This is a genomic window from Paenibacillus germinis (assembly GCF_013141785.1).
GTDB classification, from domain to species: Bacteria; Bacillota; Bacilli; order Paenibacillales; family NBRC-103111; genus Paenibacillus_E; species Paenibacillus_E phytorum.
Window position 1 is genome coordinate 634,388 of record NZ_WHOC01000019.1, and the last position, 105,378, is coordinate 739,765.

Sequence of the window (105,378 nt, forward strand, 5' to 3'; positions counted from 1 at the left end):
AAAAACCTTTCTATGGCCCAGTCTGTCCATAAAAAAAGGCAGCCCGTGCCTTTCCGTAACATGCACCCGACAGCCTGTCCGTTTCAGGAGCGGTCTAAGTCTGAAAAAGTCTTTGATCAGGATAAAAAGTTCAAGCTTTCCCCCATCTCCAGCTTGAATATCCCATATGGAGAAGCCCTTCTCCATCATGGGATTAATTAATCTTTCACAACCTTCACCTCGTATTTGAATGCGCACATAACCTCGCAAACGAGCAATGAAAAGGGATTGTTTCATGACTCAGCCTCCTGTTCTCAGTCCATTCTTTCATCTATGGTTCATATTTCACATGATCGATCAAGCCTTCAATAAACACTTCTTCTGAAAGAATAGCTCGAATAACTAATTGCTTCCCGAACACTTCTAACGTCCCTTTCGTTAATTCGAGCTTCAACTTTTCACTGGAAAAATGAAGTACACCCCGATGATTCTCTACATAAAGCTGTACGTTGCCGATCATCGTAATTCGCGGCAAGTCCTGTACCACATCCTGAGGAAGATCAAGGATTTTGGCCGTGAACTGGTTCCATTTGCGGGTCAAGCGACGCATAGCTGGGAGTACCCCCTCTAACTAGATGATCATAAATACAGAAAATGCGCAGAGACTTTCTACCAAATTATGCGGAGTGCGCCAGTTTTATGTGAAAAACCTGCAAAGCAAAGAACGCCCTCTCGATCAATCGAGAGGGCGTTCTTACATCCTTTTATCTGCGATAAGGCTTCTTTGACCTAGGCGGACCGAGAATTTCAGCCCACACAATTCCTTGCAGCAGCTGTTCCTGGTTCGGTTGTTCAGGAAAAGGATTCGGCGTAGAGATCGCATCTGCGTAAACAGATGAGCTATCATTAATAATCTGTGTAGGCGAGCTGAATGGAGAAGCCTTCTGATTGGGCATTGTCGAGACCGCCTTGGCTGTGATAGAACGACCATACTCGTCTTGCACGCGTCCCGATTGTAAGGTCGATCCAATCCCCTTCTGCCCTGATTTCTTCGCTTCTACGGGTCGCGTAGCGCCATTAGGAGCTTCACCAAAGGATGGCATTCCCGGCCTCGTCTTAGTTTCCTGATTTGCTCGCCGGCCCTTATTTCGAATTTGATAAAAAAAGGCGAATGCAATAATAACCAGATACCAGTTCTTCAACAAAATTTCAATGAGCTGTCCCACCTGATCACCTCTTCAAGACTACTATTCTTTCTCACTCTTACCATCATTTATTTTCCCAAGTGAAGAACGCATTTGTGTATCTGCATCAATATTTTTAAGATTCATATAGTCCATGACACCTAGTTTACCGTTTCGAAGTGCTTCAGCCATCGCAAGCGGCACCTGCGACTCCGATTCGACAACTTTCGCACGCATTTCAACAACTCTAGCTTTCATTTCTTGCTCAGCAGCAACGGCCATCGCACGTCTTTCCTCAGCTTTAGCCTGAGCGATTCGCTTATCAGCTTCTGCCTGTTCCGTTTGTAAATGGGCGCCAATATTTTTACCTACATCCACATCCGCGATATCAATCGATAATATTTCAAAAGCTGTTCCAGCATCTAACCCTTTACCCAGAACCGTTCGTGAAATCAAATCTGGATTCTCTAATACATCTTTGTGAGAGTCACTTGAACCAACTGTAGTCACAATCCCCTCACCTACACGAGCGATAATCGTTTCCTCGCCCGCACCCCCAACAAGTCGGTCAATGTTGGCTCGAACCGTAACCCTGGCAATAACCTTTACTTCAATGCCGTTCTTCGCCACTGCTGAAACATTAGGTGTTTCAATAACACGTGGATTTACACTCATTTGAACGGCTAACAAGACATCCCGCCCTGCGAGATCGATAGCCGCTGCACGCTCAAACTCCAAGTGAATCTTCGCGCGGTGAGCAGCAATTAAAGCATTGACAACCCGATCAACGTTACCACCTGCAAGAAAGTGGCTTTCTAGCTGATTGACACTTAAATCAATACCCGCTTTAGTAGCTTTAATCATCGGATTGACGATCCTACTTGGGGTCACGCGGCGAAGCCTCATAGCAATTAAAGTAATGATGCTAATTCTTACTCCGGAAGCAAGTGCAGAAATCCAAAGCATGACAGGCACAATGCTCAACAATACCGAAAGTGCAATAATAACAATGGCCGCAACCAACACCAAATATAATCCTGGTTCTATATTCATTTATGTTCCTCCTAATATAGGGACCTTTGAGCGTAGCTCAAAGTCTCTCCGCTTCATTCTCTCGTACTACAACGCGAACTCCTTCTACTTCCACAACAACTACATTCCTTCCCGTGGGAATAAAACTGCCATTCGTCACCACATCCACGCGCTCACCATGAATGATTGCAGTCCCTGCCGGGCGGAGCGGAGTAATCGCTTCTCCTGTCATTCCAATCAAATAGGATCGATCTGGACTGGAAGTAAATCCTTTGTTCGTTGTTAGCTGCTCCTTTAGAATAAAACGGTTCCAAATACCGCGGTGCTTAAAGGTTTTGATTGCGAAGGAGATCGCAACGATAGCTAACAACAAGGCGATACCCAACATTATCGCTGCCTGTGTGGGATCTGAAGATGCCATCAGAACCCCGCCAAAGAGGCATATTGCACCTAATACACCTAGAATCCCAAAACTCGGAACGACCAATTCTAGGATAAGAAGAATTAACCCGATTCCGAAGACAGCCAAGTCACCGAAACCAGCAAAACCAGCTAAATAAAAACCGAGAAAATAAAGAGCAAAACCAGCTACCCCCGCTAAGGCGAGCAATCCACTGCTGAAAAAAAGCAGCTCCAATGCAATTCCAATGATCCCAACCACTAATAATACTGTCGCTGTAACGGGATGAGTCAGAAAGGCAGATAAGTTTTCTACAAACATCATCATTCACTCCTTTCCCTGAATCTTCCTTATCACTAATATGTACGTTCCAACACACAAACTGTTTCGTTTTTGTTAAAGAGAATGAGAAGACCTCTACCCTCGGCCATTCAGGGATGCGCGACTCGTTTAGCGAGGTGAGACTTTGATCTACGACCAAAGATCCCTATAGCGGAGAGACTTTGGTCTACGACCAAAGATCCCTATATTAGGTTTAGCGCCAAAAAGAAAGCGGTTTTCGGGATCGAAAACTTAAACTTTCTTATGTGGAAACAAAAAACCGAGAGGACTTGGTCCACTCGGTCTTTTCTAACATATTTAGTATTAACCTAATAATTGTTGAACTAACTGATTGATAAGTTTACCATCAGCGCGTCCTTTGACCTGAGGCATCAATGCCGTCATCACTTTGCCCATATCCGCTTTGGAAGAAGCACCAATTTGCTGGATGGTCTGCTGTACAATGGCTTTCACTTCTTCCTCAGAAAGCTGTTGCGGCATGTACTCAGCTAGAATAACAAGTTCTGCCTTCAGGCTATCGGCCAAATCATCTCTGCCGGCCTTCGTAAATTCATGGAGGGAATCCTTACGCTGTTTGATTTCACGAGTTAGAACGTCAAGCACTTCATTGTCATCTAAGGCTCTTTTCAATTCAATCTCAGAATTCTTAATGGTAGATCGCACCATTCGAATTACGGAGAGTTTGAACTTGTCCTGACTCTTCATCGCTTGCTTCATATCTTCGTTCAATCGATCGCTTAAGCTCATGTTGCCTCCTAGAACTTTCTCTTACGAGCAGCCTCAGATTTAAGCTTACGCTTAACGCTAGGCTTGTCATAATGTTTACGTTTTTTAACTTCTGCAAGAATGCCATCCTTAGCGATGGAACGCTTAAAGCGACGAAGTGCAGCATCTATAGTTTCGTTCTTACGAACTCGAGTTTCTGACAACAGTTTTCCCTCCCTCCGAACAGACCATCTAAGACAAAACGGTTCATCAAATCTCATTATAGGTCATAGTAATTAGGGTGTCAATCGCAAACCTTTCGATTTGTGAAAGGAAGCTTAATTGTGCACTCCTAAAGGCGATAATCGTGCCCCAGCCATAAGATGATAATGAAGATGGTGAACAATTTGCCCCGCGTTAGCTCCAATATTCGTTATAACCCGATAACCAGATTCTTCTACTTCTAGTTCTCTAGCAATTTGCGCAGCCACTCGCTGAATTTGTCCGATCATGTTCCAATCCTCTTCTCCCGCATCGGCTAATGAAGCAATATGCTTCTTAGGAATGATAAGGACATGAATGGGCGAAGCTGGCTGAATATCATGAAAAGCAACAACTTGTTCGTCCTCAAACACTTTCTTAGAGGGAAGTTCCCCCGCAATAATTTTACAGAAAATACAATCACTCATTGTTCGGCTTGTCCCCCACTTTCGTGAAACTACTACTTTTAATTTTATCGGAAAAGAGCTAAAAAATCCAATCCAATCTACAATTTTAAATGGAATAATTGCAAAAAAAAGAAACATCTTATTGATTGTAAGATGTTTCTAGTTTGAACAGGTTTCATTCTATTAATAATATGGGAGTAAGGATAAGACTAGTAATCCAGCAAGCGGTAGGATTTGTCTGGCAAAGCGGCGCCTTGGAAAGCCGTAACCGTAACCCGGAAATCCATAACCTGGATATCCGTATGGGTAGCCAAAACCCGGATAGGGTAAAAAAGCTCTCATTTGTTCCTGATCCATTCCACCAATCGGAACGGCTAAGTACAGATGGTCATCATCCACATTTTCCACAATACCGTCATAAACCACACCACTTGTCATTGTGACGCTCACATAACGGTACATATGCTTTTTACATATCTCATGTGCTTCCTGATGTTTCATAGGCTCATCACACTCCTTTTTACCAACAGCATATTCAGCTATAGGCAAAAGGCTACTCTGTGAACGCGTTAGGGCTTATCTAACTACGAAAAATTTTAACGGTTATGCTGAGTTTTTAAGGACTGGCGCAGCTTTTTCCATTTCGCTTTCTCGGCTGCTTGAAGCCCTTTATCTTCTTTGCGCGCCAAATAAGCGAGTTCCTTTTGTAATTTTACGTAGTTATTAAATCGTTCAACTGCCAAAGTCCCTTCATCTAGCGCATGATTCACAGCGCATTTCGGTTCATTTTCATGCTTACAATCCTGAAAGTAACACATTTCTGCAAGCTCTTCGATATCTTGAAATGACGTGCTTAACCCTTCTGAAACATCCCACAGCTGGAGTTCACGCATACCTGGTGTATCAATCAATATGCCTCCTCCAGGCAGCGTAATGAGCTCGCGGTGGGTCGTAGTGTGCTTCCCTTTGTCATCCCCCGAACGAATATCCCCTGTATCCAGAATATCCTTCCCATAGATACGATTCACCAAGGTTGATTTGCCAACACCGGAAGAGCCAAGAAGCGCGACTGTTTGACCTGGAGAAATATAAGCGGCAAGCTCATCTAGTCCGCGATTTTCTGCTGAACTAATAATATGAATGGGCACACCAACCGCAACAGCCGCGACCTCTGCAGCAAGTGCTTCCGGATCCTCACATAAATCCGCTTTACTTAGAACAATAACCGGATTTGCTCCGCTCTCCCAAGCTAACACCATATAACGCTCAATACGGCGTACATTAAAATCTAAATTGAGTGCAGTGAACAGAAACACTGTATCTACATTTGAGGCAACAATTTGTTCTTCGGTGACTTGACCAGCGACTTTACGGGAAAACTTACTTTTGCGCGGTAATACAGCATGGATTGTTGCTCGCTGTTCTTCTCCCCTGATAGACAGTACAACCCAATCGCCTACAGCTGGGTAGTCTTCGCGCCGGAAAGCAAGATGCCGCATTTTACCCGATACCTCTGCTAGTGCTTCCCCGACTTCCGTCTGAACGCGATACATATGTTTATGTTCCAAGGACACCCGGCCAACTTGATATCCCTCGTTTAGGTAAGGTTCGAATGCTTTTTCAAAAAAGGAATTCCATCCTAAATCTTCATTTTTCAAGTGTTTATTTCATCCTCTCATGTGGTTCTATTCTGAAGTATAGACCGCTGGTATCGACATCACACGGTAAATAATGATTTAGATTGTTTTTTCCTTTTTCAAACTTTATGCGTATGGTCAATTAATATGTAGACTGGAAGTCTATTTTTGCATATAATAAGAGTAAATCGATGGTTGGAATGGAGTGAGCGGATGAGCCAATTCATGAGAGCCTCCACCCGCAAAAAGCGTGATGTGATGATGGAAGTCGCCTTAACCATGTTTATGGAAAAAGGGTATGAGCATGTATCCGTAGACGATATCATCGCGGCGACAGGATCATCAAAGGGAACGTTTTATCATTATTTCAAAAGCAAAGATGCTATTATTTCTGCCCTTTACAGCAAACAAATTCAATTGATTCAAGAATGGGTAAAGCAACCTCCCTCCAAGGTACAATCCCTTGAAGGACACATTAATCGCTTATTTTTAGACTTATCGTCCAATATTCAATCTTCACCCCGATTAGTCCGCAGTTTACAAGCTTTATCCTTGCAGAATGAAACCATAAAAACGGAAGAACAACAGCAATTAAACGTATTATCTGAAAGTTTGTTACATTGGCTTCCTGAACCAAGAAAAATCGAACTGCTCGTTTGCATGTATGCGGGAACGGTCCGCACATGGTGCAATCAAGATGACGCCGATTTACTTTCCATGATGAAAAATAACTTAGCCTGGCTTTGGGTAGGTTTGCGCTCCAGCGAGCCCTACGTATCCCTACAGGTAGAACCAGTCCCCAAGGAGGAAAACAAAATGAAAGTAGCAATTATTGGTGGAGGCTTGGCCGGATTAACAGCGGCTGCTTATTTATCTGAGAATCCACATGTTGAAGGTATCCTTTTCGAGCGCAGTCCGCAGCTTGGAGGACGGGCTTTTACTTACGAAAAAGCAGGATTTACACTCAACTATGGCGCACATGCCATCTATGGGATTGATCGTCATACGTTAACAAACATGGAACGTGAACTTGGACTATCTTTCTCTTCTAAGCAAGTTGATAAGCGCAAAGTTTTTTACGCGAAACATAGTCAGCTTACACCAGCACCACTCGACGCGATTAACCTTTTAAAAACTGATCTGCTCAGCACAATGCAAAAAGTAAGATTCGTCGGTGAAATTACAGCCATTATCGCGAATATTCACAACTTAAAAAACTACGCAACTCTTGCTGATTATTTGGCAGAGTCCAATGCAGACGAGGATGTTAAAGAGTTATGGGAGCATCTGGTTTGCTCCAACTTCTTCATTACACCTGAAGATGCACGCAATGTATCCGGGGCGGTAATCAGCGAGTACTATCACAACTTGTTCCTTTCATCGAAGCCCGTCAATTATATATTGGGAAGCTGGGCCGTTATTACGAATCAGCTTAAGCAAAAGCTTACAATGTCCGGTAAATGGGAAATTGCCCTTCAAGAAGGCGTGGAGAACCTCCGTTACGCAGATCGTAAATTTGTACTGCAAACCAAAAACCGTGAAGTCGCCTTTGACAAAGTGATTTTCGCTATGCCGGTTCAGCAAGTCGTCAAACTTCTGAAGGGTACAGCGTGGGAGCCGTTCCTAGCTCCGTATGAATCCAATACAGCAACCGAAGTCATGGTGTATGACGTTGGATTAAGCCGTGTTGTCGCGAGACCCTTCAGCTACATCAGCGACATGGATAACAAGTTGTTCATCAGCGATGTTTCCGCGACAGATCACACACTGGTACCAGAAGGTGGGCAGCTGCTGCAGGGTATCGCATACTTAAGCGACCGCTTTGATAACGAGGAGCAGCGCAAAGCATATCTCGAAGAAAAGAACGTCCAAATGGAAGCTCTATTTGATAAACATTATCCAGGCTGGCGCGATGTCACAGCCGTGAAACGGGTTTCGAAAAAAGCGATGGTATCCAGCGTGAAAAACATTGCTTCCAACAATCTGCTGCCGATACGCGTGGAAAACGTGCCTTTCTACTTCTGCGGAGACGGCTGTACAGGCAAGGGAGAGCTTGCAGAACGCGCATTCTCAAGTGCCCGCACCGCGGCGTTATCTATTGTGCAAGAAGTTCAGCAAGCACTTCAAAGTGTTTAATAATCTTTACACGAATACGTATTATAACGAACAAATAACCAGCCCTCCCATTCGCGGGAGAGCTGGTTATTTGTTTATTGTTTGGTCACGCGCACATCATCAAAGTGAAGCGTAGTTCCGCCAGGAGAATCCACGTAAAATCCAACATCGATCTGACCATTGGTCACCATAATATCACTTACACTGATGTATTTCCAATCACCGCTGTTACTGATATTCGCATAAATGGCAGATCCGCCATAGTTTTGAATTTCGGCTCTGGCCGTCGTAGGTGTCGTACTCTTCATGCGGACCCAGGCTTCGAATTTGTATTTCACATTATTAACAGGAACACTAATGGTTTGATGGATGCTTTGTTGATAGGCGCCTGCTGCAAAGAAGTATGCCCGCTTATCACCCGTCCATGGGGATTCCGGCGGATTGGTTGTTGAGCCGCTATCAACGCCATAAGCAACAGCTTGCGTGCCTGGATGCCACTCCACCCAATTATGACTTTGACTCGTGTCACGTTCGAAACCAGGATTGTCTAACAGATTCTGCTCAGAAACCGGCGTTCCCGCTGCCGAAGTTGAAAGAAGCAAGCGATCTAAGTTGATGTTCCCACTGTCAGCAGCATCGTATTTAAACGCAATCGTGTTTGCCCCTGCGTTTAAAGTCACCGTTTGCACATTATCCTGCCAGACATTCCAATTCGTACCAGCACTCGTGAAACTGGTTTGTCCTAGCTTGGTTCCATTGATGTAAGTACTCAACGTTTTCGTTGCTGCACTGCCATTAGCATATCGCAGCGCTACCCGATAGCTCCCAGCGCTAGGGACATTCACATTGTATTTCACCTGCGCACCTATAGCACTTAATCCGTCTACAAATGCTGTACCACTATAGTACCAATGGTTCGTGTTCATAGCACTGCCACCAGAAAGCTCAGCACTCTCTGCTTCATATTTACCGATGGTTGGTGCAAAGGGTATCGTAATGTTATCAATGTTAGCATTGCCCGTATCGCCCGCATCGGAGTAATACTTATAGGTCACAACATTCACACCGGCCGTCAGTGGCAGTGTCTCTGATTGGGTAGACCATGTGTCCCAATTCGCGAGATTAGCGAGTGAGGTGGACTTCACCCTTTTTCCATTAACAAAAATACTGACAGACTTAGCTGAGCCTGAAGCATTCGCATAACGTAGGGAGACATTATAGTCACCGCCTGTTTTCACCTTTGGATAGAAAGTGACACCCGCGCCTGCATTGCCCAAACCATCAACAAATCCAGTTCCGGTATATCCTGTATGATTGGTATTAATGGAAGCTTTTGTAGCAACCGTACTGCCAGAAAGCGACGCATCCTCTGCTTCGTATTGTGCAGAAGTTGCACTCACTGCAGTAACACCCGTAACAGCAATAGCTTTAGAGGAAGCTGTACCTGCCGTCACTTTCACATAGGTCACATCCCCATAGATGTCCTTCCCAGTTGCCCAGCCTTCCCCAGCGGCAGCTTTTAATGCTTGCAAGCTTGCATAGGACGTCATAGCCGCACTGTTATTCGTTACGGAAGTCCCAGCTGAACCATGCAGCTTAACGATATAGGATTGCAGTGGTGGCGTGTAGCTCCCACTTTTTGCCCCTAATGTAAAACTTAGCGAGCCTGCACCATTATCCTGCGCAGTCATATTTTGCTTAAAATAAGTGCCGCCTTCGTAGTTATAGCTGGCGCCATCATCATCGTAGTACGTGAAACTCGACTGCGTCGTATCCGGAAACACATCCACATCAACGGAAGTGACGGAAGCCTGCCCAACGTAATCCTGCACTTTCTGTGTTGGAATAATGGCACCTTTTTTAATAAAGAGAGGAATGTCTGTCAACGTGTCCGGATTAACCGAGTAACGGATGGTTTGACCGCCGTTTATTGCATTACCTCGCGCATAGTCAATCCATGAACCAGACGGCAAATAGATATCTTTACTCGTCTGCTGTTTATCTACCACAGGCGCAGCTAGCAGCCAGTCACCGAACATCCAAGCATCCGTGTAATTTTTGACAGCAGCATCCGTCGGATATACCTGCATCAAGGGCCTAACGAGCCCATTCCCATTCTCGTAAGCACTTCTCTCATAGGCATACATATAAGGGATCAAGGAGTACCGCAGCTGAATAGCCTCTTTGGAAGCCTCTTCCGCCGTCGATCCGAAGTACCATGGCTGGCGCTGCTGATGGTTGTTCCCATGTACACGGAAAACAGGTGTTAAAGCGCTGAACTGCATCCACCGTGCGTATAAATCGGGATTCGGATTGTTCGTCGTGCCATCCTGCTGATTGAATCCGCCAGTGTCCATGCCCCATTTCACCTGGCCGTTGTTCACTGAGGATAGCATAACTGCCCTTTGCTCCTGCATTCCAGCAGCCCAGTTGATCCGCTCGCCTTTATTGTATTGAATGCCAATATCACCAGACCAAAGCGTAGTCGCATACCGCTGGGCACCTGGGTAGAAAGTTCTAGCGGTTTGCCAAACACGCTGTGCTCCACTCGTGTAAGCCCTTTGACCCTCGTACATGGTCTGAGACATGTGGCCCGTTGTGAAATTACCAAACCAATACGAAGCTCCACCCGAAGATACTTTATCCGTCTCGTCATTCCACCAACCAACGATTCCTTTATCGAGCGCATCTATGGAATGATTCCAGAACCAGGTACGTTCGCTAGCATTATAAGGATCGATACTGCGTACAGTTACGGGTATGAAATAATCCTGATACTCGTTATGGCCCGGATAAAAATAACCTCCGTTCGTCGCGTCCGTCCCCTGGGTCGTCACATTCGTAGAAGCATCCTTGGTAACGATTCGGGGTTTCGTAATTCCGATCATTTTGATGCCTTTAGCATCCATTGTTGTCTTTAGAGAAGTCGTGGAAGCAGAAGGGAAATTAGTCGCATTCCACGCGAATTCACCATAGTTGGTTTCCCCGTACTTTTTCCAGTCATAGTCAAAGGCGTAAGCATCTATAGGGATATTTTTGGCACGATACGTATCCACATTATTCGTAAATTCCGTTTGATTCGTATCCCACTCAAAGTTCATGAATCCAAGCGACCACTTAGGAAGCATGGGTGGTTTCCCCGTGATTTCCCCTACGCCGGTCATAATTTCTTGAGGGGTTCCGAGCATAATATAATACTCCACGTTTTGTTTCGCATAACGACGTCCCTCAGGAGGGGTTCCACCATAATAAAACTCCATTTGGCCGGTCGTGCTATCTGTATAGGGGTAGCCGCCATCGCTATCGACTAATAATCCATAACCCGCTGTACTCCAAATAAGCGGACCACCGGAATCCCCCTGTTCACCTGCATGGGCAGCATGACTGGACGAATTCCGCAGCAGATCACCCCCGCTATCAAAAGCATTGAAGCTCCGGATGCCATACATATTGTCCCCGGTGGCATGAACGAAGCGCACACCGTCTGAGAATACACCACCGCCGGATGGTTCCCAGAATAGCGTAGTGCCGTCAGCCTTTTTGACCGTCATTCGAACGGGGTTCTTGGTAATCTCAATCTTCATAGTGGAGGTCGTGATGGTCATTGGATTGGCTGCCGTGTTAATCGTAGCTCCTACAGCTGACCAAGTTTTATTTGGATCCAGCATCGGTGTCTTCGCGCTTGCCGCTATGCCATTCGGTCGATAATCTACCTTCAAGATACCATTTTGCACCGCTTGTACAACCAAGAGGTCATCACTCGGCTCCGCACCATTATCAACCGTTAACGTCAAGGTATCTCCAGTTACGCTCGAAGAGATGAGATTGCCTAAGCTGCTGACATAAGCATGAGCAGGAGAAGCAGGAAGCAAGGTAAGGGTTGAACCAAACAACGTAAATGCTGTGAATAAAGCAAGGATACGTGGAACTTCTTTGTTTGGTGGACTCATCAATGATACTTCCTTTCGATTAGAAATTAAGGGAGGGACTTGCCCTCCCTACTTTTTATTGCTCTACAATCGCGATGTTATCGAGATTAATGCCAAGTGAACTGGTACCATCATAGCTGACTTTCACCGTGTTGAGACCAGCACTCAGCGAGACGCTAACCGTAGCCGTCCCCCATGTATCCCAGTTTGTTGTTTGCGGTAAAGCAAGGTCCGTCACTTTCGTGTTATTCACATAAATGGCTCTTGAGCCATTGCCTGCTCCGGATGAATAGCGAACCTTCATCGTATAAGTACCTGCGGCTTTGACAGAAACATCGAAGATGACATTGTCTCCCAGAGTCTCAAAGCCGTCTACAAATCCAGTACCTGTATAACCCGTATGGTTCGTGTTCGTAGTTACGCCGCTTTGCGTTCCGAACTCAGCTTCATATTCCACCTTATTGACGCCATTTAGTACAACAGATTGAGCAGATGCACTTGAACCAAGCTTTACGTAAGTGAATTTCTGTACTGAGTCGTAATACCAGCCTGTCGATGCTCCGATTAAGGCGGTTAATGTACTGTACTCTGTCATCGCAGAACCAACCACCGTTACAGAGGAAGGCTTAGTCGTATACACTTGCAATGTCTTCGTAGAATTAATTGCTGGAACAGTGACTGTTTCTTTATTCAACCCATATTGCTCTGTAGACGTTATGATTTTCACCGAACCGCCTATATCATCATTCCAGTCATACGTTGTAGTACCAAGCGGATAAATGCGGAATGAGAGGTTGGTGTAGCTCGTCAAGCTGTTGCCAATGGTCCCACCTACCTGATATTGCGCGTTCAAATTCAACGGAAATATGCTGCCGGACTTCACAAAAACCGGTAGATCATCTATCCCGGCATTGTAGCTGATTGTTCGACCGCCAGGACGCTGAGCACCGAACCAGAAATCGATCCAATCCCCCTGCGGAAGATAAATACTCTTGTTTGTTTCTCCCTGATTCATGACAGGAGCAACGAGCAAATTTCCCCCGAACATATATTGCTGCGTCAAACCGTACGTGTTCGTGTCTGCCCCATATTCAAGCGCCATGGCGCGCATCATCGGAACGCCAGTATCACTTGATTTCTTTGCCTCGCTATAAATATACGGAAGTAAATTCATACGTGTATTCGTATATTTGGCAAAATGACTAATGATCGTATTGTCGCCTGTACGCGCTTGTGCGTTCCATGGCGAGCGCTCCTCGTTAATACCGGAGCTGCCGTTAGACTCGGAATGAAACTGCATGACCGGTGCAAAAGCGGCCATTTCGGTAGCTCGTTTATACAACTCTGCCGTTGGATAAGTGCCTGTGAAGCCTGCCATATCCCAACTCCAATAAGGAACGCCAGACATACTTGCTGTGAGCCCTGCGTTCACAGCCTGTTGAAAAGCACCAAAGGTCGACTCTTGGTCACCGGACCAGAAAATCTGATTCGCCTGCGCGCCTTGTGTGCCTGATCGACTGAAGGAGACCGCATCGGCTTTCTTCGAGCGTGCGTACTCGTTATATGCCTTCACATACTCATTTGGGTATTGATTGCGCATTTCATCTCCTTTCTTACCGTTTGCGAAGGTATTCGAGCGACCCCATACCATTTCACCGCCATCTGTTTTGAAGCCGTCAATTCCTACACCATCAAACAGATAAGCGCGTTTAGACATCCACCAGTTTTTCGCGGTCGTATTTGTAAAATCGAGCAGCAAACTGTTCTCGAACCATTGTCCTGTTGGTATCCGGTACTGACCTCCACTGCCGTTGCCCACAGCATAATTCTGAGCAGTCATATAAGCTTCGTCATTATCTTTCTGGGTATAAGGCGTTGAAGTCCATTTCTGAATAGGGACCTGCCAGAGCACCAATTTCATCCCATTGTTATGCACATTGTCCGCCATAGCTTTTGGATCCGTCCATTTCCCTGTTGTCGGGAAAGTGAAATCGGTGTAGGCATGCGCAGCGCTGCCCGTTTTTGGGGTATACGTGGCATCATTGAAAATGTAAAACGTGTTCTCATCACTCCACTGTTCAAGCACAACTGCCGTTGCCGGAATATTGTTGGTATTCGCGTTATTAATGGCTGTAGTCACCTTGGATTGACGATCCCACTCGTTAGCTGACATCCATAACCCGAAAGCCCATTTCGGCAGCGCGGTTGGCTTACCGGTAATGTTAGCGTAGTTACCCACAACATTTTTCAAATCATTTCCGTAAATGAAATAATAATCCAGTGTCGAGGCAGCACTACCCCCTGTATCAGCCGTAAAGCTGAACATATCGGTGCGTTCGGTTGCCAATCGAAATTTGGAATAATACGTTGAATTTACGAAAATGCCATATCCGCTGCTGTTAAGCATAAAAGGAATTGCCATGTAGGTTCGGTCATTTTGATTCTTATACTGATTGAACACGTAGGTGTCCACATCATTTCCGCGTTTACGGAAGTTGTTGTAATGCTCGCCAAAGCCAAAAAACTCCTCTGAAGTCGGCGAATAGAAATGATCTTCTACCTTGTTGACGATGGTACTGCCATTGGTTAGCCAGGCTATGTTACGATTCGTGGTGCTGTCATATTGACGGGCAATCAACGTCGTTCCATCAGGCTTATACACACTAAGTTTGAAAGGATACTTATCCACCTTCACCTTCAGCTTAGAGGTAGTAAGCCAAGTGGTTGATGCGGTATCTGAAACCGTGTAATTGCTAAGTCCACTGCTTAACGTTCCTGTTCCAGTTGGAGAAACCTGAACACGGAGTACATCGTCCGCTGAAAAAGACAGGTTGATCTTCGGCGTCAAAGTGCCTGTATTCGGCACCGCATTCAGCACAACACGGTTCGTATTATTCGTTATGGAGCTGACACTGCTAATGGATTCCCATCCAGTTACCGTAAAAGTAAAAGGTCCACTAGTCTTCTCATTCGCGCCATCCTTGTTGCCATGAACGGTATAACTGATCACATCCCCTTTTGCAAAAGTGCCAAGGTTCGCTTCCCAGTAAGTGTTGTTCCCGCTGTTGTATTTGTAAGCTGCTCCGACAGCAGCTTGATTGACACCATTTTTCGTCCAGGTCACCCAAGCCGTTTGACCAGATTCTATGGGCCACGTTGTTATTTTGATATACACGGTGTCGCCAGCAACGGGATCTCTTGGACTCCGCTCCGTTGCCTGAATCTCGTACAGATCATCGATGCCGTATGGCGCATGATGAACACCATCAATGGCATAAATAGGTGGGACGAAGAGACAGAAACAGAGCAAACAAGAGAGAGAAAATCGGAATGGTACCGATAAATTCCTTACATACATAAACGTTTCCCCTTTCGTACCGAAATTTGTTTGCTAAACACGAATGACTTAGAGGCTCCACTACTGTTATTCCTCGCCATGTATGCGCCGCTCCAAGCATCCCCCCTTTCAATATTGGGCGGCCACGAATCCTATATAATCGTGACCGCCGTTTGCTTACATCAGATATTCCCTTTCTACAATCGTCTGTGCGAGCTGCAGCCATTTGTTTGAATCCGATTGCCAGTAGTGATGATCGCCTTCACAAACGTGCACATCGCATATTTTCGCGGTATAACGGCTCCACTCCGACAGATGATCAACTAGCGCATGTTCATCCTTCTTACCTGTAAAAACACTGAACCTAGCACGAAGTGGCTCTCTATTGACCTGACCACGATATTCCTCCACAGGCAGGCAGCCAATCTCAGGTGCATCCTCCTGCATGCGATTCAGTACACTTCGAGGCCGAAGAAGATGCGGGGCGCTGCAGCCAGATAGAAATAAGTGCCTTGGCTCAGCAATGCCTTCTGCTTTCAAGCGATGACTGGCCTCAAAGGCAAGCAAGCTGCCCCAGCAGTGGCCGATAAACACATATTCTTCACTAGGCATCAGCTGCTGCTTGACGTATTGACAGGTCTCGTGCAGAGCTTGCTCCCACAGTTCAGAGGAAACCTCGCGCATGGATAATCGGGCTTGACTCAGTTCAATATGTTGGAACCTAACACGAGCGGGTAATCCTCTGCTCCAAGTAAGGTACGACTTTGAGTGATCTCCACAGTGAGGGAACCCGAACAAAATCACTGCGCTATCACCAGACTTCCTGCCGATTCCGAGACAGTAATGAGTAGATTCTTTTGGCTAATCAAATAATGACCCGGAAGCAGTAGTTCCACACGATCGACTGGTGAGAGTTCCGTTTCTGAATTTGAAACGATGGATACACCTTCTGGTTGATGTAAAATAAAGGTTATTGCTTGATTATGACTAAGACTGCTTGACCAGTGCAAACGAATCTGACCACTGACTCTTTTTGCTGAAATGTTCACACGATTGCCTAGGTCATCCTCAAACTCTGCCTGCAGTTCACCCACAACATAAACTCGGAAACATAAATGCTCATAACGGTTTACGCTATTGCCCACATGATCACCAAGTGAATAATTCTCAGCGAGATTGAGCGCAATGATACTATCCTGTTTCTGATAAACAGGGATCGTTTCCAAAGGTGCAGCAACTTTCATTAGGCAAGGACCTTGGACCTCATCTTGATCGAACAAAGATAACCATGACCCTTCCGGGAAATAAATCTCTTTAGCACCATGGCCCTCCTCCGTAACGGGAGCAACCAGCAAGCTTTCTCCGAACATGTACTCACTAATCATTTCGGTACAATGCGGATCAGTAGGGAATTGAAGGGACATTGCACGCATCATAGGCAGCCCTGTTCGACTGGTACGGATCGCTTGATCATAGATGTAAGGCAAGAGGTTCATTCGAATGTCTGCGTACCTTTTGTATAAATCGATGACAAGCGGCTGATTTGTTCGTTCAGCGATGTTCCACGGCGTTCGGTCTTGATTGAACTCGCCTTTCGTTTCAGCATGATACTGCATCACTGGGCAAAAAGCTGCCATTTGTGTGGATCTTATAAACAGCTCCGCCGTCGGAATGTCCCCATGAAAGCCACCCAGATCCCAGCCCCAGAACGGGATGCCCGACATACTGCTGGATAACCCGGCAATCATCGAGGAACGGAAGGCCTGGAAGGTCGAACGCTCGTCGCCAGCCCAGTGCATCGGGTACCGCTGCGCTCCGGTGTAGCCCGCCCGGCTAAAGGTAATGCCTCCATCTTTGGCATACTGCTGGATGAAATCGTAATAGCTGCCCACATACAAATTCGGATACAAATTGCGCATTTCGCGGCCGGTAGAGCCATCATAGAACTGCAGATCGTGACCGAAGACGAATTCGCCGCCATCTGTTTTAAAGCCATCCACACCGATCTCATCTGCGAGGTATTGGCGTTTATTAAACCACCATTTCGCCGCTTCTGGATTCGTAAAGTCAAGAATATGGCAATCCTTAAACCAGTTATAAGGCAATGTGTACGGCTCCCCATCGGCCGTTTTCACACAGTAACCTTGCTCCAGGAGTGTAATTTCATCCTGATCGCGCTGACCGTGAGTAACGCCATACATATGTTTATGAATGGGTATTTGCCATAAAAGCACCTTCAAACCCTGCTCATGCAGCTCTTCGACCATTCCCTTCGGATTCGGCCAACGGCCCCATTCCGGGAACTGGAACTCATCATAGTGAAATGGTTCGTTACCGTCTTTGACATTGTACTGCGCATCGTTAAAAATATAGAACGTCGCTTCGTCACTCCATTGCTCGATAACTAGCACAGTGGACGGGATTTGATACTTCGCCGTTAACTCGGCCTGTTTCAAAACATCTGCCTGGGAATCCCAGTTATTGCTGGACATCCATGGTCCAAACGACCACTTCGGCGGCAATACAGGTTTGCCCGATAGATGGGTGAACTGTCCGACCATCGTGAGCGGCTCCTCCGCAAATAAATACGCAACCAGCTGTTGATTTGCCTGCGACACATCCGCTTCTACTTCAACAAGATCAGATAATCGTGTATGAAAACGGAAAGTCGAATAAAGCGCCGTATCCACGAAGATCGCATATCCACCTGAGGATATGGCAAAAGGAACCGGCATGTACGTCTTCAGTCCTTGATCCCGGTACTGATTGTACACATATTGATCGACTTCATGACCCGAATATTCATAATGGGAAAAACGTTCCCCCATGCCGAACCAGCGATGCTCCGGCCTCGTTTGCAAGTTCAATCGAAGCTTATGCAGGCACCCCGTGCCATCGGTTAATGCCTCGATAAGCGGCTTCCCTTCGGCGGCGAAGCCCTCCATCAGCACGCCCTCCGTGCTGCGCAGCGCGAGCGCAAGCTTGCCACCGCGCACCTCGGCTTCCAGCCGTGCGCGTCCAATATCCAGCGCCGCCCGCCGTACCGGCGCGCCCTGCAAGCGTTCGCCGTCTGCGGCGAACGTCAGCTTGATCGCGCCGCTCGCGTCGGCGCGGAAAGACAGCTGTGCGGTGCAAGTGTCCACCGCACCGTAAGCCAATTCGACGACGAAGCCATCCGTCGTCTCGTACATAGCATGGACGCGCTCCAGCGCCGTCCATGCCCGCACTTTAAAGCTGTAAGTCGCTGAACTCAGCGACTTGCTTCCGGTTTGAAGCGCAAAGGCATAGCTGACCTCGTCACCTGCAAGGTAATGGCCAAGCTGCGCTTCCCAGACCTTTTCCCCGCCGTCCGTCACTTTCATGACGGCGGTCACGGCTTCGGCAGCCGGAATGCCACCCACGGCGGCCTGCACGGTCACGACCTGACTCGCTTGAAAAGGCTGAGCCAAGAGGCGTACCAGCACCGAATCGCCTGCTTCGGGATGACGGGGGAACCGCTCGTAAGGCAGGATGACATAAGGGTCATCGTAACCCGTCGGTTGATGCACCAGAGAGACGCTGTCCAAGCTGTCACTGCGGACATCACCGGAAACAAGCGCAGCCTGAGCAAGCTCCAACAGTACGCCCCCCCATGTACTGACGGGTGGCTCCCCTGCATGTTCACGCCAATAAGTGAGCAATAATGGCTCTTTGGCTGTAAAAGCGTCTACCTCATACAGCTTCAAATATTCCTTCTGATGCAACTCCACTTGAGCGAGCAGTTCTTTCGCCCGAACCGTGTCCCCTTTTTTAGCGTAGTACCACGCCAAAAGACAGGTAAGATCAGATCGCTCACAGCCTCCATAAAAGGTGTCGCCAGCTTTGAATCTTACACCTTTTCTAACAAGTGTTTCTTCCAGTTTATACAATGCTTCGATCAGAATACGGTCTTCAATACCCAGCATACCGAATGGAATCGCCGCTGTGAGGATATCCCCATGAATCGCTGTGTCACCTAGTTCACTGACAACTCGGCCCTCTTTAATGAAGCTAGCAAAGACAAGCTCACGGATCGCCTTCAGTAACCGCACACCCCGCTCGCCAACTCCGTTCTGAATATTGGCTTGAACCGCAGCGAAGTACATCGCCAAATGACTCAAATAAATCCCTTCGCTTCCACGCTGCAGCCAATGAGGCTGCGGTTTCTGCCAATGGGTATCTAGAAGTAAGGTGGCTTCCTCGATGATCCCTTCTGTTTCCAACCTAAAATCCTGATCTTCCGTTACCTTCAGATATTCTCCGAAAGCCCATATCCGAAGCGCCACATCTGTCAGCGCCAACTGTCCCTTAAATTGATCGCTGCTCATCAAACGCAGCACAGGTAATGCACGCTCCGATTCACCTCGCTGAATAAGTGCATAACTCAAAAAAGCAATATCTCTAAAAGTGGCAAGCTGCCCTGAGATCGTAACCTGACCTGTATGTTCATCTAAAAAGTAAGTAACATTCTGATTTGAATCTACTGTTTGCACCATAAATCCTCCTACTCCATACGTGTATGAATGAGAAAGGGGCCGTTGCCGCAACAATGCCCCTTCCCTGCCGACTCTATGTCAGCACTACGCTATTTAGTTACTAGTTTTTCAATCTTTGCTTGCGCTTCATTTAGTGCTTTTTCCGCTGTATAATCGGATTTCAATTTCGCTTTATCCAGCTCGTCGCCAATTGCTTTAGTCAAGTCGTTCCATTTGTCCGGAATTGGACCTACTGGCGTAAGTACAAGCGAATTCAATGCTTCAAGCACGATTTTCTTCGAAGCTGGCGGCGTTTGTTTGAAATAAGCCTCCATGACTTTTTCATCAGAAACAGCAGGTACACTCCAGCCCTTCTCAATCCGTTTGCTAACAACGGAAGGATCGGAGGACATGAATTTGATAAACTTCCAAGCTGCTTCGGCATTTTTCGTTTTTTCAGAAACAACAAGGCCATCCGCAAAGAAATGATGTGCTTTCTTCGTATTCCCAGGCTCCAGTGCAATATCCCATTTGAACGGGGCATCCGCAAAGCGGCCAAAGTTCCAAATTCCGCCACGCAGCATAGCAAGCTTACCCGCTTTAAATGCGTTTAAGTCAGCATCTGGCTGGTTAAAAGTATCATCGTTGAGCGCTGGAGACACTTTATACTTTTTCGCTTTATCCAACATCCAGTTCAAGGCTTCTATATTTTCTTTACTGTTTACAGTAGGTTTGCCATCTGCACTCCAGATACCTCCGCCGTTCTGAGCAATTGTTTTGTAAAACTCATAGAATTGAATTGGCGAGTAGGTTCCCCATACACCGCTTTTGGCGTCGGTGAGCTTTTGAGCCGCTTCCAGCTCCTGCTTCCACGTCCAATCCGCCTTCGGATACTCAACTTGCTTTTTGTCAAACAAGTCCTTATTATAGAAAAGAACTACGTCTGAAAATGACTCTACGACTCCGTATTGCTTACCGCTATATTTGAAAGAGTCATAGGCTAGACCTTTGTAGATTTCCGGCTTGAACGTCGTGTCTTTCGCAATGATCGGCGTCAAGTCTTTTAGTGTATTTTTGGCTGCATAAGAGACGAAGTTTTCGTAGCCGACCTCAAATACGTCAGGCGCATCCCCCGATGCGAGCTGTGTATTGAGCTTCGTGTAGTAGTTATTGTAATCGACGATATCCACTTTGACTTTCACGTCTGGATTGGCCGACTCGAATGCTTTCACCATATCGCCGAGCGTCTGCTCTTGCGAACCGCTTGCGGTATACTGCATGAACTTGAGGGTAACTGGTTCTTTCTTTGTCTCTGGTGTTGCCGCTGCCGTTGCAGCAGCCGTCGGCTCTTGTTTTGGCGTTGACGTTGTTTCTTTTTTCGTATCCGTTCCACACCCCGTAGCTGCAAGAGAAACAACCACACTTAACGCAACGACCCAACCTGTTTTTTTAGTAACCATCTTTAAACCCTCTCTTCTTATGAATTTTCTTCAGTTAACTTACCTTTGTCATTTTTTTATCACTTACATCTCAAACGGCTTCCATCACCCCTCTCATTATCCTTTAACGCCACTCATGGTCATTCCCTTAATGAAGTATTTCGATGCGAACAAAAACACAATGAAAATCGGTATAAAGCTGATCACATTCCCCGCCATCAAAATGTTCCACTCCGTCGCCCATCTGCCCTGCAGCTTGCTTAGTCCAATCGGAAGTGTCATCAACTCCTTATCGCTCGTAATAATTAGCGGCCATAAAAAATTGTTCCACGAAGCCATGAAAGCAAAAATGGCTAGCGTTGCTAAAGCAGGTTTACTAAGCGGAAGAATGATACTCATAAACACCCTCAAATAAGAAGCTCCATCCATTCTTGCCGCCTCAATCAACGGATCAGGAATGGTCATGATGTGTTGTCGAAGCAGGAAAGTCCCGTAAGCACTGAAGATTCCTGGCAAAATGAGACCGAGATATGTATTCGTCAAGTGCAGTTTCTGAAACACGATAAAGAGCGGCGTCATCGTCACCTGCATAGGAATCATCATCGTGATCAAATAGAGAACGAAAAGAGTTTCCCTGCCTCGGAACGGTATTTTAGCAAAAACAAATGCAGCCATCGCACACACAACGATCTGAGCTGCCGTCGTCACTAAGGAAACGCCTACACTGTTGCCCAAAAAGCGATAAATCGGAAAGTATTTCGTAATCTCGACGTAGTTGCTGAATTTAAATGTATCGGGAATTAAATTAGGCGGCATTCTGACGACTTCCAAGTTATCCTTAAAGGAACCCGACAGCATCCAGACGAAAGGAAACATGAGAACGACAGCCGCCACAATCAAAATGAGGTGTGAAAGCAAGTTCCGATATGGCATATATTTATCTGTCATAGGTAACCCACCTTTTCTGAAGCTGCTGCTGAACGATGGTGACGGCGAAAATAATGACGAATAAGATCCATGATTGCGCAGAGGCAAAGCCCATTTTATAGCTTTGAAAAGCATTCCCATAAATTTGCTGCACAAGCGTGCTCGTTTGACCAGCAGGACCGCCACCCGTCATAACTAGTACCTGATCAAAGAGCTGGAACCCATTAATGAGTGATATGACAAGTACGAAAAAGATGCTAGGCGTGAGCAGCGGCAGCGTTACACGGAAAAACTGCCCAAACCCGCCTGCGCCATCAATCGTCGCCGCTTCGTAATAATCCTCCGAAATATCCTGCAGCCCCGCAAGAAGTATGACGGTCACATAGCCGATATCCTTCCATACACTTACCGCGATAATGGAGGGCATCGCCCATACAAAGTCCTGCAGCCAAACAGGTCCTTGAATTCCGATTAGTGAAAGCAGGTAGTTAATGAGTCCGCTCTGTCCATTCAGAAGCCAGCGCCAAACGATGGAAACAGCTACCCACGAGGTGATGACGGGTACAAAGATGAAGATCCGATAAAGCTTAATACCTCTTAGCTTCCTATTTAGTAAAACCGCGAACAGTAAACCAAAAGCAAGAACAGAGGGCAAGTAACCAAGGATGTATTGAAGAATGTTCTTCAATGATGTAAGCGTTTTCTCGTCCTGCAAAGCTTCGGTGTAATTATCCACCCCAACGAACTTCGCCGGGGTTAACAAATCCCAATTCGTAAAGGAGATGACAGCAGATGAAAGCATCGGGATGAGTTGGAACAGAAACAAACCCGCTAAACTTGGTAATAAAAATCCGATAATGACAACTGCTTTGGAAAATCTTTTTTGTCCGACCATGACGTTCTCCTTTTCCGATTCCTACGTGTTAATTATTCCTTGGCTCTAACGGTTGCTCTCTCCACAATCGTTAGCGGCAGCATGATTTCATTCGCTTCTTGCTCCACACCGCCTTGAATCATGTTGATGAGGTGTTCGGCGGCAATAGCGCCTTTTTCAGTAATATTTTGCCGGATTGTTGTTAAAGGCGGGATAAACATCTTCGACATCGTGATATCATCAAAGCCAATGACCGAGATGTCTTCAGGGACTTTTTTACCCATGTCCATCAAACTCCGAATCGCTCCGAATGCAACCATGTCCCCCGTAGCAAATACAGCGGTGATTTCGGGAAACTTGTTTGCAATGAGCTGTCCTGCTGCCATACCATGCTCATAGCTCATAGATTCTTCAAATACATAGTCTGGGTTATAAAAGAAATTCGCTTCACGAATCGCGCGTTTGTAGCCGAGGAAACGCTTCTCGACAACACCGTCTTTACGAATCGCTCCGGTCACGAGTCCAATGTTGGAGTGACCCTTATCGATCAGGTACTTCGTCGCCAAATATCCGCCGTATTCGTCATCAATGCCGATTCGCTTGAAATAACTGTCGTTAATGTAACTGTCGATCAGGACAATCGGAATATTAATCTTCTTAAAGCCGTCATAAAACTGTTCGGGATAAATACCCATCATAATGGCACCATCCAGATTACGTTGCACGGATAAATCCAGATAACTTTCCCCTTGGTTAACTCCAGATAACAAGAGGTGGTACCCATACTCGCGAAGCTTGCCTTCAATTCCACTTATCATTTCGCTGTAGAAAGGGTTTTCAAGTATAAGCTGCTTGTGGGATTCTGTCTGTGGAATCACGATGCCAATCAACTTGGATTGGTTTTTGACTAAACTTCTCGCTGAGAAATCCGGTATGTAGTTTAAGGTTTCAATAATTTTCTTAATGCGCTCGATCGTCTCATTGGAGACTTTATCCGTCCTGCCGTTTAATGCATAGGACACTGCGGCTGCTGATACGCCTGCGACTTTGGCTACATCTTTAATTGTTGGTTTCTTCATTCCTCAACCCTCTTTAGTTAGTTACACGTTTAACTAGATTATATGACACAATTGCCCATATTACAATATGAGAGCGCTATCTTTTTACCATTAAATTGATTTATCAGTTACGCGTTTAACTAAATTATTTTTAATGTCTATTTGAAATGGGCGAATTCGGTGCGAATTCGGTGCAACTTCATGCAGCGTCAGCCGTCTAATCAATAGTGAATGAACATCTGTTGGGGGTGCTTTTCGTATGAAAGTTAAGCGAAGTTTGAAGTTATATGCGGGGATCATCATTGCAATTGCAATTATCCTGTTTGTTTTGAACATAACACTGCAGCCTCCCCCTAAACCATCGAATCCTGCAGCAACTATCCCGCCTAGTACAACGATACCAACAAACTCAGATCCTGTTCGTTCAAGCTCGCCAACCCCAGTTGTTCCAATCGACTTAAAACCAACGATGCGTTGGTATGATCCTGCATCTATTCGTATCGGAGATCAAGTAGCCGCGTGGAAAATCACGGATAAGCAGCAAGAAACTTACGGTAAAGGATCTGTTGCCTACACCATGGAAAGTGAGGCAATAATATCCGGTTCGTTTATGGTTAACTACGAGGATGCAGATTACAATAGCAATCAAATAGTGTTTATTGCAGATGAGGAATCCTCCTTTGGATTACCTCAACCTCTAGTTTTTAAAGGACATTCCAACAGAATGATTCTGCATATACCTAAATCCGAAGATCAGATTAGATTCGGGATTCCAGGTTCTACGGGCCGTGCAACAATCGTCATCCATAAATACTTTTCGGTTTACGCTGACATCCTCGAAGGAGTTTCCGATGTCGCGGAAGTTAACCATATTAACAAGGTGGAAACTACGCCACCCCCTGCCACGGAAATCGTACAAACTGAATTTAATAAAACGCTTCAAACTTTCCCTTTGTCTCCACTCGCTTTGGATGCTGGCAAAGAGACGGATGCTGAATCACTTCAACTCATGCAAGATTGGTTCAAGCAAGTTAACAATCAATTCACCAAAAGCTTAGGTTCATTTCATTTCAAACGAATTAGCCCTGCACAAAAAGATCAACTTCAAGAGTGGCTTATGCAGTCTTTCACCGAAGCCAAAGCCAAAGAAATACTTGCCATACACGCACCCCAATCAGGAATTCACCATCTTCTTTCCAGCAGTTCACTTGATCTTAAACCATTTGGTGAAGTCAAAGAAGTTAAAAATCAGGAGCTCAAACTTGAAGATTCAGAGACATTAAGTTTTAAGGCTTTATACATCCTATCAGGCACCCATGACGCTCAGTTCACTTATGTTCTAAAACGTGTAAATGGGGCTTGGAAAATCCATCAATATGCGATGAAACTTATATGAAGAAAACGGCATATTCCTTCCTTGACGAGCGTGTTTGTCAAGGCTGATGCCAAGTGACTTACGCCCAAGACGTATGTTGTATAAAGTACAACAATGACTGATACTATAGTCTACTTTATAGAAAAAAAGCTGCTCCAACGCTCTGACTATCTTATCAGGCGATGGAACAGCTTCTTTTCATGAAGTCATTCTTCTATTTAGTTGTTATGGTAACCGTTCTGCTTGTGCCATCCCAAGCGACTTTGCCGCCAAATGTTTCCCCAACAAATCGAGCAGGTGCAAGTGTATAACCATTCACTAGCTGAGCTGGCTCATCTAACTGCACAGCCTTGCCGTTCACATACACTGTTTTCTGATCAAGAGTTAGGCGCAACGTTGTACTTCCTTTTTTGGCTGTAACTGTTCTAGTTGCTGCCTCATAATCAACGGTTGCACCCATTGCTTCGAAAATCGCACGCAGTGGCGTTAATGTTGATCCTTTTACAATGACAGGCGCTTGCTCAAATTTCTGCTCATTCCCATCAATTTCAACAGATACTTGTGAGGATAAACCGAAGGTACGCAAAGCTGTTTGTTTACCGGCTTTATTATAAACCCTGATCTGAATGACGGAACCCTCTGGAACATCCCCAGCTCGCAGCTCAAGACCGTAAGGCAGATCTGTTTGAGAAGCAATCACTTGTCCGTTTAAGATATACTCTACTTTACCAATGTAAACGTCAGGTATTTTAACAAAGGGAATTAACTTGGTTTTTTTCGTAAAAGCCTGATGATTCGCATCTACGGGTACATAACCAATACGATCAGTAGGTTTTGCTGCGTCCGTTACCTTGGATAACAAATAAGGATTAGCAATTAATTTGCTGTAGTAATTTTGGATCTCAGATGAAGTGGAAAGTGAATAGTCGTTTTTCGCGTTTTCCATCTTTTGATCGACATTAAAGTAAGTGATTGCCTTCAATCTTGGATATTTATAAGGCATAATCTCATATAAACGCTGCAGATTAAGCTTCGCCCATTCCGTGAAGTCTTCGCCTGCCGAGTGCGCATAATGCGGGACTCCCGTTTCACTTAACATTAACGGTTTACGGTCCGAATAGGTGTTGTAAAGTCTCGTTAACCTCTCAACACTACTCGTAGAAATCATGGAAGGCAGAGACGGATCCCCGTTTTCATAAGGCTCAATATATAAGCTAACCCCAACCCAGTCTACATAAGCATCTCCCGGATAATAAGGGTCAATATCATTCGCTGGTACATCACCAGGACTCCAAACCATCGCGACATTCGGAGCTTCAGCAGCGAATACATCGTGCAGCATACGGAATTTAGCAATATATTGGGCTGGATTACCATGCCATTTGACCCAAGCGCCATTCATCTCCCCTGCAAAACGCAAGAAGATTGGGATTCCTGCCGCCTTGGCATCTTGTGCCCATTTGCGCAAATAGGTGCCGTCTGTCACCGGATCTAAGCCATCGTCAGGCTCCCACGCAATTTGTAAAGCGCCACCTGCATCTTTAGCTCTCTTCGCATAGGTAGCAGGGAATCCTTGGCCCCAGTGTGCATAAGCCAAATAAATCGCGTGTTTTTTACCATAAACAGTTTCCATCTTCGTAAAAATATTACCTACCTTGGGATCCTGCTCCGAGTATATCCCTAGATAAGTGCCATATGTAGGTTCAAACTTGGCCAATTGGCTGTTCTTAGGCAAGGCTAACTGTTGTACCGTCGTTTCATTACGATCCTGTCTATACAATTCAACCGTTGTTCGAATTTGATCAGCACGCTGCAGCTTAACAGCCCCCCAATCCTTTCCTGCTTTCACCCAATATTCGTTTTCGGACTCGTAATAGCTAATCGCTTGATCGTAATCACCGAGTGTATCGTAATAGGCGGCCAAGTTTCCGTTAAATAAAGCTGCATTCTCCCATTCTCCAGCACTTGCATAATGATTAGCTAGGAATTTCCAATGCGGCACAGCCTCATCTTTATTCCCACTTGCACGAAGTGACTCTGCTTGCTGCCAGTGATCCCATACGATGTCTGCACGAGCAGGCGCCGGCGCACTTGCTAGGCTAGCTGCTATGATTCCTACAGCCAACGTCATAATTCCGATTCTTTTTTTAGTGATTTTCAAGATAAGGTGACTCCCTTCGACCCTCTGTAAGTTTTTTATGTCCTTAACTAATACGTTTCGGATGGAATAAAGTAGCATTTTGTCGAAAAATAAAAAAACCAATGTGAGTAAACTCATTGGTTTCGGATGAAATGACAGTATTTACTTCGAGGACTTAACTAGTACAGCGCGAGTACGTTTACGTTGTTCATCTGTTAATTGCTGAACGTATGCATAGTTGCCTCGCGGAGCAATCCCTTTAATCGCACCGGCTTTGAAAGTTCCACCTGGGGCTGGAATGGCAATGCGTAACCCGTACGTGGACATAACTGTACCAATTGGATTACTAATCGAACGGAGGCCATCCGCTGTACCCGCGAAATTGAGCGCCGCTGCAAAGCGATCCGATGCGCGAAGCCATACGGAACCGGAATCACCAGGGAGCGAAACAGGTCCTGTATTCCCACGAATAACCGATTGATTTCGGAACAATAATGTCCCTAAAGTTCCTCCATAAGAAACACGTACATCCACATTATTGGCTTCTACTCTTCCTCTGACAAACCCAGTTGTACGACCCGATTTAAACACCTGAAGACCCACAGGGTAGCTTAATAAGTGACCAGGAACTGTAACTAACTGCCCCGATGCACTGACTAAGTATCTTGGATTCAATAAGCTATTTGAGAACGGCAGGGCTATCGCTGAATCTTGGAAATTGACTGCACCTGGGCGCAATCTCACGAATTGAAAGGCTCTCCCTATGGTATTACCGGCAATTGCTGCATCCGCTGGCCCTGGTTGCACGGTTGCTGAGAAGGCTGTGGAGTTGTTTTTAATGAGAACATGGTTGTTGCTCAGAATATAAAGCTGGTTGTTTTTAATCACTATGACGCCTGCTGTTCCTGTGGAGAATGGATCCGGTTTACCAATACTTACTCCCCCGGGGACGGGACGAATTCTATTGCGAAACAATGTTGGCCTGATGGCTTTTGGTTTAGAAGATGAGACACTCGTTTTAAACATCCCAGAAGGCACAAAACGAACGGGAACAGCCTTGCCTGCTTTGGCAACCATTCCTTTTAGGCTGCTCAGACTGGAGGGGACGGTTTTTTGATGCGTATAAACAATAACGCCTGCTCCGAGTGACGGTTTACTGGGATCAGCATAGCCAACACCAACTGCCATGACCTCGGATCTTTTTAGTAAAACGGGGGAAATTCTGTTCTTATGTTTTAGCGCCTCATTAAATGTAGCCATTCACATTCTCCTCTTCCCTAAAGATGTTGCAGTGTATGCCAACTTGTACGAATCGGTTTGATGACTTCACCTAAAGATGATTTGGAGGATGCAAAAAAGGCTAACGAATTGGAGCGTCGTTAGCCTTGAATAGGATATTGATTTGTGAATACAATGCTACATTCTCTGTGGCTTATGATTCATTTGTCACTTCATGCTTTATGATTTCAGAAGTCAATAGAACATGAATATCTCTTTTGATAAATTCGGGGTACACCTCAATTTGATTTAATTCATCAAATGAAAACCACCTAAAAATCAACCTGCCACCGTCTTCAATCCCATAAAATTCAGATTCCTTATTCATGATCTCGTTATTCCCTGGTAATGAAATCAAATAATAAAATCCGAGCTCATGAAAATTATTGCCATTTTCTGTAAATATTAATTCATGCACATAACAAAGACGCTCCACGTGTGATAAGACGCCTAGTTCCTCTAGTATTTCTCTCACGATTCCGTCACTAGTTGATTCATTAAATTCCACACGTCCTCCAGGTAAAACCCAGTAATCATGTTCTGGGGTTGTATGTAGGAGGATCTTGTTGTTATGGATAGCAATCCCTGCAACTCTAAAATTAAACTTATTATTTTGTCTTTCGAAAGTTAACAAATGTTCACCTTCCTAAGTAAATTCGGAGCAATATACAAGAAGAAGCTACAGTTCCTCAACGACAATGCGGCTCCCGCGTCCAGATGGCTCTGCTGGGAGGACGATTAATTTACGAGCTAGACGAGCACGGAGCTCTGGAACGTGGGAAATGACGCCCACGGCTAGACTGTCCATATGAAGCTTCTCTAGCGCACCAATGACCATGTCCAGCAGCTCTTGGTCGAGCGTACCGAAGCCCTCATCGAGGAAGAAGAATTCCAGCGGATATTCCCCTTTCAGCTGGATCTGTGCTGAAAGCGCGAGCGCTAACGCCAGCGAGGTAAGGAATGTTTCACCGCCCGACAGGGTGCTTACTGGGCGCTTTACCCCGCCGTTGGCATCGTCACGGATGACGAAACCTCCTCCAGAGTCGACCTCAATCGCATAGCGCCGACGCGTTAATTCACTTAGCCGCTCCGAAGCTGCGCGGCTAACTTGCATGAGCTGCTCTTCGGCGAGGTATTCGACGAAGGCATTGGCTTTAAGCACGGCTTGCAGCTTGCCAAGCCGTTCCAGCTGCGTCGCCTGTTCGGCACGACGCGCCTCAAGCTCGCACCACCGCGCGTGCCGCGTAGCGAGCTCGCTCGCGCCCTGCGCCGCCTTGGCCCGCGTCTCGAGCGCGGCCTCGGCGGCCGCTTTCGCGGAGCTCAGCTGCAACTGCGACTGCGTCCACTCGTCCGCGCTCAGCACGCGGCCCTGCAGCTTCGCTGCCAGCTGCGCCAGCTGGGCGCGCAGCGCCTGCTCGCGCTCGCGGTGCTCAGCCGCGAGCTGCGCCCACTGGCGGCGCTGCTCGGGCGCCAGCGCCGCGGCTTCTGCGGCTTCGCGCGACGCGAAACCGTTATCCGTGAGCGCGCCGTGCAGCGCGCGCTCGGTCTGCGCCAGCTGCCGCGCGGCGGCGGCGGCGGCCTCTGCGGCGGCGCTGTAGCGCTGCGCCGCCAGGAGCTGCTCGCGCTGCGCAGCAGCGTGCGCGAGCTTGGTCTGCTGCGCGAGCTGCCGCAGCTGTTCTAGCGCGGAGGTCGCCTCCGCGATGAGCTGCGGCACAGCAGCGCCGGGCGCGCGCAAAGCGAGCTGCCGCGACTTGTCGGCGGCGAGCTGCGCCAAGCCCTGCAGCCGTTCATGCAGCTGCAGGGCAGCACGATCCTGCTCCACTGCGACGCGCTGGAGCTCGTCGATCTTCCCGTTTAGTTCGTCCAAAAACGGGATGCTCTTTTCAATTCGGCCGCGAAGCTCCTCAGCCAATCGCTCATTGGCAAGAAGCTGTTCAAGCTGCTGGTCCACGTCTATCCAAGAAAGCTCCGCATGACGATCCTGCCAACCTTTTAACTGCTCACCTAGCGTTGTTGTTATTGAAGTTAACCTGCTATCCGCTTCCGATAATAAGCTCGAAGCCGCTTGTACTTGAGCACCTGCTTGCACGAATTGTTGTGTAAGCAGTGCATGCTCTTTCTGTAGACTTTGGAAAGAATGTTCAAGTTCTTCAGACTGGGAAATACAGGAATCCAAAGTCATTTTCAACCCATTCCATTCCTCACGCAAAGCCTCAAAACTTATATCTTCATGAAGCTCCCCAAGATTGGCAATAGCTCCTTCTTCTTTCCCAGCAGCTGCCTCGCCCCATGCTATAGAGGACTGTTCGCTGGCCAATTCAACTTGTTCCTGATCGGATGAAGCTAGAACTGCCGCCAAATCAACTGCCTGCCGATGGACAGAAGCCAATCTACGCAGCAGCTGCTGCCCAGTGAATTGATGCTCTTTTGCAAGCTGAATCAGCTCTTCTACTTGTCGAAGCCGTTCTTCATTTGCCTCCAGATCATAGGCAGTTTCATGTGGTACTTCGCTATGCTGCTTTAACGGATGCTCTGTCGCACCGCATACAGGACAGTGATCCCCATCCACAAGCTCACTGGCAAGAATCGCCGCCAATGCATGTCGCTCTTGCGTTTTCCAATACAACTTCTGTCTCTCTTTGTAAGCTTGTAAAGCAGGAACGAACTTGGTAAATGCTGTATTTTGGAAGTTAACCTCTATACCAGTTTCCTGCAACTCCTTCAGCCATCCTGACAATTTAACCTGAAGGGCTTGCTGCTTGGCTGCCAATTGCAATTGACTTTGTTCCACTACCGAGTAAGCTCCAGCTTTTTCTTCTCTGGCCTTCTTTGCTTCAACCTCTTGGGCTTGGAGAAGTTCAATTGCCTTCTTTTCTTGAGACGCAGATTGTAACAGCTGTCTGGATACAGAATTGGTCTCCACCAATTTCAGTTGATCTTTAAGCTCGGTTTGTTTAAGGATTGCTTTTTGTTTTGTTTCTATGTTTTTACTCACTTCAGCCTGCAAATGACTTAAAGTCGCCTTGACTTCAGCTTCTTGATTCTGAGTGGTTTGGATTTGACTTTGAACTTGTTCAAGCTCGTGCTGAATGACTAGAGCCTGCTGCAGTTGGTCCAAGCGCAATAAAAGCGGCCCTTCCTGTAAAGCCAACTCTTGCTGTGCATGTTCAAATTTGTGACCTGCTTGCTGATACGATGTTTCCGCTGTCTGTTGTGAAGCTGTTGCAATCTCAAGCTGCGTTTTCCCTGTCAACACATCTTTGGCTGCCAAAGCATGCTGCTCCAAATAGGGTCTCACCTTTTCGGCCTGCTCTGCTTTTTGAAGAAGCAGCTCCTTCTCGAGGATTAACGCCTCTTGTTCCTGCTGCTTTTGAGTTTCTTGTTCCAGCGCTTCTTTCTCACTCTGCCACTGAAACACCTGCTTATGCTCGTCGTAAGACTTCTCTTGTTGTTCCAAATGAAGACGGCTTCGAACCGCTTCTTGTTCTGCTTCCAGAAGTCTGGCATTGGCCTCTTCTAGCGCTCTTTCTGAAGCATCACCAAGCCCCTGCTGCTCTGCAGCAAGCTGCTTTACTGTGCTGTCTGTTTCTTTCACTTTGGAACTAACCTTCGCGCTCAAATGGTCCCCATACTGCTCAAGGTGAAATAGCCTCTGCAGCATTTGCCTACGATCCTTGCCGGTCAACGTCAGAAATTCTGCGAATTTCCCTTGCGGCAGCACGACAGCTCTCGTAAAGTCCTGCATAGACAAACCCAAAATATGCTGTACCTGCTGATTCACCTCACCCGCTTTATCCGCAAGTACAATGGTCTCGATCCCTTTGATATGTAAAAGCCGAGTAATGGTCCCGTTTATGGACATCTCCGCTCCACGTTTGAATTGCCGTTCGACACGATAACGCTCAGTGCCAGCCGCATTCGTCAGCTCAAACGTAAAAGAAACGAACAGCGTCTGCTCCGCATGATTCATAATCGCTTGCGTGCCTCCGCTAGCTCTTTCCACTTTGCCATATAACGATAGCGTGATCGCGTCTAGAATGGATGATTTCCCGCTGCCCGTTGGTCCAAATATACCAAACACGCCGGCATCCACTAATTGGCTAAAATCGATCGTCTGCAATTCCCGATAACTCTGAAGCCCGGACATCTGCAACTGGATTGGACGCATACGCTTGTCCTCCTTTCATAAAAGCACTAGAATCGCTTGTATATGATTGTATCATCTGTTTTTTTCCTTGGTTAACATAACAAACAGCTTAAGTTTTTCAAGTTATCCACAAGCACTTATTGGGTACAAAACGTTTCTTTTCCTACAACCAATCTGCAGCAACTAAAAGGATCCGAAAGCAACTCATCAAATTTGTCTTAGACTCATTCACTCCAGCTAAAAACCTGCAAAAACTGCTGCAAATTTTCTAACAGAGGCTAGTTTCTCGGATCGCAGATGCAAAAACTACATCAAATTCTTCTAAACTGAAGCTTTTAGAGTAAATTTGACGATTTTAGCTGCACTTTTTGCATCAAAACTCACATTTATTGCCGTTTCGCGTGAAATAGATGCACAAAACGCAGCTACTTCTCCCAGCTCGTGGAAGAAAGAACGAGAGAGTAACCAGAGAGAGTCTGGCTCCCAAACCTACTCCCCAGCAGCATCCGCCAAATCCTTCTCCTGCAGCAGCTCCAAAAACAACCGAACCAATTCAGGTTCAGGCTGCGCACCACCTGTTTGACGAGAGTAGAAGCGCGAGAAGTGCTCCTCCATCGACAGATCAGATCTGGATACGACGGTCCGAACAGCCTCCATCTCCGGGTAAATTGGCCGAATATGTATGAAGCCTTCATATGCTTTGCGCAGCGACTGAATTTGTTCAATGGACATGGCTTCAGTCATCGTGACTTCCAAGTCGATCCATGCAGAAGCATCACGTTGTTCATCAAGCCATTGATGTACTTGCCCAATTCCTTCTTTGGCTTTCCAACTTACAAGAGGGCGGCCTGAAGTCAGAAAAATCTCCTTAGGCTCGGCCACTTGTCCCGGAGCTAGATCGAGAACTGTGACCGACTTCGCTTGACCCGCTTCTGAGAAGCTGTAGGCGATAGGAGAGCCACAATAACGGATAGGAGAAGCTGCTTTCACATTTTGCGGTCTATGCAAATGGCCAAGCGCAACATATTGCGCTCCAGCCGTCAGAGCATTGGTATCCACCGTGTAGGCGCCTCCTACTTGGATTGGTCGCTCCGATTCCGTTTCATGACCGCCTAGTACGTACAAATGGCTCATGATCAGATTCACCGTGCCGGCTTCAAAAGAAGCCGCTTGTTTACGAATAAGTGCACCTACACGTTCGGAATATTTGCTGCGCAGTACTTCCTCCTCGGCAACATCCGATAACAGCTCCTTGAGTCGCGATTCCGATGGGTACGGTAGCGCAATCAAGCGTGCCAACTCACCTGTTCTAGCAACACCAATTGACTGAATGTCAGGGACAGGTAAACCAATAATCGTGATCCCTTGTTTAGCCGCAAGCGGACCTGATGCTGCAAGCCGATCCGGATGATCATGGTTGCCGGAGATAATGGCCACTTGGCGCTTACCGCCGTCAGCCAACCTGGCAATGCCTTCATAGAAAAGCTGTTCCGCAGCAGCGGGAGGATTTACGCTATCATAGATGTCTCCTGCGATCAGAACCAAATCGATGGCTTGATCTTGCACAATCTGGACAAGCTCATCCATGAAAGCCGTCTGTTCCTCTAACCGACTGCGCCCTTCGAGTGTTCGACCGAAGTGCCAATCGGCTGTGTGTAAAATTCGCATAACTCATCTCCTTCCTAAACATGTCATATGCTCCGTATCTATCTATCTATCTATCTATCTATCTATCTATCTATCTATCTATCTATCTATCTATCTATCTATCTATCTATCTATCTATCTATCTATCTATCCCCTTTTACATCTCCAACAATTTCGCCCCATCAAAGAAATACAAGAACTTCCCATTCACAGGACGCTTCCAAATATGTTCCACAGCCCGGGTATACAGTGTTATTTGCTTCTCATAACGCACCATTAGTTCCGCATCACTGCTTCCCTTTACCGCATCCGTTTTATAATCTACCAACACGAGTCCAAGCTCGTCTTCGAATAAACAATCGATAACCCCTTGAATTAATACTGTCTCACCAATCGTGGAACGGTCTGTCCCAATGTAGACCTCATCCGCTGGCAGTCCGTAACTAAATGGCACCTCACGCTGCACGTTCGCAGCTTGTACCATCCGTTTGCCAACTTCTGTTTCGAAAAACTTCAATATAACCGGTATATCTACAACATCATTTTGCTCTTGCGTAAGTGTTTGTTTGTTCAGCATCTCCTCGAGAGTTGCCTGTATACTCGATTCCGTCGGCGATTCCTGCAGAGATAGATTTTGCATAACAGCATGGACAACGGTTCCCTTTTCAGCTGCAGTTAGCTTTTTCTCTTCCATGAATCTAGGCCTGCGCCATACCGTAGTCTTTGGCTTCACCTGAGACTCATCCAAAACAGCAGTTTCTGCTCCAGTTGGAAATTCCATTTCTCCTGCAATGCGATTCCTTTCAGACAAACGCTTCATTTCCGACACAGTGGTCTTAGCAAAATGCTTAGGCGCATCCGGGTATTCATATGTCCAAGAAAGCCGATCCTCCAACCAGTCCTTCCATCTGCCCACTGTAGTCACAGAATGACTATGATGAACAGCTGACATGCGGTCTGCGTCGGGTAACACATTCTCAGCTTCCAACATTTCTTCCATTTGCAAGCTCTCAGGCTGGATAACCGTCAACTTCCACTGTGAAGGATCTTGAAGCAGACGCACGCCAGAGGATGCCTCACTAATACCAAGGCGCTCTCTCCACAGAGCCGCATCTGGATGACGAAGCAGAGCAGGTCCGACCCAATCGAGATAGCTCCTCGCTTTCGCCAATTCAAAGTCCGGCAAATACCAATCTGTCCTAGACAGATGACGCCCCCACCCACGCAGCAGCTTATCGAGTGATTTCACTGTACCTAGTAAATACAGCTTTTCTCTAGCCCTTGTGAGAGCCACATACAAGACGCGCATTTCCTCTGCAAGCAATTCTAGCTTCATCCTTCTTTTGATAGCTAAGGAAGGCAATGTTGGATAGCTTACTCGCAAATTCGTATCCACAAACCGAGGTCCGAAGCCGAGCTCTTTATGCAGTAAAAAAGCATCATTCAGATCTCGCTGATTGAACATTTTGGCCATTCCTGCCACGAATACAACAGGGAACTCAAGCCCTTTACTTTTATGAATAGACATGATGCGAACCACATCTTCTTGTTCACCAAGCGCACGTGCAGTGCCTAAATCTCCGCCACTCTCTTTCATTCGTTCGATAAAACGCAGGAAGCGGAATAATCCACGCAGGGATGTGCTTTCGTATTGTCTTGCACGATCGTATAACGCTCTTAAATTAGCTTGTCTTTGCAAGCCACCCGGCAATCCTCCGGCGAAATCGTAATAGCCCGTTTTTCTATAGATGCTCCAAATTAAATCAGCAAGGGAGCCTTGTCTGGCGTCATTCCGCCAATTTTCCAGTAGCTCAAGAAAATGGTTCAGCTTTTTTAAAAGAGCTTCGTTATCATCTGACACTGCACTTTTAACTACCTGTAAGACAGACTCGTAAAAAGGCACTGATTTATCCGCGACCCTAATTTGTGCTAAATCCTCAGCGGTTAGCTGCACAACCGGTGAACGCAGTACGGCCGCCAATGGCACATCCTGATACGGATTGTCGATGACTTTCAACAAGGAAAGCATCACTTCTACTTCTGTTGCAGAAAAATATCCGGTGCTCAGTTCCGCATAGGCTGGTATGCCCTGTTTTTTGAGTTCTTCAATGATGACAGGAGACCACGCCTGCGTTGCCCGCAGCAAAATTACGATATCGCGATAAGTCGCAGGACGATCCCCGCCTGTTCTTTTATCAAAAACCTGAAAAGCTTCCTGTCCCCCTGCACCGAGCAATCCTCGAATTTGGCGAGCAATCATTCGCGCTTCCAGCTGCGCTGTTTCAAGTTCTTGCGCTTCTATTACGGGATCAGAGGCCCCTACGGCCTCTTCTCCAAAACCTTCTGACTCTTGATCATCGTTATCTTCAGTGAACGATTCACTTTTGTCTGGCACTTCCGTCCCACGATCGACAATCAGCATTTCTACTGAGCAATCGGAAGCAGATGCCGGATAGCCCGCTCCGTATACAAGCTCTGCACGCTCATCATAGGCGATTTCACCAACAGTTTCGTTCATCATTTGTTTAAAAAGAAAATTGACCGCATCGACAACTTGAATGCGACTGCGGAAATTACGCGCCAAATCGATTCTTCCACCCTCGGAAGACGTTTCTGGCGATTCATCCTTATTGGAACGGTACGCCTTATACTTCTCCAGAAAGAGACCTGGCTCAGCAAGACGGAACCGATATATACTCTGTTTCACATCTCCTACCATAAACCGATTACCAGGCTTCGTATTTGAGATCAGTTCTACAATAGCTTCCTGTACGCGGTTCGTATCCTGATATTCATCCAAAAGTACTTCCACGAATTGTCTGCGATAAGCCTGAGCAGCCTGGGACGGAATCAGTTCTCCGGGGATAGAGCCCTCTGCGCTAAGAATTTGTAAACAATAGTGCTCCAAATCGGCAAAATCGATCAAACCCTTAGCCTGCTTGGCTTCTTGATACCGCTGTCCGAAATCAACAACCAGATCCACTAACGTGTGAAGCAGAGGAGCCATTTCGGCAATTTCTTGATGGAATTGTTCCGGAGTACGCCCGAACAGCTCTTCTTTCATTTTGTTAATTTGCTCTTTGGCTTTATTTCGCAGCTCTTTGACTTCCTCCTGCAGCCCTTTATCATAGTCATCGCCCTTGCATGCTTTGAGCTTCCCGAACTCGACCGTCTGGAAACCAAGATACAAGACGGACCACGGATAGGTGGTCGTTTCACTCAAATTGTTTACGAGCAGCAAATCTTCTCGCAGATTGTCCAAATACGGGGCCGGACCGCCAGGCGATTCAGCGATTTGCTGCGCTTGCCGCAGCAGATCAGCGGCTCCTTCCAGCTCTAATGATAGGTCGCGGATCAGACTCTGCTCCCAGATCGAATAGTCCGCTGGCGCAGTCGCAGCGGCAACATAAGGCAGCGCCTCCTGCATAACGGAGGCTGCCTCATCCGGCACCTCCTGCGGTATCTGCGGCGGCGGTCCAAACATCGAAGCCGTCGCCCTGAGCCAGTACTCCGGCCACGGATGACTGCGCGACACATCATACAGCTTCTGAATAAGCTGCATGATCGCGTCGTCGTTACGCTCGCCGCTGAACGAATCGACCAGCCGCCAGAAGGCGCTGTTCTCTCCGCTCACGGCGTAGTACTGCTCAAGCATTTCGCCTAACAGGTCTTGGCGAAGCAGGTCTGCCTCCGTTTCGTTTGCGATACGGAAGCCCGGATCTAACCGAATAAGGCTGAAGTAACGTTGAACGACTTCCAGACAGAAGGAATGCAGCGTAGTAATCGATGCGCGCCCCATTAGTGCGAGCTGCTTGCGCAAATGCTGCGAATGCGGCTGCTTCATCAACTCTTTTTCCAGCGCTTCACGAATACGATGCTTCATCTCAGATGCCGCTGCCTTGGTAAACGTTGCAACCAGCAAGCGGTCAACATCAATCGGCTCCCACTCATTGGATATCCGGCGTATAATCCGCTCGACGAGTACGGCGGTTTTGCCTGAACCAGCAGCAGCGGCAACCAGCATATTTTGACCCTTGAGTGTAATTGCATCCCATTGATCATCCGTCCATGTACTGCCAGGAGGCTTAGACTGTTGTTGTTTATTCACGTTATGTACACTCCTTTCTGTCGTTATGATTGGCTCACGTTTTGCTCCAGATCGAACCAGAGCTGATCTTTACCCCGTTGTTTGAGCTGATGAACTTCATTGCCTTCAAATAACGGATCAAATTGACAAATCGATTTATACGAACAATGCAGACAGGCTGTTTTTTTACCCAAACGGTACGGAGCAATATCCACATGTCCATCTGTGATACCCGTTCCGATCTGTTTGACCTGTTTCCGCACATATTTACGAAGTGTATCCCACTGTTCATCTGTTGCAACCGAAGAGGTTGAGTAGAAGCTTCCGTCCTTCTTCAAGGCAACTGGGATAAGCTGTGAGTGACCGGCACTCTTCACTAGCTCATCGTCCATCATACCGGCTACTTCCGCATCAGCGGTGATCAGGCCTTTCATTTTATAGCGTTTGCGCAGCTCCTTCTCGACTTCTGAGGGTTCGAGCGCATTTTTTTGCTGAAGCATCGGATTGTGCACATGGAAATAAAGCACGCCTGCCGGCTTCGCCGCAATGCCCAACCACTGCTCCGCATGCGTAATAATGACGTCCAAATAAGTCAGCATTTGCAGGGAAAGACCGTAATACACCTCAGATAATTGTAAGGAGGTTTGACTCGATTTATAGTCAATAACGCGCAAAAGAACGCCTTGCTCGCCATCAGCTCTATCGACACGGTCAATCCGACCGATAATTTCCATGGTGCAGCCATTATCCAACTCGAAGGTCAGTGACGGCAATTCTTTGCCAGGTCCAAAATCAATCTCCAGTCCCAGTGGCTGGAACTGTCCATGCTTAGCATGCTCACCTAGTACAACTGCTGCTCTGCCTACAACCTGCTTCAATTTTCTGGCTATGTAAGCATAACGGCTTGAACTTAACAGAATTTCTCCCTGGAGCCTTGGCGCGAGCTCGTCCACGACCTGAGCGGAACGCTCCATGCATTGCTCAGCTGTAAGCGAGCCCCAGTCTAACTGATCCTGCTGGAGCTTTTGGACAAACTGATTTAGCGCTGCGTGGAACAATTGCCCAATGTCCGGAGCATCAAGTCGATAAACCCGTCTTTCCTGCAGTCTTAAGCCATGGGACACGAAATGGGAGAAAGGACAAGCCACATACTTCTCCATTCTCGATACACTCGCACGTAAATTTTGCCCATATAAAAGCTTGCTTGTCTTCGAACTGAGGCCATTCTCTTTATTCGTATATTGCAGCGCCTGAACTAATGATTGCAGCTTCATCTGCCATGCAGGCTGCTCGGCATACCAATTGTACGTTTCCCACCAAAGGTCAGCCATTCGTCCACCTAACATCCAATGCTTCATTCGAACAGCCAAATAGGAGATGGCTTGAATGGGGTGTGAAATATAAGCCGCCTGTTCGCCTTCTGACGATTCAGCTGCTGGTTCAGCAAGTAAAAGCGGGGCTTCTGTCCCCGGAAAAAGCTGGCGCATCTGCTTGATTAACTCCGAAGGCAGAAGTGATTTCCCTTCTTCGTCGGCAAGCGGGTAGCTCATCCAAAGTCTTTTACCTGGTACGGTTAGCGACGTATACACAATAAACTGCTCGTCCAGCAGTTTGCGGCGAGTACCATCCGCCATTGGCAAGCCCGACTCTGTCAGTACACTTCTTTCCGCTTCTGTAAGAACTCCTTTTTCATCCATTTGAGATGGGATAACCCCATCGTTGACACCCAAAATGTAAGCATATCGAATCCCGCTGGAACGTGTCCGGTCCATGCTCCCGATCAATAACTGATCCATCGAAGGCGGCACTAAGCCTAGCTTCATACTCTCCATACCGGTCTCAATAAGTCCGTTAAAAAGCTCCAGACTTAAGGAGTCTTCCCCCATCGTCTCCACCAATTGATCGAGCATATCCATGACACTATCCCACATTTGGCCATGCTCTCGCGCTTTTTCTGGTTTCCCATCTAGGATCGCTTGCCCACTCCAAGACTCTAATTTCTCAGGAGCCTGTACAGTGACCAGAAGCTCGTATAGCGCTTCAACTTGACCTTTAACAGAGCTTGCTTGCTGTAAACGTTTCGAAAAGGCATGGAGCGGTCTTACAACCCACGCTTTGCTCGTATTTAAGGATTGCAGCTCTGCCGTTTGCTCCTGTACACCATCATCCGCTTGCTCCAAATTAGCTCGAAATTTATAGGTCCATGGCTTGCCGTCCGTCCATCTATACCCTTGAATGCCGAACGCAAGTACATAATTCTCTAATTTATCCAGCTCCGTCCGCTGGGAAGCTGCTTCCGTTGGCAGCAGCAGATCCGTTTTGACACACCGGAATACGGCATCGTAATGCCAATTGTGCTGCACAACTTCCAAGGCTGAGCGAATGAATTCAACGAGCGGATGATGAAGGACTGACCGCTTTTGGTCAAAAAAGTGAGGAATGTCATAATCGGTCAAAACTGCTTTTAACAAATCCTGATAACCTTCCATGTTCCGTACCATGACTGCAATTTCCCGCCATCGAACGCCCTGTTCACGAACCAGCAGCAGCATATCCCTTACGGCACCCTCAACCTCAGCACGGCGGTGGACAGCCTCTCTAATAACAAGCTGGTCGCTTAATTTCTCATTTGGCGCAGGCTTATATTGCCCAGCACCGCCGCCTATACGTCGATCGAACTTCCGCTCTAAATAGCCTAAAGCCGGACTATCTTCATAGCGCGGCGAAGTTTCAGGAGCCAAGAGATGAACTTCAGCTGATGGTAAACCAAGTTTCCATATGAGTTCTTGCATCCGTACCATCGTGGTTGCTGTCGGGTGAAACAAATCCAGCTCATCGGGCGTATCCCCGGCCTGCAGCTCTCGATCAAGACAAAGTGTAACCGTCACCTGTTTGCACGCAGAAAATAGTGCGCCAAGCACCGCAAACTCCTGCGGCGTAAAGCCGTGAAAACCGTCGATCCATACCGATGCCGACCGCAAATAAGCGGAATTCGGTATTTGCTCCGCCAGCAGCGTTAAATAATCCTCGCCATCCAAATACTGACGGGATAGCTCAGATTCAAATTGCCGATAGACCAGCTGAATGTCATGCATTTTATCACGCAGTAAACCGCTCTCTCCGAGCGTAATCACACGTTTATTCTCATGCTCTTCCAGCTGCTTAGCGGTTACACAATACCGTTTCATTTCTGTGAAAAGCTGATTCAACCTGTCTACGAACCCCATTTGCTCCGCCGAATGTCCGAATAGGTGAAGCTCGTCTTTATATTTATGTAAAATGCTGGTTAACAGCAATTTCTTGCCTGTATCATCAATGGGCAGCCTCGCTGTGCCGCCTTCTTCTTGCATGACACGCCATGCCAAACGGTGAAAACTCAACACCTGAGCACGGATCATTCCACGAATGCTAGGATCAGAGACGAGCGCATGCTCTGCCTGAAACGTTGCTTGCTCCGGTACTAATAAAATAAGCGGGTGACCTTCCGGCTCTGCCGCTAAATGCTGCTTCATCTCTGTAAGGCAGCGTTCGCTTTTGCCACTTCCGGCTCTACCGATTACGAATCGAATGGACATATGCAGGGCCTCCTTAAAGCTTTCCTTGGAAAGCTTGCTTCGTAAACATATACTTTTGTTCTCATATCTCTCCTATTCTATCATACTTTTGGTAGAAAAGAGGTGTGGGAGATGATGGGCTTTCGCTAGAACAAATAAGCTGATCTCTCGCCATTAGGGCCGAGAGATCAGCTTATTTGTCTTATATGATTTTTTTCTAATCTATACTGCTGACTGCTATTTTGTACTTTTCATACCACTTTTCCCAATCAGCTTTTGGAAAGTCCATGGGGTGTCCATCCAATAAAGCGTACATCATATCGAGGCAAATGTGCCATCCAGATAAATCTTTGGGTGTATGATCGGTTATTGCGCTAATAAACTCATTTAATACGAGTAAACAGCCTTCCGGTTTTGGGTATAATTCGAAGCGAACACGATCATTACCCCACTCGAATTCCAGGACGGAGTATGGCTGGAAATCTGTAATTTTCGTATCGATAAAGGTCCCAGATTCGTCCTTCATATCGAATTTGATATTTCCTCCGATGCGAAGATCTTCAACTTGGAGATTAGACATCCATCTGGCAAGCTTAACATTCTCCGTTAAAGCAGCCCAAACTTTTTCAACGGAATGTTTGAGTGGGCGATCAAAGCGAGCGACATAGCCACCCTCAACTTTTTGTATGGAAGCTAACATTTTCTTTATTCCTCCTCATCTAAAAACTGTTCAAGTGCATCCAGCCTGCTCGACCAAACTTGACGATAAGGCTCTGCTCTTATGGCTGTTGCAAGTCAGCAGGCATTTCACCGATATAGACGGATTGCGGCCGAAAAATACGATTACAGCTTGCTTGTTCTAGCAAATGAGCCGTCCATCCGACCATTCGGCTAGCTGTAAAGCTGGGAGTAAATAAAGATTTCGGCAAGGCGATAGCACGCATGACGGCTGCTGCATAAAACTCCACATTCACATACAATTTCCGCCCAGGTTTATAGACTGCCAACAAATCGACGGCCAGCTTTTCAACGTGAATAGCAAGATCGAACCATGGATCCTCTGAGGCTAATTCCGTCATGATTTGCCTTAGTGCTTCCGCTCGAGGATCACTTGTTTTATAAATTCGATGTCCAAAACCCATCAGTCGATTACCGGATTCCAGCTGTTCAATTAACCATGTTTCCGCACGATCTTTGTTTCCTATTTCATCCAGCATATGAAGGACTTCAGATGGTGCTCCGCCATGAAGCGGCCCTTTCATCGCGCCAATCGATGCGCAAAGAGCTGAAGCAATATCAGACTGTGTAGACAGCACTACACGTCCTGAGAACGTAGAAGCATTCATCCCATGTTCCATTGCTAATACGAAATAAGCCGTTAACACCTTCACATGTACAGGCTGTGGTACTGTTCCAGTCAGCATGTACAAATAATTGGCTACATGATCCAGCTCTGGATTAGGTTCAATAGGCTGAAGTCCCAATGACTGTCGATACTTATAAGCAATAATGGTTGGCACCAAAGCTGTATATGCCAAGACTGATTCATATTGGGGAGGCCAAGCAGCTTCCTTTACAGACTCTGTTCCTAGAAACGAGATCGCTGTACGCAGCACACTCATCATATCGCATTCCAATGGCAGCAAGTTTATGGCAGCTTTCAATATTTCGGACAAACTCCGATGCGCCGACCATTGGGCTCTGAAATTGACAAGTATCTCCTCGGTAGGCAGCTCACCATGCCAGAGTAAATAAGCCACTTCTTCGAAACTCTTATTCAAGGCTAACTTCTTAGCCTCATAACCGCGATATACAAGATATCCTTTCTCCCCATCCACCAAAGACAATTCTGTTTCTGCTGCAATAATGCCTTCTAAGCCTGTTACGGATGCCATATTGTCATCATCCTTTCGATGAGAAGTGAAATCGTTCTTCCCTCATCTTAGTCGGTAATGACAGTTTCATCCAATTGGAGTTTTCTTTCATCTCGATAAATAAAATTCAATAAAATATATGTATCAATCATATAAATTTATCGATATGACATCATTTATGATATTGCTATTCTTCTTCGTAAATCATTTTAACGCTCATCCCACCATCAATTGTTAGATTCTGACCGGTGATGAATCCAGCCTTTTCACTGGATAAGTACAGACAAGCAGCGGCGATATCCTCAGGCTTCCCGACCCGGCCAACTGGGTGTTGCTTTCGATCTGTTTCCGAATGGACAACGAACTCCTTCCGGGAAGAGAGCTGCCATTCTCTTACCTCGATCCAGCCTGGAGATATCGAATTTACGCGTATACCATAGCTCCCTAAACTAACGGCCATTGCATGTGTTAGTGCTGCAATACCGCCTTTGGAAGCGGAATACGCCTCTGTATTGGGTTCTGACATGAAAGCCCTTGTAGACGCCATGTTAATGATAGAACCACCTCTACCGTTCTTTTTCATAACTCGAGCCGCTGCTTGCGAACAGAGAAAGGCCCCGCTCAGATTTACGGAAATAACACGTTGAAACTGCTCTGCCGTGAGCTCTAATACATCTGCAACGTGAAAAATACCTGCATTATTAACCAGCACGTCTATTCCACCAAGATCAGTGGCAGTTCGTTCCATCCAATGACGGACTTCCTCTTCGTTGGACACGTCCAACTTCAGGAACATCGCATCATCCGTGTATGGGCGAAGCAGCTCAACCGTTTCCAAGCCAGCATCCTTATCGACATCCGCAATAGAGATACCATATCCTTCTTGGGCGAAAGACAGAGCAATAGCACGCCCTATGCCTTGACCTCCTCCAGTAATCGCAGCAATTTTCCTCATACAGTACCTCACCACTAGTAGGTTAATAAGACTATTTCCATTACTTTACTGTGCCCATAAAATCGGATAGCATTATTACCCATCCAAACTTTTTGAGGTCTAAGACTTCACAATTCCTCTTAGTAGGGCCCCCGAATATGATCTTTCACCTTATCTTGATAAAAGCTTTGGATACGTTCTAGCTCCTCTGGTGTGAACGGAGGAACATGTACCGTACCGAGGTTATCCTCTACCTGACGTTCGTTTTTAAACCCTGGAATTACGCAAGTAATGTTCGGATTGTCCAGAATCCAGCGCATTGAAGCTCGGGCCATATTTCCACGGCCTTCCGCAATCCATGTCAGCTCCCTGGACAGCTCGACACCTTTATTGAAGGGCAGTCCTGCGAACGTTTCACCTACGTTGAACTGGGCTCCGTCTGCATTGAAGTTCCGATGGTCATCCTCAGCAAATGTGCTAGTTTCTGTAAATTTTCCAGTCAGTAGTCCGCTTGCTAACGGTAATCTTACGAGAATCCCTACACCCGCAGCTTTCGCCTGTGTGAATAATGATTCGGCAGGTTTTTGGCGGAACAAGTTGTAAATGACTTGAAGTGCCATCACACCAGGAATGCCGATAGAGAACAAGCCTTCCTCAACCGTCTCTACGCTCACCCCATAATGGCGGATTTTACCTTCTGTTTTTAGCTTCTCCAGTACCTCGAACACTTGACCATCCTTCAAGATGGAAAGCGGCGGACAGTGAATTTGATACAGATCGATTCTTTCACGTTTCAATCTTTTCAAGCTGCTCTCACAATAATGACGTACTGACTCCTCAGAGTATGTACTAAGATCGTGAATATCGCCTGCGCGGCAAAACTTCGTTGCAACGTAAATTTTATCTTCTTTTCCTTTGGTGGCTTTAGCTAAAAGCTCTTCCGCATGGCCACTGCCGTAAACATCAGCCGTATCAAAAAAGTTTACCCCCGCGTCCATTGCATGATGTAGACCTTTCAGCGCCTCATCATCATTTGAGTGTCCCCATCCGCCGCCAATTCCCCATGTACCGAAGCTAACTTCACTAACTTGAAGCTCTGTGTCTCCCAGTTGACGATATCTCATACGCCTCTCCTCCTTCGTGTTATTTCTCACAATTTGTGTGATGATTATTTGATATATCTAATCTGTTTCCTTTGGCTGATAGCTAACAAATGCCAGCTGCCTACTATCGGGCGACCAAGAATTGACGTTGATTGTACCCTGGCCCCCAAAGAGCTTAACCAACGTACGAAATTCACCGCCAGTACTAGACATCATTCGAAGTTCTACATTCTTATTCGCTGGATGGTCTCCAGGGGCGACATCATCCTTGTAGTAGGAAATAAAGGCTACGGATTCTCCATTGGGAGAGATATGCGGGAACCAGCTGTTGCTTTCATCAAACGTCATTTGTGTCTGTTCACTGCCGTCGGCATTCATTCGCCATACCTGCATAAGGCCTGTACGGACGGAGTTGAACCAAATATGCATGCCATCCGGCGAGTATTCGGGGCCGTCATCAAGACCAGGAGAATCAGTCAGCTGCATTTCAACGCCACCAATTACAGGGATGGTGTAGATATCATACTGACCGTTCCTCTCGGCGCAATAAGCTAAGGTGCTGCCGTCTGGTGACCAGCCGTGCAGATAGCTGGGTGCCATGGGTGTGATGAGGACTGGATTGCCGCCTTTTAAGGGCAAAACATAAATCCTCGAATGACCATCCTCCTGAGTATGGTGACTTACCGCGATTTGAGTATTATCAAATGACAGCACATGGTCATTGTTACATTGCGTGGCATATCCAGTATCGATAATTGTACTTTCTAGCGTGGCAATGTCGAAGGAATAGAGGCAGCCTAAGCTGTTATAAATGAGTCGCTTACCGTCAACCGTCCAGTTAGGTGCTTCAATTAGTTCGTCGAAATGGGCCAAAGCCTTTCGTTCACCGGTCTGAATATCCACGGTTTCAAGGGTACTAATCACATTTCGACCTAAAATTTTGTTAGGTTGCTTTAAAGTATTCATTTGTAGTTTTCTCCCTTTCCATATCTTTGTTTGAAGTGGGATCGCAACTTTGAGTAAAATTACAATGGGTATGTATGTATTCAAGTGTTTCTTTTGTTTTACCTTCTTTAGATCCTTTACAAACTTGGTTGCTGATAATTAAATATAAATTCTTAAACTTGTAATAATGTTCAAATCAAAAATCCGACTGCTTTGCCTGCTCTCAGAAGCTGAGAGGTTCTATTCAGACGTCTCGCACCATCTTCGCTCCATTCGGTCCTCTGAGACAACCTTTTCTGCTTTCTCAGGCTGCAAACCCACTAATTTGCCTGCTCTTAGTAGCTGAGAAGTTCTTTTCAGACGTCTCACGCCACTTTCGCTGTATTCGAGCCTCCGAGACAGCCTTTTCTGCCTTCTCAGGCTAATTTTCGGCTTCTCAGACTCAGCTGACGAGCTTCGGCTCGCCGAGCTCTCGCTGAAAGCGCGGTTTCCGCGCCTATTTGCTCGGAGGTGGGCGATTAAGCGCGTTTTCTGCGCTTAATCCGCACAGACCTGCGGGACAGTCTGCTGAGAAGTCGATTTTCGGCTTCTCAGACTCAACTGACAGGCTTCGGCTCGCCGAGCTCTCGCTGAAAGCGCGGTTTCTGCGCTTATTTGCTCGGAGGTGCCCGATTAAGGCGTTTCCGTGGCACGGACCGTGCAAGACTGCCTGCTGAGAAGTCGATTTTCGGCTTCTCAGACTCAGCTGACGGGCTTCGGCTCGCCGAGCTCTCGCTGAAAGCGCGGTTTCCGCGCCTATTTGCTCGGAGGTGCCCGATTAAGCGCGTTTTCCGCGCCTAATTGGCACTGACGTGCGGGACAGACTGTTGAGAAGTCGATGCAACATGCTACTTTACTTAGATCATTTGAACGTGTATTTTCGGCCTCTCATTGGGTTTTAACACCATTCCCATACTATTGCGATGAATTTCATTGCCTCGGCGTACCAAATAAAAAAAGCAAGGCACATTAGCCTCGCTTTTCAAATTCCTATTTGTCCGTTCTCCTACTTACTCCGTACCTCAAATATGGCAAACTTCAAGTAATGTCCCTCATCTACACCAAGGATGCGAGGATGGTCCATACCCGCTTCACGGAACTCGATTAAACGCAGAATTTTACCTGCATCAGTCGCCGCCGCGTGAATGGTTTCTAGGAATAACTCAGGGTGCATGTGATAGGAACAACTCGCTGTTACCAAGTAGCCGCCTTCGTTTACAAGCTTCATGCCGTGCAAATTAATATCCTTGTAGCCGCGGCAGGCACCTTCTACAGCGCTCTTCGTTTTTGCAAAAGCAGGAGGATCAAGAATGACTACATCCCAAGTCCGTCCACCTTCTGCAACCGGCTTCGATGTATCCATTTTAGCCTTACCGCTGCCCGCATTGGCACGAACTTTGCGCTCATCCAAGCCTTTGACTTGAGTACGCAAGTATTCGAAAGCATCTGCGACCACAAACTCTACGCGTTCTTCAAAACCGTTCAACGCAACGTTCGTCCGCGCACTTTCAATCGCATGCTCCGAAATATCGAGGCAGGTTACTTTTTTCGCACCGAATTTACAGGCATTTAACGTGAAGCTCCCCGTATGCGAGAAACATTCCAGCACCGAAGCGCCGTCCCAATATGGAAAGGAAACGACTTTGCCATTCGCATTCACTGGGAGTGTCTGGCTTACGCCATCCTCCCCCTCAATCTCTTTCAGTTCAATTCCGCTGCGATGGCCCCATCCCGTCATTAGGGGAGCGATGGCTGCGCGATTCTCTCTTTGGTCAAAGAAGTAACCGGTTTTCTGACCTTCTTCAATATCAACGCGAATGCGCAGGCCATTTTCCAAAATGTCAACATGCTTGGGACACTCGCCATACAGTAAGCCCTTGGTCTGTTTCAACCCTTCCAGCTCACGAATCGAAACATCACTGCGTTCAAATATGCCCGTTGGCTTCATAACCTGAACCAATGCAGCAACAATTTGTTCTCTGCAGCGATCCATTCCCATGGTAAGGAGCTGTACAACGAGCGTATCCTCAAATTTATCTACAATGAGACCCGGCAAAAAGTCGGCTTCACCATAAACCAAGCGATAAGATTGCGCATCTTTCACAAAGCGCTTGCGATGCTGTAAACAGCGCGTAAACCGCTCAACAAAAAATTCCTTTGTCATCGCTTCAAGCGGTTTATAGGATACGATCCGGACCGTAATTTGGGAAGCCTCATTATAATAACCCGTTGCTAGATATTGGCCGAGATGCGTTTGAACAGGAACTAACTGTCCTGGTTCGATCTCACCATCTACACGCTCGATTTCACTTTTGTATACCCATGGGTGTCCTTGCTCCAAACGAGCTTTACGTTTCTTATGTAAAAATACTGCTGCCATTATGCTTTTAGCCGTCCTTTTGTGTGATACCGTTCACTCTCATCAGCTTGCTTGTCATGCTTGTCTGTACGGTCACATATATTGGTTGAAAAATGATTAGCAAGCTCGCGAAGGAGATCTGCTGCAATGATAACTACCATCGTACTGCCTGTATTGACAGGCTTAGCTCTATTTCTGTTCGGTATGAAGCTGATGGAAACCGCGCTTCAGCGGTGGGCAGGCCCCCGCCTCCAGCTGTGGCTGGAGCGGTTTACCCGCACGCCGGTACGCGGCCTCGCCACCGGCACCGTACTCACGGCGGCGCTCCAAAGCAGCACCGCCATTACCGTAATCGCCATCGGCCTCGTCGGCGCTGGCGTACTAACCTTCCCGAGAACGCTAGGCGTCATTCTCGGGACGAACATCGGCACGTGCCTTACCACCGAGCTGATCGGACTCAGCCTCGGAGGCATCGGCGTGCCGATGCTGCTCGCGAGCGCCGCCGTCTGGCTGGCGAGCTGGTTTGCCGGGCCGCTGCCGCAGGACGGCGGCCCGGCTCCTACCGCCGCGCATCCGCTGGCGGCGACAACCGGCTCGCCCGCCAACATCGGCGGTCGCAGCTGGCTGCGCAGCGTCCGCTACGGCTCGCTTGCGGTCAGCGGCTTCTCTCTCGTGCTGCTCGGCATCGAGATCATGCAAACCATCGGGCCAGCCTTGCAGTCCCGAGGTCTGTTCGCCTGGTTCGTGCTCCAGGCGCAGCACAGTCTGCTGTGGGGTGTCATCGCCGGTGCCGCGGTCACCGCACTTGTACACAGCAGCGCAGCTGTCATTGCGATGGCGATGGGCCTCGCAGCCGTTGGGGGCATTCCCGTCGAGCTGGGCGTAGCGATAACCATCGGTGCCAATGTCGGCACCTGTGTGACCGCACTAATCGCCGGGATGAGCAGTTCCCGCGCCGGGCGATACGTCGCCTGGTCGCATATCCTCCTCAATGTCGGAGGCGCGGTCCTATTCTACCCCTTCATCCATCAGCTCGTAAGCCTTTCAGCTCTTCTTGCTAATGATGCTTCCGAGCAAATTGCCCGTTCCCAAACGATATTCAATATCGTATGTTCCTTGCTCGCCTTGCCGTTTTGTTATTTTAATATGTGGAAGCGTCTTGAGTTCCGCTCACAATAGCAACACCTGAGCTAGTCCCTAATCTTGTAGCCCCTGCTTCAATCATAGCAATCGCAGTTTGCAAGTCTCTAACGCCACCCGATGCTTTCACACCAATTGTGTCGGATACGTTTTGGCGCATTAAACGAACGTCTTCCACCGTAGCCCCACCTGGACCAAAGCCAGTAGATGTTTTAACGAAATGAGCGCCTGCTTCTTCGGAAAGTTTGCAAGCTGCTGCTTTTTGCTCATCATTTAGGAAACCTGTTTCCATAATTACTTTAACAATCGCTTTGCCTTTTACAGCGTCTACAACTTGTTTAATGTCAGAACGAACAGCGTCATATTGCCCTTCAAGCAATAAGCCAATCGGCAGGACAGTGTCAATTTCAGCAGCCCCATTCTCTACAGCCTTAGCCGCTTCAAATGCTTTCACTTCGCTCAAGCTTGCGCCAAGCGGGAAGCCAACAACAGCAGCAACCTTTACACCCGTTCCTTCTAGTGCTTTACTTGCTGTTCCAACAAACTGGGAGTTTACACAAACACTAAAAAATTGATGCTTCGCAGCTTCCTCACACAATTTGTGGATCGCGGCTGTGCTCGCATCTTGCTTTAATAACGTATGGTCAATGTATTTTGCAATTTCCTTTGCGCTCAATGTACTCATTTGATGCACCTCATCGTTTTTATTTTTGAAACCATTCCCCATTTAAACCCTTTAATGAGAAAACCTCTAGCGTAGTCATTCAAGATGAGCGACTACGTTTAGAGGTAGGTTTTATAGCCTTAAGAGAAAGGAATTACAAATTCACGACATTAGCCGCTTCTAAAACACGAACCAACTGTCCCTTGCTTTCATTAACACCGGCTTCCGTTACCTTAACGCGGCAAACTTGGCCAATCATGTCTTCGGAGCCTTGGAACACAAGCTGCACGTAATTATCGGAGTAACCCATGTACAGTCCGCTGTCAGGAGCACCTTTGTAAGCACGTTCCGGAATGACTTCTAGAACTTCACCTACAAATTTTTGCGCATAAGCAAGCTGCATTTTCTCGGAAAGATCGATCAACTCGTGTACGCGAGCATTTTTAATTTCCTCATCCACTTGGTCTTCCATCCGCGCAGCAGGAGTACCTGTCCGTTTGGAGTAAGGGAATACGTGCATTTCGGAGAATTTCATTTGCTCCATAAACTTGTAACCGTCGCGAAACATTTCTTCGGTTTCACCTGGGAAACCAACAATGACATCCGTCGTAATCGCGACATCCGGCATAATTTCATGAAGACGTTCGATTTTACGAGCGAATTCCGCTGTTGTATATTTTCTACGCATCCGTGCGAGAACTTGATCATCGCCAGCTTGCAGCGGGATATGCAGATGACGGCACATTTTGTCTGAGGATTTCAGAACTTCAATAACTTCATCTGTAATTTGGCTGGCTTCAATTGAGGAGATACGAATTCGTTTCAAGCCCTCGACTTTGTCCAAATCCCAAAGCAGCTTCGCCAAGCTGTAATCTTCAATATCTTCGCCATAACCACCGGTGTGAATACCCGTCAGTACGATTTCTTGATAACCTGCAGCCACAAGCTGCTCAGCTTGCGCTATAACGCTTTGCGGCTCACGGCTGCGCATCAAACCGCGTGACCATGGAATAATGCAGAAGGTGCAAAAGTTATTGCAGCCTTCTTGGATTTTAAGAAAAGCTCTTGTCCGATCGGCAAAATCAGGCACATCAAGTTCCTCGAACTGACGTGTTTTCATAATGTTGCGCACGGCATTGATCGGTTGACGATCCTGCTCAAATTGTTTCACAAGCGGAATGATTTTCTCCCGATCCTGTGTCCCGATCACCATATCCACGCCTGGAATCGCCATAATTTCTGCCGGTGACGTCTGCGCGTAACAACCAGTTACGGCAACAATGGCTTCAGGATTACGACGAATCGCACGACGAATCATTTGGCGGCTCTTTTTATCCCCTGTATTCGTAACGGTACATGTATTAATAACATACACATCTGCCGTATTCTCGAAATCAACCTGCTCGTAACCCTCATTTTTGAATAGCTGCCAAATGGCCTCTGTATCATAGAAATTTACTTTACAACCTAATGTATGAAACGCTACCGTTGCCATAACGCTTATCCTCCCATCTCTCCGGTTTCATAGAAAAGACACGCAAGACCTACCATTGCGGCAGTCTCCGTGCGTAAAATGCGTGCACCCAGCGATACGGAAGCGAAGCCAGCCTCTTCAGCCTGCTTAATTTCCTGTTCCGTAAAACCACCTTCAGGGCCAACCGCAATCAGCACTTGTTTCCCTGGACCCAATTTCCCGGCAGCTTGCGCTTCCTGAATAGCAGGCTTTAATTGCTGACCATCTTCCTTCTCATAGCAAATCCAAGCGACATCCGCTTCCTTCGCACGCTGCAGCAGCAGCTTCCAAGAATAAACGGAATCTACCTGCGGCACACGATTTCGGTGAGCTTGCTCTGCCGCTTCCTTAGCAATCTTCTGCCAACGCTCGGTGCGTTTTGCTTCTTTCTTTGCATCGTACTGTACAATCGTGCGTTCTGATAAAAAAGGAAGAAACCGGGCTGCCCCGATCTCGGTCCCTTTTTGAATAATGAGTTCCATCTTATCGCCTTTGGGCAAGCTCTGTGCAATCCACACCTGAACAGCCGCTTCAGCATCCATAGGCAGCTCTTCCACGATTTCCGCGGTCGCATGCCCTTTATCCAGCACCGAAATACGAGCGAGCACTTCACGGTCTACGCCATTACTGCAAATAATCTTGTCGCCAATATCTGCCCGCATGACTCGAATCAGATGATGTGCGTCGTCTCCCTCTATGGTGACTGTACGTGTAGCCTCGTGAAACTGCTCAAGCGGGAGAAAATAACGCTGCATAGTCAAAGCCTCTCTATCTTCGTTCATTTCTTTGTTAGAATGAAACTTCCACTCACCATCATACCTTTTTTGGTCTTGGAAATCTACAATGGGTTGAAATTGGAATCGTTACATCCCCAAAATCCAAGCAATCGGCGTTGAGAACAAACGGATGATGTCATTCCCCAAACTTAAGTAAGGATCTAAAGTCACTTGTCGTAAAGGTCTTACAAATACAACTAGCAAGAAAATGACCGATGCCCATTGTTCAAACTTCTGCAGCGACTCCGTGTATCTCAGATCCACTAAATCTTGAATAATTCGATAACCATCTAATGGCGGAATCGGGATTAAATTGAACAGGAACAGAGTTAGATTCGTTTTGATCATTAATTGCAAGAAGATCAGGATCGCACTTGCGCTCCCTTTAGACATGCCTTCTAACCAACCATATTTCTGAAATAAAGCAAAAATAAAGAAACTTATAAAGGCTAGAATCAAGTTGCTGAGTGGCCCTGCTGCGGTCACAATGATCCCCATCAAGCGTGGGCTTTTAAAATTCCCGCGGTTCACAGGAACAGGCTTCGCCCAACCAAAGCCAGCAATCAGCAGCATAATCGTACCGAACAGATCAAGGTGAACCATTGGATTTAAAGAAACTCTGCCAAACTGATAAGCCGTAGAGTCTCCTAATTTATAGGCGCTATACGCATGAGCAAATTCATGAATGGTAAAAGAAAGAACAAGGACTAGAATAACAAACGGTAATGTACTCCAGTCATAAAACAGTAATCCTCCCATGTATGGACACCTACAGCTTTCTAGCTACAATCACGACCCAATTCGAATCATAGTTTTTCTCTACGATCGTAAATTTGGCTGCAATTAGTGCTTTTTCGACATCAGCTTCTTTGTTTGTAATAATCCCCGAGGTGATATAGTAACCACCTTGCTGCAAGACTTCATACACATCATCTACGAACAGTACAATGACTTCAGCCAAAATATTCGCTACAACGAGCTGTACAGGAATTGTGACTCCAAGCTGCGCAGCGCCTTCGGTCTCGCTTTCTTTTAATACGCCGAGTAAATCACTGAGTTTTACTGTAATCTTATCTTCGAGCTGATTTTGTTTTGTATTATCTAGCGCGCTTGTCACAGCTACCGGATCCAAGTCAACAGCGAGCACATGCTTGGCGCCTAGCTTCGCAGCTGCAATCGAAAGAATACCGGAACCAGTTCCCACATCAATGACGTCGTCACCCGGCTGAAGTACCTTCTCCAATGTTTTCAAACAAAGAGACGTTGTCGCATGCGTACCTGTACCGAAAGCCATCCCAGGATCCAGCTCCAAAATCAATTCATCAGGCGAAGCCGTATACTCTTCCCATGTTGGTTTAATTGTCAAACGGTCAGACACACGAATAGGTTTAAAATACTGCTTCCAAGCATGCGCCCAATCCTCATCGTCTACTTCTATTAACTCAAATGTAGGATTTCCAGTATCGATATCGAACTCTTTAAGCTGCTCAACAGATTCCTTCAAGTTAGCCATGATGGGCTCCATATCAGTGCCATGGTAGAAGTAACCTTTAATAACGGCTCTTCCCTCTGGGATATCATTAAAAGGTGTTTCGTACAACTGACCAAACGAGGTATCTCTCTCTTTGTTTAAGGTCCCTGATTCTTCAATGGAAACGCCCCCGGCGCCCAATTCATGAACAAAGTTCGTAATCATTTCTATTGCTTCTTCTGTCGTATGTACAGTTAATTCCTGCCAAAGCATCGGTATTGCTCCTCCTGTCGGTTATCACTTACAAATAAACCAAGCCCTAATCGGCTATCTGGGCTATTTTCACACTGATTATTGTACTACACTTCGCTTCTTGGGTAAAATGGCGTACAGCTTGTAAGCGCTTTAAAATATTTCTGCTTCCTAACAACTTCCTAATACCTTCATGTTAAATTGAAAAAGTAAGCAGTGCTTATCGTCTTTCTTGCTTTATACATCATTAGACTGGGGTCATCACATGTACAAAACACTATTCATCTCACTTGTTTTCGTTGGTGCGGTACTAGCAGCACCTTTCACGACACCAACCATGCTTGCTGATAACTTTAACCAAGTTACCGCTCACCGAGGCAGCTCAACAGCTGCACCGGAAAATACCCTTAGCTCGATCCTTCAATCCATTTCTGACAAAGCCGGTTACGCCGAGCTTGACGTTCAAGAAACGTCTGACGGCGTCGTAATGGTCATGCACGATGAAAGCGTTCGTCGCACTACAGGAATCAACAAAAAGATATGGGAAGTCACATCTTCTGAGCTTAAACAGGCTAGTGCCGGCAGCTGGTTCCATTCCAAATTTAAGAATGAACATGTTCCAACTCTCGATGAAGTGTTAGAGGTAGCCAAAGATCGCATCAAGCTGAATATTGAAATGAAAAATAACAGCCACGGTAAGCTGCTCGCAGAAAAAACAGTCGATCTTATTCAATCACACGGTTTTGAGAAGGAATGCACGGTGACTTCATTTGATGACAAGCTGCTTCATACCGTGAAAAAGCTTAATCCCCAGATCAAGACTGGCCTTATCGTGGGGCAAAAACCGGAAAACATTGAAACCATCATGGAGAATTCTGATTTCGATGTTATTTCTGCAGCCTATCCCCTCGTAACAGAATCATTCATGAAACTTGCCGTGACACATCAGAAGGAAGTCTATGTATGGACGGTCAATCAACCGACGATCATGAAGCAGATGCTTGCACTCGGTGTCTCCAGCATTATAACGGATCATCCAGACCAACTTGTTGAAATCATGAGTGGGCCATAAGCACTTTCCTATATAAAAAAAGCATCTGTTCATAAAGGCATTAGCCTTTTGAGAAGATGCTTTTTATGCTTACATAGTTCCGCCAGCGCTTTGAATGACACGTACAGCCTGCTCATATACAGCATCATCGATGACGGCAGCTAGTATAATGTCAATTCCAGTTACACCGCCACCTCCACCGTCGCTTAAACCGCTTGCCGCTGGATCTGCTGCAATCAGAATCCCTTCATCCGGCGTAGACACATCCGCAGCCTGGGTTAACGCACCCAAGCTTCCAAAGTCCCCAGCATAAGGATTCATCGCCGATTGCAACCCGCTGCCAGCATATCTTCCGAATCGATCTACCTGAACGTCAATAGCACGCAGTGCTTTCAGCTTGGAAGCTGCTCCCTCTGCTTGCTCCGGTGAATGAAAATAGGCGAGAATACTTTTCTCCGCCATTATTGTTCTTCCTGTCTGTAATCAGCTGCTTGCGCTCTCTCGGCAGCCTCGAAATCATCCTCGTCAGCAACTTCCGCCGCGAATTCGACATCTTCATTTTTGACGACAGGTAATTCGCCATTCTTCACTTGCTGCTTGTTGTTCTCGCTCATCTTTGAACCTCCTAAAAAGCTGTCGTAATAAAATCCAGTTTTTAGTTTGCCTTAAAGAGCCATTATTATACAATCGACGGGCTATATTATTCCTTTATTTTCTCAAATGAAGCATCGTAAAGTCGGAACATTGTTTTGTAGCCCGATTCATCGAGTTTGACTCCTACATCCAACTTACCTGTGATGAGCAGCGGACCTGATGTATAGCGTAGCTTCACATTGTCAGGGACAAAGACGATCATGATTTTATTCCAATACGTTTCATCGCCATTATCGAATGGACATTCTGCGCCAGGCTTAGGAATTAATAGAAACCAGTGCTTATCAAAGGAAAGCACCTCACCCATAAAGCCTTTGATTTGCACCGTTTTGCCGCTCATATCCCAAAATTTCTCAGAGGGTTTATCCTGCTTATCATTATCAAAAAACTGCGTCCAGTTGATTTCATTCGATAAACTGGCAGGCTTCTTCTTGGCATTTGCCGGATCTTCTAACTGTTTGGGCTCAACCACAGGTGTTGCTGCCGTATTCGCAGCCTTAGCAGCTGCTCCTTCCTCAACGGAAGCAGGATGCTCCGACACTTTGGGAGAAGGAAGCGATGTTGGCTTATTGTCTTTAGCAGTAGTGGAGGCTGCTGCTTCCTTTTCCGGCTTCGGCGTCACTAATGGAACTACTGCTTCAGGTGTTTCCGAAACAGCAGGTTTACTGACGGCCGGAGTTTCCTTGGGACTCGGACTGTTAGATGGGCTGACAGATGAGATCGTTGTTTGGGACACATTGCCGAATGACTGGCCTGCTGTCTCCGTTTTCTTTTGACCACAGCCTGATAATATTAGAGCAAAAATACTGAGTCCTATGATAAATTGCCTTATTTTCATAATTACCACCTCAAGACTTAAATAATTGCAAAGGGTCCACGCGATATGCTTGAAGTGCGGGTCCTACGGAAGCAAGAACACCGATCAACAAGGTTCCTACGACTAGCAGCCCCTCTCCCGGCATGAAATGCCATGTTTGAATTTGTAAGCCAGAGTATTCGAAAACAGCTGCACGACTTAAATATCCTCCGGCATGACCTACCAAAATACCAAATATCAATCCGATGAAGGTCAAGAGAATCCCTTCCCCGATCAGTGAAACCCAAATGAATCTCTTTGATTTTCCAATGAGCCGTAGTAAACCGACATCTTTTTTACGCTCATTTACAGCGGCAATCAGAGAGAGCAAAATGGAGCCTGCAGCAAGCAAAATGCAGATAACAGTTACAACACTCAGCGCTTGTGTTCCTTTATCAACGACATTCACGACATCAGCAACTGCTTTACTTGTATAGATCGCCTGCACATTGCTTATTTGCCCGTACTTCGTCTTAATCGACTGCGCACCCAACAGTGACTTTGGTTTGACCAAAATCGTTGTAACTTCCTTGTTATCCCCTTGCTGACTCTCGTGAACAGCCCATGCATAATCAAGTGTTGTGAAGACAGCTCGATCATCTGAAGTCATCAGAGGAGGCAAAATACCCACAACTGTGTAGGTGAAACTGTGATGGTGATCATGTTCATCCGCTGCATCTCCATCGTCATCGTCATCAGTACCTTGAACCAGTCCATGTGCGCCTTGAAACTTATCCCCAACATGAAGCCCTAGTGAATTAGCCACATGTGCACCAACAATGGTATCGCCAAGCTTATCGTATAATTTCCCCTGAGCCATTTGCTTATCGGCCCCATAGCGAGTGACGAAATATTCGGGTTCCATCCCGACAATCGGAAAACCGTTATAATTATCTCCTGTCGTCATTGCGTAAGCACGATCAACGAATTCATCTTTTCGCACATCTTCCAGAAGCGAATATGGAACATTACCTGTCGGAGCGCCGATATGGAAATACGTGTTAAGAGCCAGCTGAGAGGCACTTCCCTTTGCACCAATCGTCACTTCAAAGGGACCATATCCTTTCTCCGCCCCTTGTTCAACCCCATTACTACAAAGCAGTAGGAAAACAACAAGAGCGACCGTCACAGCAACGGATAAAATCGTGAGAAGAGAAAGCGTTTTGCGGTGAATAACATTATGCCACAATAGGGTGATTAATTTCATACCGCTTCTCTCCTCGGTAATTCATTGATATCCTGAATATGAACCCGTGTAGGATACATATCAGCTAAATGCAAATCATGCGTGACGGTCAATAATGTCAGTTTCTCCGCTTCACATATGTCCAGCAGCAGAGACATGATATCCCCCGCAGTTTCCCAATCCAGGCTGCCTGTAGGCTCATCAGCCAATATAAGCTGCGGCTTCGCTATGATCGCACGTATAATCGCAGCCCTTTGCTGCTGACCGCGAGATAGTTCAGAAGGCAGATGATGCTGACGATCCTTCAGTCCGACTCTTTCAAACCAATAGTCTACCTGATCTTTGATCTGCTTCTTCGTCCATTCTTGTGGAACAATAAGTTCCACGTTTTGTTTAGCGGTCAAAGATGAAATCAAGTGAAAATCTTGAAAAATGTAGCCTACATGCTCCGCCCTATAACGATCTCGTTTGCTTTCCGAATACGTGTGGAGCGGCAAACCATTTACCCAAATTTCACCTTGATCAGGCTGCATCACACCGCTGAGCAAATGCAGCAGCGTACTTTTCCCACTTCCACTCGGCCCCAGTAGAGCCAATCTATCCCCTTGCTGGACCTGCCATTTAGAAACGTTCAAAATAGGCAAACTTTTTCCGTGAATTGTGAAAGACTTAGAAATCCCCTTAATCTCAATCATAACTGTCCTCCAAATCCATTGGTCTAAAATAGGAAAAGAGGACAAGGGTAGCGTTATCCCCTGTCCATTCTTTTTACCTGAACTGCTAGTTTTTCAGAATACGCTCGCTTGCGGAATCCCATGTGAAGCTTTTACCTGTCAACTTATTGAATGCCTCTAATGGCAGATACAGCTTACCATTGTCCACATTACCAACAAATGTGCTTGCTGTACCATTTTCCGTAATGGCGCCAGTTTCAACTAGAACCGATAATTGCTGGCTATCTTTACTAAGGACAACCGTTTTCGTTTTTTCGTCCCAAGTTACTTTGATGTCTAAAGATTCAGCAAGGGATCTTGCTGTAAACAACGTTTTATTATCACGAGTTACTTTGAAAAGCGGGTATAAATATTTATCTTGCAGTTCTTTCGTCGCTGCTGTCAGATCAGCACCAATCACTTTAGCGCCACTTTTGGCAACGTCCGTGTTATCGATATCGCCTTTTACAAGGGAAGCGATCGGACCGTAAGCCCATACGCCCACGTCAACGCCTGTATGACCATGCCCTGTCCAGCCAACACCCAGACGTTTGGAAACGACTGCGTTGTAACCGCCACCGCGACCGTAAGATGAACCGTCGCCTTTTAGAATAAGGGCAATTTCCTCGTCGGACAAATCCGTGAAGCCCATGTTATCCGCAACAATTTTGCGAACATCATCCGCCGTTTGTGCTGTTTTCAAAATAGCGTCCAAATACTCATAAGAGTGCTTCTCTTTGTTAAAAAGATCCACATTCAATTCATACACGTTGTCTCTAGCGAGCGACAAACCTCCTGTTTCATGGTCAGCCGTTACAACAACAGATGTATTTCCGTCTTTTTTCGCGAAATCCACCATTGTTTTGAACGTAGCGTCAAGCTCGAGCGTCTCTTGAATATTAGCAGGAAGATCATTCGCATGACCGGCGTGGTCAATACGGCCTTGCTCTACCACTAGGACGAAACCATTTTTATTTTGCGATAAGATATCGAGGGCTTTTTGAGTCAATTGTGGTAAGCTAGGCGTTTTATCATCACGATCAAGCACATAAGGAATTTCGTTAAGAGCAAAAAGTCCAAGCGCATTACCTGCAGTTGCAGGAAGTGCATCTAATCCAGCTTTATCATAAGCTGTTTTATAGCCTTTCGCTTCAAAATCAGGAATAATGTTTTTGTCTGTACGCTTACCTTTCTCATCCTTCGTAATGAAGTTTGTTTTACCACCACCAAAGAATACATTCACACCGCTATTCAGGTACTGGGAAGCAATGGCATTTTGATTGCCGCGCTGACGAACGTGGGAAGCCCACACAGCTGGTGTTGCCCCAACAATACTATCCGTTGTTACGAGACCAGTTGCTTTACCTTGTTTAATAGCCGCTTCAACAACCGAACCAAACGGCTTTGCAACCTCACCGTTCGATACGCTGATTGCGTTATTGTACGTTTTATTTCCAGTCGAGAAGGCTGTCCCTGCTGCTGCTGAGTCAGTTACCGCTCCGGACTCTGATGTGTATGGGCCTGCTTGCGAATAAGTCGTTGCTTTCCCCACATAATATCCGCCATCCAGCTCTAAACGGTCTTTATTTAAAAACTTTTTGGAGTAATACCTTGCTGCCGTTACTTCTGCCGGACCCATGCCGTCGCCGATAAGGACAATCAAATTCTTGGATTGCGCCGTTGTCGTAGGTGTTGTAGGCGTTGTAGTAGTTGTAGTAGTTGTAGTAGTTGTATCAGCAGCTGATGCCGCTCCCGCTACGCTTACCGCCAATAAAGAAATGCTTAAACCGGAACCCATGATTTGTTTTAGACTTTTTTTCAAGTTGTATTCCCTCCAAAAATAGTATTTCACCTTATCTAGCATAAGGTTTATAGATTAAGAGGAAGTTATAGGAACGTATGCGCTGTGTAAAATATTCGACTATTTATTTGCTAAATGTTAACTGATAACTAGTAAAAGGAAACAAAAACACTCCACCAGGAGCTTCTCAACAGATCGAAATCTGTATAAGGCTCCTGGTGGAGTGTTTCCTTACTCTTATAAAGTTTTAATCGCCTAAGAAGGCTCTTTTCATACGCTCGAAAATGGATTGATTCTGCTCAGACGTATTTTCGCCGCTTTGTTTACCGAATTGACGGAGCAAATCCTTTTGATCTTCGCTCAAATTCGTTGGCGTCATCACGATCACTTTCACGTGCTGATCACCTTGACCGAAGCCGCGAAGGTGAGGAACCCCTTTACCTTTTAAGCGGAAATACGTATCGGTTTGGGTACCAGCAGGAATTTTGAGCTTAACCTTCTCAGTGAGCGTTGGAATCTCGATCTCATCACCTAACGCTGCCTGCATGAAGGTCAATGGAACTTCACAATAGACGTCATTGCCTTCACGTTCGAAGAATTCATGTGTTTTCACACGAATAACGACGTAGAGGTCACCCGCAGGGCCTCCGCGAGTTCCGCCTTCCCCTTCGCCGGAGACACGCAATTGTGCGCCATCATCGACACCAGCAGGAATCTTGATGTGGATAGTACGCTGTTTTTTCACCTTACCAGCGCCATGACACGTTCCGCATTTTTCTTTGATGATTTTCCCTTGGCCATTACATGTCGTACAGACTCGACGGTTAACAATACGGCCAAATGCAGTATTCTGCACCACTTCCTGCTGCCCGCTGCCCTGACAACCGCCACAAGTTTCAGGCTTCGTACCTGGCTTAGCACCGGATCCATTACACGTATCACAATTTTCAGTTCGTGGAATATGGATATCGGTTTCTTTCCCGAAAATCGCTTCTTTGAACTCAATCGTCATTGTGTATTGCAAATCGTTCCCGCGCTGCGGAGCATTCGGGTTACGACGGTTTCCACCACCGCCACCGCCGAAGAACATATCAAAGATATCCCCAAAGCCGCCGCTGAAGTCTTGGCCGCCCATACCTTGGTTAGGATCTACATGACCAAAGCGATCATACTGGGCTTTTTTCTGATCATCGCTCAAAACATCATAAGCGTCTTTCGCTTCTTTGAATTTATCTTCCGCATCCGCGGCTTTGTTCACGTCAGGGTGATACTGACGAGCCATTTTACGGTAAGCCTTCTTGATCTCTTCTTGCGAAGCATCTTTGCCTAGCCCAAGCACCTCATAAAAATCACGTTTACTCATTGTTCCACTCCCATGTTCAAGACTACAAACGGAAAGTCAAAGCCACGGAGAAACTCCTCTTGGCTTTGACTCATACGTTGATTAATAAAATACGGTGTTTAAAAATTGGCTTTCAAAGTCAACTTTTTAAACTTCATATTAAGTTAGGATATGATTATTTTTTTGGTTCGTCAACAACTTCGTAGTCTGCGTCGACAACATTTTCTCTGCCTTTAGGGGCTTCGCCAGCGCCAGCATCGCCTTCAGCACCTTGTTGCTGAGCAGCTTGCTCATACAGCTTCACGGAAAGTTGTTGAATGACTTCTGTCAACTCTTCTGTTGCTTTTTTGATCGCTTCGAGTTCGTTACCAGCTAGAGCAGCTGTCACTTTCTCTTTTGCAGCGTTCGCTTTGTCGATTTCGCCTTGGTCTACTTTATCGCCAAGATCCTTGATCGTTTTGTCAACGGAATATACGAGTTGATCCGCTTCGTTGCGAGCTTCTACAAGCTCTTTGCGAGTACGGTCTTCCTCAGCATGAGCTTCCGCATCTTTCACCATTTGTTCAACTTCTGCATCGCTTAAGCCGCTGGAAGAAGTGATCGTGATTTTTTGGCTTTTGCCAGTTCCTTTGTCGAGTGCTGACACGTTTACGATACCGTTCGCATCGATATCGAAGCTAACTTCGATTTGTGGAACGCCGCGCGGAGCCGGAGGAATATCACCAAGCATGAAACGGCCTAGTGTTTTGTTCCCGCTAGCCATCGAACGCTCACCTTGAAGCACGTGAATCTCAACGCTAGTTTGGTTATCTGCATAAGTGGAGTACACTTGTGATTTCGTTGTAGGAATCGTTGTGTTGCGGTCGATCATTTTCGTGAACACACCGCCTGCTGTTTCGATACCAAGTGAAAGCGGAGTTACGTCAAGAAGAACGACGTCTTTCACTTCACCTGTCAATACACCAGCTTGAACAGCTGCACCAAGGGCAACAACTTCATCCGGGTTAACACCTTTATGAGGCTCTTTACCAGTCAATTTTTTGATCGCTTCAACAACTGCTGGAATACGCGTGGATCCACCAACAAGAACAACTTTGTCGATTTGACTAGTGGACAAACCGGAATCCTGCAGTGCTTGACGAGTTGGTCCTAGTGTTCTTTCTACAAGACCAGCGGAAAGCTCTTCGAACTTCGCACGAGTTAGGTTCAACTCCAAATGCTGAGGAACGCCGTCAGCTACTGTAATGAACGGCAGGGAAACAGTTGTTGTCAGAACGCCGGAAAGCTCTTTTTTCGCTTTTTCAGCTGCATCTTTCAAACGTTGTACCGCTGCTTTATCTTTGGAAAGGTCGATGCCTTGCTCTTTTTTGAATTCAGCTACGAGGTAATCGATGATGACTTGGTCGAAGTCGTCGCCGCCAAGCTTGTTGTCTCCACTTGTTGCTTTAACTTCAAAGAAACCATCGCCTAATTCAAGGATGGATACGTCAAACGTACCGCCACCAAGGTCATAAACGAGAATCGTTTGATCTTCTGTTTTTTCCAAACCGTAAGCAAGTGCTGCTGCAGTTGGCTCATTGACGATACGAAGAACTTCAAGACCAGCAATTTTACCAGCATCTTTTGTAGCTTGACGTTGGCTGTCATTGAAATAGGCAGGAACCGTAATAACAGCTTGAGTTACGGTTTGACCAAGGTAAGCTTCAGCATCAGCTTTAAGCTTTTGCAGAATAATAGCTGAGATTTCTTGTGGCGTGTAATCTTTGCCATCGATGTGTTCTTTGTGGTTAGTACCAATGTGACGCTTGATGGAGCTAATTGTTTTATCTGGGTTTGTGATTGCTTGACGTTTTGCTGTTTCACCAACAACGCGCTCGCCATCTTTCTTGAAACCAACAACGGAAGGGGTTGTACGGTTACCCTCCGGGTTTGGAATTACGACGGCTTCTCCGCCTTCCATTACGGCAACGCAAGAATTTGTTGTACCTAAGTCAATACCAATTACTTTACTCATGTAAAGCTGCCTCCTTTTGCTCCTATGGAACATTTCGTTTATTTGAATGTTGAGAAAAATAAGATCTCTTACACGCTAACTTTGACCATGGCAGGTCGGATGACTTTATCTTTGAGAATATAGCCTTTTTGCAGTTCTTCTACCACGATACCTTCTTCGTGTTCTTCGGATTCAACCTGCATAACTGCTTGGTGGAATTCCGGATTGAACGGTTGACCTACGGAATCGATGGGTTTAAGCCCTTCTGCGGTTAGCAGTTGATCGATGCCGCGGTACGTCATATCCAAGCCTTTCACCAAAGCGTCGAAATCCTTCGTCTCTTTGCTTGAAGACAGCGCGCGATCGAAGTTATCTACAATCGGTAAAAGCTGTTCAATCAATTTAAGCGAAGCGTATTTCGCGAAATCTTCCTTCTCCGCTCTAGCGCGGCGGCGGAAGTTGTCGAAGTCCGCTTGAACGCGTAATAAACGCTGATAGTTTTCTTCTGCTTGCACACGCGCCGTTTCCAACTCGCTTACTTCTTTGGTTTCCTCAGAAACCTCCGCTTGCGAATCTTGGCCTACCGCTTCTTGTTGTTCAGCGGCTTGCTCGCCTTCGGCTGCGTATGTAGTGTTCACGTCTTGCTCGGCTGTTTTGTTATCTCCAGTACTCAATTGTACTTCACCTCCTAAACATAATATATGGATCTTTGAGCGGAGATCAAAGTCTCTCCTTGTTAACATCATAATCTCTCTTACGTCAGTTTGCCCATCTTTAGGCCTCTTCAAAAGGCTGCTTCATCTTAATAACCGTATGAATACGCAGCACAGCGGCAGCAACTTCTCCAGCTGCTTGCAGAGCGTGAATTTTCACATCAGCTGGATCCACAATACCTGCTTCTAAGAAGTCAGTTACTTGTCCGGTATCGCAATCGATACCCAGACTGTCGGTTTCCAGCGCAATCTGCGCGGCTTTCAGCTCTTCAACCTTCTCGAGCGGATTATATCCCGCATTGACGACAATTTGGGCCACAGGCTTACGAAGTGCCCCCGCGACAGCGGCAACACCGAAGCCTTCCATGCCCTTCATCGTCTCGCGGACGCGCTCGAGATCATGGGCGACCGCCATCTCCGCGGCGCCGCCTCCGGGCAAGTACCCGCCGCGTACGGCGGCTTGAACGGCTGACGCAGCGTCTTTCGCGATGCGCGAGCGCTCGTGCGCCGCTTCACGTGTCGCGGCGCCGACGATCACGGTCACGTGCTGCTCCCCGTGACCGCGCGCAACGCGCACGCGCTCCAGCCGCTCGTCGTACGCGGCATAGCCCGCGTGCCCGAGGGCGGCGCCGAGCTCCGGCGCGCTCTTGCGCAGCGCTGTGCGCCGAACCGGCCTAGCGCCGGTGTGCTCGCTCAGCAGCTGCATGTCCCTGCGGGACAGCCGCTGCAGCACGATAATGCCATGGTCGGAGCAGAACTGCTCCGCCTCAGGGTCAACCCCGCGGTCTGATGCGATCAGACCGACGCCAAGCTCCAGCAGCGAGCCTAGGCTGCTGCGGAACTGCTCCCGCAGCTGCATGTAGCGCTGGAAGCCTGCCTCGGTGACCAGCGCTTCTTCGCTGACCGCCTCAGGCTCCAATGCATCATGCAGCACGAGGATTCGAGCATCACGCAGCTCGTGCTCGAGATGCAGGTTCATCGGCTTCTGATTCAGCAGAATGCCGGTCCATACCTCACTGCTCGCCTCTTCATGGGCGAGCACACTGTCTGCGAAGCGGTAGCCGTCTTCGCGAAGCTTCGCCTCACCAACTGCTTCGGCGGCTTGAACGATGAGCTTTGCGATATCCGACTGCTCCCTACCGGCTGTGATAGCAATGCGTTTCAGCGCGCTATCACCTAAACCGACAATCGCGCGGCTTCGGCTTTGTAAGCTTTTTACCGCTAGCTCGATGCCTTGCAGCATTCCGCTGACGACCTTTGCGACCGGTACGCCGCGCGTTACCTGAGCGACACCTTCTTGCACCAAAGCTCCAGCAAGAACTGTTGCCGTCGTTGTACCGTCGCCGATTTGGCGCTGCTGACTGCGTGCGACCTGAATCATCAACCTAGCCGCAGGATGAGTGACGTCCATTTTTTCCAAAATAGTTACACCATCATTGGTAATAATGACTTCACCCTGCCCACCAACTAACATGGTATCGAGACCTTTGGGTCCAAGTGTCCCCTCGACCGCAGAACAAATCGCTCTTACGGCAGCAGCATTGTTGACCAGCGTAGAGTAACGTTCCTCACCCTCGCTATGAACTGTTTTCATTCCGCTCATTTGCCATACCAACGCCCAAGAACGACTTCTAGATGCTTCGACAAATGCTCCATTAAGCTAATGACCCTGCCGTATTCCATACGGGTAGGACCCAAAATTCCTATCGTTCCAAGAGGCTTATCACCGATCGAATAAGAGGCCGTTATTAAGCTGCAATTATTGATAGCTTCAATACTATTTTCAGCACCAATTTTAATCTCAATGCCTTCATTTGACGAGGTAAACAATTTGATGAGGGTTGGCGCTTCTTCCAATAGATCAAAAATGCTTTTGACCTTGTCAACATCCTTGAACTCGGGTTGGGTCAACATATTCGTCATACCGCTTAGGAAGACGCGATCCTTCTCATTGCTTTGAAGCACGCTTTCCACAACCGCTAGAAGCTCTTGATACCCATTCACATATTTGCTTAACTCGCTCGAAATTTCATTGTAAAGCCTGGATTTAAACTCAATCAACGGTACATTTTTAAGCTTTGCATTCAGAATATTAACGACCTTTTCAATCTCAGACATCCGTATGCCTTCAGGAATGGAAACTGTTTTATTCTCCACATGACCCGTATTCATAACAATAATGGCAACGGCTGTCGTTTCTGAAAGCGGGATAATCTGTAAGTGTTTCAGCGTTGTACTGAATACCTCAGGACCAAGCACGATCGATGTATAATTCGTAAGACTGGAGAGCATTCCCGCAACATGCTGGATCACACCTTCCATCTCTTGAATGCGTTCGGCAAAAGCACCCTTCATGGAGTCCAAATCGTTATTATGCAAGGTACCATGTTGAAGCAAATGATCGACATAATAGCGATAACCTTTGTGCGAGGGTATACGACCTGCGGACGTATGGGGCTGTTCCAAATAACCCATTTCTTCGAGATCAGACATCTCGTTACGGATCGTCGCCGGACTGAATCCGACATTGCCCCGCTTCGAAATACTTCGCGAACCAATTGGCTCTGCTGAACGAACATAATCATCAATGATAGCACTTAAAATCATGCGCTGACGCTCCGTCAACATAAGGTACCCCTCCTCTTCACAAATCACTATTTGCCACTTTCGTTAGCACTCGTATTTAGTGAGTGCTAAATCCTAATACAAAAATAACAGACCCTAAGGTCTGTTGTCAAGTCAATCCAAACGTTTAAGTACGGCGATTTCATCGCAGCAATACTGTTTTTTGCAATGCATACAATCTTTCCAAACCTTCTCTGGGAAAATCTCTTTTGGTACGAGGGTAAAGCCGTTTTTTTGGAAAAAGGCTACTTCATACGTGAGCGCCATCACTTTAATAATTCCTTGGCTCCTTGCTTCTTCAACTAAGAAGTTTACAAGTTTTCCGCCGATCCCTTGCCCCTTATAGCCTTGTGTCATCCCAAGTGAGCGGATCTCAACAAGATCTGGCCCAAGCCGTGTAAGGGAGCCGCAGCCAATCAGCAAGCCATCCGATTCAGCGACAACGAAAGTGTCGATCTGCTCCTCCAGCATCTCTTTGCTCCGCGGCAGCATAATACCCTGCTTGGCATAGCCTTGTATAATATCATGCAGCTTCTCAATATCACTTATTGAAGCTTTTCTAACGGACACTGTAGTTGATAGATTCACTGTCATCCCACCAATCGCAACAAAATGCATAAAACCCACGCTAGCGCCACTACGGCTTTGCCGCTGATTCGCTTGTGGATTCATGTATAAATATACAATAAACCGTATATTTGCACAAGAGTTTTTTGCATTAAAACAGGTCTCTCTCTGTTACTCGCCTAGGCAAGGAATGAAGCAAAGACTTCGTTGCCAAGCAGGATGCCATGTTTGGACAATCGATACCCATCAGGCGTTTGTTCAAGCAGCTGTTTTCGCAGCCAGCCATTCAAGGTTTCCCCGAATTGTGTTTCTATGGTGATTCCGAATTGTTCGATGAAATCCGCATTCCGTATGCCTTCCAGCAATCGCAAACCAACCATCATGAAGTCTTCCATAGCTTCCTGCCGAGTTACCTCAAATTGTTCCATGATCGGTAAGCCTACCTTTGCAGCATCAATATAAGGTTGAATTCCCTTAACGTTCACATGACGCTGGCCATTCATATACCCATGAGCCCCTGCACCAAGTCCATAGTAGGAACGATTGCGCCAGTACATGGAGTTGTGTCTGCTCTCTCGACCTGGTTTAGCGAAGTTACTGATTTCATATTGCTTATAACCCGCAGCCTCTAATCTCTTCATGATGAGTTCGTACATATCAACTTCCTCATCTTCACTTGGAAGAGGCAGTTGATTCTTATTGAACAATGTGTGAAACAAAGTATTCTCTTCTACTTTTAGACTATAGATGGAGTAATGCTGCAGATCCAGAGATAAAGCCTCATCCAATGTAGCCTGCATGATGTCCACGGTTTGTTTGGGAAGTCCGAACATCAAGTCAATGGAGAGGTTATCGAAACCTAGCTTTTTGGCGTCCGCGATGCTTCGATGCACGTCATCTGTATTATGAATGCGTCCAATCGCGGCGAGCAAATCATTATTAAAAGATTGCACACCAAAACTAATCCGATTGACGCCGCCTTCTTTCATAACAGACAACTTATCTTCGTCCGTCGTTCCTGGGTTAGCTTCCATGGAAAACTCGACTTCTGCGCTATCTGCCGGAAAATACGTACGAACCATGCGCAGAAACCGCTCCATTTGATCAGGAAGCAGTACAGTTGGCGTTCCTCCACCCACGAAAATCGTTTCCACCTTGATCGGTGGATTATTCCTAACTGTAAGTTCCATCTCGCGCTCAAGCGCATCCAGATACTCCATAACGGGCTGCCCTTTGAGGACATAAGAGTTGAAATCGCAATAATGGCATTTGTTTGTGCAAAAAGGGATATGAATATACACAGCGGTTGGGGCCGTATAGGTTACTAACATAGGGGTATTTCCTTTCTATCCAGGATAAACAATTCCGCGGCTTAGGGACGGGCGGTTTGTCAAGGTTGATGCAAAACAAAGTATAAAACTTATACTTAGTATCAATTAAGAAAAAGCCAAGGGGCAGAGTTACTCTGCCACCCCAGCTTCTCATTTATTTCAATCTATTCGTCGATTTTAAGAACAGCCATGAACGCTTCTTGCGGCACTTCTACACTGCCGACTTGCTTCATGCGTTTCTTACCTTCTTTTTGCTTATCAAGGAGCTTACGTTTCCTTGATATGTCACCGCCGTAACATTTGGCGAGTACGTTTTTACGCATCGCTTTAACCGTCTCACGGGCTACGATCTTTTGTCCAATCGCCGCTTGAATCGGCACTTCGAACATTTGACGCGGAATCAGTTCCTTCAGTTTATCACAAATGATTTTGCCGCGATGATACGCGGTATCACGGTGAACGATAAAGGAGAGAGCATCCACTTGCTCGGCATTTAAAAGAATGTCCATTTTCACGAGATTCGATTTCTTGTAGCCAGACACTTCATAGTCAAATGAAGCATAGCCCTTTGTTCTTGACTTCAACATATCGAAGAAATCATATACGATCTCGGATAACGGAATTTCGTACGTTAATGTTACACGATTGGTATCCAGGTATTCCATGTTCATATATTCACCGCGTTTGCCTTGGCAAAGCTCCATAATCGTTCCTACGTAATCATTCGGAACAATAACCGATGCTTTGACATAAGGCTCTTCAACGAAGTCAATTCGCTGTGGATCTGGATAGTTCGATGGATTATCGATTTCAATCACATCGCCATTCGTTAATGTGATGCGATATATAACGCTTGGCGCCGTCGTAATTAACGGAATATTGAACTCACGCTCAATCCGCTCCTGAATAATTTCCATGTGCAGCAGACCCAAGAATCCGCATCGGAAGCCAAAACCTAAAGCTGTAGATGTTTCCGGTTCAAAACGTAGAGAAGCATCATTCAGCTCCAGCTTCTGCAAAGCTTCACGCAGATCGTTGTAATCGGTTGTTTCGATCGGATACAGTCCGCAGAACACCATCGGGTTGATCCGGCGATAGCCTGGCAGCGCTTCTGGTGCTGGGCGATCCGCTTCGGTAACCGTGTCCCCGACTCGTGTATCCCCTACATTTTTGATACCGGCAACAACGAATCCAACATCTCCGACCTCAAGAGAAGGAACGGATGACATTCTCGGTTTGAAAGCCCCGACTTCAATGACTTCAAACACTTTATTCGTCGCCATCATTTTGATTTTGGAGCCCGCTTTGATCGAACCATCAACGACACGCACATAAACGATAACGCCTTTGTAGCTATCGTAATGGGAATCGAAGATCAATGCTTTCAGCGGATTGTCCGGATTTCCTTGCGGAGCCGGCACTTTCTCACAAATTTGCTCGATGATCTCTTTAATCCCAATACCGGCTTTCGCGGAAGCATGAACAGCCTCGCTGGCATCGAGTCCGATAACATCCTCGATTTCCTGCTTCACTTTGTCAGGATCAGCACTAGGTAAATCGATTTTATTGATAACAGGTAAAATTTCTAAATTATTTTCCAATGCCAGGTACACGTTGGCAAGCGTTTGTGCTTCGATACCTTGTGCAGCGTCTACAACCAGCAGCGCACCTTCACAAGCGGCAAGGCTTCGGGAAACCTCGTATGTAAAGTCTACATGTCCCGGTGTATCAATTAAATTAAGAATATAATCGACGCCATTGTCAGCACGATAAGCCAATCTAACCGCCTGAAGTTTAATCGTAATTCCGCGTTCCCGCTCCAAATCCATCTGGTCCAGAACTTGCTCCTGCATCTCACGCGATGATAGCGCGCCCGTATATTCTAGTATGCGGTCGGCAAGTGTTGACTTGCCATGATCGATATGAGCGATAATTGAAAAGTTGCGAATTCTTTGTTGTCTTTCTCGAATGTCCGTCATGCTAAAGACTAACCCCCACTACATGCAAATAATTTTCATTATAGCAGTTGTGGGAAGTTGCAGCAATGTACCCCTTAACCTTTCCCTAAGACGGCATCAAACAAGGACACGAATAACTTAATTCCGTGATGCGAAGCAATCTGCAGAAAGTCCCCTAATTTATTACCGACATGATTCAATGAATTATCGTGATCAGCTACCGGCTCCGCCTTCTTTTCAGCCTCTGGCTTCGCGGCAGTCTTAGCTTTGGCTGCTGCATCTCCTTTGGCTATTGGAGTTTGTGACACTTTAACCGTCGTCGCTTTCCCAGGTGGTGTTTTGACAGCTGCCTCCTGCACAGCTTTAGAAGAAGGCTGAGGCCCTTGTATGCGTTCCATCCCGCTAGACGCCAAGCTGACTCCGAATAAAATGCAGAACAACAGCAAGAGTCCAAACAAGCCTACTTTGATATAAAAGTGCCTCAGCCTCATTTTGAGATCCTCCTTAGAGTTTTGCTTTAGCATTCGTTGGCAAAACTAGCTTCTACGACTGCTTAGGGGTAATAGCCGGTGCGTCAACTTTCTTCGCGTTCAAAATCACCTCTGAAATAGCTTCTGCCAACCAATCTGTTGTTCGATAGCACTCTTCGAGGGAATTGTACGGACCGCCGACTTCAATCAATATATTATTAGGCGAAAAGCTCTGATTATATAATCCGTTACCTTCACTTGCTTCTTTCGCGTGAATCCCTTTAGATATACCAGGATGTTTGGCCTCTAACACTTGATGAATCTTGTTCGCGAATTCCTCATTCTTTTTCCAATTTGGATTTTTACCACCGATGATGAAGTACACCTGGGCATAATCTTTGCCATCAAAGGTTGCAGTCGTTTTATTTCGTGCAGCGGAATCTCGATGAATATCGAAATAATATTGCAAATCCGGATGTGAAACAGCAGCTTCCTGCAACGTTTTCAATGAATATTTGTAGGAATACGGATATTCGAAATTTTTGACCGTACTCGGATAGACTGTCTTGGAATGTACGGCTCCGATGCCGTCCTTCTCCAAATTTTGAGCTAATCTTTGACCTACGGAAATGATATTCACCTTATCGCTATAAGCTTTGTCAGGATCCGTAACACCTCTTAACTCCGGCAAAAATGACTCATTGCTATGCGTTTGATAAATGAAAGCTATATTATCCCCTGCGGTTCTTGGCGGTTGTCCTGTTGTTGGGTTTGTTATCGGGGCGGCGCCACCCACAGGAGAGGGTTCTGGTGATGGAGATGGTTGAGGATTCTTCGCCTCTGCCTCTAAATCAAGGGAGCTTGGGGGACCGTAATCAATAGGATCACTGGGATTTGACGCACTCCCTCTTACCAATACCGTCGTCTTATTGGTATCCATCCCTGGCACTTCACTGGCGACAAGACTTTTAGGGTCGTTCGGATTGATATCCGTCAAGAACTGGAAGGCGAAATGAAACACATTATGCTGAGAAAATGTAAATTTCTTCTGATCTTTATGTAGATGAGGCACTTCCATGCCCAGCATATCGATGAAAAATTGATTCGTGACGGAAGCAGCTAAGCTCTTCATAGATGAAACTGGCGAAGTCGTCATGACTCTATTCTGCAAGAAGCCACCTACGCCAATAAGAACAAATAGAGCTAAGGTGCCAAAGCTGAGTATAATAAATGTTTTTCCGACGGAACTTGCGCTCTGAAACGTTTTCCGAACATGGCTGAGATTCAATGTAGCTGATGTCCATTTCATAGTTTGATTCCTCCTAATCTATCTTACTTTAATCTATGAAACGAGCTCCTTCGATAGAACCCAAAACACTAGAATTTTTCTGATAGAGGGAAAATGAAACGCAAATAAACCTGAGAGACTGCTCAGGTTCTTCTGTCGATCCTTACACGTATTTCCCCTTGGATCAACCTCTTGCGCCTGAACCCTTGAGTAATTACAATACTCCCCATGTTTCAGGTCCGAAAAAGCTGTTACTTGTATAACTATACTACTCAGTAGTCAGCAGTAATCGCGGGTAAGGCTAAATAGTTATATTACGCTTATACGCAAAAAAGAACCCCTTACGGGGTTCTTAGGTTTATCTTATTAATGCTACGCGAGAGATTCGAAATCAAATGACCCTTTGGCCACAATCGTTACCCCACTTGTTTTATTCAGAACAGTGGGTCCGTTATATAATTTGAGCAGCGACTTGTCACTCGGTTTATGTTTATTGTCTGTGGTTGGTCGGTTACGAACTTTCTTCATGTGCTTCAGCATAAATAATCCTTCCTTTCACAATGGATTTGAGTGAAGACACGAGCTTCGCATTTCTTTCCGATAACTCCATCATGACTTGATGATGATTGCGCGCGGGAATGTCCGTCCTTGTCTTGAAATGTATGGATGAAACAATGGTCGGATGCAGCTTAATGCAGTAAATGTATTCAAACTCGCCATCTTCTTTATCCTTGGCTTGCCCCAGGTAGATGTTCGTATCCTTGCCCCGGTAACATTCGGCTAGATAACTAGTAGGGTCATTGACGTTGAAACTGTGGTTGTTGCTGACTTGACCGGCACGGCCAAACTGCTGCAAGGTGACACCATCTTCGAGAAGCTCAAACAGCGTTGCCGCTGTCACTTCTTGAAGCTCAATTATACCACAATTGGTATCAAATGTCTTATGGAATTTATCCAATACGCGGTCATAATCCACACTAGACACACTAAGCGAATCCAAAGCGTCGAACAAAAAACTGCGTATAGCATCGTTCTTCTTCATATCGGATAGCTTGAACCGATTCTTATGAACACCGATACTATGTTTAATCGGATAGAGGTGAGGACCTGCTAGCTCCGCAATCCCCGAAATGGCCTGCTGATCATCGATTCGCAGCGGGTTGTAACCCTCCAGATACTCAGGCAGTTCACAATTCTTAGACATCACAATGAATGTGCGGCTGTGGCCCAATTCTCCGATACAAAGTCCTATCAATACGAGTATATTCCCGTAAACCAAGGGATCATGCCAATCCGCATGCGTGATAATAAGAAGGGCAAAGTCCGTCTCTTCGATATGTTTTTTTAGCATTTTCAATTTATGATTGGACGCCGTAAGCACACCTTGATTAATAACCGTGACCTCGGATGAAGACGACAACTGCGCTTGATAGAATTCAGCCCACAGCGAACTTGCGGGGGAGCAGCCTACAAATATCTTTGGTTTCATTTCTCTCTCAGCCCTAACTCTTTGAGCATTTGCTTCACGACGAAAGTTGCCGGTCCTAGGCCGGCCATGAGCCCAGAGGAATGATTCGCATCATAGGTAAGTGGCGTTAAGCCGATTAAATCGGAGGCTATATGTAATGTTTCTTTTTCCGGAATAAGAAAGTAAGTTCTCTCTAGACCTATTTGTCCAATAAATAGACCCAGTTCCAAAATAACATTGTCACGTACTGTGCTAACCAATGAATCTCTCAAAAGTGTCAAATCATTAGGTTGGAAGACAAAGATAGCAAAATCACTAGACTTCGCCTGCTTAATAAGTGGAGCCAAGGTTGTATGTGAAGGAGGGAATAGCAATTGACTCCAAACGGTTACATCAAATGAAAAATGGAGATTAGACTGCAAAGCCTCTGCTACTTCAACACTTTCAGCAGATGACCCAATGAATAACTTCGCTTTATGTGCGCTGCTCAACAGAACCACTTCCTCATTTAAGTTGATCGTCCCTTATTTCGACGCCCCCCTCCTTATTCCTTCCAAGATTACGTAAAAATGGACAAAAAGAAAGAACTGTATCCACTCATCTAGGGGACACAGTCCTTAAAATCATTTAGTGCGTATAGGCCGCTACATTATCAACACTTACGGCATCGTGTAAGGCTGCATTTAAGCCGCTAGCAATAATATTAGCGATGTCTTCGATAAACTGGTCGATCTCCTTCGGCGTGACAAGCAGATCGTGTCCTACGGGGTTTAGCACCTCTTTCACAAGCATTAGACGCTCTTCCTCCTGCATACCGTCCAGCAACCCTAGGATCTGCCCTGTATTTCGCGTCTGCTCGCTAAAATGTTTTTGCATCAAGTCGAAGGCATTATTGACGATGGTAGACGCATAGACAACGGTCGGGACTCCAATAGCAATCACGGGAATGCCAAAGTTTTCTTTGGTCAACCCTTTGCGTTTATTTCCGATGCCTGAACCAGGATGAATGCCCGTATCCGCGATTTGAATGGTCGTGTTTACCCGATCTAGGGATCTGGAGGCTAGCGCATCAATGGCGATAATGAAATCAGGTTTGGATATATCAACGATCCCCTGAACGATATCACTGCTCTCAATCCCCGTTGTTCCGAGCACCCCTGGCGCTACCGCGCTAACTGCCCGATACCCTGGACTAACGTCCTCTGGAACTAGTTCAAAGTAATGACGTGTGACCATCACGTTATCCACAACAAGAGGACCAAGAGCATCCGGTGTAACATTAGAGTTGCCTAGACCGATAATAAGCGCTTTTGCATTCTTAGGGATGCCGATTTCACGCAAAAACTGTTCAAACTCTTGGGCCAATTTCGTGGCGACACGGTCCTGTAATTGGCTGTCTTTCTCCCGAAGAGCAGGCACTTCTATCGTTATATAATGTCCGAGAAGCTTACCAAGCGCTTTGGAGCCCTCTTCGTTCAGAACGTTGATCTTGGTAACTCGTATCCCGTTTTCACGTGTCGACTCCTGTTCAATGCCAGGTATCGGTTGCCCCTGATTGGCTGCATGAGCCATATCCCTTGCATCTAGCGCAAGATCCGTATGTGTTGTAAAAGAGCCTAAGTCCATTGAAGTTCCCCTTTCTCAAAATATAAGAATTTATAAGTTTCACATTATAAGCTTTGCATATTTCTGGGTAAACGCGCCTGTCCTTGGAGGGACAGCTTAGCCGTTATCCTTGGGTGCATTGCATCCATTATTGTGCTACGATTTACAACCGCTTATACAAAAACAAAGACCACTGAAAACCTATTGACAGGTCTTGCATTTTCAATAGTTGCATGGTAGAATACTTAAAGTTGTCAGCAAACAAACAAATGTAACGTTGAACCGTGTTTTGTAAGTAGGAGGTGAATTTCATGCCAAACATTAAATCCGCTATTAAACGAGTAAAAGTTAGCGAAAAGCGCCGTCTTCGTAACGCTTCCCAAAAGTCCGCTCTGCGTACTGCGGTGAAAGCTTTCGAAACAGCTGTAAGCCCAGAAGCTCTAATTAACGCTTCTAAGAAATTAGACAAAGCAGCTTCTAAAGGTTTAATCCATAAAAATGCCGCTAACCGCAAGAAGTCCCGTCTGGCTAAAAAGCTGAACGCTCTTACGGCTCAAGCGTAATAAAACGGACATAAAGCAAAAGTCCAGTTCTCTTCACAGAGAGCTGGACTTTTTACTTTTTGAAAGGCGTCCTCCTAGGCAGCAAGCCTAAGAAGGAACAACTCCAAACCTAACACTTTATCGATTTTCCCCGTTTTCATTTGGAAATCGAGATCCGCAAGCTGCGACATAATCCTGCTCAGCTTCTCAATATCGTATTTGCGTGCCTGCCCTTCAGCCACCTTCACGGCAAAGGGATGCAAACCGATCTGTGAAGCCATTTGCTGCTGGGAATAGCCTTGTTTACTTAACTCCTTCACCTGTAGCATGATGCGGAACTGTCTTGCGATGAGCGCCGCGATTTTGATCGGCTCCTCACGCTGCTTCAGCAGCTCCTCGAGAATAACGAAGGCACGTTCCAGCCTTACATTTACAATATCCTCTATGAGTATGAAGACGTTCTGTTCTGTACTGCGGGCCACTAATTGATCGATTACATCAACCGATGCTTCTGCACCGACTCCTACATATAAAGAAATCTTCTCAATTTCCGCGGATAAGGATTGCAAATTCCCGCCAGTGTATAAGATCAGTTGATCGGCGGCTTCCCCCGTGAACGTAAACCCCAGCTGCTGTGCTTGTTTGGCCACCCATTGCTGCAATTCTTCTGGGCTCAATGATAGGAAGGGAACCGCCGCTTCAAGGTCCTTGAGTGCCTTCACTATCTTCTTACGCTCGTCCAATTTATCTGCATCTACTGTAAACACCACGACGGTATGTTCCGCTGGAGATTTCAAATAATCCGTCAAACGATCCAAGTGATGTTCAATCTTCGAACTTTCCTTCGCCCCTGTGAAAAACAGTGCATTCTTCGCGATGACAAGCTTCTTCGGAACCATAAAGGGAAGGGTCTCCGCATCCTCCAGCACCGCAGAGAGACTAATCTCACTCAAATCAAATTTACTCACTGCAAACTCTTTGTGCTCAGGCTCAATGAGCAAATCCGTTAATACCTGAATAAATTCCCTCATCTTATATTTCTCAGGACCGTAGCACAAATAAACCGGTGCAGGGCGTCCTGCTTGTATATCTTTCAATGCTCTCTTTGCGTCCATAGCTAATGTTCACTCCTTGCTTACATTTTACCAACAACAAAGGGATTACGTCAAAGCCCGAAGACCTTGAGGTAATCCCTTTGTTTGTCTATTTAAACACCGGTTAAAGGCTCTAGAAACCTTATACCGTGTGGACAATCCACCAAAGCATTGCCGCTTCCTTATCTTACAACATACGCTAGAACCGTTACTTTGGTGCATTCGTCACACAAATTTACTTCGCTGCTTCCTCTTTCGTATTTAAATCGATGAGAAAAGTGTGAAGCGAGCCTTCGCTTTGAACTTGATAAAATAATTTGTCGTCCTTAGACCATTCCACTAGCGTGATAAGATCACCTGACTTCCAAACTTGCTTGGACGAAAAAACAACTTCTTGGGTAGAGCTGTTTCGGATCACGACATGCTGCTCTTCAACAACAGCCTCAAGAACGCCCGTTGTTGATTTCAACGGATTCGCACTAGGTGCTATCAAAGAATATATGCCTCCGCCATCACTCTTTTCTCCACCCTGCTTGGCAACAGGCGTAGGTGTTGGTTCCGTTGTTTTCAATACCTTTTGCTGTTCCGGCGGGTTATTTGGCGTTACATTGCTGGCCGGCGGATTCGTCGATACAGGGTCCGATTCCTTCTTCACATTAGTCCCAGCGGAAGCCGAATCTTTCAGCCGTTCAGGCTCTGAGGTAGAAGGCGCCTGACGCAAACCATCCGTACCTTTCGTCGTCCCAGATGTACTCAGCGTTTGTGGCGCCTCCAGCTTCGCATCTGTTGTAGCTTGCGGCCCCACTAGCCCATTTCCCGTCGTAGAATCCGGCACTGCTTTCTCTTGCCCGAATGACTCAGCGGCCGGAGCATTAGGTGCCACCTGCTTCGCTTCTGCACTGTCTGCTGCCTTTTTCTTGACAGTATCTTGTGTGGCATTTGAATCGGAAGCCGCCGTACTTGGCATTTGTGCGGCACTCTGCTTCTCAGATGCAGCCTTTGGCTGCGGCCAACTGCCTGCTTGATCCAACATAGGATGCTTCAGATTAAATACGAAGAAACCAAGGATGAGACCTGCGGCAACGACACCACCTGCGAATTTCCAGGAGAACTGTGATCCTAAACGGCGTGTCCAAGGGAGTTTGGGAGGCTGCACAGAAGCTGTCTGGTTAGCATTGGTGCCGAAAGCAGCCACCTTGTCGGTAATGGACGCCGCGGCATGTCTATCAATATCAGCTAGCTGCGGCATGATAGCATCGACCAAACTGTATGGAGGAATGACCTTTGGTAACTGGGTCAGTTCATCGGACAATCTTTGTAAACGTTCAAACATCTGTGCACAGTCCAAACAATGCATCAGGTGAGCATGAAGCTCATCTTCCTCTATTGCATCTAAATCCCCATCCAGCTGTCTTTGCATAAATTCCATCACCTCTTGACAATTCATCCCCGAACACCTCCTTTCTGATATTCTTGGAGCAACGACTGTAATTGCTGTCTAGCTCGAAATAAGTAAGACTTCACCGTGTTTAACGGTAAGTTGAGAGATTCTGCAATTTCATGATACGAAAAGTCCTGCAAATAACGGAGAACAACAACAGATCGATGGTGTTCGGGAAGCTTTTCGATTGCTTCTCTAATATCTTTGGCTAAATAGCCAATTAACATTTCCTGTTCAACATTATGTTCTGCTGTAAAGGTCATATCATGCTCATCAATCGAAACCGTTGGTTTCGCCTTGCGAAATTTATCGATGCAGATGTTCGTTACAATCCGCTGTACCCACGTCTTGAAGAGCGCTTTTTCTTCATAGGAATTAATTTTTGTATAAATCCGAAGGAGTGCCTCCTGTGAAGCATCGAGGGCATCCTGTTCATTATTCAAAATATAATAAGCGGTTCGATAAACGTGAGACTCAATTTCTCGCAATAGGGTAATGAGAGCATCACGATCACCGGCTTGTGCAGATCTTACCAGTTCGGGTGCTACCACTGGGATCCCTCCCTCTTGCAATCTTACAGACGCAGCAACGTCTCATAAGGTTGCAACTCTTTTAGAATAAAAAAACAATGGAAGTCTTGCAACTACCAGAATAACAAACTTCCTGAAATAAATACACTTGTTATTAGACGTATGCTAGACCGATTAGTTTCACCTTCGCCTCACAAACCGTTCTCCCCTCTCTCTCATCGATCAAATTACTCTCCATTGTAAGCTTTTTTAAAAGAAGGGAAAGTACTATGTTTGGATAGTACCGCCTAAGAAATTGCCATAACCGATTAATTCTAACGGAAGTGGTAAATATTACAGATGAGCTATTCGAAAGTGGAGGGCTGCATCATGTTCAAACAATTATTTGGCAGAAGGAACCGAATCCCGCAGGTTCCCAACCAGCCAAACACTTCAAGTTCAGATTCCAATAAACCGTTATCATCGTCATTGCAAGAAAATTTGACTACCATTCAGACGATTCTACACCATCCAAGCGATCTACTCGTTAGACAGTTTACAATTGGCACAGACCAATATCCGTGTGCATTAGTCAGCATTGATGGTTTGGTCGACATAGCGATGATTAATGAGCAATTACTAAGCCCTATGCTCCATTCCTTTGATCACCCTGTTACCTCATCTTCGGAATTAATAAACGTACTAAAGCAGCAAATCCTAACGGCTTATGAGTTAGAAACAGTTGAACTTCTGGACGACGCTTTAATGGCCATTCTATCTGGCGATACACTTCTTCTATTCAACAATCTTGCGCAATGCATCATCATTTCCAGCTGCGGTTGGAAAACTCGATCGATTGAAGAACCACAAACAGAATCGATCATTCGGGGACCAAGAGCAGGTTTTACAGAAGACATACGTACGAACACTGCTTTGCTTAGAAGAAGAATTAAAGAAACCAACCTTGTTTTTGACACCTATCAAATCGGGCAAAGAAGTAGACGTGAAGTGATCGTCACTTATATCGCTGACATTGTGCATCCCGACCTTGTGAAAGAAGTTACTCGCAGAATAAAGACCATAGACATAGATGATATCGAAGGGTCCGGTTACTTGGAGCAATGGATAGCAGACAGCTTCCTTAGTCCATTTCCACTCATTATGAATACAGAACGACCTGATCGAGTATCTGGAGCACTTCTCCAAGGTCGAGTTGCCATTCTTGTAGATGGAGACCCCTTCGTCCTCATATTGCCTATTACATTCGCTTCGAGTTTGCAATCGCCTGAAGATTACTATCAAAATTGGCTCATCTCGACGTTGACTCGGGTACTTCGATTAATTTCAGCTTTCATTGCTACCTTTTTGCCAGCTCTTTATATTGCTTTGCTCGAATTCCATCATGGGATGATCCCTTCTAAGTTGGCTTTCTCCATCGCTGGAGCTCGGGAAGGGGTGCCATTCCCTGCAGTCGTTGAAGCCTTCGCTATGGAATTCACGCTCGAACTTCTCAGGGAAGCAGGACTCCGACTGCCCAAACCAATTGGCCAAACCATCGGGATCGTAGGTGGTTTAGTTATTGGAGAATCTGCTGTGGCTGCCGGCATGGTAAGCCCCGTTATGGTTATTGTTGTAGCCGTCACAGCTATATCTTCTTTCTCGCTGCCTTCTTATTCGTTTGCTATTTCACTGCGCGTGATGCGATTCAGCATTATGTTGGCCGCTGCTTTTCTAGGCTTATACGGGATCATCTTAGCCTACATCATGATCAATATTCACCTGGTAAATCTGAAGAGCTTTGGCGTTCCATATTCCACCCCTTTTGCGCCAATTTTATTACGGGACTGGAAAGATCTCATTTTAAGATCCCCCCTGCTATTCGTGACAAAACGGCCAAAAATGATGCAGACCAAAAATGATCAGAGAATGAGAGGAAGGAGAAACAGAGGATGAAATCTTTTGAATATGGCGATAGTGAGATCGGTTTCGTAGATATAGTTATTACGATTTCATCCATGATTATTGGCGTAGGTATACTCTTTCTGCCGAGGGCCCTAGCGAAAACAGTACAATCATCTGATGGGTGGGTATCCATGCTGCTGGCAGGTCTTCTTGCGATCGGCTCAGCCTGGATGCTAGCCAAAATTGCGACTCATTTTAGCAAACAAGGTTATTTTGCTTATGCCTCAGCAGCCGTTACGAAGCCTATCGCCCTCATTGCCATCCTTTCTCTCACCCTTTACTTTATCCTGTATAGCGCCTATGAAGTTAGGGCTATTGCTAATATTTCCAAACAATATCTATTTGAGCGGACTCCTGTTGAAGCGATATCCTTAACCTTCTTACTGGTCGTCGTATATGCCGTTTCTGGCAGCCGAGTCGGTATTATTCGTCTAAATATTTTATTTTTGCCCATTGTTATCGTCATCTCAATTGTCGTACTCACATTTAGCATGAGTATATTTGACCTGGACGATTTAAAACCGTTTTTGATCTCAGATTGGAAAGGTTTGGCAAAGGGAATAGAAACCAGTGCATTCTCACTCTTTGGTTTTGAAGTCATCTTAATTTACATCACCCTAATGAATCACCCAAAGAAAGCCCCCAAAGCGGTTGTCTTAGGTGTAGCTATTCCAGTTGTACTATACACAGTAATCTACCTTACTTGCGTTGGTGTATTTTCACATTTCGCCCTTCAACAAATCACGTATCCCGCCATTGAGCTTGCCAAGGAAATGCAAATTCCAGGCGCATTCTTTGAGCGGTTTGAATCTATATTTTTTACAATTTGGATTATGGCTGTCTTCACTACGACCATCATGGCCTTTGACTGTTCCATCTATCTGCTAATGTCTGTCTTTAATAAAACAAAGAAAAAAACATGGGTGTTCATATTAAATCCGTTCATTTATATACTTTGCATGTTTCCACGAAACTTAGCTGATTTCGATGAAATAAGCAGTATCATTAGTTATATCGGATTAATTGTCGCCATTATGTTTCCTATCCTCATACACGTTGCTGCCAAAATTCGAGGAGTGAATAGTGATGCTTCTTAAAAAAAGGAGCTGCTGGGCCAGTCTAATCTGCATCCTCTTCCTTTTAACAGGCTGCTGGGATCGTATAGAAATTGACCAGCGGGGGTTTGTAGTCGGTGTTGCGATCGATTACAGCAATACTCAGAAACACAAATTCAAAGGAACCTATCAGATTGTCGTACCTAGTGGGCTGAAACAAAGCAGTCAAGGAAAAAGTGGATCTGGCAGTTCCAATAAAGCCTACTTTAATTTATCCACAACCGAAAACTCCATGCCCGCCATTAGCTCGAAATTGGCAGTCAGGACGAGTCGCTCCCCTTATTTTGAACATCTAAAAATCATTATCATTTCCAGCGAATTAGCCAAAGACGATAAAATTTTCGCCGACTTGTTGGACTTCTTCTTACGAAATAGTGAAATGCGAAGAGGCGTTCAAATATTAATTGCCAATGGAAAAGCCTCGGATATATTAGATATTCCTACTTTTAATGAACCAACACCTATCGATTATATTACATCTATTGCCAGAAACGACCGAAAATCCAATTACATGTTACCCGAATCACGAATAGGTGACGTCCATGAATATTTGGTCAAGCATGAAAGCTTCGCCATTCAAACCGTTAAATTGGAAGAAAAAGGGGTTGCGATGACCGGATCCGCGATATTCGATGGTCATACCAAGGAAATGGTCGGATTCTTGACAGGTGATGAAACACAAGGGTTGAACTTCGTCACTGAGCACGTGAAAGGCGGTATCATCGAAGGTAAGATTAAGGATCACACTTTTGCCTTCCGAGCGGAAAGAACAAAAAGTAAAATTACAATGCAACAGCTTAATCCAACAAAGTTCAGGTTCAACATTAAACTCGCAACTGAAGGGGTTATTGATAAATCGATTTCCGATTATGATACCTCTAAATCAGAAACAATTAAAAATTTGGAGAAAAGCCTAGAAGATGCAGTCCAAATCAATACCCTCAAAGCAATTAAAAAACTCCAACAAACTTATAAAAAGGATGCATTGGGGCTGGGTGCTTATCTATTTCAGAATCATTATAAATTATGGAAACCAATCGCAAATGATTGGGATCAGGGATTAAATATATTCACACAATCAGAGATTAACGTGCAGACAGAAGTCATTATAAGGCGAATCGGAAATATAATCAAAACGACAAAGGAGTAATGCAAGTATGTGGTTTTCTCTCATTGGAAGGTTCCCTACAGGGATGATACTGATCTGTACCATTCTCTCATTCGTCATTCCCTTCGGTGTTCATTGGATATATAAAGAGCTGCATGCGCATGGGGATCCACCGTGGAAACAGGAGCCTATAGCAGAAGAACACAAAGATCAACAATCTAACAACTCTGGATAGAGGCCATTCAGATGTTAATTAATCCATTATTTTAACACGGGAGTAAATCCCTTCTTTGCGGACTTCAAGTTGCACTTCCCCCATTTGATCTGTTCGCAATACCTGCACCTCATTTTCATCTAAACGCCTTAATACATCAGGTGATGGGTGACCATAACTATTCATAGCTCCTACGGATATGACGGCCCAGGAAGGCTTCCAGAAGTCGAGCCACCCTGGTGTCGTCGATGTTTTGCTGCCATGATGAGCAATTTTCAGTACATCGACCTTGTGATTATGTTGTTCTTGATCAATTAACGAAGGATGTTCTTTTAAATAATCAACCACAACAGCTTCAGATTCTTTCTCCATATCCCCCGTAAATAACCAACGTGTTCCTTGCATCTCGAGTAAAAAAACAACGGACTGCGCATTCTGTTCTTTGACAATTTCGATGAGCCGATTATCTTTTTCCAAAGGATACAGGACCTGCAATCTGGTAAGTGGATCGATCTGAATCCAATTGCTTATGTTCGCAGGCAAAAGCGGCACTTTTCGCGTTAGCAGGGTATCAAATAATTTCTCTATGCTTGCCCCTGGCTTGAGCGTTCCATTAAAGAGAAACTGCTTGACGGGCATTTGCTCAATAACCGCCTGCAGACCGCCACTGTGATCCGCATCTTCATGTGTGAGAACGACGAGATCTAGTTGATGAACACCACGTTTCTTGAGCAGCGGAACGAGCAGCCTTTGACCAACTTCATAAGGATCCTTGCGAATTTTCCAAGCTTCACCAGGTTTCCTAAATGTAAGAGTCCCTCCACCATCAACTAGAATATGACGTCCATAAGGCGTCCGAATCAGAATAGCATCACCTTGACCAACGTCGATAAATTGAACGAGACCGGACCGGTTGAAGCGCTCAGGCGAATACCCCATCCAAAGCAATAGCAGGAAACCTCCTGTCGCACATACTAACCATTTCGATACGTTCACTTTCTTCTTGTCTTTGACACTTACCAAAATAATCGGAGGCTCATCTCCAGCTTCTTGAGACAAGCGCCGACATAATCCATAAATCAACATGAGAAAACCATAATAAAAGGCAATCCAGGGAAAGCTTGGCGACGGCCACACCATCTTAAACTGCTGTAGTTGTTGAAGCTTGTCTGTCATCCAGAAAATCACTTCGTTTAACCATGAAATAAGCAAACCAATGCTTTTTCCAGCAGGAACATAAACAATTCCCAGAACCAAAGCAATCAGGCCAGCGGGGAAAACAATCATGCTAATAACAGGAACCAAGATGGCGTTAGCTAGCCAAGACAATAAAGAAAACTGATTAAAATAATAAATAGATACAGGAAAGGATACCATTTGGGAAACAAGCGTAATGGAGGCCGTATTTCTTATAATAGAGGAAGAAATCCACGGAACGAATAAATCATTGACTCTTTGTACCCCAAGAATGAGACCAAGTGTAACCAGAAATGAAAGCTGAAAGCTGACATCCAGCAGGAAGTATGGATCCCATAGAAGCATGATCCATGCGACAATCGCCATAATATGCAAAACATCCTTAAAGAGCCCTCGCCGTGCTGCATAGAGGGCAATTATAGACATGAGTCCAGCCCGAACAATAGAGGGGGAAGCACCTGTCAGTAAGATATAGAATGGCAATAACCATATACAGATAAGCAAATAGGTCTCCTTTGCCAGCTTTAAACGGCGCATGATCCAAATACAAACACCAAGAAATACGGCAATATTCAAGCCGGAAATGGCCAAAATATGGGTCAAACCCAGCTCCGAAAATTGCTGGAAGCGCTCGGGATCGAGATCGTCCGTCTGCCCGATCAGCATGCTTTTCATGAACCCCGCCTGCGGCGCGGGGAAGATAAGGTCCATGCGCCTGCTGAGAGCGCCGCGCAGCTCGTCGTTCCAGCGCAGCAGCTGGACGACGCTTAAGCGCGCAGCCGCAGGCTCGACCTGCGCCTGATCCACCCCTTTGGCTGAAAGCAGCCAATGGGTGTGGTGAAGGCGCAGGTATCGGCGGTAGTCGAAGCCGCCGAAGTTACGGGCCGGGGACGGGCTGCGCAGCGTCCCGTGCAGCGTTAAGGCGTCGCCTCGGCGCCAGCCCGACGCCACCGCCTGCTGCTCCTGCTCAAGCAGGCGCAGCGAGACCTGCACGCTTTCCCCGCCTAGCGGGAAAGCTTCTGCACCCCGGAAGCGGATGGATTCCGCTTCCATCGTGAAGCTCGCCCTGTCGCCGTCGACGGTGACGGGGCTGGAGAATCGACCGAGCAGCGTGACCTCGCTGCCGTCCAGGGTCTGCTGCTGCGCTAGCGGCAGCAGTGCAGAGACGTTGCGCTGGTCGGTGCATTGGAAGTAGCCATAGGCTACTCCGACCAGCAACAAGGCGCACAGCGGCTGTCTGCCAGGCAGCCGCAGCGCATAGATGACGATAAGCGCGGCTAACAGCAGCGCGCTCGTCATCAGAGATAACCACCGCAGCTCGGTATAGAGCGCGAGCATATAGCCAGTTATCCACAGACAACACCCTATAACAACTGGTCGTTTCATTAGCATTTGCATATACATTTGCTCCCCCCTCCTCTTGAAAGTTATAAATCAAATTGTATTCATTTACATGAGTTCCGTAATTGTAATTGAAGGAACGATCTGTACATTGATCTTCATCATGAACTTCAACTTCATCATTCATCTTTCATCATCTCTTTCAACTTCAACTTAATCTTCAGCTTCCATCTTTCATCTTTCATCCTTCATCTTTCATCTTTCATCATTCTCCTTTCATCTTTCATCATTCTCCTTTCACTTTCATCATCATCGTCATCTTCATCTTCATCTGCGTCATTGGATTTTTTACAATGTTTTTCATACTCAGACTTCGAAAAACAGCTTCTATTGGAGTAATTCCAATAGAAGTCTCTTAAAAAGCCAACTTTCAAGGAAAATCATAAATTTCATTGGATTATTCCAGTGAAAGTACGATAACCCCCGTCAGAAAAGCCATTACACTGTATTTACTCCAATAAAAATGTAAGTACCGCACAGTTACCGCACCTTTTTATATCCATACTTTTTCCCAGCTGCACAACAAACAAAAAAACCTCTCCCCAGAGCAGCCAAAACGGCTGCTCTAGAAAAAGGTTCTTCCTCTTCCTTCAGTAGACATATTTAATTCACAACATCAGATACAGTGCCAGGTGGAGGTTCATATCCTTCCATTCTACGGAAAACAATACCTCTGTCCTCCATCAAATGGCTTACTTTTTCATGATCCTTAGGGTATCCGCGATGAAAAACGATTTCCATCACACCACTGTTGGCCAGCATATTCGCACATGTCCAGCAAGGCTGATCTGTAACATAGACAGTTGATCCTTCGCGATCTTCTCGATCCGTAAACAGCAGCAAATTTTGCTCTGCATGAATCGTTCTAATACATCGCTGTTTACGAATAACTTCCTCGGTATCATCCACCACTTTAAGCTCAATTTCTTCTACAAGCATGCAGCCTGCCTCAGTACAATCGGGTACACCCATAGGCGCACCATTGTAAGCTGTTCCAAGCAGCTTCTTCCCCTGAACCAACACTGCCCCCACATGCCGGCGGTTGCATCTTGATCGTGTTGATGCCATGTAAGCAATATCGAGGAAATAAGTATCCCAATCTTTACGGTTGCTCATAACGGATTGCTGACTCCTCCTTCCGAAGATCCCTGATTGGATCCTTTTTTTCATTTCTAGTATTCTCTCATATTTCCTAGCAAAATAAAAGAAAGGAAAGGACTATGGTCAAGTCACATAAAGAAATGCTTTCAACTTCTCAAGCATTTTCTCCCCAATGCCCTTCACCTCTATCAGCTCTTCAATCCGGCTAAATCGCCCCTTCTTCAATCGATAGTCCATTATAGCCTTTGCCTTGCTCTCTCCAATACCCGGTATCTCATCTAACTGCTCGAGCGTAGCGGAGTTAAGATCCAATCGACCTGAAGACTGCGCTGCTGACAAACTAGCTTCCGGTTTTTCAGTAGGTACAATAGTAGGCGCAGGAATTGCTGTTGAAATCGGTGCAGATGCAGGTATTTGTGTTGATCCAGGGATTGTTGCCTTTGGTTCTGCGTCTAAATTAGTTTTCGAATCTAATTTTCTTGTTAGTTTCGCTTCAGGTACCGGCTCCTCCTCTCCACTTTTTGAAATCATAGCCTGCATCTGAGTGTTCAGAGGCATAAAATCTGTCTGTATCATAGATCTGCCTCCACGAAGGAAAGGCCATACGACAAAAGCAAATAAACAGATCACTGCCATCACGAGCAGTATCCTTCCTCTTTTGTAACCAAAAAAATCCACGAATTCCCTCCTAAAAGTTTTGCCTTAGCAAAACTAACTTCGTAAGCATAAACTTTAGAGCTTTGCTTTAGCAAAACTAACTTCGTAAGCCTTAGCTTTAGAATAAGCTTTCCAAACATAATTGCTGACATATGAACATATACATGAAAAAGCATCTGAATGGCATTTATAACTGACCCCGTTCAATAAACTATGAAAGAAAGTGACTGATTTTTTCGGGAGGGATTACTGGATGAAAGCAGGATTCATCGGTACTGGGAGTATGGGAAGTATTCTGATTGAAGCATTCATTCATTCTGGAGCTTTCAATCCGGAGCAAATTATTGCGGGAAATCGAACAATTCGTAAAGTTGAGCTGCTAGCGGAGACATATCCTGGACTTCATGTTGCCGGGTCGAATAGAGAAGTCGTACTGGGGAGCGATCTCATCTTTCTATGTGTGAAGCCGTCTGAATTTAAGAATGTTATTGATGAAATCAAAGAGGACGTGCTTCCCTCTCAACTCATCGTGTCCATTACAAGCCCTGTCCTGCTCAAACATTTGGAAGGTCTTCTGCCGGCTAAAATCAGTAAAATTATTCCAAGTATCACGAACTACGTGTTAAGTGGTGCTACACTATGTATTCATGGGAATCGAATGCAGCCTGAGGACAAAGAATGGCTTGAGAACCTATTTGCGCATATTTCCTCACCAATTCGTGTATCCGAAAATTATACGCGGATCTCTTCCGACATATCCAGCTGCGGTCCCGCTTTTTTAGCCAAATTCCTGCAATCTTTTATTGATGCAGCTGTTGAGGCAACTGGTATTTCAATTGAGGAAGCTACCTTACTTGCAAGTGAAATGACGCTAGGCACAGGAAAGCTGCTTACGACCGGAGGATTCAACCCTGCTACCCTGCAAAAACGCGTATCTGTTCCCGGCGGAATAACAGCGGAAGGATTACGTATTTTGGACGACGAGCTTGCGGGAATATTCTCACGGGTCATTTGTGCTACACATGCCAAATATGAAGAAGACATTGAGAAGGCAGAGCTGCTGTTTACTTAGAAGCAGTAGCCTTCCCAAATTGCCAACTTCCCTTGCTATCCTACGACAATATTTACTAATTTACCTTTTACAACAATCAATTTGCGAACGGCCTTTCCGGCGGTCGCTTCTTTGACTTTATCGAGGTCAAATGCGATTTTCTCCATCGCTGCTTCATCTGTATCCTTGGAAATCAGCACACGATCAACAATTTTACCATTGACCTGTACAACAATCTCAATTTCGTTGTCGACTGTCCACGCTTCATCGTAGGTTGGCCACGGCTGATAGGTAATTGATTCTGTTCCGCCGAGCTTCTCCCAAAGTTCTTCAGCCAAATGCGGCGCAATTGGAGATAACATCTGAACGAAATTTTTCATCGCTTCAAGCGGTAAACGCTCTGTTTTATAGGCTTCGTTAACGAAAATCATCATTTGACTGATCGCTGTATTAAACCTAAGGGCTTCGAAATCCTCGGTTATTTTTTTGATCGTCCGGTGCCAAGTACGTTTAAACGCATCACTGCCCAATGTTTCGTCGGCGCTGATTTTAGTATTTATTTGACCATTCTCGTCAACAAACAGCCTCCACACACGATTCAAGTAACGATAGATTCCATCCACACCCGTTGTATTCCAAGGTTTGGTCGCTTCAAGTGGTCCCATGAACATTTCGTAAATACGCAGTGTGTCGGCCCCTTGATCGCTAACGATATCATCCGGATTTACAACGTTACCGCGAGATTTACTCATTTTCTCCATGTTCTCGCCAAGAATCATCCCTTGGTTTACAAGCTTATGGAAAGGCTCTTTGGTATGAACAAAACCAAGATCATAAAGCACCTTATGCCAGAAACGCGCATACAGCAAGTGAAGAACAGCATGTTCCGCTCCACCGATGTAAAGATCTACTGGCAGCCATTGCTGCTGAAGCTCATGCGAACAAAACTCTTTATCATTACGCGGATCGATAAAACGTAGATAGTACCAGCAACTACCTGCCCATTGTGGCATGGTATTCGTTTCACGGCGAGCTTTCATGCCGGTTTCCGGATCAATCGTGTTTACCCATTCGGATACGTTCGCAAGTGGTGATTCACCTGTACCTGATGGTTTAATTTCATCGACTTGTGGAAGCAAGAGTGGCAGTTGATCCACGGGAACAGGCTTCATCGTGCCATCTTCAAGATGAAGAATTGGAATCGGCTCTCCCCAATATCTTTGACGGCTGAAGAGCCAATCTCTCAAACGGTACGTTACTTTGCCGCGGCCCTTGCCATTCTCCGTAAGCCAAGCGATCATATGGCTGATCCCTTGTTCGATGTTCATGCCATTAATAGGACCGGAATTGACGTGTTCGCCATCCCCTGCGTAAGCTTCCTTCTCAACATCTCCACCTTGCACGACTTCGATAATCGGCAAATCAAACTGTTTAGCAAACTCCCAGTCACGTTGATCGTGTCCTGGAACAGCCATGATTGCACCCGTACCGTAACCGCCAAGCACGTAGTCAGCAATCCAAATTGGCACTTTCACGCCATTAACCGGATTGACAGCATACGCCCCTGTGAAAACACCTGTCTTGTCTTTTGCCAGATCCGTACGCTCGAGATCGCTTTTGCGGGAAGCCTTTTCTTGGTATTCCTTGATGGCAGCAGCTTGATTTTTCGTTGTAATTTGCTCTACAAGCTCATGCTCAGGTGCCAGAACGCAGTACGTAGCGCCAAACAATGTATCTGGACGAGTAGTGAAAACCGTCAGACTCTTCTCATCGTGTCCATCAATGGTAAATTGGACTTCTGCCCCTGTTGATTTACCAATCCAGTTGCGCTGCATATCTTTGATGCTTTCGGACCAATCCAGCTCCTCAAGATCTTCAAGTAGACGTTCAGCGTACTCGGTAATTTTCAGAATCCATTGACGCATCGGCTTACGAATAACGGGATGGTTACCGCGCTCGCTCAGACCATCAATTACTTCTTCATTAGCTAGTACTGTTCCCAGCGCTGGACACCAGTTTACGGGCACTTCATCCACATAAGCGAGCCCTTTATTGTACAGCTGGATGAAAATCCATTGTGTCCATTTGTAATACTCAGGATCTGTTGTACTGATTTCACGATCCCAATCGTACGAGAAGCCTAGTGATTTAATTTGACGACGGAATGTATCAATATTCTTCTTAGTGAATTCTCGCGGATCATTTCCCGTATCCAGTGCGTACTGTTCAGCAGGAAGTCCGAAAGCGTCCCATCCCATCGGATGAAGAACGTTAAAGCCTCTCATCCGTTTGAAACGTGAAACGATATCAGTTGCAGTATAGCCTTCCGGATGTCCTACATGCAGACCAGCTCCAGATGGGTACGGGAACATATCCAGCGCATAAAACTTCGGCTTATCCGAATTCTCAAGCACCTTAAACGTTTTCTTCTCATCCCAATAAGCCTGCCATTTCGGCTCAATGGCTTGTGGATTATAGCCTTGCTGCTCTTTTGTTTCTTTGGTTTCTTTAGTTTCCTGTGTCATGTGCAAAATCCTCCCTGTATACAGCCATCCTCATCATGATTCAAAGCGCTGTAAGCGCCAAAAAACCCCTCATCGCTAGCGGATATCGCTAGGGACGAGAGGTTAGATTCCCGTGGTACCACCCTAGTTAACACAAGACATTCTTTGCCTGTGTTCACTCTGCCCCTTAACGCGGGTGAGACGATCCAGCTAGCACCATATATAGGGATATTTGAGCGTAGCTCAAAGTCTCTCCGGTTTCCATGGTGATTCACCTTCTAGCTCCAAGGCGAGTTCACAAGACTGACATCTACCGGCTTCCACCCTACATCCGGCTCTCTGAAAGATGCTGTACAAGTTACTATTCCTCTTCTAAGCTTTAATCATCTAATTAGCTTTGATTATATGTAAAATAATGCTGCACTGTCAAGCCGCAAAGAACCTCACTGCCGTTATTTCTTTGCAATAAAGAAAGCTCGCTCCGTCATAGAGGTAGGTTGCTCCCAAGTAAAGTCTGCAGCCATATGCACCTCAGTGAAACCGACTGCAAGCAGCATTTCCTTAAGCCATTGTAAAGAATATGCCCTTTGCAGATGAGTTTCATCGATGCGTCGGAAAGTATCCTTTCCGCTATCTTTGACAAATATGGTCAACTCGTGCTCAATCTGCACTCTTTCATCATCCAACTCGCTTGTCCATATGTAAGCAACATCGTCTTCATTCAGGAAAAAGGGCTGAGAGTCTGCATAAGCGAACAACTGCTCAGGAGTATGCACATCGAAGAGAAAAAGACCGCCAGGCTTAAGCCCCTTGAAGGTTTGACGAAAAGCATCAACGATATCTTCTTCCTCTAGCAAATAGTTGAGACTATCACAGATCGAAAGCGCCACATCCACTTGTTCACCGAGGTCCCATTCACGCAGATCCTGTTGTACCCAATGAATGGCGCCGCCGCGCAGTTGACTTTTGTACTTTCCCGTTTTTTGCTCAGCGACTGCTAGCATGTCTTCAGATAAATCAATACCCGTCAGCTGGTAACCTTCCACGGCTAAAGGAATCGTTAAATTCCCAGTACCACAGCCCAGATCAACAATCGTAGATGGTTTCATGCCAAATCGATCGAAGCTTTCTTTAACGAAACGAAGCCAATCTTCATATGGCATGCTATTCATCAAGCGATCATAGGTGTACGCGAATTTTTCGTAACTCATGTTAGCCTTGAGTCTCCTCTTGCTTCAGATAGGTCCAATCATCTTCCTGATAAATGAGCCCGTCCTTCATAAGCTTGCCTAATGCGCGTTTGAAAGCTGCTTTGCTTAGGCCAAACCGATCCTTGATGACATCTGCTGACGTTTTATCCGAAAATGGCATCGCATTCCCTGGTCGTTCTTGGAGGACACTCAAAATGGCCTCTGCATCTTCATCGCGCCCTTTTTCCTTCGGGAGCCGCATCGACAGATTGACCCGTCCGTCCTCTTCACGAACGAATGCGACCCGTACTTCAATTAACTCACCTACACGCAGCAAGCGAGTTCGTTCCGGAGCAGCAATAAGTCCAATAACACCATAGCCAAGAACTCCGGCTTCACAAATAACAAAGGTACCAATTTGCAGCGGTCTGTAAACACGTGCTTTGACCCACTGATTACTCCAACTCGAGGGTGCACGAACGCAAAGAGGAGCTAGGTCCTCTTCCAGAGCCAGCTTAGCGATTAAACGTCCTTGCCGATCGTGAGCTAATGTGGCAAATACCTTATCTCCAACTTGAGGTCGCAGCTCCTCGAGCTCTGGTACATGTCGGTAAGGAAGTAATAAGTTGCGACCCAGTCCCATTTCCAGAAAATATCCAAATCTAGGGTGTATATCTACAACTTCCAGAAGTCCTACTTCGCCCATGAGAAGAAGCGGACGCTTCATTGTAGCCATCAATCGATCCTGCGTATCGTGGAACAAGAAAGCTTCAACATGCTCTCCAGGTTGTATTTTACCTACGATTTCTGCATAAGGCAGAAGAACATCCTGCTGGCCGTCAGTAAGGAAATAACCGTTAGGAGGAACCTCCCTCGCTACCTCTAGGGTAACAAGGGATCCTGCTTCCATTCTCATACGCGCTCCACAACTTTGGCATCGGACCAAAGTCTTTCGATATTATAATATTCACGATCATCGCGGTGGAAGACATGAAGAACAACATCCCCTAGATCAAGCAGAACCCATCTTGCTGTATCAATACCTTCGTAGCCTCTGATATTAACGCCATGCTCATGTGCTTTTTTTCTAGCTTCGCCGGCAATTGCTTGCACTTGCGTTTCTGAATTCCCGTGACAAATAACGAAATAGTCGGCGATTAGGGATACGCCTTTCAAGTTCAGGGTTACAACATCTGCCGCTTTTTTATCTTCAGCAGCCTCAACAACAAAAGCCAAAACTTCTTCTGGGTTTTTACTCATTCAATCATCCTCCAAGGTTCATGTGTTTATTTGTGTAATCAAATCGTTCCGAGTCAAAATAGTAAGCGGATAAATCCGTTTGCCTTTGGTAATTAAAAAGCTAATCGTAGAATCAAAACCGGCGACTAGCGCCTTCTCTAGGCTTCGCTCAGCGAGTTCGCGAATGAGATCAACACTTGGAAAATCACGTCCAGGCTCCATATAATCCGCTAAGCATACGATTTTGTCCATTAATGTCATCTGAACACGACCGGAGGTGTGATACCGAATTGCATCTAGTATCTCCTCATCATGGATGCCAAATTGCTCCTTAGCGATATAAGCTCCAGCATGGGAGTGCCACAGCTCCTTATCATAGTCCAGTAAGTCTTGGGGCAATCCATTCTCGCGGATAATCTTAGCTTGCTCCTGAACGGGCCAATACTTGCAATAATCGTGCAAAATGGCCGCAAGGTCGGCTTTGACTGGGTCTCCACCAAAGCGTTTAGCTAAAGTAACGCTAGTTTCCATGACACCGAGTGTATGCAGCCAGCGGCGTTCAGGCATTTGTTCCTTTACCGCCGATATCAGTTCTTCACGATTCATACAACCGGTTCACCTCCATGTAACTATTCACCGAGTCTGGGACAAGGTAACGGACTGAACCGTTTCTTTGCCTTTCATTACGAATAGCTGTTGACGAAATTTCAACAAGCGGCATGGGTACAATCGTAACTCGATTACGAATGTTAATAGGCATATGCGTTAAGTCAAGTTCATAGCCAGGTCGAGCTAATCCAATAAAACGAATATGCCGCACGATGTCATCAATGCGATGCCACTGCGGCAAATATTGAACCATATCAGCACCTACAATATAAGCAAATTCCGTACCTGGATATTCTTTGCATAGCAGCTCAATCGTATCGATACTATAAGATACGCCGCCCTTGGTGATTTCGATATCAACTGGACGAAAAAAAGGATTGCCTTCCGCTGCAAGGCAAACCATCTCCCAGCGCTGCTCCGTCGTCGCTTTTGGCGCATTTGGCTTATGCGGCGGCACATTTGCCGGCATCAACCACACTTCGGCGAGATCTGCTTCCACCCTCGCTCTCTCCGCCGCGATCAAATGACCGCTATGGATAGGATCGAAGGTGCCACCCATTATTCCGACAAGCATACTTCCACCTCTTTAGCGCGGCAGTTCAATCTTCTTCTTGTCACGCGATTCTTTGTAAAGCACGACGATTTTACCGATAACCTGCACGAGCTCTGCGCCAGACTTTTCGGATAATTCAGTGCCGACCTCGTCGCGGTCTTCTCCACTGTTGTTGAGTACAGTAATTTTAATCAGTTCACGAACTTCCAAAGCTTCTTGAATGTGACGTATTAAATGATCGTTCACGCCGCCTTTACCTACTTGGAAGATTGGATCTAAATGGTGCGCCATTGAGCGCAAATAACGTTTCTGTTTGCCTGTTAACATGGATGTCCCTCTATTCATTCTTATTCAGCTAACGACTGTTCTACCACCTGTCTCATCGCCGCAACGGGCGCAGGGGTGCCAGTCCAATATTCAAAGGCAAAAGCACCTTGATAAATAAACATACCGAGTCCGCCATGTATGCGGGCTCCTCTTGCTTCCGCTTCACGAAGAAATCTTGTAATTCGCGGATTATAAATGAGATCACTAACCAGATGATGCGAACGTAGGAGTTCAAGCGGTAACGGAAGTTCTTCAACATGTGGATGCATGCCGGCCGAAGTTGTATTCAGAACGAACTGGACCTCATCGACAACATGTCCTAGCTCATCCATGCCAAGTCCAATTGCTTCGGTGTAGCTACTAATCGTGTCGGCAAGCTCCAAGGCGCGTTCTTTGGTACGATTCGCGATGTAGATACGGCCTGCTCCCTCTTTGGCAAGCGCATAGGCAACGCCTCTCGCAGCTCCACCAGCCCCAAGGAGAAGAACACTTTTCCCTTTCAGTTCAATACCCGTTTCTTCCTTGAGCGACCGCACATAACCAATACCGTCCGTATTGTAACCGATAAGCTTGCCAGCTTCATTAACGATGGTATTCACCGCCCCAACGATGCGAGCCCCTTCATCGATTTCATCTAAGTACTGCATAACTTCCACTTTATGCGGAATCGTTACGTTGATACCTCGATATCCTAATGCCCGTATCCCGCGAACAGCATCGCCAAGTTCATCAGGACGAACGTGGAAAGCAGCGTAAACTGCATTAATACCTGCTTCTTGAAAAGCCCGATTCAACATAATCGGGGAACGGGAATGCCGTATCGGATCTCCAAAAACCCCGTATAGAATGGTATGACTGTCAATCGTCGTCATCAGTTTCTCCATGTTCTCCTCTTGTCCCCCTAAATCAACGACTCACGCGTGATAACCTTAATCCCCTTCGGCGCATGAACGGCAAGCTGTGCTCCAGCTAAGCTGTTCACTTTAATCCAGCCTAAACCAGAGATCAACACATCCATCTGTTTCCCCTTCGGAATGTGCAGCGGATGCTTCACAAGCTTAGGCAGCTCGTCCAAGTCCGCTAGATTAGGTGGAGCAAGCATGACACCTTTATGTTCTTCATACAAATCATCAGCCTTTTCTAGCTTTGTACGATGAATTTGAATGGCGTTGGACGTGTAGCAAGTGAACGATTGATGATCACCACTAATAAAATCAAATCGAGCTAAGGCGCCAAAAAATAACGTTTGCGCTTCATTTAATTGAAACACCATCGGCTTAAGCGGTTTGTCAGGCATGATTCTAGTTAAATCACGCTTTTTCACAACTTCAGTTAATCGATGAGTGTGCACGATTCCTGGTGTATCCACAATAAACCGACCATCATCCAATGGGATTTTGACCAGATCCAGCGTCGTACCCGGGTACTGTGACGTCGTAAGCTCCGACTCTAGATCACTATAATCACTGATTAAGCGGTTAATGAGCGTCGATTTACCGACATTCGTTGCACCGACCACATAGACATCCATGTTGCCGCGATATTCCTGCACAGCTGTAATAACACGATCGAAACCAATGTTTTTCTTCGCACTGCAAAGGATGATATCAACAACCTTGAGGTTCTCCTCTTTGGCTCTACGCTGTACCCAGTTAATGATTTTGTTTGCGTTCGTCACTTTTGGCAGCAAATCGATCTTGTTTACGACTAACAGAACAGGATTCGTACCTACAAAGCGTGCAAGACCGCTAATCATACTGCCTTCAAAGTCAAAAATATCTACGATTTTCACAACCAGAGCTTTCGTTTGGCCGACATGTCCTAGTAATTTAAGGAAGTCGTCCTGCTGCAGTGTGATACTCGAAGATTCATTATAATGCTTAATGCGATAGCAGCGTTGACAAATAACCGGTTCCTTCTGCATCGCTTCAGCTGGGATAAAGCCCAGCTTACCCTTTTCTTCCGTTTGCAGCAATACGCCGCAACCCGCACAATGATTAATCGTTTCTGTACTCATGAATCCTCCTATTTCTTCATCCTCGCTAAAGCCCATTTCTCAATACAGCGATTGATTTTCGTGAAAAAACCCTCATCCTTAATTGAAATGGGTTGAACTAGGATCGTGTATAGCCCCATCCGATTGCCACCAAGCACGTCTGTTAACATTTGATCACCAATGACAGCTGTTTGTCTGGCATTCGTACCAAGCAGCTTCATGGCTCTGTGGAATGAAACGTTCGTTGGTTTCTTTGCTCGGTGAATGAAAGGAATGCCAAGCGGCTCCGCAAAGGCTGAAACCCGTCCATGATTATTATTGGACACGATGACGACCTTGAAGCCCATTTTTTGCAAACGATTCAACCACTCTATTAACTCCGGAGTCGCATGCGGATCTCGTGCGCCTACGAGTGTATTATCGAGATCTGTTATAATACCACGAACACCAAATCCCCATAGGTGATTGGCATCAATATCATAGATCGTATGTACAGATTGTCTGGGCACTAGCTTATTCAGCAAACAAATTACCTCCAACTGCTTTCTCGAAAAGCAGAGAGACTTTGAACTTTCGTCCAAAGATCCCTATATTATATACGTGACTATACCATAGTGATCCACTTGTTGCAAAAAGAAAAGAACATATTTTCCCACTAGGGACGGGCCGGAAGCGGCAACCAGTTCAATACGTTTTGAATTTTACGATCCCAATAGCCCCACTCATGTTCGCCTGGCTCTTCTTCATAGGTCAGATCCATGCCCAATTCGCGGCAATAATCTCGGAATCGAATATTATCTTCATAAAGGAAGTCTTCCGTACCGCAGCATTGATAGAGCATAGGGGATTGTCTAGTCGAGCCTGACAGCTGGTCAGCCAAATAAAACAAATCATTCCCGCTCCCTTTAATCTTGGACACATCATCATAAATCAGTTTGAAATCGTCAGGAAAATTCAATGCTCTGTCCGATATATCTAATGCCCCTGATAAGCTTGCCGCTGCTGCAAACCGATCTGGATGTGAAAGTGCCAGTTTCATCGCGCCATAGCCACCCATGGACAGGCCTGCCACATAATTCAATTCTCTATCCTCAGCTAGAGGGAAAAATGATCGTGCTAAAGCAGGTAATTCTTCACTAATAAACGTCCAGTATTTCGGCCCCGATGCCATGTCAGTGTAAAAGCTTCGATTGACAGCAGGCATGACTACCGCAATCCCTAACTTCGAAGCATACCGTTCAATCGAGGTTCTTCGCATCCAAATCGTATGATCATCAGATAAGCCATGCAGTAGATATAGCGTAGGATGCTTAACCCCATAAACCGCGGATGCTAACCCGATTTGATTTTGAGCAGCTTGCGGCAAAATGACGTACATGGATGCTGAAACACCAAGGGAATCTGAATAAAAATGACAGTCGATAAAAGCCATAAATAATAATCTCCTCTCATAGGAAAACCACCCCCTCGAAAGGTGAGTGGCTTCATTGTCCTATTTCATTTGTTCTTTTAATCGAATTATAGATTGACTAACGGTTTGGTAGTCGACTTCAGTGGAATTCTCCTGACTGTACTTCGCGCGTTCAAACAGTTCGAGCACCGTTTCCAGCTCCTTTTTCATCCACTTACTTTGGTTCGACCATCTTGTCGTCGCTTCTCGCATGGTTTCGTACTCATGTCTCGTGTAGCCCTTACGACGGCTTAGCCGCAGCAGTTTTTCGAATTCAACGATAATTTTTTGATTAAAATTAACGGCTTGCCTTTTCTTCATGCGGGTTCGCCATGCTCTCCAATTGTCGCTTTTCAAGATAAAGAATACAACAACTGCAATACCAGCGGCAGCTGCTACACCGCTTAATGTCAACCACAACCATGTAAGACTCGGAGCCTCTTTTGTTTCTTCTGGCAAAGTAACAGGATCACTTTCCGTTGAAAGATCAACGGGTGGAGGTGTTTGCTCTGGGAACACATTCGGCAGTTTGAAGCCTGAGGTCGGTTCAAAAGGTATCCAGCCAAAGCCTTCAAAATACACTTCAACCCACGAGTGAGCGTCTGAATTTCTAACGGTATAGGTACCTGCTCCATCCGCATCGATTTCAGCACCCAGTTGACTCAAAATGCCTAAATCCCTAATTTCCGCAGGAATCGGCGAAGTGCCCGAAGAATAACCTTTCACCCAACGAGTTGGAAGCCCAATAGAACGGGTGAGTACAGCCATAGCTGATGAGTAATAATCACAATACCCTTGCTTCACTTCAAATAAGAAGCGGTCTACGAAATCTTTGCTCTTGCCCTTACTTTCATCTGGCGTATTCGTATACGGAAAATGATCTGATAAATACTTCTCGATAGACTTCGCCTTGTCATAAGGATTCGTCGCTGCTTTAGTAATCTCAACAGCCAGCTGCTTCACTCGTTCAGGAAGGTCGGCAGGCACTTGTAGATACTCCGCCCATTCCAGTTGATTGGTATAGTCTGATTTGACTTCTCGCAATAACGCTTCTTCCAGTATAGGCTCCTGGGTAACAATTGTATAATCTTTAGGGTAATTATTTCTTCCTATATAGCGAAGCTCAGATTGACGTGGAGACCATATCAGACGTTGAAACGGGTTCTCACCTTTATTCACTTCCACAATTTTCTGGATGGCGAATCCCCCGAACAAGACGGGAAATGCTTCCTCTCTATCCATGACAACCGTTTGTGTCACTTCTTTGGTTTTCAAAAGTGACAGATCAAATCGCGGTTCTAGCGGCAGCGGATTACCGTTCACACGATAGACTGGCAATTTACGCTCTACGGGGCTAAGCTCCCAGCCTTTTCCGTTATATAACGATCTCGTTTCGCCTCGGAAATAGGTTCTCTTACTCGTTTCAACAGTCATAACCGGCGTGTAATCATAACGAAAACCGCCGCCAAGTCGGCTGTCATCCCGACTATAGCCGGAAGAAGCATCGGCGTTCGTAGATGATGTGATACTGACTCCTTTTCCAAGTAGAGGGACAGATTCACCACGGCTTACTTTCCAAGCTGTGTAAGGATCCGTTAATATCGGATTCACAGTTGGCGCTAGTAGACCAACTAGAAAAGTGACACCGACAATCAATAGAACTGGAACAATGAGGGTTGACGGGTAATCCGTAATCGTTTCCCAAATGACCGGAGCCCGTCTCTTCAGTTGACTAAAATGCTGCACCATCAATAGTGAGAATCCGCAAAATATGACCATAGCTACTTGCGGCCACAAAAAGATCATACTAAAGGAATCACGCATAGCAAAAAATAAGATACTGACAAAAATTAGGACAAATACACGCAGTCTTGATTGGACAGACCACATCGCAAACAAATAAGTAGTCCATGCAGTTAAACTAAACCAAATGTACGGCTCCAGCTGCCCTGCATTCAGAGCAATCCATTTCACTGCATCATTCCATGCCGTCACATTTACCGCAACAAAATGATAGCTCATACCAATTCCGTGCAGCCATATAATCAAACCGAATTGAATCAAGGAACGCCAACCGCGATGTAAATGCGGTATAAGGTAAGTAACCGCTACAATTAAGAGCGTTCCCGTCACAAAGGCGACCGTTTCAGGCAACCAAAGTCCATCTTCTTTCATGATCCAGATAACAAATTGATAAAGGAAAATACCAGTAAGAATTGCGGTTACTCGCTGTGACCAATCTGTCAGTAAAATCCTTTTCCATAGTACGTTAGGCATAACGTTTCGCCCCTCCCAACAGGTTAGGCAAGTCCGTCAACTGACTAACCTCATAACCCATATAGCCTTGTGAGCGAATCGCCTTTATCCAATCCTCCTGATTGCCTTCAATGTCCACCCCTTGCGGTTTAAATGCATGGTTGGACTTCGCATGAACCCAGATATGGCATGGATTCATCTGGAGATGTTCCAGGTGATGAATTACCTGTATCATCGCTGAGCCCTTTTGCGGAGAAATAAGTACAAAGAAGCAGCCTGCTGGCCATTCCCGCGAGCGTTCTTTGATGATTTGGTGAAGTGAGTGGTAACCATCTGCCTCTACCCCGACCAAATGCTGTACGATTTGCTTGTGATGATTTTGGCTTTGCTTCGGTTCAAAATACGTGGATTCCTTCCCAATCGAAAGTAACCCCAGTGCTAAGTCACGACTCGCTCCATAGCGAAATAAGGAAGCTGCAACAGATACCGCCAGTTCAAATTCGGCAGCGTCCCGATAGGCACGGGCATTCCGATCCAATAATATAATCGTCTTGGGAAGGGATTCTCGCTCGAATTCTTTGGATTTCCATGTACCTGTCTTCGCAGTGGCATTCCAATGTATACGTGATAAGCGGTCTCCATAAATATATTCACGGACACCATTGATTTGCGTCGTTTCACGATGTGCTCGTGTCGTTGTGGAGTGATGCTGCATGCCTTTAAGCATTTGGTGAAATTGCGCCCATTCCCGAATAGCAACCGTTTGTGGATACACAGTAATCGGCTGCTGAAGCTCTAAACGGCCCTTATGCTGAAAGAAGCCAAAAATATCCTCGGTTAAACACTCCGTTTCACCAAACCGATAATACCCTCTTCTTAATGGTGGAGTACTGTAAAGTAATTCGCCTCTACGTTTCCAATCTGGAACAATGGAGCCTTCGAACGTGGTCTCTTCCCCATTCTGTCGAATAAGCTGATCTTTAATCATCATATAAGGAATAGGCCAGAACCCCGGAATCTGCACGCCAATACCAATCTGCAACGATTGCCCAGCTTCTATTTGCGTTTCTTGCCCTACATTCGCAAGCTTGCGTGTACCTTGCGCACGTTTAATTCCACTCCAGTTGCCAGAGAGTAAATAGGCAGACAATAACGTGATAATAATAAAAAGCATAGAGGCCAGCTTCCCGCCTTGAAACAACAGGAACAATAAACTAGCTGTGAAACAAGAAATAAGAAGCCATAGAGCTGCCGGAAACCGGGGGATTTCCCCGAATCGTTTGAATACCGGTCGATTCATAGGCTCACTTCTCCAATCGAACCGGCACGCGTACTTGCTCGAAAATCGCGCCGAGAACTGAGGAAACCGTCGCTCCGTCCATACGGGCTTCGGAATGAAGAATCATTCGATGACCAAGAACGTAAGGAGCAAGGTATTTAATATCATCAGGAATCACATAGTCTCTTCCATGGAGGAATGCAAAAGATTTGGAAGCTAAAACTAATGAAAGTGTTGCTCTTGGACTAGCTCCGAGGAATACAGCCTGATGTTCACGTGTTTTTCTTGTAATGGTCACTAAATAATCAGCTACTGCTTCATCCAAGTGGACATGACGGACCTGTTCCTGGATGGCTAGTACTTGAGACGTATCCATGATCGCCTGCAGCGCCTCCATCGGATGCACTTTGCTTTGGGATGTAATCATCTGCTTCTCGGCGGCTTCACTCGGATAACCTAGACTAAGCTTCATCATGAATCGGTCAAGCTGCGCTTCGGGCAAAATATATGTACCTTCGAAGTCAATTGGATTCTGGGTCGCAAGCATCATAAATGGGGAAGGAAGCTCGTGTATATCACCATCGACGGTGATATGTTGTTCTTCCATTGCTTCCAGCAAAGCAGACTGTGTTTTGGTTGTTGCCCGATTAATTTCATCGACAAGTAAAATGTTCGTCATTATCGGTCCTGAACGGAACAAGAACTTCTCTTCTTTGGGATGATATATTGAAACACCTGTTATATCGGAAGGTAATAAGTCCGGATTACATTGAATGCGGCGAAATTGACCATCTATGGATCGAGCAAGCGCTTTAATCAGCACTGTCTTGCCTGTACCTGGCACATCTTCAAGCAAAACATGCCCACCGGCCAGCATCGCAGTTAGCAACAATTCAATCTCAGAGCTCTTGCCAAGAATGCATGATTCCAAATTCGCTTTCAACCTAGCTAGAGCTTCTACATGATGATGGGTGGCAGTTTCCATGTGTGATCCTCCTTAGAGTTTTGCTCAGCAAAACTTTCTTCGAAAGCGCTACTGAGTTTTCGTAAGAAAACTTACGTCGTAAGCAGTTGCTGAGTTTTCAGAAGATTTACGACTTAAGTATTAGCTGCATTTTTTTTGGCAAATTGCGTTTGTGCTGCCATTTAGGGTGAAAATACTTCCATAAGTCCGTATTCCTCAAAAATGATAGGAAAATGAGCGTAAATCTAGTTTACAGTAAAGTTTTTCGTCCGTATACTTGTAAATCCTCTAAATTTATTTGTTAAATTTAACCATCCATAGCGGTATACGATGAGAAGCAAAAAAAGAGATCCACAGCAACGTGCTGTGGATCCTAATTTAATATATTACCTATTACTGCGAATCATATTGCAAAAGTCATAGTAATAATAACCAACAAAATAAAGAGAACCAACACTGCTGCTGAACTACTTGCTCCTGCTGCGTATCCCATAATTTAGTCACTCCTTTCAAGTGATTCAGTCTCGGTACTACCAAAAGAAAAACGGAGACCTGCGGAAGAAAAATGGGGACTCCTCAAT

Annotated in this window: 85 protein-coding genes and 1 other annotated feature (1 of these 86 running past the window's edge); of the genes, 9 read left to right on the forward strand and 76 right to left on the reverse strand. The window is 46.1% G+C overall.

Annotated features, from left to right (window positions below):
* The 10 genes from yqfD to rsgA form a co-directional block, all read right to left on the reverse strand.
* Nucleotides 1-276, reverse strand: partial view of a sporulation protein YqfD gene (gene yqfD, locus GC102_RS05340; protein WP_171688489.1) — the 5' end (the start) only. Its footprint begins 918 nt before the window's first position; the window shows 276 of its 1,194 coding nt (coding positions 1-276); its start codon is at nt 274-276; its stop codon lies off the left edge, out of view.
* Between the two features lie 34 nt (nt 277-310).
* Nucleotides 311-589: a sporulation protein YqfC gene (gene yqfC, locus GC102_RS05345; RefSeq protein ID WP_171688490.1), complete on the reverse strand. Its 279-nt coding sequence runs from the start codon at nt 587-589 to the stop codon at nt 311-313.
* A gap of 154 nt (nt 590-743) precedes the next feature.
* Entirely contained in the window at nt 744-1,205 is a 462-nt protein-coding gene (locus tag GC102_RS05350; RefSeq protein WP_171688491.1) for a YqfB family membrane protein, read from the reverse strand.
* 21 nt (nt 1,206-1,226) lie between these two features.
* Nucleotides 1,227-2,216, reverse strand: coding sequence for a flotillin-like protein FloA (floA, locus tag GC102_RS05355; RefSeq protein ID WP_216625510.1), 990 nt, complete (start codon nt 2,214-2,216; stop codon nt 1,227-1,229).
* 37 nt (nt 2,217-2,253) lie between these two features.
* The gene (locus GC102_RS05360) at nt 2,254-2,922 is read right to left on the reverse strand and encodes an NfeD family protein (RefSeq protein WP_171688492.1); all 669 of its coding nucleotides are present in this window, start codon (nt 2,920-2,922) and stop codon (nt 2,254-2,256) included.
* 318 nt (nt 2,923-3,240) lie between these two features.
* Nucleotides 3,241-3,684: a GatB/YqeY domain-containing protein gene (locus tag GC102_RS05365; RefSeq protein WP_171688493.1), complete on the reverse strand. Its 444-nt coding sequence runs from the start codon at nt 3,682-3,684 to the stop codon at nt 3,241-3,243.
* Between the two features lie 8 nt (nt 3,685-3,692).
* Entirely contained in the window at nt 3,693-3,866 is a 174-nt protein-coding gene (gene rpsU / locus GC102_RS05370; protein ID WP_029195880.1) for a 30S ribosomal protein S21, read from the reverse strand.
* A gap of 114 nt (nt 3,867-3,980) precedes the next feature.
* Nucleotides 3,981-4,331 (reverse strand): histidine triad nucleotide-binding protein, encoded by a 351-nt coding sequence (locus tag GC102_RS05375; protein WP_171688494.1) that lies wholly within the window; start codon nt 4,329-4,331, stop codon nt 3,981-3,983.
* A 162-nt stretch (nt 4,332-4,493) separates the two neighbouring features.
* Complete coding sequence (locus tag GC102_RS05380) at nt 4,494-4,811, reverse strand: hypothetical protein (RefSeq protein ID WP_171688495.1); 318 nt, start codon at nt 4,809-4,811, stop codon at nt 4,494-4,496.
* Nucleotides 4,812-4,906: 95 nt separating this feature from the next.
* A complete protein-coding gene (rsgA, locus tag GC102_RS05385) occupies nt 4,907-5,968 on the reverse strand; it encodes a ribosome small subunit-dependent GTPase A (RefSeq protein WP_171688496.1) in 1,062 nt (353 codons plus the stop codon).
* A gap of 192 nt (nt 5,969-6,160) precedes the next feature.
* Here rsgA and GC102_RS05390 point away from each other — a divergent pair, with 192 nt between their 5' ends.
* Entirely contained in the window at nt 6,161-8,083 is a 1,923-nt protein-coding gene (locus GC102_RS05390) for an FAD-dependent oxidoreductase (protein ID WP_171688497.1), read from the forward strand.
* Between the two features lie 74 nt (nt 8,084-8,157).
* Here GC102_RS05390 and GC102_RS05395 read toward each other — a convergent pair whose 3' ends face one another.
* The 8 genes from GC102_RS05395 to GC102_RS05430 form a co-directional block, all read right to left on the reverse strand.
* Nucleotides 8,158-12,012 (reverse strand): TIM-barrel domain-containing protein, encoded by a 3,855-nt coding sequence (locus tag GC102_RS05395; RefSeq protein ID WP_171688498.1) that lies wholly within the window; start codon nt 12,010-12,012, stop codon nt 8,158-8,160.
* 55 nt (nt 12,013-12,067) lie between these two features.
* The gene (locus GC102_RS05400; protein WP_171688499.1) at nt 12,068-15,349 is read right to left on the reverse strand and encodes a TIM-barrel domain-containing protein; all 3,282 of its coding nucleotides are present in this window, start codon (nt 15,347-15,349) and stop codon (nt 12,068-12,070) included.
* Nucleotides 15,350-15,505: 156 nt separating this feature from the next.
* Entirely contained in the window at nt 15,506-16,132 is a 627-nt protein-coding gene (locus GC102_RS05405) for a thioesterase II family protein (protein ID WP_171688500.1), read from the reverse strand.
* On the reverse strand, nt 16,129-19,842 hold the full coding sequence (locus GC102_RS05410; protein WP_171688501.1) for a glycoside hydrolase family 31 protein: 3,714 nt from the start codon (nt 19,840-19,842) through the stop codon (nt 16,129-16,131). The genes GC102_RS05405 and GC102_RS05410 overlap by 4 nt, the downstream gene beginning before the upstream one ends.
* Before the next feature lie 89 nt (nt 19,843-19,931).
* Nucleotides 19,932-21,281 carry an ABC transporter substrate-binding protein gene (locus GC102_RS05415; protein ID WP_171688502.1) on the reverse strand — a complete coding sequence of 450 codons (1,350 nt, stop codon included), beginning with the start codon at nt 21,279-21,281 and terminating at the stop codon, nt 19,932-19,934.
* A 96-nt stretch (nt 21,282-21,377) separates the two neighbouring features.
* The gene (locus GC102_RS05420) at nt 21,378-22,208 is read right to left on the reverse strand and encodes a carbohydrate ABC transporter permease (RefSeq protein WP_171648256.1); all 831 of its coding nucleotides are present in this window, start codon (nt 22,206-22,208) and stop codon (nt 21,378-21,380) included.
* Nucleotides 22,198-23,082 carry a carbohydrate ABC transporter permease gene (locus tag GC102_RS05425; RefSeq protein WP_171688503.1) on the reverse strand — a complete coding sequence of 295 codons (885 nt, stop codon included), beginning with the start codon at nt 23,080-23,082 and terminating at the stop codon, nt 22,198-22,200. Before GC102_RS05425 ends, GC102_RS05420 begins: the two co-directional genes overlap by 11 nt.
* Nucleotides 23,083-23,114: 32 nt before the next feature.
* On the reverse strand, nt 23,115-24,140 hold the full coding sequence (locus GC102_RS05430) for a LacI family DNA-binding transcriptional regulator (protein WP_171648252.1): 1,026 nt from the start codon (nt 24,138-24,140) through the stop codon (nt 23,115-23,117).
* Nucleotides 24,141-24,378: 238 nt separating this feature from the next.
* Here GC102_RS05430 and GC102_RS05435 point away from each other — a divergent pair, with 238 nt between their 5' ends.
* Nucleotides 24,379-25,515 (forward strand): hypothetical protein, encoded by a 1,137-nt coding sequence (locus GC102_RS05435; protein ID WP_171688504.1) that lies wholly within the window; start codon nt 24,379-24,381, stop codon nt 25,513-25,515.
* Nucleotides 25,516-25,708: 193 nt separating this feature from the next.
* Here the strand turns inward: GC102_RS05435 and GC102_RS05440 are convergent, their stop codons facing one another.
* The 13 genes from GC102_RS05440 to GC102_RS05500 form a co-directional block, all read right to left on the reverse strand.
* Nucleotides 25,709-27,655 (reverse strand): stalk domain-containing protein, encoded by a 1,947-nt coding sequence (locus GC102_RS05440; RefSeq protein WP_246320724.1) that lies wholly within the window; start codon nt 27,653-27,655, stop codon nt 25,709-25,711.
* A 141-nt stretch (nt 27,656-27,796) separates the two neighbouring features.
* A complete protein-coding gene (locus GC102_RS05445; protein WP_246320725.1) occupies nt 27,797-28,894 on the reverse strand; it encodes a chymotrypsin family serine protease in 1,098 nt (365 codons plus the stop codon).
* A 172-nt stretch (nt 28,895-29,066) separates the two neighbouring features.
* Nucleotides 29,067-29,546 carry an NUDIX hydrolase gene (locus GC102_RS05450; RefSeq protein WP_171688505.1) on the reverse strand — a complete coding sequence of 160 codons (480 nt, stop codon included), beginning with the start codon at nt 29,544-29,546 and terminating at the stop codon, nt 29,067-29,069.
* A gap of 45 nt (nt 29,547-29,591) precedes the next feature.
* A complete protein-coding gene (locus tag GC102_RS05455; RefSeq protein ID WP_171688506.1) occupies nt 29,592-33,080 on the reverse strand; it encodes an SbcC/MukB-like Walker B domain-containing protein in 3,489 nt (1,162 codons plus the stop codon).
* 468 nt (nt 33,081-33,548) lie between these two features.
* On the reverse strand, nt 33,549-34,727 hold the full coding sequence (locus tag GC102_RS05460; RefSeq protein WP_171688507.1) for an exonuclease SbcCD subunit D: 1,179 nt from the start codon (nt 34,725-34,727) through the stop codon (nt 33,549-33,551).
* A 136-nt stretch (nt 34,728-34,863) separates the two neighbouring features.
* Nucleotides 34,864-38,814: a helicase-exonuclease AddAB subunit AddA gene (gene addA, locus GC102_RS05465; protein ID WP_171688508.1), complete on the reverse strand. Its 3,951-nt coding sequence runs from the start codon at nt 38,812-38,814 to the stop codon at nt 34,864-34,866.
* Between the two features lie 23 nt (nt 38,815-38,837).
* Nucleotides 38,838-42,368, reverse strand: coding sequence for a helicase-exonuclease AddAB subunit AddB (gene addB / locus GC102_RS05470; protein WP_171688509.1), 3,531 nt, complete (start codon nt 42,366-42,368; stop codon nt 38,838-38,840).
* 196 nt (nt 42,369-42,564) lie between these two features.
* Entirely contained in the window at nt 42,565-43,047 is a 483-nt protein-coding gene (locus GC102_RS05475; RefSeq protein ID WP_171688510.1) for an SRPBCC family protein, read from the reverse strand.
* Nucleotides 43,048-43,126: 79 nt separating this feature from the next.
* Nucleotides 43,127-44,242 carry a citrate synthase/methylcitrate synthase gene (locus GC102_RS05480; protein ID WP_171688511.1) on the reverse strand — a complete coding sequence of 372 codons (1,116 nt, stop codon included), beginning with the start codon at nt 44,240-44,242 and terminating at the stop codon, nt 43,127-43,129.
* A gap of 166 nt (nt 44,243-44,408) precedes the next feature.
* Nucleotides 44,409-45,176, reverse strand: coding sequence for an SDR family NAD(P)-dependent oxidoreductase (locus GC102_RS05485; RefSeq protein ID WP_171688512.1), 768 nt, complete (start codon nt 45,174-45,176; stop codon nt 44,409-44,411).
* A gap of 119 nt (nt 45,177-45,295) precedes the next feature.
* Nucleotides 45,296-46,279: an aldo/keto reductase gene (locus GC102_RS05490; RefSeq protein ID WP_171688513.1), complete on the reverse strand. Its 984-nt coding sequence runs from the start codon at nt 46,277-46,279 to the stop codon at nt 45,296-45,298.
* A gap of 57 nt (nt 46,280-46,336) precedes the next feature.
* On the reverse strand, nt 46,337-47,182 hold the full coding sequence (locus GC102_RS05495; RefSeq protein ID WP_312883172.1) for a TolB family protein: 846 nt from the start codon (nt 47,180-47,182) through the stop codon (nt 46,337-46,339).
* Nucleotides 47,183-48,248: 1,066 nt separating this feature from the next.
* Nucleotides 48,249-49,622 (reverse strand): class I SAM-dependent rRNA methyltransferase, encoded by a 1,374-nt coding sequence (locus tag GC102_RS05500; protein WP_171688515.1) that lies wholly within the window; start codon nt 49,620-49,622, stop codon nt 48,249-48,251.
* Between the two features lie 126 nt (nt 49,623-49,748).
* Between GC102_RS05500 and GC102_RS05505 the strand changes: the two genes are divergently transcribed.
* Nucleotides 49,749-50,780, forward strand: coding sequence for a Na/Pi cotransporter family protein (locus GC102_RS05505; RefSeq protein WP_171688516.1), 1,032 nt, complete (start codon nt 49,749-49,751; stop codon nt 50,778-50,780).
* Here GC102_RS05505 and deoC read toward each other — a convergent pair.
* The 5 genes from deoC to prmA form a co-directional block, all read right to left on the reverse strand.
* A complete protein-coding gene (deoC, locus tag GC102_RS05510; RefSeq protein WP_171643719.1) occupies nt 50,743-51,426 on the reverse strand; it encodes a deoxyribose-phosphate aldolase in 684 nt (227 codons plus the stop codon). The genes GC102_RS05505 and deoC overlap by 38 nt on opposite strands.
* Before the next feature lie 133 nt (nt 51,427-51,559).
* Nucleotides 51,560-52,900 (reverse strand): tRNA (N(6)-L-threonylcarbamoyladenosine(37)-C(2))-methylthiotransferase MtaB, encoded by a 1,341-nt coding sequence (gene mtaB, locus GC102_RS05515; protein WP_057303125.1) that lies wholly within the window; start codon nt 52,898-52,900, stop codon nt 51,560-51,562.
* A gap of 5 nt (nt 52,901-52,905) precedes the next feature.
* The gene (locus tag GC102_RS05520; protein ID WP_171688517.1) at nt 52,906-53,673 is read right to left on the reverse strand and encodes a 16S rRNA (uracil(1498)-N(3))-methyltransferase; all 768 of its coding nucleotides are present in this window, start codon (nt 53,671-53,673) and stop codon (nt 52,906-52,908) included.
* Nucleotides 53,674-53,781: 108 nt separating this feature from the next.
* Nucleotides 53,782-54,453 carry a site-2 protease family protein gene (locus tag GC102_RS05525; RefSeq protein ID WP_171688518.1) on the reverse strand — a complete coding sequence of 224 codons (672 nt, stop codon included), beginning with the start codon at nt 54,451-54,453 and terminating at the stop codon, nt 53,782-53,784.
* A gap of 10 nt (nt 54,454-54,463) precedes the next feature.
* The gene (prmA, locus tag GC102_RS05530) at nt 54,464-55,438 is read right to left on the reverse strand and encodes a 50S ribosomal protein L11 methyltransferase (protein WP_171688519.1); all 975 of its coding nucleotides are present in this window, start codon (nt 55,436-55,438) and stop codon (nt 54,464-54,466) included.
* A 244-nt stretch (nt 55,439-55,682) separates the two neighbouring features.
* On the opposite strand from prmA, the gene GC102_RS05535 reads away from it, so the two are divergent.
* Nucleotides 55,683-56,489, forward strand: coding sequence for a glycerophosphodiester phosphodiesterase (locus GC102_RS05535; protein ID WP_171688520.1), 807 nt, complete (start codon nt 55,683-55,685; stop codon nt 56,487-56,489).
* A 69-nt stretch (nt 56,490-56,558) separates the two neighbouring features.
* Here the strand turns inward: GC102_RS05535 and GC102_RS05540 are convergent, their stop codons facing one another.
* The 20 genes from GC102_RS05540 to gpr all read right to left on the reverse strand — a co-directional run bounded on the left by GC102_RS05540 (nt 56,559) and on the right by gpr (nt 77,059).
* On the reverse strand, nt 56,559-56,930 hold the full coding sequence (locus GC102_RS05540; protein WP_171688521.1) for a hypothetical protein: 372 nt from the start codon (nt 56,928-56,930) through the stop codon (nt 56,559-56,561).
* The gene (locus tag GC102_RS05545) at nt 56,930-57,082 is read right to left on the reverse strand and encodes a YfhD family protein (RefSeq protein WP_171688522.1); all 153 of its coding nucleotides are present in this window, start codon (nt 57,080-57,082) and stop codon (nt 56,930-56,932) included. Before GC102_RS05545 ends, GC102_RS05540 begins: the two co-directional genes overlap by 1 nt.
* An 86-nt stretch (nt 57,083-57,168) precedes the next feature.
* Complete coding sequence (locus GC102_RS05550; RefSeq protein WP_171688523.1) at nt 57,169-57,960, reverse strand: hypothetical protein; 792 nt, start codon at nt 57,958-57,960, stop codon at nt 57,169-57,171.
* Nucleotides 57,961-57,970: 10 nt separating this feature from the next.
* A complete protein-coding gene (locus tag GC102_RS05555; protein ID WP_171688524.1) occupies nt 57,971-59,185 on the reverse strand; it encodes an ABC transporter permease in 1,215 nt (404 codons plus the stop codon).
* Nucleotides 59,182-59,859, reverse strand: coding sequence for an ABC transporter ATP-binding protein (locus GC102_RS05560; RefSeq protein ID WP_171688525.1), 678 nt, complete (start codon nt 59,857-59,859; stop codon nt 59,182-59,184). Before GC102_RS05560 ends, GC102_RS05555 begins: the two co-directional genes overlap by 4 nt.
* Nucleotides 59,860-59,944: 85 nt before the next feature.
* Nucleotides 59,945-61,699 (reverse strand): alkaline phosphatase, encoded by a 1,755-nt coding sequence (locus GC102_RS05565; protein WP_171688526.1) that lies wholly within the window; start codon nt 61,697-61,699, stop codon nt 59,945-59,947.
* Nucleotides 61,700-61,925: 226 nt separating this feature from the next.
* The gene (dnaJ, locus tag GC102_RS05570; RefSeq protein ID WP_171688527.1) at nt 61,926-63,041 is read right to left on the reverse strand and encodes a molecular chaperone DnaJ; all 1,116 of its coding nucleotides are present in this window, start codon (nt 63,039-63,041) and stop codon (nt 61,926-61,928) included.
* 154 nt (nt 63,042-63,195) lie between these two features.
* Nucleotides 63,196-65,034, reverse strand: a complete 1,839-nt coding sequence (dnaK, locus tag GC102_RS05575) for a molecular chaperone DnaK (RefSeq protein WP_171688528.1) — start codon at nt 65,032-65,034, stop codon at nt 63,196-63,198.
* Nucleotides 65,035-65,102: 68 nt separating this feature from the next.
* Entirely contained in the window at nt 65,103-65,687 is a 585-nt protein-coding gene (grpE, locus tag GC102_RS05580; RefSeq protein WP_171643710.1) for a nucleotide exchange factor GrpE, read from the reverse strand.
* A gap of 100 nt (nt 65,688-65,787) precedes the next feature.
* Nucleotides 65,788-67,329 carry a TCP-1/cpn60 chaperonin family protein gene (locus tag GC102_RS05585; RefSeq protein ID WP_171688529.1) on the reverse strand — a complete coding sequence of 514 codons (1,542 nt, stop codon included), beginning with the start codon at nt 67,327-67,329 and terminating at the stop codon, nt 65,788-65,790.
* Nucleotides 67,326-68,354 carry a heat-inducible transcriptional repressor HrcA gene (gene hrcA / locus GC102_RS05590; RefSeq protein WP_171643709.1) on the reverse strand — a complete coding sequence of 343 codons (1,029 nt, stop codon included), beginning with the start codon at nt 68,352-68,354 and terminating at the stop codon, nt 67,326-67,328. Before hrcA ends, GC102_RS05585 begins: the two co-directional genes overlap by 4 nt.
* A 111-nt stretch (nt 68,355-68,465) precedes the next feature.
* On the reverse strand, nt 68,466-68,939 hold the full coding sequence (locus tag GC102_RS05595) for an N-acetyltransferase (protein WP_235551025.1): 474 nt from the start codon (nt 68,937-68,939) through the stop codon (nt 68,466-68,468).
* Between the two features lie 158 nt (nt 68,940-69,097).
* Nucleotides 69,098-70,249 (reverse strand): radical SAM family heme chaperone HemW, encoded by a 1,152-nt coding sequence (gene hemW / locus GC102_RS05600; RefSeq protein ID WP_171688530.1) that lies wholly within the window; start codon nt 70,247-70,249, stop codon nt 69,098-69,100.
* A 164-nt stretch (nt 70,250-70,413) separates the two neighbouring features.
* Nucleotides 70,414-72,228 (reverse strand): translation elongation factor 4, encoded by a 1,815-nt coding sequence (gene lepA / locus GC102_RS05605; protein ID WP_171688531.1) that lies wholly within the window; start codon nt 72,226-72,228, stop codon nt 70,414-70,416.
* A gap of 74 nt (nt 72,229-72,302) precedes the next feature.
* Nucleotides 72,303-72,698 (reverse strand): DUF3679 domain-containing protein, encoded by a 396-nt coding sequence (locus GC102_RS05610; RefSeq protein WP_171688532.1) that lies wholly within the window; start codon nt 72,696-72,698, stop codon nt 72,303-72,305.
* Between the two features lie 52 nt (nt 72,699-72,750).
* On the reverse strand, nt 72,751-73,986 hold the full coding sequence (spoIIP, locus tag GC102_RS05615) for a stage II sporulation protein P (protein WP_171688533.1): 1,236 nt from the start codon (nt 73,984-73,986) through the stop codon (nt 72,751-72,753).
* Between the two features lie 351 nt (nt 73,987-74,337).
* Nucleotides 74,338-74,505: a hypothetical protein gene (locus GC102_RS05620; protein WP_171688534.1), complete on the reverse strand. Its 168-nt coding sequence runs from the start codon at nt 74,503-74,505 to the stop codon at nt 74,338-74,340.
* Nucleotides 74,477-75,454 (reverse strand): TIR domain-containing protein, encoded by a 978-nt coding sequence (locus tag GC102_RS05625; RefSeq protein WP_171688535.1) that lies wholly within the window; start codon nt 75,452-75,454, stop codon nt 74,477-74,479. Before GC102_RS05625 ends, GC102_RS05620 begins: the two co-directional genes overlap by 29 nt.
* Complete coding sequence (locus GC102_RS05630) at nt 75,451-75,924, reverse strand: nucleotide-binding protein (protein ID WP_171688536.1); 474 nt, start codon at nt 75,922-75,924, stop codon at nt 75,451-75,453. Before GC102_RS05630 ends, GC102_RS05625 begins: the two co-directional genes overlap by 4 nt.
* A gap of 136 nt (nt 75,925-76,060) precedes the next feature.
* A complete protein-coding gene (gpr, locus tag GC102_RS05635; RefSeq protein WP_171688537.1) occupies nt 76,061-77,059 on the reverse strand; it encodes a GPR endopeptidase in 999 nt (332 codons plus the stop codon).
* A gap of 290 nt (nt 77,060-77,349) precedes the next feature.
* Between gpr and rpsT the strand changes: the two genes are divergently transcribed.
* Entirely contained in the window at nt 77,350-77,601 is a 252-nt protein-coding gene (gene rpsT, locus GC102_RS05640) for a 30S ribosomal protein S20 (RefSeq protein ID WP_028557986.1), read from the forward strand.
* A 74-nt stretch (nt 77,602-77,675) separates the two neighbouring features.
* Here rpsT and holA read toward each other — a convergent pair whose 3' ends face one another.
* From holA to GC102_RS05655, 3 genes are all read right to left on the reverse strand, one after another.
* Nucleotides 77,676-78,695, reverse strand: coding sequence for a DNA polymerase III subunit delta (holA, locus tag GC102_RS05645; RefSeq protein WP_171643701.1), 1,020 nt, complete (start codon nt 78,693-78,695; stop codon nt 77,676-77,678).
* Between the two features lie 214 nt (nt 78,696-78,909).
* Nucleotides 78,910-80,121, reverse strand: coding sequence for a zf-HC2 domain-containing protein (locus tag GC102_RS05650; protein ID WP_171688538.1), 1,212 nt, complete (start codon nt 80,119-80,121; stop codon nt 78,910-78,912).
* Nucleotides 80,118-80,666 (reverse strand): RNA polymerase sigma factor, encoded by a 549-nt coding sequence (locus GC102_RS05655; RefSeq protein ID WP_056838612.1) that lies wholly within the window; start codon nt 80,664-80,666, stop codon nt 80,118-80,120. The genes GC102_RS05650 and GC102_RS05655 overlap by 4 nt, the downstream gene beginning before the upstream one ends.
* A gap of 348 nt (nt 80,667-81,014) precedes the next feature.
* On the opposite strand from GC102_RS05655, the gene GC102_RS05660 reads away from it, so the two are divergent.
* Genes GC102_RS05660 through GC102_RS05670 form a run of 3 tightly spaced genes read left to right on the forward strand, consistent with a single transcriptional unit; the run spans nt 81,015 to nt 84,851 of the window.
* A complete protein-coding gene (locus GC102_RS05660) occupies nt 81,015-82,577 on the forward strand; it encodes a spore germination protein (protein WP_171688539.1) in 1,563 nt (520 codons plus the stop codon).
* Nucleotides 82,574-83,683, forward strand: a complete 1,110-nt coding sequence (locus GC102_RS05665; RefSeq protein ID WP_171688540.1) for a GerAB/ArcD/ProY family transporter — start codon at nt 82,574-82,576, stop codon at nt 83,681-83,683. Before GC102_RS05660 ends, GC102_RS05665 begins: the two co-directional genes overlap by 4 nt.
* On the forward strand, nt 83,673-84,851 hold the full coding sequence (locus tag GC102_RS05670) for a Ger(x)C family spore germination protein (RefSeq protein ID WP_171688541.1): 1,179 nt from the start codon (nt 83,673-83,675) through the stop codon (nt 84,849-84,851). The genes GC102_RS05665 and GC102_RS05670 overlap by 11 nt, the downstream gene beginning before the upstream one ends.
* A gap of 211 nt (nt 84,852-85,062) precedes the next feature.
* Here GC102_RS05670 and GC102_RS05675 read toward each other — a convergent pair whose 3' ends face one another.
* From GC102_RS05675 to GC102_RS05685, 3 genes are all read right to left on the reverse strand, one after another.
* On the reverse strand, nt 85,063-87,624 hold the full coding sequence (locus tag GC102_RS05675; RefSeq protein ID WP_246320726.1) for a DNA internalization-related competence protein ComEC/Rec2: 2,562 nt from the start codon (nt 87,622-87,624) through the stop codon (nt 85,063-85,065).
* Nucleotides 87,625-88,224: 600 nt separating this feature from the next.
* The gene (locus GC102_RS05680) at nt 88,225-88,737 is read right to left on the reverse strand and encodes a deoxycytidylate deaminase (RefSeq protein WP_047672253.1); all 513 of its coding nucleotides are present in this window, start codon (nt 88,735-88,737) and stop codon (nt 88,225-88,227) included.
* Nucleotides 88,738-88,845: 108 nt separating this feature from the next.
* A complete protein-coding gene (locus tag GC102_RS05685) occupies nt 88,846-89,298 on the reverse strand; it encodes a ComEA family DNA-binding protein (protein ID WP_246320727.1) in 453 nt (150 codons plus the stop codon).
* A gap of 334 nt (nt 89,299-89,632) precedes the next feature.
* On the opposite strand from GC102_RS05685, the gene comER reads away from it, so the two are divergent.
* Nucleotides 89,633-90,451, forward strand: a complete 819-nt coding sequence (gene comER / locus GC102_RS05690) for a late competence protein ComER (protein ID WP_171688542.1) — start codon at nt 89,633-89,635, stop codon at nt 90,449-90,451.
* Nucleotides 90,452-90,486: 35 nt separating this feature from the next.
* On the opposite strand, the gene leuS is transcribed toward comER, so the two are convergent.
* From leuS to GC102_RS05760, 14 genes are all read right to left on the reverse strand, one after another.
* The gene (leuS, locus tag GC102_RS05695; protein ID WP_171688543.1) at nt 90,487-92,955 is read right to left on the reverse strand and encodes a leucine--tRNA ligase; all 2,469 of its coding nucleotides are present in this window, start codon (nt 92,953-92,955) and stop codon (nt 90,487-90,489) included.
* Between the two features lie 87 nt (nt 92,956-93,042).
* Nucleotides 93,043-93,318: a binding site (T-box leader), on the reverse strand.
* Nucleotides 93,319-93,386: 68 nt separating this feature from the next.
* Nucleotides 93,387-94,145: a class I SAM-dependent DNA methyltransferase gene (locus GC102_RS05700; protein ID WP_171688544.1), complete on the reverse strand. Its 759-nt coding sequence runs from the start codon at nt 94,143-94,145 to the stop codon at nt 93,387-93,389.
* A gap of 1 nt (nt 94,146) precedes the next feature.
* Complete coding sequence (locus GC102_RS05705) at nt 94,147-95,040, reverse strand: CvfB family protein (RefSeq protein ID WP_171688545.1); 894 nt, start codon at nt 95,038-95,040, stop codon at nt 94,147-94,149.
* Nucleotides 95,037-95,384: a ribosome silencing factor gene (rsfS, locus tag GC102_RS05710; RefSeq protein WP_060645306.1), complete on the reverse strand. Its 348-nt coding sequence runs from the start codon at nt 95,382-95,384 to the stop codon at nt 95,037-95,039. The genes GC102_RS05705 and rsfS overlap by 4 nt, the downstream gene beginning before the upstream one ends.
* Nucleotides 95,385-95,402: 18 nt before the next feature.
* Nucleotides 95,403-95,969 carry a bis(5'-nucleosyl)-tetraphosphatase (symmetrical) YqeK gene (gene yqeK / locus GC102_RS05715; protein WP_171688546.1) on the reverse strand — a complete coding sequence of 189 codons (567 nt, stop codon included), beginning with the start codon at nt 95,967-95,969 and terminating at the stop codon, nt 95,403-95,405.
* Entirely contained in the window at nt 95,959-96,546 is a 588-nt protein-coding gene (locus tag GC102_RS05720; RefSeq protein ID WP_171688547.1) for a nicotinate-nucleotide adenylyltransferase, read from the reverse strand. Before GC102_RS05720 ends, yqeK begins: the two co-directional genes overlap by 11 nt.
* Before the next feature lie 12 nt (nt 96,547-96,558).
* The gene (gene yhbY / locus GC102_RS05725) at nt 96,559-96,852 is read right to left on the reverse strand and encodes a ribosome assembly RNA-binding protein YhbY (protein ID WP_029193567.1); all 294 of its coding nucleotides are present in this window, start codon (nt 96,850-96,852) and stop codon (nt 96,559-96,561) included.
* Nucleotides 96,853-96,872: 20 nt separating this feature from the next.
* A complete protein-coding gene (gene aroE, locus GC102_RS05730) occupies nt 96,873-97,736 on the reverse strand; it encodes a shikimate dehydrogenase (RefSeq protein WP_171688548.1) in 864 nt (287 codons plus the stop codon).
* A 17-nt stretch (nt 97,737-97,753) separates the two neighbouring features.
* On the reverse strand, nt 97,754-98,869 hold the full coding sequence (yqeH, locus tag GC102_RS05735) for a ribosome biogenesis GTPase YqeH (RefSeq protein WP_171643687.1): 1,116 nt from the start codon (nt 98,867-98,869) through the stop codon (nt 97,754-97,756).
* A gap of 8 nt (nt 98,870-98,877) precedes the next feature.
* The gene (locus tag GC102_RS05740) at nt 98,878-99,372 is read right to left on the reverse strand and encodes a YqeG family HAD IIIA-type phosphatase (protein WP_171688549.1); all 495 of its coding nucleotides are present in this window, start codon (nt 99,370-99,372) and stop codon (nt 98,878-98,880) included.
* A gap of 131 nt (nt 99,373-99,503) precedes the next feature.
* Entirely contained in the window at nt 99,504-100,280 is a 777-nt protein-coding gene (locus tag GC102_RS05745; RefSeq protein WP_171688550.1) for an alpha/beta hydrolase, read from the reverse strand.
* Nucleotides 100,281-100,340: 60 nt separating this feature from the next.
* On the reverse strand, nt 100,341-102,575 hold the full coding sequence (locus tag GC102_RS05750) for a transglutaminase TgpA family protein (protein WP_171688551.1): 2,235 nt from the start codon (nt 102,573-102,575) through the stop codon (nt 100,341-100,343).
* Nucleotides 102,568-103,854 carry a DUF58 domain-containing protein gene (locus GC102_RS05755; RefSeq protein ID WP_171688552.1) on the reverse strand — a complete coding sequence of 429 codons (1,287 nt, stop codon included), beginning with the start codon at nt 103,852-103,854 and terminating at the stop codon, nt 102,568-102,570. The genes GC102_RS05750 and GC102_RS05755 overlap by 8 nt, the downstream gene beginning before the upstream one ends.
* A 4-nt stretch (nt 103,855-103,858) precedes the next feature.
* Entirely contained in the window at nt 103,859-104,818 is a 960-nt protein-coding gene (locus GC102_RS05760) for an AAA family ATPase (protein WP_171643682.1), read from the reverse strand.
* Between the last annotated feature and the right edge of the window lie 560 nt (nt 104,819-105,378).

Bases quoted from the DNA above. Each gene is read 5' to 3' on its own strand.
- GC102_RS05390 (WP_171688497.1), top strand. From the start codon at position 6,161: ATGAGCCAATTCATGAGAGCCTCCACCCGCAAAAAGCGTGATGTGATG.
- GC102_RS05675 (WP_246320726.1), bottom strand. From the start codon at position 87,624: ATGTATATGCAAATGCTAATGAAACGACCAGTTGTTATAGGGTGTTGT.
- GC102_RS05430 (WP_171648252.1), bottom strand. From the start codon at position 24,140: ATGAAGAAACCAACAATTAAAGATGTAGCCAAAGTCGCAGGCGTATCA.
- GC102_RS05670 (WP_171688541.1), top strand. From the start codon at position 83,673: ATGCTTCTTAAAAAAAGGAGCTGCTGGGCCAGTCTAATCTGCATCCTC.
- hemW (WP_171688530.1), bottom strand. From the start codon at position 70,249: ATGTTAGTAACCTATACGGCCCCAACCGCTGTGTATATTCATATCCCT.
- holA (WP_171643701.1), bottom strand. From the start codon at position 78,695: ATGGACGCAAAGAGAGCATTGAAAGATATACAAGCAGGACGCCCTGCA.
- GC102_RS05540 (WP_171688521.1), bottom strand. From the start codon at position 56,930: ATGGCGGAGAAAAGTATTCTCGCCTATTTTCATTCACCGGAGCAAGCA.
- rpsT (WP_028557986.1), top strand. From the start codon at position 77,350: ATGCCAAACATTAAATCCGCTATTAAACGAGTAAAAGTTAGCGAAAAG.
- floA (WP_216625510.1), bottom strand. From the start codon at position 2,216: ATGAATATAGAACCAGGATTATATTTGGTGTTGGTTGCGGCCATTGTT.
- deoC (WP_171643719.1), bottom strand. From the start codon at position 51,426: ATGAGTACATTGAGCGCAAAGGAAATTGCAAAATACATTGACCATACG.
- GC102_RS05425 (WP_171688503.1), bottom strand. From the start codon at position 23,082: ATGGTCGGACAAAAAAGATTTTCCAAAGCAGTTGTCATTATCGGATTT.
- addB (WP_171688509.1), bottom strand. From the start codon at position 42,368: ATGTCCATTCGATTCGTAATCGGTAGAGCCGGAAGTGGCAAAAGCGAA.
- GC102_RS05360 (WP_171688492.1), bottom strand. From the start codon at position 2,922: ATGATGATGTTTGTAGAAAACTTATCTGCCTTTCTGACTCATCCCGTT.
- GC102_RS05685 (WP_246320727.1), bottom strand. From the start codon at position 89,298: ATGATACAGACAGATTTTATGCCTCTGAACACTCAGATGCAGGCTATG.
- GC102_RS05660 (WP_171688539.1), top strand. From the start codon at position 81,015: ATGTTCAAACAATTATTTGGCAGAAGGAACCGAATCCCGCAGGTTCCC.
- spoIIP (WP_171688533.1), bottom strand. From the start codon at position 73,986: ATGAAATGGACATCAGCTACATTGAATCTCAGCCATGTTCGGAAAACG.
- GC102_RS05625 (WP_171688535.1), bottom strand. From the start codon at position 75,454: ATGAAACCAAAGATATTTGTAGGCTGCTCCCCCGCAAGTTCGCTGTGG.
- yqeH (WP_171643687.1), bottom strand. From the start codon at position 98,869: ATGAGTACAGAAACGATTAATCATTGTGCGGGTTGCGGCGTATTGCTG.
- GC102_RS05365 (WP_171688493.1), bottom strand. From the start codon at position 3,684: ATGAGCTTAAGCGATCGATTGAACGAAGATATGAAGCAAGCGATGAAG.
- GC102_RS05395 (WP_171688498.1), bottom strand. From the start codon at position 12,012: ATGAGTCCACCAAACAAAGAAGTTCCACGTATCCTTGCTTTATTCACA.
- GC102_RS05475 (WP_171688510.1), bottom strand. From the start codon at position 43,047: ATGTTAGCTTCCATACAAAAAGTTGAGGGTGGCTATGTCGCTCGCTTT.
- hrcA (WP_171643709.1), bottom strand. From the start codon at position 68,354: ATGTTGACGGAGCGTCAGCGCATGATTTTAAGTGCTATCATTGATGAT.
- leuS (WP_171688543.1), bottom strand. From the start codon at position 92,955: ATGACACAGGAAACTAAAGAAACCAAAGAAACAAAAGAGCAGCAAGGC.
- GC102_RS05700 (WP_171688544.1), bottom strand. From the start codon at position 94,145: ATGAGTTACGAAAAATTCGCGTACACCTATGATCGCTTGATGAATAGC.
- GC102_RS05520 (WP_171688517.1), bottom strand. From the start codon at position 53,673: ATGCAGCGTTATTTTCTCCCGCTTGAGCAGTTTCACGAGGCTACACGT.
- GC102_RS05410 (WP_171688501.1), bottom strand. From the start codon at position 19,842: ATGGTGCAAACAGTAGATTCAAATCAGAATGTTACTTACTTTTTAGAT.
- GC102_RS05480 (WP_171688511.1), bottom strand. From the start codon at position 44,242: ATGGCATCCGTAACAGGCTTAGAAGGCATTATTGCAGCAGAAACAGAA.
- GC102_RS05445 (WP_246320725.1), bottom strand. From the start codon at position 28,894: ATGGCTACATTTAATGAGGCGCTAAAACATAAGAACAGAATTTCCCCC.
- GC102_RS05380 (WP_171688495.1), bottom strand. From the start codon at position 4,811: ATGAAACATCAGGAAGCACATGAGATATGTAAAAAGCATATGTACCGT.
- GC102_RS05525 (WP_171688518.1), bottom strand. From the start codon at position 54,453: ATGGGAGGATTACTGTTTTATGACTGGAGTACATTACCGTTTGTTATT.
- yqfC (WP_171688490.1), bottom strand. From the start codon at position 589: ATGCGTCGCTTGACCCGCAAATGGAACCAGTTCACGGCCAAAATCCTT.
- GC102_RS05585 (WP_171688529.1), bottom strand. From the start codon at position 67,329: ATGAGCGGAATGAAAACAGTTCATAGCGAGGGTGAGGAACGTTACTCT.
- GC102_RS05490 (WP_171688513.1), bottom strand. From the start codon at position 46,279: ATGAGATATCGTCAACTGGGAGACACAGAGCTTCAAGTTAGTGAAGTT.
- rsfS (WP_060645306.1), bottom strand. From the start codon at position 95,384: ATGAGTAAAAACCCAGAAGAAGTTTTGGCTTTTGTTGTTGAGGCTGCT.
- GC102_RS05535 (WP_171688520.1), top strand. From the start codon at position 55,683: ATGTACAAAACACTATTCATCTCACTTGTTTTCGTTGGTGCGGTACTA.
- aroE (WP_171688548.1), bottom strand. From the start codon at position 97,736: ATGGAGAAACTGATGACGACGATTGACAGTCATACCATTCTATACGGG.
- GC102_RS05375 (WP_171688494.1), bottom strand. From the start codon at position 4,331: ATGAGTGATTGTATTTTCTGTAAAATTATTGCGGGGGAACTTCCCTCT.
- GC102_RS05705 (WP_171688545.1), bottom strand. From the start codon at position 95,040: ATGAGAATGGAAGCAGGATCCCTTGTTACCCTAGAGGTAGCGAGGGAG.
- GC102_RS05560 (WP_171688525.1), bottom strand. From the start codon at position 59,859: ATGATTGAGATTAAGGGGATTTCTAAGTCTTTCACAATTCACGGAAAA.
- GC102_RS05400 (WP_171688499.1), bottom strand. From the start codon at position 15,349: ATGTATGTAAGGAATTTATCGGTACCATTCCGATTTTCTCTCTCTTGT.
- GC102_RS05500 (WP_171688515.1), bottom strand. From the start codon at position 49,622: ATGGCAGCAGTATTTTTACATAAGAAACGTAAAGCTCGTTTGGAGCAA.
- yqeK (WP_171688546.1), bottom strand. From the start codon at position 95,969: ATGAATCGTGAAGAACTGATATCGGCGGTAAAGGAACAAATGCCTGAA.
- GC102_RS05745 (WP_171688550.1), bottom strand. From the start codon at position 100,280: ATGGCTTTTATCGACTGTCATTTTTATTCAGATTCCCTTGGTGTTTCA.
- GC102_RS05485 (WP_171688512.1), bottom strand. From the start codon at position 45,176: ATGAGGAAAATTGCTGCGATTACTGGAGGAGGTCAAGGCATAGGGCGT.
- GC102_RS05555 (WP_171688524.1), bottom strand. From the start codon at position 59,185: ATGAAATTAATCACCCTATTGTGGCATAATGTTATTCACCGCAAAACG.
- GC102_RS05420 (WP_171648256.1), bottom strand. From the start codon at position 22,208: ATGACAGATAAATATATGCCATATCGGAACTTGCTTTCACACCTCATT.
- prmA (WP_171688519.1), bottom strand. From the start codon at position 55,438: ATGCTTTGGCAGGAATTAACTGTACATACGACAGAAGAAGCAATAGAA.
- dnaJ (WP_171688527.1), bottom strand. From the start codon at position 63,041: ATGAGTAAACGTGATTTTTATGAGGTGCTTGGGCTAGGCAAAGATGCT.
- gpr (WP_171688537.1), bottom strand. From the start codon at position 77,059: ATGGACTTAGGCTCTTTTACAACACATACGGATCTTGCGCTAGATGCA.
- GC102_RS05460 (WP_171688507.1), bottom strand. From the start codon at position 34,727: ATGCGAATTTTACACACAGCCGATTGGCACTTCGGTCGAACACTCGAA.
- GC102_RS05720 (WP_171688547.1), bottom strand. From the start codon at position 96,546: ATGCTTGTCGGAATAATGGGTGGCACCTTCGATCCTATCCATAGCGGT.
- GC102_RS05750 (WP_171688551.1), bottom strand. From the start codon at position 102,575: ATGCCTAACGTACTATGGAAAAGGATTTTACTGACAGATTGGTCACAG.
- lepA (WP_171688531.1), bottom strand. From the start codon at position 72,228: ATGACGGACATTCGAGAAAGACAACAAAGAATTCGCAACTTTTCAATT.
- dnaK (WP_171688528.1), bottom strand. From the start codon at position 65,034: ATGAGTAAAGTAATTGGTATTGACTTAGGTACAACAAATTCTTGCGTT.
- GC102_RS05455 (WP_171688506.1), bottom strand. From the start codon at position 33,080: ATGCGTCCAATCCAGTTGCAGATGTCCGGGCTTCAGAGTTATCGGGAA.
- GC102_RS05680 (WP_047672253.1), bottom strand. From the start codon at position 88,737: ATGAGCAACCGTAAAGATTGGGATACTTATTTCCTCGATATTGCTTAC.
- GC102_RS05665 (WP_171688540.1), top strand. From the start codon at position 82,574: ATGAAATCTTTTGAATATGGCGATAGTGAGATCGGTTTCGTAGATATA.
- GC102_RS05755 (WP_171688552.1), bottom strand. From the start codon at position 103,854: ATGAATCGACCGGTATTCAAACGATTCGGGGAAATCCCCCGGTTTCCG.
- GC102_RS05415 (WP_171688502.1), bottom strand. From the start codon at position 21,281: ATGGTTACTAAAAAAACAGGTTGGGTCGTTGCGTTAAGTGTGGTTGTT.
- GC102_RS05505 (WP_171688516.1), top strand. From the start codon at position 49,749: ATGATAACTACCATCGTACTGCCTGTATTGACAGGCTTAGCTCTATTT.
- mtaB (WP_057303125.1), bottom strand. From the start codon at position 52,900: ATGGCAACGGTAGCGTTTCATACATTAGGTTGTAAAGTAAATTTCTAT.
- GC102_RS05760 (WP_171643682.1), bottom strand. From the start codon at position 104,818: ATGGAAACTGCCACCCATCATCATGTAGAAGCTCTAGCTAGGTTGAAA.
- GC102_RS05610 (WP_171688532.1), bottom strand. From the start codon at position 72,698: ATGAGGCTGAGGCACTTTTATATCAAAGTAGGCTTGTTTGGACTCTTG.
- yhbY (WP_029193567.1), bottom strand. From the start codon at position 96,852: ATGTTAACAGGCAAACAGAAACGTTATTTGCGCTCAATGGCGCACCAT.
- GC102_RS05650 (WP_171688538.1), bottom strand. From the start codon at position 80,121: ATGAATTGTCAAGAGGTGATGGAATTTATGCAAAGACAGCTGGATGGG.
- comER (WP_171688542.1), top strand. From the start codon at position 89,633: ATGAAAGCAGGATTCATCGGTACTGGGAGTATGGGAAGTATTCTGATT.
- GC102_RS05545 (WP_171688522.1), bottom strand. From the start codon at position 57,082: ATGAGCGAGAACAACAAGCAGCAAGTGAAGAATGGCGAATTACCTGTC.
- GC102_RS05435 (WP_171688504.1), top strand. From the start codon at position 24,379: ATGAAAGTTAAGCGAAGTTTGAAGTTATATGCGGGGATCATCATTGCA.
- GC102_RS05620 (WP_171688534.1), bottom strand. From the start codon at position 74,505: ATGCTGAAGCACATGAAGAAAGTTCGTAACCGACCAACCACAGACAAT.
- GC102_RS05550 (WP_171688523.1), bottom strand. From the start codon at position 57,960: ATGAAAATAAGGCAATTTATCATAGGACTCAGTATTTTTGCTCTAATA.